106 protein-coding genes and 8 pseudogenes (1 of these 114 only partly in view) are annotated in these 104,264 nt (G+C 62.0%); 60 read left to right on the forward strand and 54 right to left on the reverse strand.

Annotated elements, in window-relative coordinates; translation table 11 throughout:
- The 3 genes in view from ACUCV3_RS14620 to ACUCV3_RS14630 are tightly spaced (each overlapping or abutting the next) and all read right to left on the reverse strand, a layout consistent with a single transcriptional unit that may run on beyond the window.
- A protein-coding gene (locus tag ACUCV3_RS14620) for an ABC transporter permease (protein ID WP_482240709.1) crosses the window boundary here: on the reverse strand, positions 1-526 show its beginning. 638 nt of this gene lie to the left of the window's left edge; only the first 526 of its 1,164 coding nucleotides appear in the window; its start codon is at positions 524-526; its stop codon lies beyond the left edge, outside the window.
- The gene (locus ACUCV3_RS14625) at positions 523-1,560 is read right to left on the reverse strand and encodes an HlyD family secretion protein (protein ID WP_004206989.1); all 1,038 of its coding nucleotides are present in this window, start codon (positions 1,558-1,560) and stop codon (positions 523-525) included. Before ACUCV3_RS14625 ends, ACUCV3_RS14620 begins: the two co-directional genes overlap by 4 nt.
- Complete coding sequence (locus ACUCV3_RS14630) at positions 1,557-3,071, reverse strand: TolC family protein (protein WP_482240710.1); 1,515 nt, start codon at positions 3,069-3,071, stop codon at positions 1,557-1,559. Before ACUCV3_RS14630 ends, ACUCV3_RS14625 begins: the two co-directional genes overlap by 4 nt.
- Between ACUCV3_RS14630 and ACUCV3_RS14635 the strand changes: the two are divergent.
- Together ACUCV3_RS14635 and ACUCV3_RS14640 are read left to right on the forward strand one after the other, a co-directional pair.
- Positions 3,016-3,150 (forward strand): annotated as a pseudogene (locus tag ACUCV3_RS14635) (TetR family transcriptional regulator); the annotation flags it as partial. The gene ACUCV3_RS14630 and the pseudogene ACUCV3_RS14635 overlap by 56 nt on opposite strands.
- A gap of 45 nt (positions 3,151-3,195) precedes the next feature.
- Positions 3,196-3,639 carry a TetR family transcriptional regulator C-terminal domain-containing protein gene (locus ACUCV3_RS14640; protein WP_434406031.1) on the forward strand — a complete coding sequence of 148 codons (444 nt, stop codon included), beginning with the start codon at positions 3,196-3,198 and terminating at the stop codon, positions 3,637-3,639.
- 76 nt (positions 3,640-3,715) lie between these two features.
- Here ACUCV3_RS14640 and ACUCV3_RS14645 read toward each other — a convergent pair whose 3' ends face one another.
- A complete protein-coding gene (locus ACUCV3_RS14645; RefSeq protein ID WP_161734488.1) occupies positions 3,716-6,136 on the reverse strand; it encodes a helix-turn-helix transcriptional regulator in 2,421 nt (806 codons plus the stop codon).
- 146 nt (positions 6,137-6,282) lie between these two features.
- Here ACUCV3_RS14645 and ACUCV3_RS14650 point away from each other — a divergent pair, with 146 nt between their 5' ends.
- A complete protein-coding gene (locus tag ACUCV3_RS14650; protein WP_237235358.1) occupies positions 6,283-7,656 on the forward strand; it encodes an aldehyde dehydrogenase family protein in 1,374 nt (457 codons plus the stop codon).
- Between the two features lie 47 nt (positions 7,657-7,703).
- Here the strand turns inward: ACUCV3_RS14650 and ACUCV3_RS14655 are convergent, their stop codons facing one another.
- The 12 genes from ACUCV3_RS14655 to ACUCV3_RS14710 form a co-directional block, all read right to left on the reverse strand.
- A complete protein-coding gene (locus ACUCV3_RS14655; protein WP_004206995.1) occupies positions 7,704-8,039 on the reverse strand; it encodes a BrnA antitoxin family protein in 336 nt (111 codons plus the stop codon).
- Positions 8,020-8,319 (reverse strand): BrnT family toxin, encoded by a 300-nt coding sequence (locus tag ACUCV3_RS14660; protein WP_228221671.1) that lies wholly within the window; start codon positions 8,317-8,319, stop codon positions 8,020-8,022. The genes ACUCV3_RS14655 and ACUCV3_RS14660 overlap by 20 nt, the downstream gene beginning before the upstream one ends.
- Positions 8,320-8,355: 36 nt before the next feature.
- Entirely contained in the window at positions 8,356-8,943 is a 588-nt protein-coding gene (locus ACUCV3_RS14665; protein WP_025290601.1) for a recombinase family protein, read from the reverse strand.
- A gap of 429 nt (positions 8,944-9,372) precedes the next feature.
- Entirely contained in the window at positions 9,373-9,774 is a 402-nt protein-coding gene (locus tag ACUCV3_RS14670; protein ID WP_004207001.1) for a DUF2147 domain-containing protein, read from the reverse strand.
- A 12-nt stretch (positions 9,775-9,786) separates the two neighbouring features.
- The gene (locus ACUCV3_RS14675) at positions 9,787-11,379 is read right to left on the reverse strand and encodes a GMC family oxidoreductase (protein WP_161734492.1); all 1,593 of its coding nucleotides are present in this window, start codon (positions 11,377-11,379) and stop codon (positions 9,787-9,789) included.
- A 4-nt stretch (positions 11,380-11,383) separates the two neighbouring features.
- Positions 11,384-11,917 (reverse strand): SMI1/KNR4 family protein, encoded by a 534-nt coding sequence (locus ACUCV3_RS14680; protein WP_082733396.1) that lies wholly within the window; start codon positions 11,915-11,917, stop codon positions 11,384-11,386.
- 111 nt (positions 11,918-12,028) lie between these two features.
- On the reverse strand, positions 12,029-12,463 hold the full coding sequence (locus ACUCV3_RS14685) for an MFS transporter (protein WP_025290603.1): 435 nt from the start codon (positions 12,461-12,463) through the stop codon (positions 12,029-12,031).
- Between the two features lie 20 nt (positions 12,464-12,483).
- Positions 12,484-12,825, reverse strand: a complete 342-nt coding sequence (locus tag ACUCV3_RS14690; protein ID WP_037490093.1) for an MFS transporter — start codon at positions 12,823-12,825, stop codon at positions 12,484-12,486.
- 22 nt (positions 12,826-12,847) lie between these two features.
- Entirely contained in the window at positions 12,848-13,186 is a 339-nt protein-coding gene (locus ACUCV3_RS14695) for a hypothetical protein (RefSeq protein ID WP_017503244.1), read from the reverse strand.
- 124 nt (positions 13,187-13,310) lie between these two features.
- Positions 13,311-14,678, reverse strand: a complete 1,368-nt coding sequence (locus ACUCV3_RS14700) for a Dyp-type peroxidase (RefSeq protein ID WP_004207012.1) — start codon at positions 14,676-14,678, stop codon at positions 13,311-13,313.
- 3 nt (positions 14,679-14,681) lie between these two features.
- Positions 14,682-15,293 (reverse strand): hypothetical protein, encoded by a 612-nt coding sequence (locus tag ACUCV3_RS14705; protein ID WP_004207013.1) that lies wholly within the window; start codon positions 15,291-15,293, stop codon positions 14,682-14,684.
- Positions 15,294-15,333: 40 nt separating this feature from the next.
- Positions 15,334-16,422, reverse strand: a complete 1,089-nt coding sequence (locus ACUCV3_RS14710; RefSeq protein ID WP_025290605.1) for a catalase family protein — start codon at positions 16,420-16,422, stop codon at positions 15,334-15,336.
- A gap of 121 nt (positions 16,423-16,543) precedes the next feature.
- On the opposite strand from ACUCV3_RS14710, the gene ACUCV3_RS14715 reads away from it, so the two are divergent.
- From ACUCV3_RS14715 to ACUCV3_RS14735, 5 genes are all read left to right on the forward strand, one after another.
- Positions 16,544-17,158 (forward strand): TetR/AcrR family transcriptional regulator, encoded by a 615-nt coding sequence (locus tag ACUCV3_RS14715; RefSeq protein WP_004207015.1) that lies wholly within the window; start codon positions 16,544-16,546, stop codon positions 17,156-17,158.
- Complete coding sequence (locus ACUCV3_RS14720) at positions 17,155-17,652, forward strand: acyl-CoA thioesterase (RefSeq protein WP_004207018.1); 498 nt, start codon at positions 17,155-17,157, stop codon at positions 17,650-17,652. Before ACUCV3_RS14715 ends, ACUCV3_RS14720 begins: the two co-directional genes overlap by 4 nt.
- Positions 17,649-18,512 carry a 3-hydroxyacyl-CoA dehydrogenase gene (locus ACUCV3_RS14725; protein ID WP_004207023.1) on the forward strand — a complete coding sequence of 288 codons (864 nt, stop codon included), beginning with the start codon at positions 17,649-17,651 and terminating at the stop codon, positions 18,510-18,512. Before ACUCV3_RS14720 ends, ACUCV3_RS14725 begins: the two co-directional genes overlap by 4 nt.
- A 27-nt stretch (positions 18,513-18,539) precedes the next feature.
- On the forward strand, positions 18,540-20,306 hold the full coding sequence (locus ACUCV3_RS14730) for an oleate hydratase (protein WP_017503237.1): 1,767 nt from the start codon (positions 18,540-18,542) through the stop codon (positions 20,304-20,306).
- 167 nt (positions 20,307-20,473) lie between these two features.
- A complete protein-coding gene (locus ACUCV3_RS14735; protein ID WP_025290607.1) occupies positions 20,474-22,837 on the forward strand; it encodes a heavy metal translocating P-type ATPase in 2,364 nt (787 codons plus the stop codon).
- Positions 22,838-23,063: 226 nt separating this feature from the next.
- Here ACUCV3_RS14735 and ACUCV3_RS14740 read toward each other — a convergent pair whose 3' ends face one another.
- From ACUCV3_RS14740 to ACUCV3_RS14750, 3 genes are all read right to left on the reverse strand, one after another.
- Complete coding sequence (locus ACUCV3_RS14740) at positions 23,064-23,390, reverse strand: Rap1a/Tai family immunity protein (protein ID WP_223178489.1); 327 nt, start codon at positions 23,388-23,390, stop codon at positions 23,064-23,066.
- A gap of 75 nt (positions 23,391-23,465) precedes the next feature.
- Positions 23,466-23,789 carry a hypothetical protein gene (locus ACUCV3_RS14745; protein WP_279606614.1) on the reverse strand — a complete coding sequence of 108 codons (324 nt, stop codon included), beginning with the start codon at positions 23,787-23,789 and terminating at the stop codon, positions 23,466-23,468.
- Positions 23,790-23,866: 77 nt separating this feature from the next.
- The gene (locus ACUCV3_RS14750) at positions 23,867-24,757 is read right to left on the reverse strand and encodes a DUF1259 domain-containing protein (RefSeq protein ID WP_482240711.1); all 891 of its coding nucleotides are present in this window, start codon (positions 24,755-24,757) and stop codon (positions 23,867-23,869) included.
- A gap of 168 nt (positions 24,758-24,925) precedes the next feature.
- Here ACUCV3_RS14750 and ACUCV3_RS14755 point away from each other — a divergent pair, with 168 nt between their 5' ends.
- The 4 genes from ACUCV3_RS14755 (at position 24,926) to ACUCV3_RS14770 (ending at position 29,187) form a co-directional block, all read left to right on the forward strand.
- Positions 24,926-25,876, forward strand: coding sequence for a chromate resistance protein ChrB domain-containing protein (locus ACUCV3_RS14755; protein WP_025160483.1), 951 nt, complete (start codon positions 24,926-24,928; stop codon positions 25,874-25,876).
- A 2-nt stretch (positions 25,877-25,878) separates the two neighbouring features.
- Positions 25,879-27,276 carry a chromate efflux transporter gene (gene chrA / locus ACUCV3_RS14760; RefSeq protein ID WP_185704840.1) on the forward strand — a complete coding sequence of 466 codons (1,398 nt, stop codon included), beginning with the start codon at positions 25,879-25,881 and terminating at the stop codon, positions 27,274-27,276.
- 74 nt (positions 27,277-27,350) lie between these two features.
- Positions 27,351-28,019 (forward strand): superoxide dismutase, encoded by a 669-nt coding sequence (locus ACUCV3_RS14765; protein WP_017184236.1) that lies wholly within the window; start codon positions 27,351-27,353, stop codon positions 28,017-28,019.
- An 88-nt stretch (positions 28,020-28,107) separates the two neighbouring features.
- Positions 28,108-29,187, forward strand: coding sequence for a Cj0069 family protein (locus tag ACUCV3_RS14770; RefSeq protein ID WP_185704838.1), 1,080 nt, complete (start codon positions 28,108-28,110; stop codon positions 29,185-29,187).
- Between the two features lie 84 nt (positions 29,188-29,271).
- Here the strand turns inward: ACUCV3_RS14770 and ACUCV3_RS14775 are convergent, their stop codons facing one another.
- The 5 genes and pseudogenes from ACUCV3_RS14775 to ACUCV3_RS14795 all read right to left on the reverse strand — a co-directional run bounded on the left by ACUCV3_RS14775 (position 29,272) and on the right by ACUCV3_RS14795 (position 32,979).
- A complete protein-coding gene (locus tag ACUCV3_RS14775; protein ID WP_482240744.1) occupies positions 29,272-29,751 on the reverse strand; it encodes a recombinase family protein in 480 nt (159 codons plus the stop codon).
- A 3-nt stretch (positions 29,752-29,754) separates the two neighbouring features.
- Positions 29,755-29,907: pseudogene (locus ACUCV3_RS14780) on the reverse strand (transposase); the annotation flags it as partial.
- Positions 29,868-30,311 (reverse strand): IS5 family transposase, encoded by a 444-nt coding sequence (locus ACUCV3_RS14785; protein WP_323156774.1) that lies wholly within the window; start codon positions 30,309-30,311, stop codon positions 29,868-29,870. The gene ACUCV3_RS14785 and the pseudogene ACUCV3_RS14780, both read right to left, overlap by 40 nt.
- 302 nt (positions 30,312-30,613) lie before the next feature.
- The gene (locus ACUCV3_RS14790) at positions 30,614-31,450 is read right to left on the reverse strand and encodes a DeoR/GlpR family DNA-binding transcription regulator (protein WP_228221668.1); all 837 of its coding nucleotides are present in this window, start codon (positions 31,448-31,450) and stop codon (positions 30,614-30,616) included.
- Positions 31,450-32,979 (reverse strand): glycerol-3-phosphate dehydrogenase, encoded by a 1,530-nt coding sequence (locus tag ACUCV3_RS14795; protein ID WP_037490106.1) that lies wholly within the window; start codon positions 32,977-32,979, stop codon positions 31,450-31,452. Before ACUCV3_RS14795 ends, ACUCV3_RS14790 begins: the two co-directional genes overlap by 1 nt.
- Positions 32,980-33,160: 181 nt before the next feature.
- Between ACUCV3_RS14795 and ACUCV3_RS14800 the strand changes: the two genes are divergently transcribed.
- The 3 genes and pseudogenes from ACUCV3_RS14800 to ACUCV3_RS14810 all read left to right on the forward strand — a co-directional run.
- Positions 33,161-34,036 carry an MIP/aquaporin family protein gene (locus tag ACUCV3_RS14800; RefSeq protein WP_228221667.1) on the forward strand — a complete coding sequence of 292 codons (876 nt, stop codon included), beginning with the start codon at positions 33,161-33,163 and terminating at the stop codon, positions 34,034-34,036.
- 31 nt (positions 34,037-34,067) lie between these two features.
- Positions 34,068-35,558, forward strand: a complete 1,491-nt coding sequence (gene glpK / locus ACUCV3_RS14805; protein WP_004207049.1) for a glycerol kinase GlpK — start codon at positions 34,068-34,070, stop codon at positions 35,556-35,558.
- Between the two features lie 243 nt (positions 35,559-35,801).
- Positions 35,802-36,640, forward strand: a pseudogene (locus ACUCV3_RS14810) (IS3 family transposase); the annotation flags it as partial.
- A 213-nt stretch (positions 36,641-36,853) separates the two neighbouring features.
- Here the strand turns inward: ACUCV3_RS14810 and ACUCV3_RS14815 are convergent.
- Positions 36,854-38,147, reverse strand: a pseudogene (locus ACUCV3_RS14815) (IS110 family RNA-guided transposase).
- A gap of 153 nt (positions 38,148-38,300) precedes the next feature.
- Between ACUCV3_RS14815 and ACUCV3_RS14820 the strand changes: the two are divergent.
- Positions 38,301-38,639: pseudogene (locus ACUCV3_RS14820) on the forward strand (integrase core domain-containing protein); the annotation flags it as partial.
- Positions 38,640-38,670: 31 nt separating this feature from the next.
- Here the strand turns inward: ACUCV3_RS14820 and ACUCV3_RS14825 are convergent.
- From ACUCV3_RS14825 to ACUCV3_RS14875, 11 genes are all read right to left on the reverse strand, one after another.
- Complete coding sequence (locus ACUCV3_RS14825; protein ID WP_004207052.1) at positions 38,671-39,012, reverse strand: PAS domain-containing protein; 342 nt, start codon at positions 39,010-39,012, stop codon at positions 38,671-38,673.
- 281 nt (positions 39,013-39,293) lie between these two features.
- Complete coding sequence (locus ACUCV3_RS14830; protein ID WP_482240712.1) at positions 39,294-40,700, reverse strand: efflux transporter outer membrane subunit; 1,407 nt, start codon at positions 40,698-40,700, stop codon at positions 39,294-39,296.
- Between the two features lie 33 nt (positions 40,701-40,733).
- On the reverse strand, positions 40,734-41,861 hold the full coding sequence (locus tag ACUCV3_RS14835) for an ABC transporter permease (RefSeq protein WP_017503204.1): 1,128 nt from the start codon (positions 41,859-41,861) through the stop codon (positions 40,734-40,736).
- Positions 41,858-44,647: a ribosome-associated ATPase/putative transporter RbbA gene (rbbA, locus tag ACUCV3_RS14840; RefSeq protein WP_004207055.1), complete on the reverse strand. Its 2,790-nt coding sequence runs from the start codon at positions 44,645-44,647 to the stop codon at positions 41,858-41,860. The genes ACUCV3_RS14835 and rbbA overlap by 4 nt, the downstream gene beginning before the upstream one ends.
- On the reverse strand, positions 44,644-45,621 hold the full coding sequence (locus tag ACUCV3_RS14845; RefSeq protein WP_004207057.1) for an HlyD family secretion protein: 978 nt from the start codon (positions 45,619-45,621) through the stop codon (positions 44,644-44,646). The genes rbbA and ACUCV3_RS14845 overlap by 4 nt, the downstream gene beginning before the upstream one ends.
- A gap of 19 nt (positions 45,622-45,640) precedes the next feature.
- Positions 45,641-46,876 (reverse strand): phospholipase A, encoded by a 1,236-nt coding sequence (locus ACUCV3_RS14850; RefSeq protein ID WP_036526765.1) that lies wholly within the window; start codon positions 46,874-46,876, stop codon positions 45,641-45,643.
- Complete coding sequence (fabI, locus tag ACUCV3_RS14855; RefSeq protein ID WP_004207059.1) at positions 46,873-47,646, reverse strand: enoyl-ACP reductase FabI; 774 nt, start codon at positions 47,644-47,646, stop codon at positions 46,873-46,875. Before fabI ends, ACUCV3_RS14850 begins: the two co-directional genes overlap by 4 nt.
- A complete protein-coding gene (locus ACUCV3_RS14860) occupies positions 47,643-48,836 on the reverse strand; it encodes an acetate/propionate family kinase (protein ID WP_004207060.1) in 1,194 nt (397 codons plus the stop codon). The genes fabI and ACUCV3_RS14860 overlap by 4 nt, the downstream gene beginning before the upstream one ends.
- Complete coding sequence (locus ACUCV3_RS14865; RefSeq protein ID WP_004207061.1) at positions 48,833-50,257, reverse strand: bifunctional enoyl-CoA hydratase/phosphate acetyltransferase; 1,425 nt, start codon at positions 50,255-50,257, stop codon at positions 48,833-48,835. The genes ACUCV3_RS14860 and ACUCV3_RS14865 overlap by 4 nt, the downstream gene beginning before the upstream one ends.
- A 3-nt stretch (positions 50,258-50,260) precedes the next feature.
- Positions 50,261-52,012 carry a PHA/PHB synthase family protein gene (locus ACUCV3_RS14870; protein WP_004207062.1) on the reverse strand — a complete coding sequence of 584 codons (1,752 nt, stop codon included), beginning with the start codon at positions 52,010-52,012 and terminating at the stop codon, positions 50,261-50,263.
- Positions 52,013-52,131: 119 nt separating this feature from the next.
- A complete protein-coding gene (locus ACUCV3_RS14875; protein WP_017503672.1) occupies positions 52,132-52,806 on the reverse strand; it encodes a TetR/AcrR family transcriptional regulator in 675 nt (224 codons plus the stop codon).
- Positions 52,807-53,337: 531 nt separating this feature from the next.
- Here ACUCV3_RS14875 and ACUCV3_RS14880 point away from each other — a divergent pair.
- The 4 genes from ACUCV3_RS14880 to ACUCV3_RS14895 all read left to right on the forward strand — a co-directional run bounded on the left by ACUCV3_RS14880 (position 53,338) and on the right by ACUCV3_RS14895 (position 57,205).
- Positions 53,338-53,904, forward strand: coding sequence for a TetR/AcrR family transcriptional regulator (locus tag ACUCV3_RS14880; RefSeq protein ID WP_004207065.1), 567 nt, complete (start codon positions 53,338-53,340; stop codon positions 53,902-53,904).
- A 49-nt stretch (positions 53,905-53,953) separates the two neighbouring features.
- Positions 53,954-54,922, forward strand: coding sequence for a quinone oxidoreductase family protein (locus tag ACUCV3_RS14885; RefSeq protein WP_482240713.1), 969 nt, complete (start codon positions 53,954-53,956; stop codon positions 54,920-54,922).
- The gene (locus tag ACUCV3_RS14890; RefSeq protein WP_232016162.1) at positions 54,919-55,641 is read left to right on the forward strand and encodes an SDR family oxidoreductase; all 723 of its coding nucleotides are present in this window, start codon (positions 54,919-54,921) and stop codon (positions 55,639-55,641) included. The genes ACUCV3_RS14885 and ACUCV3_RS14890 overlap by 4 nt, the downstream gene beginning before the upstream one ends.
- A 151-nt stretch (positions 55,642-55,792) precedes the next feature.
- Positions 55,793-57,205, forward strand: coding sequence for a diguanylate cyclase (locus ACUCV3_RS14895; protein ID WP_036526763.1), 1,413 nt, complete (start codon positions 55,793-55,795; stop codon positions 57,203-57,205).
- Positions 57,206-57,256: 51 nt separating this feature from the next.
- On the opposite strand, the gene ACUCV3_RS14900 is transcribed toward ACUCV3_RS14895, so the two are convergent.
- Positions 57,257-57,415: a ribosome modulation factor gene (locus tag ACUCV3_RS14900; protein ID WP_419555358.1), complete on the reverse strand. Its 159-nt coding sequence runs from the start codon at positions 57,413-57,415 to the stop codon at positions 57,257-57,259.
- Positions 57,416-57,810: 395 nt separating this feature from the next.
- A pseudogene (locus tag ACUCV3_RS14905) lies at positions 57,811-58,755 on the reverse strand (DUF4158 domain-containing protein); the annotation flags it as partial.
- 140 nt (positions 58,756-58,895) lie between these two features.
- Between ACUCV3_RS14905 and ACUCV3_RS14910 the strand changes: the two are divergent.
- A complete protein-coding gene (locus ACUCV3_RS14910) occupies positions 58,896-59,465 on the forward strand; it encodes a recombinase family protein (RefSeq protein ID WP_313326528.1) in 570 nt (189 codons plus the stop codon).
- Positions 59,466-59,779: 314 nt separating this feature from the next.
- On the opposite strand, the gene ACUCV3_RS14915 is transcribed toward ACUCV3_RS14910, so the two are convergent.
- A complete protein-coding gene (locus ACUCV3_RS14915) occupies positions 59,780-60,814 on the reverse strand; it encodes an IS110 family RNA-guided transposase (RefSeq protein ID WP_010338606.1) in 1,035 nt (344 codons plus the stop codon).
- Between the two features lie 90 nt (positions 60,815-60,904).
- Between ACUCV3_RS14915 and ACUCV3_RS14920 the strand changes: the two genes are divergently transcribed.
- Positions 60,905-61,186 (forward strand): S-4TM family putative pore-forming effector, encoded by a 282-nt coding sequence (locus ACUCV3_RS14920; protein ID WP_313326529.1) that lies wholly within the window; start codon positions 60,905-60,907, stop codon positions 61,184-61,186.
- 42 nt (positions 61,187-61,228) lie between these two features.
- Here ACUCV3_RS14920 and ACUCV3_RS14925 read toward each other — a convergent pair whose 3' ends face one another.
- Positions 61,229-61,795, reverse strand: a complete 567-nt coding sequence (locus ACUCV3_RS14925) for a hypothetical protein (protein WP_069335890.1) — start codon at positions 61,793-61,795, stop codon at positions 61,229-61,231.
- 222 nt (positions 61,796-62,017) lie between these two features.
- Here ACUCV3_RS14925 and ACUCV3_RS14930 point away from each other — a divergent pair, with 222 nt between their 5' ends.
- The 20 genes from ACUCV3_RS14930 (at position 62,018) to ACUCV3_RS15025 (ending at position 79,704) form a co-directional block, all read left to right on the forward strand.
- The gene (locus tag ACUCV3_RS14930; RefSeq protein ID WP_482240714.1) at positions 62,018-62,779 is read left to right on the forward strand and encodes a helix-turn-helix transcriptional regulator; all 762 of its coding nucleotides are present in this window, start codon (positions 62,018-62,020) and stop codon (positions 62,777-62,779) included.
- Between the two features lie 16 nt (positions 62,780-62,795).
- Positions 62,796-63,539 carry a LuxR family transcriptional regulator gene (locus ACUCV3_RS14935; RefSeq protein ID WP_482240715.1) on the forward strand — a complete coding sequence of 248 codons (744 nt, stop codon included), beginning with the start codon at positions 62,796-62,798 and terminating at the stop codon, positions 63,537-63,539.
- 72 nt (positions 63,540-63,611) lie between these two features.
- The gene (locus ACUCV3_RS14940; RefSeq protein ID WP_482240716.1) at positions 63,612-64,223 is read left to right on the forward strand and encodes an acyl-homoserine-lactone synthase; all 612 of its coding nucleotides are present in this window, start codon (positions 63,612-63,614) and stop codon (positions 64,221-64,223) included.
- A 10-nt stretch (positions 64,224-64,233) separates the two neighbouring features.
- A complete protein-coding gene (locus ACUCV3_RS14945; protein ID WP_482240717.1) occupies positions 64,234-65,181 on the forward strand; it encodes a phytanoyl-CoA dioxygenase family protein in 948 nt (315 codons plus the stop codon).
- A 50-nt stretch (positions 65,182-65,231) separates the two neighbouring features.
- On the forward strand, positions 65,232-65,573 hold the full coding sequence (locus ACUCV3_RS14950) for a hypothetical protein (protein WP_482240718.1): 342 nt from the start codon (positions 65,232-65,234) through the stop codon (positions 65,571-65,573).
- Positions 65,570-66,238 carry a lytic transglycosylase domain-containing protein gene (locus ACUCV3_RS14955; RefSeq protein WP_482240719.1) on the forward strand — a complete coding sequence of 223 codons (669 nt, stop codon included), beginning with the start codon at positions 65,570-65,572 and terminating at the stop codon, positions 66,236-66,238. Before ACUCV3_RS14950 ends, ACUCV3_RS14955 begins: the two co-directional genes overlap by 4 nt.
- On the forward strand, positions 66,235-66,573 hold the full coding sequence (locus ACUCV3_RS14960) for a TrbC/VirB2 family protein (RefSeq protein WP_021245259.1): 339 nt from the start codon (positions 66,235-66,237) through the stop codon (positions 66,571-66,573). The genes ACUCV3_RS14955 and ACUCV3_RS14960 overlap by 4 nt, the downstream gene beginning before the upstream one ends.
- Positions 66,570-66,920: a VirB3 family type IV secretion system protein gene (locus ACUCV3_RS14965; RefSeq protein ID WP_374412777.1), complete on the forward strand. Its 351-nt coding sequence runs from the start codon at positions 66,570-66,572 to the stop codon at positions 66,918-66,920. Before ACUCV3_RS14960 ends, ACUCV3_RS14965 begins: the two co-directional genes overlap by 4 nt.
- Positions 66,913-69,324 (forward strand): VirB4 family type IV secretion/conjugal transfer ATPase, encoded by a 2,412-nt coding sequence (locus ACUCV3_RS14970; RefSeq protein WP_482240720.1) that lies wholly within the window; start codon positions 66,913-66,915, stop codon positions 69,322-69,324. Before ACUCV3_RS14965 ends, ACUCV3_RS14970 begins: the two co-directional genes overlap by 8 nt.
- A 3-nt stretch (positions 69,325-69,327) precedes the next feature.
- Positions 69,328-70,044 carry a TrbJ/VirB5 family protein gene (locus ACUCV3_RS14975; RefSeq protein WP_482240721.1) on the forward strand — a complete coding sequence of 239 codons (717 nt, stop codon included), beginning with the start codon at positions 69,328-69,330 and terminating at the stop codon, positions 70,042-70,044.
- The gene (locus tag ACUCV3_RS14980; protein WP_189622083.1) at positions 70,044-70,247 is read left to right on the forward strand and encodes an EexN family lipoprotein; all 204 of its coding nucleotides are present in this window, start codon (positions 70,044-70,046) and stop codon (positions 70,245-70,247) included. Before ACUCV3_RS14975 ends, ACUCV3_RS14980 begins: the two co-directional genes overlap by 1 nt.
- A 17-nt stretch (positions 70,248-70,264) precedes the next feature.
- On the forward strand, positions 70,265-71,209 hold the full coding sequence (locus ACUCV3_RS14985) for a TrbL/VirB6 family protein (RefSeq protein ID WP_482240722.1): 945 nt from the start codon (positions 70,265-70,267) through the stop codon (positions 71,207-71,209).
- Between the two features lie 334 nt (positions 71,210-71,543).
- Positions 71,544-72,242, forward strand: coding sequence for a VirB8 family type IV secretion system protein (locus ACUCV3_RS14990; protein WP_482240723.1), 699 nt, complete (start codon positions 71,544-71,546; stop codon positions 72,240-72,242).
- Positions 72,239-73,096, forward strand: coding sequence for a P-type conjugative transfer protein VirB9 (gene virB9, locus ACUCV3_RS14995; RefSeq protein WP_482240724.1), 858 nt, complete (start codon positions 72,239-72,241; stop codon positions 73,094-73,096). Before ACUCV3_RS14990 ends, virB9 begins: the two co-directional genes overlap by 4 nt.
- A 3-nt stretch (positions 73,097-73,099) precedes the next feature.
- The gene (virB10, locus tag ACUCV3_RS15000) at positions 73,100-74,323 is read left to right on the forward strand and encodes a type IV secretion system protein VirB10 (RefSeq protein ID WP_482240725.1); all 1,224 of its coding nucleotides are present in this window, start codon (positions 73,100-73,102) and stop codon (positions 74,321-74,323) included.
- A gap of 3 nt (positions 74,324-74,326) precedes the next feature.
- On the forward strand, positions 74,327-75,331 hold the full coding sequence (gene virB11, locus ACUCV3_RS15005) for a P-type DNA transfer ATPase VirB11 (RefSeq protein ID WP_482240726.1): 1,005 nt from the start codon (positions 74,327-74,329) through the stop codon (positions 75,329-75,331).
- The gene (locus tag ACUCV3_RS15010) at positions 75,315-77,276 is read left to right on the forward strand and encodes a type IV secretory system conjugative DNA transfer family protein (RefSeq protein WP_482240727.1); all 1,962 of its coding nucleotides are present in this window, start codon (positions 75,315-75,317) and stop codon (positions 77,274-77,276) included. Before virB11 ends, ACUCV3_RS15010 begins: the two co-directional genes overlap by 17 nt.
- Entirely contained in the window at positions 77,266-78,129 is an 864-nt protein-coding gene (locus ACUCV3_RS15015; RefSeq protein ID WP_482240728.1) for an LPD7 domain-containing protein, read from the forward strand. The genes ACUCV3_RS15010 and ACUCV3_RS15015 overlap by 11 nt, the downstream gene beginning before the upstream one ends.
- Positions 78,130-78,174: 45 nt before the next feature.
- On the forward strand, positions 78,175-78,867 hold the full coding sequence (locus ACUCV3_RS15020; RefSeq protein WP_482240729.1) for a hypothetical protein: 693 nt from the start codon (positions 78,175-78,177) through the stop codon (positions 78,865-78,867).
- A gap of 3 nt (positions 78,868-78,870) precedes the next feature.
- Positions 78,871-79,704 (forward strand): protein NO VEIN domain-containing protein, encoded by an 834-nt coding sequence (locus tag ACUCV3_RS15025; protein WP_482240730.1) that lies wholly within the window; start codon positions 78,871-78,873, stop codon positions 79,702-79,704.
- Positions 79,705-79,740: 36 nt separating this feature from the next.
- Here the strand turns inward: ACUCV3_RS15025 and ACUCV3_RS15030 are convergent, their stop codons facing one another.
- Entirely contained in the window at positions 79,741-80,040 is a 300-nt protein-coding gene (locus ACUCV3_RS15030; protein ID WP_482240731.1) for a WYL domain-containing protein, read from the reverse strand.
- 386 nt (positions 80,041-80,426) lie between these two features.
- On the opposite strand from ACUCV3_RS15030, the gene ACUCV3_RS15035 reads away from it, so the two are divergent.
- From ACUCV3_RS15035 to ACUCV3_RS15045, 3 genes and pseudogenes are all read left to right on the forward strand, one after another.
- The gene (locus tag ACUCV3_RS15035) at positions 80,427-80,618 is read left to right on the forward strand and encodes a hypothetical protein (RefSeq protein ID WP_482240746.1); all 192 of its coding nucleotides are present in this window, start codon (positions 80,427-80,429) and stop codon (positions 80,616-80,618) included.
- Positions 80,617-80,997 (forward strand): annotated as a pseudogene (locus tag ACUCV3_RS15040) (MobF family relaxase); the annotation flags it as partial. The gene ACUCV3_RS15035 and the pseudogene ACUCV3_RS15040, both read left to right, overlap by 2 nt.
- Before the next feature lie 47 nt (positions 80,998-81,044).
- Positions 81,045-81,245, forward strand: coding sequence for a hypothetical protein (locus ACUCV3_RS15045; protein WP_067105133.1), 201 nt, complete (start codon positions 81,045-81,047; stop codon positions 81,243-81,245).
- A gap of 110 nt (positions 81,246-81,355) precedes the next feature.
- Here the strand turns inward: ACUCV3_RS15045 and ACUCV3_RS15050 are convergent, their stop codons facing one another.
- Both ACUCV3_RS15050 and ACUCV3_RS15055 read right to left on the reverse strand, forming a co-directional pair.
- Complete coding sequence (locus tag ACUCV3_RS15050; RefSeq protein WP_255211350.1) at positions 81,356-81,487, reverse strand: hypothetical protein; 132 nt, start codon at positions 81,485-81,487, stop codon at positions 81,356-81,358.
- 114 nt (positions 81,488-81,601) lie between these two features.
- Positions 81,602-82,612 carry a 2-hydroxyacid dehydrogenase gene (locus ACUCV3_RS15055; RefSeq protein ID WP_482240732.1) on the reverse strand — a complete coding sequence of 337 codons (1,011 nt, stop codon included), beginning with the start codon at positions 82,610-82,612 and terminating at the stop codon, positions 81,602-81,604.
- A 158-nt stretch (positions 82,613-82,770) separates the two neighbouring features.
- Here ACUCV3_RS15055 and ACUCV3_RS15060 point away from each other — a divergent pair, with 158 nt between their 5' ends.
- A complete protein-coding gene (locus tag ACUCV3_RS15060; RefSeq protein WP_065846101.1) occupies positions 82,771-83,166 on the forward strand; it encodes a cupin domain-containing protein in 396 nt (131 codons plus the stop codon).
- 28 nt (positions 83,167-83,194) lie between these two features.
- On the opposite strand, the gene ACUCV3_RS15065 is transcribed toward ACUCV3_RS15060, so the two are convergent.
- Genes ACUCV3_RS15065 through ACUCV3_RS15075 form a run of 3 tightly spaced genes read right to left on the reverse strand, consistent with a single transcriptional unit; the run spans position 83,195 to position 85,380 of the window.
- On the reverse strand, positions 83,195-84,751 hold the full coding sequence (locus ACUCV3_RS15065; RefSeq protein ID WP_482240733.1) for a bifunctional aminoglycoside phosphotransferase/ATP-binding protein: 1,557 nt from the start codon (positions 84,749-84,751) through the stop codon (positions 83,195-83,197).
- 7 nt (positions 84,752-84,758) lie between these two features.
- Positions 84,759-85,253 (reverse strand): Hsp20/alpha crystallin family protein, encoded by a 495-nt coding sequence (locus tag ACUCV3_RS15070; protein WP_067105105.1) that lies wholly within the window; start codon positions 85,251-85,253, stop codon positions 84,759-84,761.
- A complete protein-coding gene (locus ACUCV3_RS15075) occupies positions 85,246-85,380 on the reverse strand; it encodes a hypothetical protein (RefSeq protein WP_454890500.1) in 135 nt (44 codons plus the stop codon). The genes ACUCV3_RS15070 and ACUCV3_RS15075 overlap by 8 nt, the downstream gene beginning before the upstream one ends.
- A gap of 309 nt (positions 85,381-85,689) precedes the next feature.
- Here ACUCV3_RS15075 and ACUCV3_RS15080 point away from each other — a divergent pair, with 309 nt between their 5' ends.
- A complete protein-coding gene (locus ACUCV3_RS15080; RefSeq protein WP_482240734.1) occupies positions 85,690-86,442 on the forward strand; it encodes an ATP-binding protein in 753 nt (250 codons plus the stop codon).
- Positions 86,443-86,444: 2 nt separating this feature from the next.
- Here the strand turns inward: ACUCV3_RS15080 and ACUCV3_RS15085 are convergent, their stop codons facing one another.
- Positions 86,445-87,692, reverse strand: a complete 1,248-nt coding sequence (locus tag ACUCV3_RS15085; protein ID WP_249902368.1) for an MgtC/SapB family protein — start codon at positions 87,690-87,692, stop codon at positions 86,445-86,447.
- Between the two features lie 463 nt (positions 87,693-88,155).
- On the opposite strand from ACUCV3_RS15085, the gene ACUCV3_RS15090 reads away from it, so the two are divergent.
- The 7 genes from ACUCV3_RS15090 (at position 88,156) to ACUCV3_RS15120 (ending at position 93,530) form a co-directional block, all read left to right on the forward strand.
- Positions 88,156-90,051, forward strand: coding sequence for a PAS domain-containing sensor histidine kinase (locus tag ACUCV3_RS15090; RefSeq protein WP_482240735.1), 1,896 nt, complete (start codon positions 88,156-88,158; stop codon positions 90,049-90,051).
- Positions 90,017-90,631 (forward strand): response regulator transcription factor, encoded by a 615-nt coding sequence (locus ACUCV3_RS15095; RefSeq protein ID WP_482240736.1) that lies wholly within the window; start codon positions 90,017-90,019, stop codon positions 90,629-90,631. Before ACUCV3_RS15090 ends, ACUCV3_RS15095 begins: the two co-directional genes overlap by 35 nt.
- 86 nt (positions 90,632-90,717) lie before the next feature.
- A complete protein-coding gene (locus tag ACUCV3_RS15100) occupies positions 90,718-91,134 on the forward strand; it encodes a response regulator (RefSeq protein ID WP_482240737.1) in 417 nt (138 codons plus the stop codon).
- Positions 91,135-91,243: 109 nt separating this feature from the next.
- Positions 91,244-91,663, forward strand: a complete 420-nt coding sequence (locus tag ACUCV3_RS15105) for a response regulator (protein ID WP_482240738.1) — start codon at positions 91,244-91,246, stop codon at positions 91,661-91,663.
- A 132-nt stretch (positions 91,664-91,795) separates the two neighbouring features.
- Positions 91,796-92,203, forward strand: a complete 408-nt coding sequence (locus tag ACUCV3_RS15110; RefSeq protein WP_482240739.1) for a group II truncated hemoglobin — start codon at positions 91,796-91,798, stop codon at positions 92,201-92,203.
- 67 nt (positions 92,204-92,270) lie between these two features.
- Complete coding sequence (locus tag ACUCV3_RS15115) at positions 92,271-92,639, forward strand: c-type cytochrome (RefSeq protein ID WP_067105100.1); 369 nt, start codon at positions 92,271-92,273, stop codon at positions 92,637-92,639.
- A gap of 126 nt (positions 92,640-92,765) precedes the next feature.
- Complete coding sequence (locus ACUCV3_RS15120) at positions 92,766-93,530, forward strand: SpoIIAA family protein (protein WP_482240740.1); 765 nt, start codon at positions 92,766-92,768, stop codon at positions 93,528-93,530.
- A 66-nt stretch (positions 93,531-93,596) separates the two neighbouring features.
- Here ACUCV3_RS15120 and ACUCV3_RS15125 read toward each other — a convergent pair whose 3' ends face one another.
- Entirely contained in the window at positions 93,597-94,565 is a 969-nt protein-coding gene (locus tag ACUCV3_RS15125) for an acetate/propionate family kinase (RefSeq protein WP_482240745.1), read from the reverse strand.
- Between ACUCV3_RS15125 and ACUCV3_RS15130 the strand changes: the two genes are divergently transcribed.
- Positions 94,497-94,658, forward strand: coding sequence for a hypothetical protein (locus tag ACUCV3_RS15130; protein WP_482240741.1), 162 nt, complete (start codon positions 94,497-94,499; stop codon positions 94,656-94,658). The genes ACUCV3_RS15125 and ACUCV3_RS15130 overlap by 69 nt on opposite strands.
- Before the next feature lie 44 nt (positions 94,659-94,702).
- Positions 94,703-95,266, forward strand: a complete 564-nt coding sequence (locus tag ACUCV3_RS15135) for a hypothetical protein (RefSeq protein ID WP_482240742.1) — start codon at positions 94,703-94,705, stop codon at positions 95,264-95,266.
- A 186-nt stretch (positions 95,267-95,452) separates the two neighbouring features.
- Here ACUCV3_RS15135 and ACUCV3_RS15140 read toward each other — a convergent pair whose 3' ends face one another.
- Complete coding sequence (locus ACUCV3_RS15140; RefSeq protein ID WP_017182168.1) at positions 95,453-95,722, reverse strand: hypothetical protein; 270 nt, start codon at positions 95,720-95,722, stop codon at positions 95,453-95,455.
- Positions 95,723-95,844: 122 nt separating this feature from the next.
- Between ACUCV3_RS15140 and ACUCV3_RS15145 the strand changes: the two genes are divergently transcribed.
- On the forward strand, positions 95,845-96,522 hold the full coding sequence (locus ACUCV3_RS15145; RefSeq protein ID WP_007684587.1) for a hypothetical protein: 678 nt from the start codon (positions 95,845-95,847) through the stop codon (positions 96,520-96,522).
- On the opposite strand, the gene ACUCV3_RS15150 is transcribed toward ACUCV3_RS15145, so the two are convergent.
- Positions 96,502-97,134: a DUF6088 family protein gene (locus tag ACUCV3_RS15150; protein WP_284114404.1), complete on the reverse strand. Its 633-nt coding sequence runs from the start codon at positions 97,132-97,134 to the stop codon at positions 96,502-96,504. The two genes, ACUCV3_RS15145 and ACUCV3_RS15150, sit on opposite strands and share 21 nt — an antisense overlap.
- Positions 97,135-97,272: 138 nt before the next feature.
- Positions 97,273-97,839 (reverse strand): annotated as a pseudogene (locus tag ACUCV3_RS15155) (relaxase/mobilization nuclease domain-containing protein); the annotation flags it as partial.
- Here ACUCV3_RS15155 and ACUCV3_RS15160 point away from each other — a divergent pair.
- Positions 97,759-98,331, forward strand: a complete 573-nt coding sequence (locus tag ACUCV3_RS15160; protein WP_482240747.1) for a hypothetical protein — start codon at positions 97,759-97,761, stop codon at positions 98,329-98,331. The pseudogene ACUCV3_RS15155 and the gene ACUCV3_RS15160 overlap by 81 nt on opposite strands.
- A 79-nt stretch (positions 98,332-98,410) precedes the next feature.
- On the opposite strand, the gene ACUCV3_RS15165 is transcribed toward ACUCV3_RS15160, so the two are convergent.
- From ACUCV3_RS15165 to ACUCV3_RS15175, 3 genes are all read right to left on the reverse strand, one after another.
- Positions 98,411-100,993, reverse strand: coding sequence for a strawberry notch-like NTP hydrolase domain-containing protein (locus ACUCV3_RS15165; RefSeq protein WP_482240743.1), 2,583 nt, complete (start codon positions 100,991-100,993; stop codon positions 98,411-98,413).
- Between the two features lie 66 nt (positions 100,994-101,059).
- Complete coding sequence (locus ACUCV3_RS15170) at positions 101,060-101,926, reverse strand: DUF7146 domain-containing protein (protein ID WP_015449216.1); 867 nt, start codon at positions 101,924-101,926, stop codon at positions 101,060-101,062.
- A gap of 62 nt (positions 101,927-101,988) precedes the next feature.
- Positions 101,989-102,315 (reverse strand): single-stranded DNA-binding protein, encoded by a 327-nt coding sequence (locus tag ACUCV3_RS15175; protein WP_284114391.1) that lies wholly within the window; start codon positions 102,313-102,315, stop codon positions 101,989-101,991.
- Between ACUCV3_RS15175 and ACUCV3_RS15180 the strand changes: the two genes are divergently transcribed.
- Together ACUCV3_RS15180 and ACUCV3_RS15185 are read left to right on the forward strand one after the other, a co-directional pair.
- Complete coding sequence (locus tag ACUCV3_RS15180; RefSeq protein ID WP_284114389.1) at positions 102,299-102,595, forward strand: hypothetical protein; 297 nt, start codon at positions 102,299-102,301, stop codon at positions 102,593-102,595. The genes ACUCV3_RS15175 and ACUCV3_RS15180 overlap by 17 nt on opposite strands.
- Before the next feature lie 386 nt (positions 102,596-102,981).
- Positions 102,982-104,070 (forward strand): replication initiation protein, encoded by a 1,089-nt coding sequence (locus ACUCV3_RS15185; RefSeq protein WP_279729744.1) that lies wholly within the window; start codon positions 102,982-102,984, stop codon positions 104,068-104,070.
- Positions 104,071-104,264 lie beyond the last annotated feature (194 nt).

Here is a 104,264-nt window from a genome sequence, read left to right on the forward strand (position 1 = left end):
TGTAGAGGATCCGACTCTGCACGCTCACCGGCTGCGGCCGCACACGCGCGGGACCGGCGATCGCGGCGCTTTGCTCCCCGGCCAAGGCCTTTGCGTGGGCCTGGACCACGGTGCCGACTTCACGCAACACCGAACCCGAGGGCGTGGAATAGCTCGCATTGTAGAAGAGGAGGATCTTGCCGGTCTCGCCGCGCAGCACGGTGCGCTCGAGATCACGCGGGATCAGGACCACGGCATAGGCGGCGTTGGAGCGGACCAGATGCTCGGCCTGTGCCATGTCCGGTGGCCGCGCCGCGACCTTGAGCCCGGGTGACGCCTCCAGCTTGCGGATGAGGTCGCGCGCGACGCCGCCGCCGTCCTCGTCGACCACGACGATCGGCAGGTTCCGCATGACGCCTGCCGACAACTGGACCGCGACGATCGCCAGCAGCAGCAGAGGCAGCCAGGTGACCAGCGCCAGATCCCAGACGCTGCCGCGCAGGAAGGCGGTTTCGCGCCGGGCGCTATCGACGAAGGCCCGGATCATTGCGGCCAGTCGAACAGGACCGTCATGCCGGGGCGCAGCCCATCGACCCGCGACACGGGCGACAGGCGCACGTCAAAGCTCTTCACGTCAAAGCCGCTCGACTGGCGGGTCGCGCGCCATGTCGCGAAATCGCCGGCGGGCGCGATGTAGAAGACCCGAAACTGGGCGCAACGATCGCCGAGCGCAGGTATGCGGCCGGTCAGGACCCGTCCCCGGCGGATCGCACTGAACTGATCTTCTCTCAGGGTGAGCGTCACCCAGGGATGATCGATGTCGGTCAGGACGAAGACGGGAAATCCCTGCGGCACGAGTTCGCCCGACTGCGCCAGCCTGCGTCCGATCTCACCGTCCGACGGCGCGAACACCCGGGTTTCCTTCTCGGCCGCCTCGACTTCGGCCAGGGCGCCGCGCGCCTGGCGCACCTGTCCGCTCGCGGCCTGCCGATCCTGTCGCCGCGCCCCGGCCAGCGCCAGATCATATTGCGCGCGCGCTGCTCGGGCCGCTTCATTGGAGGCCAGGGCGTTTGCGCGGCTCTCGTCGCGTTTCTGCCCCGCCAGCACACCCTGTTCAAAGAGGCGCTCGGTGCGCTGATAGGTGGTCTGGGCGAGGTCCGCCGCCGCCTGCGCGCGTCGCCACTGGGCCTCGGCAGCCCGGATATCCTCCGGCCGTGCGCCTTCATCGGCCTTGTCCGCATTCGCCTGCGCGGCGGCGAGCGCGCCGCCGGCCTGTTCGGAGCGGGCTTCGACCTCGGGACTGTCGAGCGTATAGAGCAGCTGTCCCGTCTTCACCGGCTGGCCTTCCTCGACATGAAAGGCCGTGATCCGAGCCGAGACCTTGCTCGTGATCCGCAGTTCGCGGGCCTCGACCATGCCCTGGAGCTGATCGGGAACCGGGCGATAGGCCAGCCAGAGACCGAGGCCGAGAATGACCACGACGAGGAAAGCAATGAGCGGCAGCAACTTGCGCTTCCGCCCGGTCGGAACCGGCGGAGCCGTCTCGTCCGGGGTGACCAGGGTTTCCGATGTGGCGGTCATGGCGTGACCCTTTCACCCTGGTCGATATAGTCCGGCAATGTGGCGATCTGACCGCTGACGTGGAGAAGCTGGGCGAGCGCGACAACGAAATCATATCCGGCCTGGGCGCGCTGGATCCGGGAGCGGGCAAGACCGAGCTGCGCATCGATCACGTCGAGCGAGGTTGTCTGCTCCTCCTGATAGCCGAGGGTCTGGACCCGCAGATTCTCCTGCGCCGCAGTGATGGCCGTGTCGGTCAGCTCAAACCGCCGTCGCGCGGCTTCCGCATCGTTCCAGGACCGCGTGACGCCGATTTCGATCTGGGTGCGGGCTTCGCGCAGGCCCGCATTGGCTTGCGTCACCGTTTCCCGCGCGGCCTGCACCGCTTGCGAGCGGCCCACACCGGAGAAGAGCGTGTAGCGCAGCCCGACGCCCACCGACCAGTCGGGATCGGTCAACAGCGTGTCGCGCCGATCGAAATTATACTGGGCGAAGCCATAGATCGTAGGCCGGAGCTTGGCGCGCTGAAGGGCCACCCCCGCTTCAGCCTGGTCTTCCAGCGCGCCGAGCCGATCCAGTTGGGGATGGGCGCGCAGGGCCGCGTCCACATAGGTGTCGAGCGAACGGAGCGGCTGACGGATCACGAAGATCGGGGAGACGGGATCGACGCCGGACGGCGCCCGCAGCGCGCCGGCAAGCGCTACCTGCGCACTCGCGAGATCGGCCTGCGCCTTTTCCAGTTCGCGCGCGGCGTCGTCGCGCGCTACCTGCGCCTGGAGGCGTTGGGCCCGGCTTATGAACCCTTCCTGTTCGAGCTTGAGGGCGTCCGCGACATGCCGCTCTAATCCCGCAAGCGCATCACGGCGAACATCGCGCACGCGCTCGAGCAACTGCTGGCCGAAATAGAGCTGGGTCATCTGCAACAGACCGTTGTCGATGACGATCTGGCGTTCGGCGCGCGACTGTCCCAGTTGCGCCGCGGCGCCCGCCTGGGCGGCGGGAATCTGGCCGCCGGAATAGAGCGGCAGCGTCGCCGTCACGATCGGCCGGGTGCTGGTGCGCTCGATCTCGAAGCGCAGGGGGTCAGAGATGGAATAATCCTGGGCCACGTCCGCCAGCGGGCCGAGCGGCAGATAGAGGGTTTTCTGATAGCGGATCATCTGTCCTTCGAACTCGACGGTCGGACGCCGCAACGTGCTCGTGGAGCCTTTCTGGGCCTCCTTGCTGCGCACATCGGCGTCGGCGCCCTGGATCGCGTCCGACCGCTCGAGCAGCCTCGCCTGGGCGCTTCGATAATCGAGATCAAGCCTGTCGATCGTTTGCGCCTGCGCGCCCTGACAGACCGCAGTCGCCAGCGCGGCAACCAGCATCGAACATCGCAAGGTCATGAAGAACGTCTCCTGCTCCCGCACGGTAACGTTGACATCCAACCGACTCAATACATATTTGTATCGAAATGCTCCCGCCCGTGATCCCGTGAGCCGCCGCCCGGCACGAACGCGCCCGACCCGGGCGCAGACCCGGGAGCGCATCCTGGATGGCGCTCTCGAGGCCTTCGCCGAACGTGGCTTCCATGGCTCCACCCAGGAAGATATTTGCGAGCGCGTCGGTCTGAGCCGGGGGGCCTATAATTCCAGCTTCCGATCCAAGGACGAATTGTTCTTCGCCCTCTATGACCGGGTGATCGAGCGCTTGCAGTCGAGGCTGGAGGAGGCGACCGCTTGCGCCCTGTCCATGCCCGGCTCGACGGCCGACAATTTCCTCAAGGCCTTTATCGCCAGCTATCCGTTCGATCGGGACTGGTATCTGCTCCAGGCCGAGTTCGGCCTCTATGCCCTACGCCATCCTGCCATGGCGAGCCACTATGCCGAACGGCAAGGACGGATCCTCGCCATCATCGAGGGCGCGCTCGCCGACATCCTTCGCGAGGACTCCCGCATCGTTGCCCGGGGCCTCCCGCGCATCGCGCGACTGATCCTGGCTGTCCACGAGGGAAGCATGTTCCAGGGCCTGCTCGAACCGCACGAGGTCGCAAGCGGAGAGCTTCTGGACTTTCTCGTGGATCTCATGCTGGCGAGGGCGGCAACGAGAGTCGACTAAGAATGGATTGCTGATCTTGCCTTGCGGGAGGCCGCGCAACAGCATGCCTGCCTCTATTTGTGACGTGGGAGATCGTTTAGTGAAGGAGACCGCGCTGTATCGCCGTGGCGACGGCCTGGGTGCGCCTGTTGACAGCGAGACACTTGAAGATCGCGCGAAAATGCCATTTTACGCCATCTTCGCCGATACCCAATATGTTGGCGATCTCCGCGCTCGTAAGACCATCCCGCGCCAGGCCGAGGATATGGAGTTGGCGGCGAGACAGGTCGGATCCTTCGGTATGTTGTGAACTCGGCAAGTGATGTTGTGCTGCGGACCGATCAAACCTCGCCTTTACGGCCCATCCCGCGTGAATATGCTCCAGGATATTCCGGAACTCCCGCGCTGTTTCCTTCAGTCCTGTGCTGTCGCGAATTTCCGAGGCCTCTTCCGCTGACCGTATGGAAAGTTGCAGCGCCTCTTTACGTAGATGCAGCACCGAACGCAGCATGAGGGTTTTGAGTATGATATGTTGCCATCCTGCCCTGCGGATGCGGGCCAGGATACGGTCCGTCAATTGGCGCGCGAGGTGATCCTTCCCGTCGGCAAGCGCCCGCGTCGCAGACAGAAGCATGCACTCGACGTCCGCAATGGCGAGGTGAGCCGAAGTGATGGCGTCGTTCCTGGGAATATTGGGGATGGTGACCGATCGACCCGACGCGATTTCATGTTCCGCAGTCAGGATATCGGCCATGAGTTGCAGTCGCGGCATGTGGTCGCGTACGGCTTTCACGTCCAGTTCGGTCAGGATTTTTTCGCAGAGGTCCGCATCTCCGGCCAGACGAGCGGCCCGTAATATGGCCCGTGCCGTATGAATGCGGACGTCGACGATCTGGTCGCAGAAAAGCAACGGCCATTCCAGTTCTGCCAGAGGCACGCCGCTTTCGGCCAGCACAGCGAGGCGCAATGTTTTCAGCGTCTGCTCGGCGACCGGGGAGACCATATCCGTCAGATGCGCGTCGATCCTATTTCGTGCGGGAATGATCTGCCCCTGCGTCAGCAGGAGCAGCACTTCGGCAATCTTTGCCCAGTCGCGGGCAAAGCCCTGATCGGCCAGGGCACAGGCTTGATCCAGTAGGGGACGTAGTGCCGCGAACTCGGCCGCGTTCGACTGGCTCGCCACGATGCTCGCGAGGCAGGCCAGGGCGGAGGCCTTCATCATCGGATTTTCCCGGGCGTGCAGCTCGAGCCATTGCCGGCAGAGCATTTCCGCCCGGACGACATCGTCCCTCAGCGCCGCTGTCGTCGCACCGAGCAGCGTCAGCAATTCCTCATGCGCATCCGTGCGTGACAGCAACTTCAAAAGGTGCGTCGCCCCTGCATGCTGCTGCTGCTGGAAGGAAAGGGCCCATATCTTTCCCAGGCCAGCCATGGGATTGGTCAGCAACGCTGTGTCGGGCACGCCCTCGAGCCAATGGGCCAACTCATCGATACGGCCTTGTCGCAGGGCGACATCCATGACGATCTCACCGCCCAGCCCCCGCGCCCAGGCCGGATCGCCGGCCCGCAGCGAAAGCGCTATCGTTTGCGCTGGCCGGCCGGCGCGCCAGTGATGAAAAGCCGCACGTTTTAGAAGATGGCTTGGAGAGGAACGAAGCTGCGACTGTCCGCTCAAGGCAAGATGGTGTCGCAGCGCCGGATTGAGCGCAAACATTCCGTCACTGTCCGGCCTCAATAGGAGGCATTCGCGTTGCGCACGTGCGATCCATTGCGCGCCGTCGTGGACGCGCAGGGCAAAATCGTGGCTTTCGGCATCGAGGGGAGCGATTAATGCCGCCTTTTTCAGCCATGTGCGCAGAGCGGGCGATAAGGGCGCCAACACCATCTGATCGAGATAACAGATGATCTCGGGCCATAAATGCAGTGGCTGCATCCGGTAGGATACACGGCCCGCGATGCGGCACAATGCGGGCCAACCCTGTGTGTCCGATATGATCCGGTCGAGGGCTGAAGGGACCCGGATCAATTCCTTCAGATCCTGGGCGCGGCAGGCCAGGGCATCGGGGCCGACTTCCTGCCAGTCAGCGTTGAGGACGCCAAATCCCCAGGGGGCGGAGGTTGCAAGGACCGCTCGCCAATCATCGGGAAGAGCATCCATCATGTCTCTTGTCAGCGTTTCGAGATGCGGCGCTTCCTGAACATCATCGAGGCAAATAATCCCGGGCCTGTCCTGATGCCATATCCATTGGAGAATGGACTCGATGTCCGCGGCGGTTCCGGCCTGAAAGGCGAGGCGACGCAGGGTGCCCTTCTTTGTGTCGTCGCTTGCAAGACTTGCCCAAAGCGCCGGGCGACCAGTGTCCGCCGCCTCCTTCCAACCGGCCGCGAGCGTCGCCGATTTGCCGTAGCCGCAAGGTGCGCGCAGCAGGCTGACGCGCGCGGTCAATTCCACACGGCGAAGTGCCGTTTCCGCCAGTCGCGAAAGCAGCGTTGGAGTCCATTCGGTTCCCAGGCCCATGTCGGGTCGATACTACATGTTCGTGTAGTTCCCTATTGCTTTTGCGCTCGTAAGACTCGCGCGAAGGTCATGTTTTCGACGAGAATGAAATGATTGAAGAGAGCCATTCGATTTCGCAGGAACCCTGTGATGGCCGCCCGGTGGAAATGCTCTTCACCGCGCAAAAGGCAATGTCGGACGAGCGCCGGATGCGCTTTGGCCTTGCTGAAAGACGCGCTGCGCTGGCGCGCCTCGCGGCTGCCATACGAAAGTTCGAAGGGGAGATCGTCCAGGCCATGGCGACCGACTTCGGCAAGCCGGAGGCCGAAGTGTTTCTGACGGAAATTCTTCCGGTCATGCAGGAAATCCGCCACAGCCGTCGTAATCTGCGCCGATGGATGCGGCCAGTCCATGTCGGACCGACATTGATCGGTTTCGGCACGGCCGGACGGATCGTGCCGCAGCCACGCGGCGTGTGCCTTATCATCGCGCCCTGGAATTACCCATTCAATCTCTGCCTGGGGCCGCTTGTCTCCTGCCTTGCTGCCGGCAACAGCGCTATCCTGAAGCCTTCGGAGATGACACCTGCTACCTCGGGCGTCATCGCGCGGCTGATCGCCGACACATTTCCGCCAGACTTGGTTACCGTCGCCCTCGGCGGGAAGGAGATGTCTCAGGCCCTGCTCGCGCTGCCCTTCGATCATATCTTCTTCACCGGCAGCCCCGAGGTCGGGAAAGTCGTAATGCAGGCAGCCTCCCGCCACCTGACCTCCGTTACGCTGGAACTGGGTGGCAAGTCGCCCACGATCGTGGGACCGGATGCCGACATAGAGACGGCCGCCAGTTGGATCGCCTTCGGCAAATTCTCCAATGCCGGTCAAACCTGCATCGCGCCCGATCATGTGTTCGTCCACGCTTCGATCCGCGACCGGTTCGTGGAAGCGCTGCGCCGCCGGATCGCCGCCGCTTATGGTTCGGGCATGACGAGCCCCTATCTCGCAAGGATCGTCAATGATCGCCATGCGGACAGACTGGGGGACCTGATTGCGGATGCCCTGGCCACGGGCGGGCGGATCATTGTCGGCGGCGAAAGGCAGGGAAGGGCGCTGGCGCCCACAGTGCTGGAAGCGATCGCTCCCGAGGCGGCGATCGACCATGAGGAGATATTCGGTCCCGTCCTGCCGGTCCTGACCTATGATGACATTGAAACCGTGATCGGTCGGATCAACGCAAGACCCAAGCCGCTGGCGCTTTATGTGTTCGATCGTGACCGGGCGAGAGTGGATCATATCCTGGCGGCCACGACTTCCGGCAGTGCAGGCGTCAACCTTACCATCGTCCAATACGTCCACGATCATCTGCCGTTCGGCGGTGTGAACAATTCCGGGATCGGGGCGGCACATGGCCATCACGGGTTCCGGACTTTCAGTCATGAGCGCGCCGTTCTCCAGAACCGCTTCTCCGCTCTGCCTCTCGTCTTTCCTCCCTATTCGGGCCGGGCAGCGCGTCTGATCCGACTTGCCAAACGCTTTCTGGGGTAAATCCATGTACGACTATATCACGATAACCGATAGCCTAACTATCTAAATTAACGTGGCTTTTCCTGCCTTCTGGCGGTCGCCAGCATCTCACGGCGAAGTATGGCGTTCATGCGGGCTTGGTAGCCCTTACCCTGCGATTTGAGCCAGGCGAGCACATCAGCATCAAGGCGTGCCGTCACCTGCTGCTTGATGGGCTTATAGAAGCGCCCACGCTGCCCGTTCCGCCAGAAATCCTCTGTCAGCGCCGGAGAGTCGCTATAGTCGATCCCGCTATCCGGCATCGCCTGCAGGGCATCCAGTTCGGCCTGTTGCGCTTCGGTCAACGGCGGCAGATTGTCCGGATCGAGTTGGAAACGGACGGTATCAGCGTCTTTCTTCTTCATAACGTCGCCTTTCCGTTCGATCGGCCTTTCGAGCCGAAATGATATGAATGATCTCCACATACTCGCCGTCATCGTCTTGCTCGACGACAGTGTGGGCCACGAGGAGGAGCAGATGCCCTTCCACGAGGCCCAAGGTTTGCCATCGTCGCTCGCCACCTTCGATCCGATCCTGATCGCTCAGCGCGAAAGGATCTGTGAACGCACGAGTAGCGATCGCAAAGCTGACGCCGTGCTTCTTCAGATTGCTCTCGGCTTTGGCCGGATGCCAGGAGAAGCGCATGGATGGCATTACGGAAATATAATTATGTTTTTGTCGTTACGCAAGGCGCGGCGGTTTGAGCCATCCGGCCCGCGCGAGCGTATCTGCGAGGGTCGATCGGGGCACGTTGAACGTGCGGCTGATCGACGACTTGCTAGCGCCACCGGCAAGGGCGGCGGTGATCTGATCGAGCTTTTCCGCATCGATCGTTCGCGGGCGGCCACCGTAGCGCCCGCGCCGTCTGGCGGCCGCAAGGCCTGCCATGATGCGCTCGCGCGTCAATGCCCGTTCATACTGGGCCAGCGCGCCGAACAGCGAAAACAGCAGCTCGCCATGCGGCGTTCCCGTGTCCATCTGCTCGGTCAATGACCGGAATGACACGTCACGCTCCCTGAGATCGGTCAGGATCGACAGCAAATGCGGCAGGGAGCGGCCGAGCCGATCCAGTTTCCACACGACCAGCGTATCGCCGGCTGCGAGATATTCGAGGCAGGCCCGCAGGCTCGCCCGGTCCTCGCGAGCGCCGGATGCCTTGTCGGAATAGAGATGCCGGCTATCGACGCCGGCTGCGATCAGCGCATCGCGCTGAAGATCGACCGATTGCCGGTCATCTGTGGAAGAGACGCGCATGTAGCCTATAAGCATGTCGGAAAACCCCTGATAGCTTGTTGTGGGACAGTCCTCCTTTCCGGCAGAGTTTATCGGACGCTACGGATTTTGGGCGTGCGTAGATTGCTGGAATTTCCGGGGGGATGCCTGCTAGCGGCGGAATGTGTCGTCGGGCGCATCAGGCGGGGCGCTTATCGTGTGATTTCCATTAGGTTAATCTGTTCGTGCAGCCGCTGCCGCAGCGGACCGTCTTCTGGCCGCGACGATCAATAACGGATTATCCGCCTGCTTACGCTGACCAAGTCGCATGCCCGTCGCCGAATTGATCCCGTGGCGGCTGCACACATCGCTGTCGCCATGCCCGTTTCCTGCTCCGCGCCTCTTCAATTTATCGTAGAAGCTTTTGATGTGTCTTATTAAAATCCTTGGCTTGCCGCTCTCGGTCAGACGATGATTGGACGGATTTCAGTTCACTTTCGTCCATATCTGCGATTTGCACATGATCCGCCCTGTCAGGCACCCCTTTCCCTCCATCCGCCGATCGTCGAGCGTGGTGATTGTTCCAGAGAAGGTTTGGCCGATGTCGGGTACAAAAACACTGCCGCGCCACACGCCCTTCTTTTCAGGAACAAAATCGCGAAACAGGATCAGACCTACCAGATCGTTTGTCCCGCCGCGCCGCGCATCCGCCTTGGCTTTGTCACTTGCCCAGACCACGACCCCGCACATTCTGCTTCCGCACGGCTGGGCTCGCACATGTACGCTGTCCTGCGGATTCTTCCACACTCCGAAAGAAGCGCGCTGTGCCTCGACGGACGCAGATGCTGCAAGTAGCAGCATGGCTGCCAATACGAAACTGAACCTCATCGCCATTCTTCCTCAAGGCCGGATCATCATTTGCGCGACATTTTCCGCGATCGCCATGGTAGGCGCGTTAGTGTTGCCCGACACGATCGACGGCAGGATCGATGCATCGACCACGCGCAAACCGTCAATGCCACGTACACGGGCTGCCGGATCGACCACGGATGCCGAGTCACTGCCCATGCGGCATGTTCCTACCGGATGATAGATTGTTTCAGCGCGCGCGCGGATGTCGTCGATCAGAGCCTCGTCGGTCTGGACCGCGGGTCCCGGTCGCACCTCCTCGCGCAAGTGACGGGCGAGCGCCGGCGCATGAAGGAGCTTGCGGGCTAGCTTCGCGCCATTCAGCAAGACGCCCACATCATCGGGATGACTGAGATAATTGCCCTCTATGCGCGGATGAGCCGTGGGATCGGCGATCTTGAGCCCGATCCTGCCGCGGCTCTTCGGTAGAAGGTCGCAGACATGCACGGTCATTCCGTAGCCGAAGGCTGTCTTGCGGCCAAGGTCACGCAGGATCGCCGGCAGGAAATGGAATTGAAGATTGGGCCGCTCCCGGCCGGCGTCGGATTTGAGGAAAGCGCCGCCCTCCGAGGCATTTGACGTCAATTCGCCTTCATGATGAAGGAAATAGCTCCATGCGCCGCGTATCGCACGAGGCAGGAAACTGGGCGCCACCCCAAATCCTTCGCGATCGGCCGTGGTTGCCACAGCCGTATAGTCGAGGTGATCGGCGAGATTGGCTCCGACTTCGGGCGCATCCAGAACGATCTCTATGCCATGCTGCCTGAGTTCGCTCGCCGAGCCGACGCCCGACAGCATCAGAATCTGCGGCGAATTGACCGCGCCAGCCGAAAGGATCACCTCTCCACCGGGGCGCAGCAGCAGGTCCCGGCCGCCGACGCGGACCCCGATGGCGCGACGGTCCTTGAACAGTATCCGTTCGACGAGGCCGTTCGTTTCGATGGCGAGATTCTTGCGCGAGCGAGCCGGATCGAGAAACGCTCGCGCCGTGCTGAACCGTTGCCCGTCTTTCTGGGTCACCTGATAGACACCAAAGCCTTCCTGGCTCACGCCATTGAAGTCGGGATTTCGCGGGTAGTGCAGTTCCACCCCAGCTTCGACGAAGTCTTCCGTAAGTGGGTTCACTCGCCCAAGATTGGAGACGCAAAGTGGCCCGGCATTGCCATGATGCTCGTCGTGGATAGCCTGATTGTTTTCGAGCGCGATAAAAAGCTCGCGCATGCGCGGCCAGTCCCAGTCAGCTCCGGCGGCCGCCCCCCAGCCCTCATAGTCCGCCCGATCGCCGCGAATGTAGACCATTGCATTGATCGAGCTGCTGCCACCCAGCGTCTTGCCGCGCGGCCAATAGAGCCGCCGGTTGTTAAGGTGAGGCTCGACTTCGGTCTCACAGTTCCAGTTCACCCATCCCGTGCGGGCAATGACGCCGACGCCAAGCGGCATGTGAATGAAGGGATTGCGATCGCGCGGCCCCGCCTCGATGAGGCAGACAGCTTTATCCGAATCAGCAGAAAGGCGGTTGGCCATGACGCAGCCGGCCGAGCCGCCGCCAATGATGTGGTTTCCGTCAGCGCCGAACCGTAACATCTAGCTACTCCTCTTCTATCCCCATCGCTTTCAAGTCCAATCCCAATTCCTTTAAACTGGGCAGGGGAGGAGGATCGAAGGCTACCAGTGCATCGATAAAGTCATGAAAGCTGTCGTATACGGGGGTTATCGCCCTAGAAGGCAGAGCTTCATCGTGCAGCCATACGGATATCTTTCCATCAATTCTGTCAATTAACAGCATATTACCCAGACCGATTTCCGCAAAAACCACAGATGTTTTTGGAATCTGCATGGATAATTGTTCGTTTATGCGAATTATTCCTAAGCTTCCGTCAGCAGGGCCATATATAACTGAAACGCCAATTCTTCCTGAATCTTCGGAATAGGCGCATTTTTCCGCAGGAAATTCAACATCCTTATTGAAAACTATCGCTGATCCGAATTCAATAAATAAATCACGAAGCTCAGAGGGCAGCAATATCCTTAATGAACTCTCTATCTGGTCTAATTCGATCAAAGAATCTCCCGGCATGTGGAGTGATTCTGCATCGAATGATGGATCAAACTGAAAGGTCATATATTTTCTGCCTTACATCATTAGGGCGTCGCTATCGTGTCCGTTCCGCACCGCGCCTCAATCACGCCACCTGATTGGTATAGCCGTTAGCGGAGGGGCACGACAATCAGGTCAATCTTGGCGCGTCGATGCTTTGATTGGTGCTGCGCTCCATCTACGATTGAATATCCGCCATCCGACTAAGCCCGCGACAACGCCCAGCAGGCCGCCCACGAGATAGGCGGTTGGCGCATCATTCGGCACAAAAAAGAAGCCGCCAGCAACATAGCCGCCGATTACGGCGGTGCGTGTCACCGCACCATAGATCGCGGCGACCTTGCCATGATCGGCGGGCGGGCATTCCGACTGGAACAAGGTTCGGACAGCGACGTTGTGGATGCTGTTTGCGCCGCCGCCTAGGATGAAGGCGACGGCAACGATTGCCAGCCCGATCGGCGCAAGGCCGATCCACAGCATGGTCGCGCCCATGACAGCGGCCGTGCCGAACGCCGCCAGTCCGACCCTATGGCCAATAACCCTTTCGGCCAGCCCAGCGCCGATCAACATCCCAACCGCCCATAGTGCCGTCAGCATTCCAAACGCGGTCGGCCCGCTCCCAGCGTCACCATCACGAGAAACACGAAAGCAACGTCGGCTATGGCGGTCGCAAACACTTCGAGGCTGAGCGCACCCGTAACCACCATCAACCGTCGATTGCGGAGCAGCGGCAGGTAGTCCGCGAACAGGGTCTCTTCCTCCTGATCGTCCCGTTGTGGCTTGCGGCGAAGCCTGCTCGCCATCACGACGAGGGCCAAAAGGGCATAACTGGCGGCATCGGCTAAAAGCGCATTGCGCGATCCGATCCATCCCACCAGTACGCCCCCAGCGACTGGACCAGCGAGCATTCCAAGGCTGCGAACCATTTCCATAAGGGAATTGGCGAGTGCGAGGTCATTCCAAGCCGCTCGCCAGCACTGGAATCAACGCGAATGTTGCGGCGCTGCTGATCGTGAACAGCACGCTCAACAGCGCGGCCCCGGCGAGCGTGAACATGGGATAATAGGCGATAAATGCTATCACGCCCGCTTGCAGAACTGACACCATGACCAGAATGCGGGCCGCCTCCCGGCGGTCGATCAAGCGGCCCGCCCAGGGTGCGGCGATCAGACCGGGTAGCAGCTCCGCGGTCAGCAGCGTCGGCACCGCATAGCCGGATGCGTTCTCGGCAGTGCGGAACATCAACGTCAGCAACGTGATTTCATCGCCGGTCGTCGAAATCGTAAGCGCCACAAGGACCAACCATCCCCAGCCTTGCCGAAACTCAACTCCCACTCACTTAACCTTCCGCACAGCCCCGCACTTTCCGGGTCACTCTGCACACTTCAAATCTCAACCGACAATCAGGTGAATAGCTTTAGCGTTGTTCTGCCAACCACTTAAGCGCCGATAGGCTTGGCATGAACAGATATTCGCCTCCCTTCATGACATTGAAGGTCTGCACACCGTCGATGCGCTTGCGCGCAGGCGCCTGCGGGATCGTGAACCGGCCGTCCTCCTCATGCAGACCAACGATTGGATCGCGCTCCTCGCCGAGGTCGACGAAATTGCCGCGGTTGATCCATTCCTGCTGCATGAACTCGATCGTGTCGTAAGCGCGCGCGCTTATGAAGATGAAGAACAGGCCGCGATCGCCTTTGGCATCGTCTTTCGGCGCCACATCCTCGGAATAAACCGGCCCGAAGGTCGAGGAACGGCGGATGATGCGGTGAATGTTGACGTCGGTGAGCAGTGTCAGCTCGGAATCGCGGGGATTGAGCCGGCGCATATGACAGCCGAGCGGCACGACGCGGCCTTTGGGGTCGTCCTTGAAATTGAAGTCGTTGTTGCGCTGCGGATCGGCGCCGAGGTCCGGGTCGTCATGATCCGGCGACAACGTCAGTGGAGCGCCTGACCGCCAGCGACCGAACATCTTGGCGGCAAGACGTTCGCGGTCCTCCGCCGTCTCGCCATGGGCCTTGAGGAAGGCGTTGAAGCAGCCGACCCGGCTGTTGTACTTGCGCAGGACGACGAAGGTGCCGTTCTTTCCCAGCGCCGCAGGTTCAGGCATGCCGAGCGGCTGGCCGTTCTCGCTCTCGTATCCAAGGATGAACTCGCCCGCCTTGATCGCGCGTTCCTCGCCGGGCAGCGGATCGACGCCGCTGCCTTCGACGGCGGGCTGGGAGATCGAATCCCGGAAGCCGAACGGGTTTTTCGCGCCGTCCGGCGCGCCGAAGCGATGCTCGCCGATCAAGGTGACGCCGCTGCTCTGGTCGAGTTCGGTTCGCGCGGTCGCCAGCGCCTTGTCGAGCGCCGCATCGTCGACCGCGTAGATGGTCAGCGCGAGATGGCAGTTGCCCGGCTTGAACACGTCCTCCCAGTTTTCCGGCGCGTTGGGTCCGAAGTCGCGGAGCTGCTCCGAGCGCGCCGCCATGCCCTGCTGAAAGGGGAGCGGGAATGTCTTGAGCTGCGCTTCAGGAACGCCGAGCGCCTTCAGTCCCTCGAAGCTGAGTGCAGCGCCTATCCAGAAATCGAGATCCTCGTTCCAGTTGTCGGCGGATGCGATATGGGGCGCGAGCCGGCCCAGCAAAGCGCGCGCGCCCTCGGCCTCGTCGAAATGGAGCATCGCATGGATGCCGACATAGGGCTCCGGCCGGCTTCGCAGGATCAGCGCCTGGATATCGTGCAGGTCGAGCGTAACGCTGTCCCTCGAGAAGCGCTCTTTCAGCTTTTGAAGGATCGTCATCGCTCAGCCCACCTTGTCCAGGAATTCGTTGACGGCATGTTCCATCCGCTGAAGCCGACGCACGTCGACGACCGTGACCTGCGGGTTGGCGACGAACCATCCGGCGGCGGTGATCTGATGTTCGGCGATGAAATCCTTGACCTTCGGGCTCGCGATGCCCGGCCAGCCTTCGACCGAGGCGAAGAGCAAATCCATCAGGTCAGGGATCTTGGTGGCGAAGTCGTTGATATAGGTGTCCCAGTCGCCGTCATAGGCGGTGGCGAACAGGATGCGGGTGTCGTTGTCGAAGAAGACGAACCGCATGTTGTGCAGGGTGCCGACCTTCTGCGCCCCGTCGAAATTGCCGTTCACGAGTCCGAAGATGCGTTTCAGCCGGTCCGCGCCGCCCGGCTTGAGGTTGGCGATGGCGGTGAGCTCGGAGACATTGCCGGACTGCGCGCCGACGCGACCGGCCGAGCCGGCCGTGCCCTTGAGGTCGGGATTGTGCTTCGTCACCATCTGCTCGAGCGCGAGCTTGGCGAGCTGCGGCGCGTCGCCGGCCACTTCCTCGATCCGCCGCCGGATGGCCTGAAGGCGGGTTTCGTCGATCTGCGGGTTTTCTTCGGTCTCGGCCATGACTGGCCTCCTTTCGTGATTGCGTGTGTCGATCGGTGCGTCAGTCCGGGATGGCGTCAATGTTTGTCGGCTCGACACGCGGCTGCGCGTTCATCTCATGGCGGTAGCGGGTGGATCGCTCATAGGCGGCGATGCGCACCCGCATGATCGATCCGAGCGGCTGGTGCTCGCGGATACCGTGCCAGGGATTGAACGACAGCACGTCATCGCCATAGACCCGCCGCGCCGGCGAATAGGCGTCCTGCGGCGGGATGCGCAGCGTGGCGATCGGCTGGTGTGGCGACAGCTCTTCGGGCCAGAGCACCGCCGCGTCCTCGACAGGCATCTTGTCGAGATCAGCGCAAAGTTGGGCGCGCAGTTGATACTCAGCACCCTGGTCGCGGAAATGCTCGACAACCAGATCGCGCATCGTAGAATCCTCCACTGTGCCGACGTCCTTGCCGGTGAGCGCGCGGACATTGTCGGAAAGCGGCGCGGCGCTGATCTTGGCGATGTGATCGCCAAAGCGGATCGCCGCCATCGAGTGATAGGTCTCGCCGAGCAGATGGTCGTTGTCGCGCGCGAGCCCGCGCAGCGTCGCGCCGGGCTCGACGCCGACCGCTTCGACCGCGGCTTCCACGCCACGCGCCACCCCGGCCATGGCGCGTTGGAGGAAGGCGGGGTTCTGCGCATTCTTCTCCAGAAGGCCAATGAGCTGGCGATATTTACCGATCGTGCCGAAGCTCAAGGTCGGGATGTTGACGAGCAGGAAATCCTGATTGCGGCCCTGGTCGTCGGGCAGAAGCCGCTCTCCCTCCACGCCGATGACCTTGATCGCCATGCCGCGTGGGGCGGGGATGGTGTCCGAGTGGATATCTCCGGGCGCTGATGAGAGGCGGATCACCACGGAATAGGTGGCCGGGCGAGCGAAAAGCCCCTGGCGCAGATGCTCCGGCAGTTCCGGGACGACGAGTTCGCCCTTCAGGAACCCGTGGCTCTTGGCATGGGCGTCGCGCACCGCATGCCGATGGCGCTCGAACGCCTTGCGGTTGGTGCTCGCCATGATTTCGAGGATTTCGGCGGTGAGCCGCTCCTCGTCTTCGCCGAGCACTTCGACGCTGGTGGAGTAGGGGATATAGGTCTCAGCCAAGGGCGATCCTTCGAACCGGATTTTCGTTGCATTCGAGATATCAGGTGATATCTGGTTTTACGGTGAACGCCGACATGGGTAAAAGGTTTCCATGCCGTGCTGAATTGGAGGTCGATCGCTCATGCGCCTCACGCGAAAGGAAACGCAGCGCCAGACGCGGGATAAGCTGCTCGCCGCAGCACATTCGTCCATTGTGGAAGAAGGGGTGGCGGCCATGTCGATCCGCAACATCTGTAGTGCAGCGGGTCATTCGCAGGGGGCCTTCTATTCGAATTTTGCAAGCAAGGACGATCTGCTGGTCGAGATTCTGCAGGCTCATATCCAGGACGAGGTCGTGCTTCTGCGCGATCTGGTCGCCCACTGCTCCGGCGATGATATCGAGGCGACTCTGCAAGTGCTTGCGGCGCGGCTGGCTAAGCTGGCTGACGAACAGCATTGGTCGCTGCTTTCGATCGAATTGCAGCTTCATGCGCGGCGGGACCCCGCGTTCGCTGAACGGCATCGCGAAGGAAAGGCCGCCTGCCACCATTTGTTCGGAGAACTTGTGGCGGATCTGACGCGGCGCTTTGCGCTTCGGCCTGCCTTGCCGCCGCTGCAGACCGGGATCGGCCTCTATGCACTGTGGATGGGACTGGCGGTCCAGGGCGATGTCGAAGGCGCTATTCCCCGAGAGCAAATGCTTGTCGGCTTCTTTCGCGCGATGGCAGGCCTCGATGCGCCATCCACCCGGTCATGAGCCTTCCTGGCGAAGGACGCCGCAGGATCGGCTGCGATGCTTCAGGCGTGCCCTTGGCTGGAAAAGTGGACGAACGTCGGCGCTTCCATATCCGTTTCCAGGCAACCGAAGAAGACATCGATGAACTCGGCCATGTCAACAATGCGGTCTGGGTGACCTGGATTCAGGATGTGTCGGTGGCGCACTGGCTGACAGCCGCGCGTCCGAGGGATGCCGACACCTATGTTGCTATGGTGCTCAGGCACGAGGTCGATTACCGCGGCAATATCCGGGCGGGCGAAGAGACCTTTGCCATAACCTGGGTCGAAGGGAAGCCGCGCGGAGCGAGATACGCCCGGTGCGTCGAGTTCAAAGACAGTAACGGTCAGACGCTCGTCGCGGCCCTGTCGCAATGGGTGCTCATCGAGAAAGCTACCGGCAAGCTGGTTCGCGTGCCCGCCGAAGTCGCTGCGCCGTTTCTCTATGAAACCCGACGCAAGGAAGAGAATGAATGAGCGACATCCTGAAAGTGACGGTGCTAGGCACCGGTGTCCTCGGCAGCCAGATCGCCTTCCAGGCCGCCTATAGTGGCTTTGACGTTACCGCTTATGAGATCAGCGACGAAGCACTCGACCAGGCGAGGCATCGGTTCGAAACGCTTGTAGAAACCTACGTGAAAGAGGTGACGGGTGCGGCTGACGGCAAGGCAGCCGAAGCTTCGAGACGCATCACGCTCACCGCCGATCTTGGGGCTGCGGTTGCGAATGCCGATCTGGTCATCGAAGCGGTTCCGGAAGTGCTCGAGATCAAGCAGGCGCTCTACGAGAAACTGGCGGGGCTCGCGCCTGACAGAACGATCTTCGCCACCAATAGCTCGACTTTGCTGCCGAGCGACCTCAAAGCCTTCACCGGCCGCCCGGACCGTTTCCTGGCGCTGCACTTCGCCAACAGCATCTGGAAGTTCAACACTGCCGAGGTGATGGGTACGGACGACACCGATCCGGCCGTGTTCGATACCCTGATCGCCTTCTCCTCCGCGATCGGCATGGTGCCGATCCCGGTGCGCAAGGAAAAAGCGGGCTACGTCCTCAACTCCCTGCTGGTGCCGTTCCTGAACGCGGCCACCGATCTGGCTGCCGGCGGCTATGCCGAGCCGGAAGATGTCGACAAGGTCTGGCGGATCGCCACCGGCGCGCCGATGGGGCCGTTCCAGATCTACGACATCATCGGATTGAACACCCCCTACAACATCCTCTCGCACGGTGATGAGCACGCACAGTCGCTCGCCGCGTGGCTGAAGGAAAACTACATCGACAAGGGCAAGCTCGGCATCGCGTCGGGCGAAGGCTTCTACAGCTACAAGCCCGCCGACTGATCCCAACAAGAAAAACAGGAGTTTGCCATGCATTATAGCAGTGGAAACTATGAAGCCTTTGTCCGTCCACGCAAGCCGGAAGGCGCCGACAAAAAGACGGCGTGGTTCGTCGGCTCGGGCCTCGCGGGGCTCGCCGGCGCCGCCTTCCTGATCCGCGACGGCGGCGTTTCGGGCGACCGCATCACCATATTGGAAGAGCTGGAAATCCCCGGCGGCGCGCTCGATGGTCTGGACGTGCCCGAAAAGGGCTTCGTCATTCGCGGCGGCCGCGAGATGGAGGAGCATTTCGAGTGCCTGTGGGACCTCTATCGCTCGATCCCCTCGCTGGAGATCGAGGATGCCAGCGTGCTCGACGAGTTCTACCGGCTCAACAAGGACGATCCCAACTTTTCGCTGCAGCGAACGACGCAGAACCAGGGTCAGGACGTGCCCGACAAGGCGCTGCTAACGCTCAACGACAAGGCGCAGAAGGATCTCCTCTCGGTCTTCCTTGCGACGCGGGAGGAGATGGAGAACAAGCGCATCAACGAGGTCTTCGGCGAGGACTTCCTCAAGAGCAATTTCTGGCTCTACTGGCGCACCATGTTCGCCTTCGAGGAATGGCATTCCGCGCTGGAGATGAAGCTCTACCTGCACCGCTTCATCCATCACATCGGCAGTCTCGCCGACTTTTCCTCGCTCAAGTTCAATCGCTACAACCAGTATGAATCGATGGTCCTGCCGCTGGTGAAGTGGCTGACCGATCACGGGGTTAAATTCCGCTACGGCGTCGAGGTCACCGATGTCGATTTCGACATCCAGCCCGGCTCCAAGCAGGCGACGCGCATCCACTGGAAGGAGCGCGGCGTCGAAGGCGGCATTGATCTCGGGCCCGACGATCTCGTCTTCATCACCATCGGCTCGCTGACCGAGAATTCCGACAATGGCGACCACAGGACACCGGCGAAGCTCAACGAAGGACCGGCGCCGGCCTGGGACCTGTGGCGGCGGATCGCGGCGAAGGATCCGGCCTTCGGCCGCCCGGACGTATTCGGCGCCCATATCCCGGAGACGAAATGGGCCTCCGCGTCGATCACTGCCCTCGACGCCCGCATTCCGGCCTATGTCGAGAAGATCACGAAGCGGAACCCCTTTACCGGCAAGATCGTCTCCGCCGGTATCGTCACGGTGAAGGACTCGGCGTGGCTGCTGAGCTGGACGGTTCATCGCCAGCCGCATTTCAAGAAGCAGCCCAAAGATCAGATGATCGCCTGGTTCTACGCGCTCTTTGTCGATTGCCCCGGCGACTTCGTGAAGAAGCCGATGCAGGAATGCACCGGTGAGGAGATCACCCAGGAATGGCTCTATCACCTCGGCGTGCCGGTCGAGGACATTCCCGAACTCGCGGCATCCGGCGCCAGCACCGTTCCCACGATGATGCCCTATATTACCGCCTTCTTCATGCCGCGCCAGGCGGGTGACCGGCCGGACGTGGTGCCGGAGGGCGCGGTCAACTTCGCCTTCATCGGCCAGTTCGCGGAGTCGAAGCAGCGGGACTGCATCTTCACCACGGAATATTCGGTGAGAACCCCGATGGAGGCCGTCTACACGCTGATGAATGTCGAGCGCGGCGTGCCCGAGGTCTTCAACTCGACCTATGATATCCGTACACTTCTTGCTGCGATCGGTCCGCTGCGGGACGGCAAGGGCATCGATCTTCCCGGGCCGGCCTTCCTGCGCAAACTGCTGATGAAGAAGCTCGAAGGCACCGAGATCGCCAAGCTGCTCGAAGAGTTCCATCTGATCGAGGAGTGAACAAAGACCGGAAGGCACGCGCGGCGTGCGAAAGGTGATGAATGGCCGACGACGATCAGAAGAGCGAACGCGCCGCCGAGGTGACTGGGGCGCACGGCCATCATCACCATCATGAGCCGGACGGCGAAACGCCGTCCGGTCACGTCGACCATGATCCGGTCTGCGGCATGGTGGTCGATCCCGCCAGGACCGCTCACAATGCTGAGTATGAAGGCGAGCGCTACGTCTTCTGCTCGGCCGGCTGCAAGGCGAAGTTCGACGCCGACCCCGTGCATTATGCGGCACTGGCAGCGCATGCTGCACATCACCATGAGGGTGCTGCCGCCCATGGCGATCATTCCCACCATAGCCACACGCATGGACCTGATACCCATGAGCATCACCACGTTGCGGCAGTAACGGCAACCGCAACGGAAGGGACGATCTGGACATGCCCGATGCATCCGGAAATCCGCCGGGATGCGCCGGGTAGTTGCCCGATCTGCGGCATGGCGCTGGAGCCGCTGATCGCGGCGGCGGATGCCGGATCAAGCCCCGAACTCGCCGATATGACCCGACGCTTCTGGATCGGCCTCGTGCTCGCCTTGCCCGTGTTCCTGCTGGAGATGGGCGGTCACCTGATCCCGGCGCTGCACCATTTGGTGCCGATGCGCATCTCGATCTGGATCCAGTTCGCGCTGGCGACGCCGGTGGTCCTGTGGGCCGGATGGCCGTTCTTCGAACGTGGCTGGGCGTCGATCGTCAACCGCAGCCTCAACATGTTCACGCTGATCGCGATGGGCACCGGGGTCGCCTGGGGCTACAGCATCGTCGCGACATTCGCGCCGCAGCTCTACCCGCAGGCTTTCCGAGGCGCCGATGGCACGGTCGCGGTCTACTATGAGGCCGCGGCCGTGATCACCGTGCTGGTGCTGCTCGGTCAGGTCATGGAACTGCGCGCCCGGGAGCAGACCTCCGGCGCAATCCGCGCGCTTCTCAATCTCGCGCCGAAAACCGCCCGGCGGATCGGGCGGAACGATGCTGAAGAGGATATTCCTGTCGAAGCCGTCGTCATCGGTGATCGGCTCAGGGTCCGGCCCGGTGAAACCGTGCCGGTTGACGGCGTGGTCGAGCAGGGTCGCTCATCGATCGATGAATCGATGGTGACCGGCGAATCCATGCCGGTGACGCGTGTAGTCGGCGAAGCGGTCGTAGGAGGTACGCTGAACCAGACCGGCGCGCTCGTCATCCGGGCTGAAAAAGTCGGGCGCGACACCATGCTCGCCCGCATCGTCCAGATGGTCGCGGATGCCCAGCGCTCGCGCGCGCCGATCCAGCGCATGGCTGATCAGGTGTCGGGCTGGTTCGTGCCGGTCGTCATCGCCGTCGCGCTGCTCGCCTTCGCGGCCTGGGGTGTATGGGGGCCGGAGCCGCGGCTGGCGCATGGCCTGATCGCGGCCGTTTCCGTGCTGATCATTGCCTGCCCCTGCGCGCTCGGGCTCGCGACGCCGATGTCGATCATGGTGGGTATCGGCAAGGGGGCGGCCGCCGGCGTTCTGATCAAGAACGCGGAGGCGCTCGAGCGGATGGAGAAGATCGATACTCTGGTGGTCGACAAAACCGGGACGCTTACGCAAGGAAAGCCGGCGGTGACCCGGATCGTCGTGGCCCCGCGATTTGTCGAGGAGACCATCCTGCGGCTTGCAGCCGGCGTGGAGAAGGCGTCCGAGCATCCGCTTGCGCGGGCGATCGTGGCGGCTGCCGACGAGCGAAAGATCACCATCCCCGATGTCGCCGACTTCGACTCGCCGACCGGCAAGGGGGCGATCGGTCGTGTCGAGGGCCGGCATGTGGTGCTCGGCAGCACCACCTTCCTCGCCGAACATGGGGTTGATACAGCGCCGCTCGCGGCACAGGCCGATGAGCTACGCCGCGACGGCGCAACCGCCATCTATATCGGCATCGATAAAGCCATCGGCGGCATCTTCGCCATCGCCGACACGATCAAGGCGACCACGCCTGAGGCACTGAAGGCCCTGCATGCGGAAGGCATCCGCATCGTCATGCTGACCGGTGACAATCGCACCACAGCCGAAGCCGTTGCGAGAAAGCTCGGCATCGATGAGGTCGAGGCCGATGTGCTGCCGGACCAGAAAGCCGCGGTCGTCGAGCGCCTGAAGGCGCAGGGCAAGGTGGTGGCGATGGCGGGTGACGGCGTAAATGACGCGCCGGCGCTTGCCGCCGCCGATGTTGGTATCGCCATGGGATCGGGGACCGACGTTGCGATCGAAAGTGCGGGCGTGACGCTGCTCAAGGGCGATCTCACCGGCATTGTCCGCGCGCGACGCCTGTCGCAGGCGACGATGGCCAACATCCGCCAGAACCTCGCCTTCGCGTTCATCTACAATGCGGCAGGCGTACCGATTGCGGCCGGTGCGCTCTATCCCACGTTTGGGCTGCTGCTGTCGCCGATCATCGCTGCTGCCGCGATGGCGCTGTCGTCCGTCAGCGTCATCGGCAATTCGCTGCGGCTCCGGACAGTGAAGGCATGACGGACCAAGGCCCCGACCTTGTGGCGGGGTCTTGCGTGGGGTCTTAGGCGTCACCTCAAGGTTTGTGCGCCAGACAACGATTTGGCAGACATAATGCGAACATCGGCTAATTAGCGAGCTTGAGGCGCGACATGGGATCGTTGAGCTGGCGGAATTCACCGCCAGGCGGACGCTCCGCCTGCCCTCAAAGGCAGCCGCCGGGCAGGCTACGCCGCGGGGTACGATGCTACTGACATGGCCAAGCCTTCGCTAACGAGCGTTCAGCTCCGGCCACCATATGAACACTCATAAAATAGCTATTCTGCTCCGCCCAGCGTAAATATGCCGCGCGCAGCGCCGATCGGTCATAGCGTGGAGCGCGGCATTCCGCTTTTCGCGCGACGATCATCATGTCGAGCACGCCTTGGAGGTAAGCGCCGCATCGCGGCTCATTCGCTTGACAGCTTACGAACAACGCCGAGCCCGTCGCCGACGCGGGTTCGGTTTGGCCGATCGCACTATCAGGCAGGGCGGCCAAAGCGGCGCATAACAATATCCATCGCCTTGGCCGCATTTTCGTCTCCTATTCCGCAGTATCATTTCGGAAGGGGCGCACGGCCCTCGACGGCCGGCGCCCCGTGCTGATCCATCATTCGCGGCCGAGCACCTGGCCTTCGGGCGTGACGAACAGTTCGATCGTCTTTCCGTCGCTGTTCTTGCCCTTGATTTCATAGAGCGTGCTTCCGTCCGCCTTTCGGGTGACTTGCTCCGCTTTGCTTATTGACGCGAGTTGCGCGCGTGCCGCGTTCATCGCGGCCTCGGGCACCTGAGCAAGCGGGATGTCTCGTTCGCTGTGCTTGCCGATTATCCGGTTTTCGTTCGCCTCGTGGTTTTGCGCGATCGCCACGCCCGCGATCGCCAGCGCGGCCGCGCCCACGCCTGCGACAACAGTGAGAGTTCGTTTGCTACCCATGTTCCATTCCACTTCCTGCATAAGGGCCGTGGGGTCGGGCGGGCGGCGGTTACGGCCCAATGAGCCGTCGTCCGAGTTCAACTCCTCTGATTGTTCATCCTGTCGAGCGCCGCGCGCAGCCCACGGGCGAGCTTGGCTGCGTCGTCGTTGGCCCAGAAGTGCATGAAGAACAGCCGCGGCTCGTCGTTTAGCATATGATTATGCAGCGCCGTGACCTCGATCCCGTTCGTCCGCAGCACGCGCAGGACCGGATCGACCTCGTTTGCGACAAGTACGAAATCGCCGGTGATGGCGGCTCGGCCGTCCCCGGTTGGCTGAAAGTTGATCGCGGTCGCCGTGCCCATCGTCGGCGGAGTCTCCATATCGCCGTCCATCAGCCGCTCGGCGCGCGGAAAGCTGTATTGGAGGATGCCACCGGCCGTCTTGCCCTCACCGCCCATCAACCGGTTGAGCGCGGCCACATCGAGGTCGAGCCGCGATGCGGCTGCGCTGGCCGAAGGCGATTGCGGCGCGGCGAGCGGGGTCCGACTGGCTGATAGCGCTTGCCGGAGCGCGGCCGCGAGCTTCACCGGGTCGCCGTGGCCGGCAATGTGCATGTACATGGTCGCAGGCGAAGAGCGGAGCAGGTGATTGTGGAGCGCGGTGATCGTAAAACCGCTTGCGAGCAGGCGGCTCAAAACGGGGTTCACCTCGTCGTGGGTCAGCACGAGATCGCCCATCACCATCGCCTCTTCGCCCATCGGCTGAAACGCCGCCCAAGAGCCGAGCGCGAGGGAGGGCTTGATCGTCACCCCATCCAGCGTGACGCTCAGGTCCGAACGCGGGAAGCTGTAGCGGTGAACGCCCCCCGGCTGTTCGGCCCCCGCTCGTCCTATCGCCCGGTCGACAGCCGACCAGTCCGGCGCTGCCCATGCCGGGCTTGCCAGCAGGAGGCTGGCGAATCCCAAGGCGATGGTCTTTTTCAGCATAATTGATCCTTCATCAGCGCACTCGACACGGAAAGCCTCACGTCATGCGAGCGCGCCGCCGGCGAGCCGCGACATTACGCTCCGGTTTCTTTCTTCGGGATAAGCAGTCCTATGCTCATGAGGCTTGTGATGCAACCCTTACACTTGTAGGCTAGTGACGATACAACTATGACAAACACACAAGCTTCCCCTTGGTTGCTCCTGATCCCGCAGCTTCCGGCTAAGCCTGCATATTTGCGGGTGAAGGTCTGGCGGCGTTTGCAGGCGATCGGGGCCGCGCCGCTCAAGAACGCCGTCCATGCGCTCCCCAATCGCGAGGACACGCGCGCGCTGTTCGAAGAACTGCATCGCGAGATCACCGAAAATGGCGGCGAGGCGCTGATCCTCGAAGCGCGCCTTGTCGGCGGCATGGGCGATGCGGAGCTGCGCGGAGTGTTCGACGCTGCGCGTGACGCCGACTATGAGGAGTTGGCACGCGAGGCGCGCGCGCTGTGTGAGGGCGAGTATGTCGCGGCGGCGGATGTGGGCCGCCTGCGCAAACGCCTGAACGAGGTCGCCGCGATCGACTTTTTCGGTGCGCATGGTCGGCAGGCGGCACAGGCCGCCATCACCGAGGCGGACCGCCGCTCTCACCAACATCCCGATGTGAGCGGCCCCGGTGCGCCCGAGCTGACCCCGGCGGAGCTAAAGCGCCGCGTTTGGGTGACGCGCCGCCATGTCCATGTCGATCGCATCGCGTCCGCCTGGCTCATTCGTCGCTTCATCGACCCCGAGGCGAGCTTCAAGTTCGTCGAGGGCAAAGGATATGTGCCGGAGCCTGACGAACTGAGGTTCGACATGGCGGACGCTGAGTTCACCCACGAAGGCGACCGCTGCTCCTTCGAGACCTTGGTGTTCCTCACCGGTCTCGAGACCGACCCCGCGCTGCGGGCGCTCGGCGAAATTGTTCACGACCTTGATATTGCCGATGCTCGGTTCGAGCGCCCGGAAACTCCGGGAGTGAGCGCGCTTATCGCCGGCATCTGTGCCGGCACCGACGACGACGAGGAGCGGATCGCGCGCGGATCGACCGCGCTCGACGGATTCTATGCTCACTTCACCCGGCGAAAAGAGGACTAAAGATGGAGGCCAGCGCACGCGCTGAAATCGCAGTCGAGACGCTGCACGAGCACGGCATCAGCTTTGGCGAGGCGGTGCGCGTCTGGATCAGGGTCGCGCTGCTCAGCTTCGGCGGACCGGCGGGCCAGATAGCGGTGATGCATCGCATCCTGGTCGAGGAGAAGCGCTGGATCGGCGAGGAGCGGTTCCTCCACGCGCTCAACTATTGCATGCTGCTGCCCGGCCCTGAAGCGCAACAGCTAGCTGTCTATATTGGCTGGTTGCTCCATAAGACCAAGGGCGGCCTGGTCGCGGGCGCGCTATTCGTGCTGCCCGGCTTCCTCGCGATTTTAGGGCTCAGCTATGTCTATGTGCTGCTCGGCGAAGTGCCGCTGGTCGAGGGATTGTTCTTCGGATTGAAGGCCGCCGTGCTGGCGGTGGTGCTACAGACGGTGGTCCGGGTGGGTTCGCGTGCCTTGAAGAACAACGTCATGCGCGGTTTTGCCGCGCTGGCGTTCGTCGCGATCTTCGTGCTCGACGTGCCCTTCCCGCTGATCGTGCTTGCCGCCGCGCTGATCGGCTTCTTCAGTGGCCGCGCTGGTTACGCCGCATTCAAGGGCGGCGGCGGACATGGTCCCGCCGGCGCTGAGATAATCCACGACCGCGACACCGCTCTTGGCGAGGGCCTTCCCGACCATGCCCGGCCGAACCTCTCTTGGTCGCTGCGCATCTCCGGCGTCCTGCTGCTGCTCTGGCTCGGGCCGGTCGCAGCGCTGCTGTTCGCGTTCGGCCCCGACGACGTGTTCAGCCGCATCGCCACCTTCTTCAGCCAGATGGCGGTGGTGACCTTCGGCGGCGCCTATGCGGTGCTCGCCTATGTCGCGCAGGAGGCAGTCGAGACCTATGGCTGGCTCCAGCCCGGCGAGATGCTCGACGGGCTCGGCATGGCCGAGACCACGCCCGGGCCGCTGATCATGGTGACGCAGTTCGTCGGCTTCCTCGCGGCCTTCCGCGAAGCGACCGGGCTGCCGCCGCTCGTCGCCGCGACCTTCGGCGCAATCCTCACCACCTGGGTTACCTTCCTGCCATGCTTCCTGTGGATCTTCGCCGGCGCGCCATTCATCGAGCGGCTGCGCGGCAACCGCGCATTGTCGGCCGCGCTTTCGGCGATCACCGCCGCAGTGGTCGGCGTGATCCTCAATCTGGCGGTCTGGTTTGGTATCCACACTCTGTTCGAGCAAGTCCGCGAAGTGCCGTTCGCAGCCGGCACCATCGATCTCCCAGTCCTAACGTCCGTCAACTGGCCGGCGCTGGCGCTCGCGGTGGGTGCGATACTCGCCATGTTCCGGTTCAAGGCCGGCATGCTGCCGGTGCTCGGCGTCTGCTCGGTCCTCGGGGCCGCATATGTAATGATCATCTGAAGGAGTGACGCGTGACGATCGACCATCTTTCCCGACGCAGTGCAATCGCAACTCTTGGCATCGGAGCCGCCGCCATGACTATCAACGAAGCCTCTGCGCAGACGCCGGCCGCAGCGCCGGCGGCTGTCCCCGCCTTTGCCGGAAATCATCAGGTCAAGCCGCTCAGGTTCAATCCCGCCAGGCTTCACGGCCTCTCCGAAAGGCTGATCACATCGCACCACGAGAACAATTATGCGGGCTCGGTCAAGGCCCTGAATATGATCGAGACACGACTTGCCGCCGCGCTCGCTGACACGGACCTGCCGCCGGTGGTCTATGGCGGATTGAAGCGCGAGGAGCTGCACCGCACCGGCTCGGTCGTGCTCCATGAGGTCTATTTCGACGGGCTCGGCGGCAACGGCCAGGCAGCCGGTTCCATCCGCGACGCGCTGGGCGCGGCGTTCGGCTCGTTCGACCGCTGGGAAGCCGACTTCCGCCGTACCGGGATGAGCCTTGCCGGCGGATCGGGCTGGTGCGTGCTCGTCTACAATCTCCACACGCGCTCGCTGCACAACCATTGGGCGTGGGATCATATGCACGGTGCGATTGCCGGCGTGCCGCTGCTCGCGCTCGATATGTACGAGCACAGTTTCCACATGGATTACGGCACCGCCGCCGCCAAATATGTCGACGCCTTCTTCCGCAACATCGACTGGGAAGTGGTCGACCGGCGCTATGCCGCGGCTTTGCGCGGCGGCGGCTGAACCCGACCGCCGTGGCTTAACACCCACTGCTGCGCGACACCTGAGTTCGCGACCACAAAGGGGACAGGTCCGATGGGGAGATGCAACAATGACATCCGGCCCGAACATCGCTCTTCTTTGGCGTGGGCAAGCAGCCGAGTGGACGCATCGCTTTCATGAAGCCCGGCAGTGGCCGATAATGCAGGCCTTGCGGGCGCTCGGGGCGACCGCAAGGCCTGTACTGTACAGGGACGAGGCGGTTCGCGAGATTCGGGACGAGCTGCTGTCGTGCGACGCAGTGCTGGTCTGGGTGAATCCGTTGGACATTTCAGGCGACCGCTCGCAGCTCGATCCAATGCTGCGCGAAGTCGCGGGGTGCGGCGTTGTCGTCAGCGCGCATCCTGACGTGATCGCCAAAATCGGCGTCAAGGAAGTGCTCTACACAACGCGATCCATGGAATGGGGCAGCGATGTCGATCGATACGTGGACGCTGAAGGCCTTCGCGCTCGTTTCCCCGAACATCTTGCCGCAGGCCCGCGCGTGCTGAAGCCGAACTACGGCAACGGCGGCAGGAATGTATGGCGTGTCCAACTAGACGAAGCGGGAAACGCTCCGGCTTTGAAAACGTCGGTGAAAGTTCAAGAGGCCCGCCAAGGAAGCAAATCGGAGCGCATCAGCCTAGCCGAGTGCTTGGAAAGGTGGGTGCCGTTTCTAAACGACGGCGGCGTGCTGATCGATCAGGCTTATCAGCCGCAGTCGTCCGAGGGCATGGTCCGCTGCTACGTGTGCGGGCACCGAGTGGTTGGCTTTGGGCACAACCTGATCACTGCGCTGATGACGCCAACGGCCATTGATACAACGTCGTCAACCCCACAGCCGATGGGCCGCGCTATGTTCGGACCGGAGGTGACGCGCTTCGCAGCCTTACGGAAAGCGATGGAGGATCGCTGGATTCCAGAGATGCAAAGGTTGCTGTCGATCGCCGACCACGATCTTCCGCTTCTTTGGGACGCCGACTTCCTATTTCGCCTTGGTGAAGCCATCAGCGATGGCTCCTATGCGCTTTGCGAGATCAATGCTAGTTCGGTTGCACCATTTCCGCCAAGCGCCGTCCAGCCAGTCGCCGCAGCGGCAATCGGTCGCGCTCTTGCCATTCGTTTGACGAAGGAGACCTCCAATCCTCATTGATATGATTCAAGCAATTCAAGAGACGTGACATTGGTCGTATCAATCAGACAAGCCTAAGGGTGAGCGAGGCTGGGTGAAACCGGCTCAGGTGGCAGCGCGGAGATACTGGTAGAGGGTTTCGCGACTGATCCCCAGGTCACGGGCGATGACGGCCTTGCGCTCGCCGTCATCAGCACGGCGGTGCAGCTCGGCGACCATTTCGTCGGAGAGGGAACGTTTCCGCCCGCGATAAGCACCGCGTTGTCTGGCGACCGCAATGCCTTCGCGCTGCCGCTCCCGGATCAGGGCGCGCTCGAATTCGGCGAACGCACCCATGACCGAGAGCATCAGGTTGGCCATCGGGGAATCCTCGCCCGAGAAGGCCAGGCTTTCCTTCACGAACTCGATCCGGACGCCTCTTTTGGTGAGGGACTGAACCAGTTTGCGCAGATCGTCGAGATTACGCGCCAATCGATCCATGCTGTGGACCACGACGGTGTCACGGTATTTTTCGCGATCGTGTGGGATTGGATCGCGCCGATTGCTTTTGGCGGGAATGACAGCCTCAACGTCAGCATTGGCCAATTCCTCGCGGATGGCATCTGCATCGTAGCCCTTGTCCGCCAACAATGCCTCGATCTTATGAGCAATCAAACGGAACAGCGGGCCAAAGCCTTGGATATCGTGGCTCTGGCCCGGCGTCAGGACAAAGCCGAGCGGTCGGCCTTTGGCATCGCAGCGGGCGTGGAGCTTTGTGCTGAATCCGCCTCGCGATCGGCCAAGCGCCTCGGTTTCCTGAGTCCCTTTTTTATGCCGACGGCACAATGATGTGCTCGGACCACGGTGCTGTCGATCATGTCCGCAGTGGCATCACGAGCCACCATTTCGCCCAGTGTCTCGAGCATCGCCTCGAACACCCCGGTCGTAACCCAGCGCCGGTAGCGGCGGAAAACGCTGTTCCACTTGCCATATTCATCCGGCAAGTGGCGCCATTGCGAACCTGTGCGGGCGATCCACATCATGCCTTCGAAATACAGCCGGTTGTCCTGTGCTGGACGACAGCCACGACCACGCTCAGATGGCAGTAATGTGCCGATGATCCCCCACTCGTCCTCCGTCAGCCCAATACGCTCGCCCAACGCCACCTCCAAAAGGCAGCCTTGAATCAACGCCCGATCCTGCTGTCAACCTTTGTCCACGAAACCTAGCAACTGCAATTACAGATCCTGACCCTGAAGCGCGGGGGCGTCGCGGCGCTCGTTTGCATGCATGCCACGAAAGACTATGGGCAGGGCATTGGTCATCGGCTAGGTCGGGGCTGATCCGTTGCTCCTGAAAGATGGCGCAGTCCCTCTGAAGGTCATCACCGAAGCAGCCCCAGGAGGCTGTTCGCCCACTTGACGTATTGCCATGCAACCAAGTGTACCCGGGCTATCGCTTGGGAAGGTCAGCAAGTAATGCTGGTCTCGATCAGACTGACGCCATGACGTTCGCATGTGGAACGGAGCTTCGGATCGTCGATCCGATCAGTGACGAAGAAATCGATCACATCCATTCCACACACACGCACTGGAGCCGAGCGCCCCACCTTGCTGGAATCAGCTACAAGGATCACCTTGCGCGCGTTACGGATGATCGTCTGCGAGACTTCCACTTCATCGATCGCGAAATCGAGCAGACTTCCGTCAATGTCGATCGCCGAGATGCCGATGAGCGCATAGTCGACGCGAAAATTTTCGATGAAGCGCATTGCGAGCGCCCCCACCACGGCACGATCGCCGGTGCGCACCTTGCCGCCTACGCAGACAAGTTCCATCGCCTGATGATCTGAAAGGGTGTCAACGACGTTGAGATTGTTCGAGACCACCATGAGGTTGCGATGATGCACAAAATTTGCAGCCACAGCCTCGGTTGTGGTGCCGATATTCACGAACAGGGAAGCGCCATTGGGGATCAGCGCGGCAGCTGCTGCCCCAATACGAGCCTTCGCATTCGATGCGACAGTCCGACGTGCGTCATAGGCCAGGTTGTCAACGCCGGAGGTCACCAGCGCTCCGCCATGAATGCGGGAAAGCAGCGACTGTCCGGCTAGCACGTTCAGGTCCTTGCGGATCGTTTGCGGTGTTACGCCAAGCCGCTCGGCCAGATCCTCAACGGCAACGCTGCCAGCGCTGCGGGCTATCTCCAGGATATGCTCTCGACGTGCTGCGACGACATCGCCTTCAGCCGCGGTTCCTCGCTCCATTGCTCCTGCTTCCTGTTTCCTTGTGATCTTGCTGATCACTAAAGCGAAGCGACGCACCGGGAAAGTGTGCTGAGATAGGCATCGATTTCAGTCTCGGTCCCAGGCGGCACATGCAAGCCCAGCTTCGAGCGTCGGTAAAGAATATCCTCTGCTGTACGCGCCCATTCGGCCGCGAACAGATATTCTATCTCGGCGGCGTGGAGCCCGGCCCCGAAGTCCTCGCCCAGGTCAGCCGGAACGCTTGCGGCGCCAAGAATCTGGATCGCTTCTGTGCCATATGCCCGAGCGAGGCGGCGAAGCAACTTTGAGGGCATGTCCGGCCACCGCGATGACAGGTCAGCCACAAACCGATCAAAGTCCTGCCCCGGCAGATTTCCACCGGGCAGCGGTTCACCTGCTGTCCAGGCCTTCCCGGCAGTTGGGAACACTTCAGCTATATGCTCCATCGCATGCTCAGCCAATTTGCGATAAGTGGTGATCTTTCCGCCGAAGATACTGAGTAGTGGCGCCCGTGTTTTCTCGGGTTTCTCGAAATCGAGCACATAGTCACGCGTTACCGCAGAGGCGTCGGCAGCATGATCGTCATAAAGCGGGCGGATGCCGGCATAGCTCCACACGATATCGGACGGTGTAATCTCCTTTTCGAAATAGCGATTCACCGTCGCGCACAGATAGTCGACTTCGCCCTGGCTGATTTCAGCCTTGCCGGGTTCGTCCGTCCAGGGCTCATCGGTGGTGCCAATCAGTGTGAATTCGCCTTCATAAGGAATCGCGAAGACGATGCGACGGTCCGGATTCTGCAGCATGAACGCATGGTCGCCATCGTAGAGGCGCGGCAATATCATATGACTGCCCTTGACAAGCCGCACGCCGCGATTGTTGTTGCTGCGCCCGATGCGGCCAAGAACCTTATCGACCCATGGACCGGCGGCATTGACCAGCATCCTTGCGCGCACCTGACGGACTGTACCGGCTTTCGTTTCGAGCGTTGCAATCCACTCGTCATTTTCGTTTTGTGCTTGCGTTAGCTGTGTGCGTGTTTCGATCCGGGCGCCGCGGGCAGCCGCATCCATTGCGTTAAGTACGACGAGCCGGCTGTCTTCCACCCACCCGTCTGAATAGACGAAAGCCTTGCCCCGTTTCTTGCCCTTCTGGGGCTTGAGCCCGATCCCGCGCGGGCTGCGGTCGAGGTTTATCGTTTCGGTTCCGGGCAAGTTCTTCCGGCCACCCAGATTATCGTAAAGGAACAGGCCAAGTCGGACCATCCAGGCGGGGCGAGGGGAAAGTGATTGCGGGAGGACGAACCGCAGCGGCCACATGATGTGCGGCGCCATAGCCAGTAACCGCTCGCGTTCGATCAAAGCCTCTCGGACTAGGCGGAATTCGTAGTATTCCAGATAACGCAGCCCGCCGTGGATTAGTTTTGTCGATGATGAGGAGGTATAACTGGCCAGATCGTCCTGCTCTACCAGCAGGACCGAAAGTCCGCGGCCGGCGGCGTCGCGTGCTATCCCGGCGCCATTCACGCCTCCCCCCACGATCAACAAATCATAGGTTTCGACGTGCATACCGGTAGCAGGAGAGGGGGGCGGGCATGCGGTCATTCGATCTTCTCTCGATAGGAAGGCGGCGGAAGTGTCCTGGTTCGATCCGAAGGGCATCTTTCCCAGGCTTCTTTCGATAGAAAATAATATGCCAAAACCGAAAATGCAAACGAAAGAGTTGACGTTAATATGAAAGCGTGTGCAGATGGGGCAGTTTCAGATGAAAATTGTTCCAACGTGGGGAGACTTGAAGGTGGAATATCGCCGCGCCCTGATCGGCGAACTCATCTCCGAGGCCTTGGCGGTCGCGATCATAATCCTGATCGGTGATGGTGCGGCAGCCATGATCACCCTTTATGACCCGAGTCCCTATGCTCAGGCCTATTGGGGCGTTTGCATCGCCTGGGGGCTGGGCGTGACAATCGCGATCTATGTCACGGGTGCCGTTTCCGGAACACACGCCAATCCGGCGGTCACGCTGGCGCTCGCTTTTTTCCGTGGTTTCCCCAAACGCAAGATTTTGCCTTATTGGATAGCGCAGGTGATAGGTGGGTTCATCGGTGCCAGCCTGGTGCTGCAACTTTATCATCCGGTGATTGACGCTTATAATGCAGCCCATGGCTTGACGCGTGCGACAGGTGGCGCCGCAGGGGTATTCTTCACTCATCCCGGCGAACATATCACCCCGATCCACGCATTCTGGGATGAAGTGATCCTGACCGGCCTCCTGTTGCTGGGAATCTTCGCCATCACGGACGAGTTCAACGATGTTGCGCCACGGGCGAATTCGAGCGCTCTCATGATCGGTCTGCTGGTCGCGACCATTGGCGCGTCCGCAGGATATCTGGAAGCCTGGGCACTCAATCCCGCTCGCGATTTTGGGCCACGGCTTCTGGCTTGGCTCGCCGGATACGATCAGGCCGCTTTTCCAAGTCCCGAGAATTACTGGTGGGTCCCGATTGCCGCGCCGTTACTTGGTGGAACGCTCGGCGCTGGTCTCTATCAAATTGCCGTCAAGCCATATTTACCTTCGCGAAGCAAGTCAGGTGCGCCGGGCGATACGGACATGCCTGTCAAGTAAACCTTTGAAGAAAAGCCCGGAGAGCCGCCTAATGCCTCAGCCTGTGCACATTCTGGCCATCGATCAAGGCACGACATCGACGCGCGCCATCGTGTTCGACAGGCACGCGCGTCCCGTTGCAAGCGCGCAATGTGAGTTCGAACAACATTATCCCGACCTGGGGTGGGTGGAGCATGACCCGGAGGACATTTGGCGCGACACCCTCCGTCTTGCCAAAGAAGCTATCGAGAAGAGCGGGGTGGGTACCGGCGGCATTGCCGGCATCGGCATCACCAACCAGCGCGAGACAGTGGTCGTTTGGGAGCGCGGTACTGGGAAGGTGATCCATCGCGCCATCGTGTGGCAGGATCGCCGTACCGCCAGACTATGCGCCGAACTCAAGGGAGAGGAAGGATTTGAGGCGGAAGTGCGCTCGCGTACCGGCCTTCTCGTCGATCCCTATTTTTCGGGCACCAAGCTCGCCTGGATTCTTGATAATGTCGGCGGCGCCAGAGAGCGCGCTGAAAGGGGTGAGCTTGCGTTTGGCACCATCGATAGTTTCCTGATCTGGCGCCTGACGGGTGGGAAGGTTCATGCCACGGACGTGACCAATGCTGGTCGGACGATGCTCTACAACATCCGCGAGCAACGTTGGGATGAGGAAATGTGTCGTCTGCTGCGTGTGCCGATGCAGGTGCTTCCCGAGGTGCATGATAATGCGCATCATTTCGGCACGACTGACGCTGCGCTTCTGGGCGCAGCAATCCCCATTGCCGGTGTTGCCGGGGATCAGCAGGCCGCGCTGTTCGGTCAGGCTTGCTTTGGCGTGGGAATGGCGAAGTCGACCTATGGCACCGGTTGCTTCATGCTCCTCAACACGGGTACCGAGGCATTGGAATCAAATAACCGCCTCCTCACGACACCAGCCTATCGCCTGAACGGGCAGATGACCTATGCTCTTGAGGGTTCGATTTTCGTTGCTGGCGCGGCGGTGAAATGGTTGCGGGACGGGATCGGCGTCATCACGCATGCTCGTGAAACGAACGATATGGCTACGCGGGTTCCCTCCAGTCATGGTGTCTATATGGTTCCGGCTTTTGTGGGACTTGGCGCGCCTCACTGGGATCCTGATGCGCGTGGTGCGATTTTTGGCCTGACGCTTGACGCGACCCAGGCCCATCTCGCTCGCGCCGCGCTTGAGGCGGTCGCCTACCAGACTATGGATCTTGCAGAAGCGATGGTCTCAGATGGCGGCGCAGCCCCTGCCAAACTGCGCGTCGATGGCGGTATGGCCGCAAATGACTGGCTTTGCCAATTCCTTGCCGACATGCTCGAAACGAAGGTTGAGCGGCCCGTTCATCTTGAGACGACAGCGCTTGGCGCTGCCTTTCATGCGGGCCTTGCGACAGGGCTCTGGGCGGATCTCAACGCTCTGGCCGAAACCTGGACGCAGGGACAGATTTTTGAACCGAAAATGGCGAATTTTGAACGCAAAACGCTCGTCGCCGGATGGCAAGATGCAGTTCGCCGTACGTTGCGTTAGCAACACGATCGGAACCAGCAATGCTTCAAGGGTGGCATACTAATCTGATATCGGACGCGTCGTCGCACTTCGTCGCCATGATTGCGCAGCACCTCCATCAACACGCTGGTCTCGGCCTGCAAACAATGCTGGTTTTGAGCGAGCCCCCTTGAACCCGAAGCAGCGGCAAGGTCAGTGATATGATCTGCCCCCCGCTGAGTGGCCCAGAGACTATGATAGTCTGGACCACGAAAGGGACGATGAATGCCGAGCAAGAAGCACAAGCCGGAAGAGATTATCGGCAAGCTGCGTGAAGCTGAGATTGTGCTGGCGCAGGGAGCCTCGACAGCAGAGGCGTGCCGCCGGATCGCAGTCAGCGAGCAGACATACTATCGCTGGCGCAAGGAATATGGCGGCCTGAAGACCGACCAAGCGCGGCGGATGAAGGATCTGGAGAAAGAGAACCAGCGGCTACGCCGGGCGATTTCGGATCTGACGTTGGACAAGCTGATCTTGCAGGAAGCTGCCAAGGGAAACTTCTAAGCCCCGCGCGGCGGCGGCGCTGCATCGATCAGTTGCGACAAGATTTGCCGATCCGAGTGTCCGAGCGACGGATATGCCGGGTGCTAGGGCAGCATCGATCGACACAGCGCAAGGTGCCGCGTGGGGCGGATGACGAACAGGCGCTCACGGAGGACATCGTCGCGTTGGCGAAGCAATATGGTCGCTATGGCTACCGCCGGGTGACGGCGTTGCTGTGCCATGCGGGGTGGACGGTGAACCACAAACGGGTCGAGCGGATATGGCGACGCGAAGGACTGAAGGTCCCGCTGCGCCAGCCCAAACGGGGACGCCTGTGGCTCAACGACGGATCATGTATCCGCCTACGGCCTGAGTATCCCGGGCATGTGTGGGCCTACGACTTCGTCGAAGGGCGCACGCACGATGGCCGCAAGTTCCGGATCCTGACCATCATCGATGAGGCCAGCAGGGAGTGCCTGGCACTCATCGTTGCCCGGCAGCTCAAACACGAGGATGTGCTGGCGGCGCTGGCCGACCTGTTCATTTCTCGCGGTCCTCCGGTACATATACGGTCCGACAACGTCCTGGGTCACGAAGGAAAGCGAGATTTGGTCAACAGATCTCTATGCGCCGACATTGAGCGGCGAGGCATGCATTCTGAGCCAGATGGCTTCCACCGTCAACGGGATCGCTCCCTGCCATAGCAAACACAGGATCCAGCGGCGCCGAAGCGGCCGTGGTCCTCACCGTCCTTAGAACGAGATACGCACCCAGGTGGAAGGCCCGAACATTATCTACAGGGTCGCTTTCGCGCCCTCACGGCACTTGCAGAGAGGGGTCCTTCCACCTGGCATCCGACCGTTCAAGGAACGGTCGGTACTCTGTCCCCGTCTTGATGACGGCATGGGCAACGCGCGCCATCTTGGCGGTGAGCGCCGTCATCGCCTTGCGGCGACGATCGGCATCGTCCGCGTGCCCGGCAGTGTATCGTCCGAGCTTGTCGCGGAAACTGTTGTTGCGCTGACGTGCGGCGACCTGGGCAGCCATCCAAAAGGTCCGCCGCAATCGCGCATCACCGTATTTGGACAGCATCGTGCGGCCTCGGAATGTGCCGGACTGCCGGGTCGCAAGATCAAGACCGCAGAACTTCAGGAACTGGCGGTGATGGCTGAAGCGGCGTAGATCGCCTGCCTCGGCGAGAATGGTCAACGCATTGATGGGCCCAATGCCGGGGATCATGCGCAAGAGCTGATAATCGCGGTTTTCGGCCAGCATGGCATGCGCCGTTCGCTCGATCTCGTCGCGCTGTCGGATCAGGTTGCGTGCTTGGGCGATCACCATGCGGAACATAGCGATCGAGACGGAATCCTCGTCGACAGGTAGCGCCACGGAGGCGCAGGCGGTCTCGTAGATATCGTTGATCAGCCGGGCTTTGGACACCTTGCGGCCGACCAAGTCCCATGCTTCGCGGGAGAAAGTCTCCTGGCCGAGCACAGTCATGCTGGCTGGGGTCGGGAATCGTTCGAGCAGAGCAAGGAACCAGTCGGATCGGCTGTTGCCAGCGAAGCGTTCAATCTCCGGGAAATAGAGCGGCAGGTAGTGGGTCAGGATGCGATGCCATGTCTGCGTCTTAGCCTTGGAGATCGCCTCGTGCGTTTTCGACATCTCCTGCAGGTCGTTGATCCCGGCGGCGAGCGGATCGACGTATCGCTGGGTGGCGCCAATCCGCAGCATGTGCAGGATCACTTGCGCATCCTTGGAATCGTTCTTGTCCCAGCCATTGTGCAGAGCCTCGCGCGTTCGAGCCAAGGCAACGGACGAGATCAAGCGCAACTCGAAGCCGGCGGACAGCAGGCGATGCGCCAGCGTGCGATGGTAGTTACCAGTAGCCTCGAAGCCGACGATGATCGGACGCCCGATGTCGCTAAGATCCGTGGCCAAGCGATCATAATCTGCCTTTGTCGCCATCACCGTCATGCGACGTCGGCGTCCGCCTTCTGGACGTTCGATCAGGACCTCCTGGCGGTGTTTGGACATATCGATGGCTACCAGCACGGCGTCGGTGGGATTAGAGCTACGCTTGGTCATGGTCGGTCTGTCTCCAAAGGGTTGAGTCGACAACTTCACTTTAGAGACCTGCGGGCCGATCATGACCGCCTTGATGAAGCCTGCGGGCGCTACGCGCCCTTGCCTTCATCAAGGCGGTGCGCCCCTTCGAGGGGCCGCTTCCCAATGTGCTACGGAAGCGAATTTATCGCGACCGCCGTCCAGAAATGGCTGGGGCAGATCGGCGTGACGACGCTCTACATCACGCCGGGATCACCATGGGAGAATGGCTATAACGAAAGCTTCAATGGATCGCTTCGCGACGAACTGCTCAACGGCGAGATCTTCTACAGCCTCGCTGAGGCCAAGGTGCTGATCGAGGCATGGCGGCGGCATTACAACACCGTTCGCCCTCACAGCAGCTTGGGCTACCGACCGCCGGCACCGGAAACGGCGACACCGCCATATCCGGCCTCCGGTTCCGCTTCGCTCCACCTCCGTCCGAATATGGCGGCGATGGGCTTAATCCACTAACAAACCAATCGGTCCACTCGGTGGGGGCAGATCAGGCTGTGCGGATCGTTTTGTCCGCACATAATATCTCGATCTCGCAAGCATCGATTTCCGATATGCCCTCGGCGCGCGCGAGCCATAGATCATTCCAAAGTCGGCGGGTTTCTTTCCTATGATGTTCACGCGGATAGGCACCGTCGATCCAGTCGTCGACAGTTGGGAATGCCCCTTCCGGATAACCGAAGGTTTTCGTGAATGCCCGGTTGAGAAATCTGATCTCTCCCTCGGGCAAGGTAGCCCAGGAAAGGGGGATCGGTAGAGCATCGAGAATGATATGCAAGTCACGAAACGACAATGCACCTGCCTTCGCCGCACGTTCGAGAAACTCCTTCATGGCTCACCTATTCTGTTCGGCGCATGCGCGCTCTCATAGCTCTAAAGCAGGAATAGCACAGTTGACCTTTAGATTTTATTCCACTGTGCCTGGCACCTAATTGATGACTGGAAAATTGATACGAGGCCGCATTTTTCCCAGTCACATCATGAGGTTGATCCTGCAGCGTCACTCAGCGACCTGCATTTTGTCGTGATCGGTCAGCTGAGTTCGTCGATCTGCGTGGCCCTCAAAAGGCGGAAAAGCAGACCTCGACGCTGGCCGAGCGGCCCGGCGCAACCTTACCAGCCGCCCCCCAGCGCACGATAGAGCTGAACGGTTGCCGTTCCTTGTGCGATGCGGGTCTGTTCCATCTTGTCCTCGTCCGAGAGCGCATCCAATCGGGCCTGCAACACATCGCCCAACTGCGTGCGTCCGGCATCGTACAATATCGCCAGCTGGTCGGCGCGTCGGCGGGCCATGTCGGATGTACGGATAAGCCCGGCCAGGCGTTCGTCCAGCCCCGCCCGAAAACCATAAGCGGATTCAACTTCCTCGAGCGCCGACAGCATGGCCTGGTCATAATTGGCGAGAGCAGCCTCAAGTTCGGCATCGCCCGCCTTGACACTGGCCTGCAACCTTCCGGCATTGAAAAGCGGCATCGATGCGGAAAGGCCGACCAGACCTCCGGTTCCGCCATAGCCCGGCAGGCCGCCCAGTTCGATATGCCCGTTCTGCCCCAGAAAATGGATGGCGAAGCGCGGAAGCAGATCGGCCTTCAGGCTCTTGAGGCGCGCCGCACGCGCGTTCACCAGCCATGATCGCGCCGCGACATCAGGCCGGCGATCAAGAATGTCGGAAGGAAGTTGCCCGGTGGGCGCATCTGGCGTCTCAAAAGTGGCGGAGGTGACCATATCCGGCGCCTGTTCGGGGACGTCGCCCGCCAGCACGGCCAGTCGCCGCTTGCGCGCATCGACGAGGGATGTGAGGGCCGGGCGGGAGGCGCGCAGCGCCTCCAGTCCATTGCGGGCGCGGGTGACATCGGCCGCTGTCGCGGCGCCCGTCCGCTGCCGGGCGGCCGCATAATCGACAAGGCGACTGGCCGTAGCCTCGCTGCGATCGAGGACATCGAGGCGCCGCCTCAGCCCCTGCAGCTGCTGATAATTTTCGACGACATCGGCGGCGACCATGAGCCTGACGCCATCGGCCGTTCGTGCGGTGCTTTCGGAAAGCGCGCGCGCCATTTCGGCGTCGGCATGGCGTCCACCGAACAGGTCAGCCTCCCAGGTGGCTCCAAGACCCACCAGATATCCACTGCCGCTGTTTCCGGACAGCGACGGCAGCATGGCCTGCCACTTGTCATCGATCCCGGCATCGCTCTGACTGGCCCACGCTGTGCCATTTGCGGCAACGGTAGGATAAAGCGCCGATTCCGCGACAGTGACTAGCGCACGCGCGGCGGCGACATGGGCTTTTGCAGCGCGGATATCGGCGTTTGCTTCGAGCGATTTCTCGACCAGCGCATCAAGAGCGGGATCGCCCCACGCCGTCCACCAGCGGTCTGTCCCGGTTATTGCCGCGTCGTTCGCCGCCGCCGCATCCAGGCGATTGGGCGGAGTGATGCGTGGCGCGTGCGCGGGCGTGTTCGGGACGCTGGCGCAAGCGGTGAGCAGCAGCGCGAGCGATGGAGGAAGCAATTGGCTATGCATTCTGATTTTCCTGGGTGATGTCATCCATGACCTTTAGCCCTGCCTTGAGAGCATCGAACGGAAGCGGCTGACGGCCATCGCCACGAAGAACACGCCCGAGCCGCAGATGATCGCGAGTTCCGGCAGGATCGTTCGCACGCCCGCGCCGCGATAGAGGATCGCCTGGGAGAGGCTGACGAACTGGGTGGTCGGCAGACATAGCGCAATCGTCCGGATCGCCGAGGGCATGCTCTCGAGCGGCGTTGCCGCTCCCGAGAGCAGATAAGCGATGGCGTAGACGGGCACTGCGAAGAGCCCGAACTGCGGCATGGATGGCGCGAGCGTTGCCATCCACATGCCGAGCGAGGTGACCGAGAAGAGGTAGAGAAACATCGCGGCAGTGAAGAGCAGGAGAGATCCGGTCAGCGGCACGCCCAGAACGCCATGAACGACGAACCAGAGGGACGCGATCGAGGCCAGCAGGATGACGAGGCCGTTGGCAAGGATCTTGGCGAAGGCGATCTCGCTGGCGCGCACGGGCATCACCAGCAGATGCTCGATCGTGCCATGCTCACGCTCACGGATCACCGCCGCGCCGACGAGGATGATCGAGAGCACCGTCACGTTGGTGACGATCTGCATGACCGAGGTATACCAGGCCGACTGGGCGTTGGGATTGAAATGCATCCGGCTTTCGACCTGGACCGGCAGCGCCTCCAGGAGGCCCCGGGCATGGAGGAAGTCGAGCGTTTCCTGCGCGAATATCTGCTGGAAATAGGCAGCGCCCAGACCTGCCTGCGTCATGGCGGTCGCGTCGACGAGAATCTGGACGGAAGGCGACCGGCCCGCGAGCGTATCGGCTTCGAAGCGGGGCGGGATTTCGATGACGAAGATATATTTTCCGCTGTTCATCGCAGGGCCGATCGCGGATCGCTCGATGTCCTCGGGTGGTTTGAAATAGGGCTGCTGGATGGCATCGCGCAGCCGGCGCGACAGTTCGGAATGATCCTCGTCCATGATCGCGACCGAAGCGTTCATGACCTCTGCGCGTACCCCGTTCGCAACAAGCTGGATCGCCACGGTGAAAGCGAAGAGGATAAGCGCCATCAGCGTCACATCCTTCATGACACTGCGCAGTTCCTTGCCGCTCAGAAGCGCAACGTTGAGAATCCAGCGCGTCATTTCTCCTGCTTTCCCAGCATCAGGCGTGCGCCGCCCACGAAGAGGAATGCGAGCGCCATCAGGGCCAGATAGGCCTGGCCGAAACTGGCCATGCCCAGACCCTTGGTGAATGTGCCGAGACTGACGATCTGGAACCAGGAGGAGGGGAAGGTCAGCCCGATGATATGGCTCGGGCCTGTCAGGGTGGAAACGGGGTAAAGGAGCCCGGAGAAGTTCACCGACGGAATAAGACAGATGAGGGATGTCGCGAAGATGGCGGCGACCTGCGAGCGCACAAAGGCCGAGATCATCAGCCCCAGCCCGGTGACAGACAGAATGAAGAGGAACCCGCCGATCAGAAGGGCCGGCAAGGACCCCTTGAGCGGTACTCCCAAAATGAAGACAGTCACCAGGATCAGCGTCACGAAACTGATCATCGCAAGAAGGGCATAGGGCATCTGCTTGCCGACCAGGAATGCGCCCAGGCTCGCCGGCGAAGCGTAGAGATTGGTGATCGAGCCGATTTCCTTTTCGCGCACGACCCCAAGGGCCGTCAGCATCGCGGGAATGAGGATCATGCAGAGCATCAGGACGCCCGGCGCCATGGCGTAGATGCTGCGAAACTCCTGATTGTAGATGAAGCGCGGTTCGATTGTGGACGAGAGATCAGGCACAGCGAAGGGCTGCGCGGACCGCAACTGGTCCATTGCGTAGCGAAGGAGAACAGCCTCGGCATAAGCGCGGGCGTTCGACGCGGGGAAAGGACTCGCGCCGTCGATCCGCACGTCGACCGCGGGCCGCCGCCCTGCGGTCAGATCGCGTCCGAAGCCGGGGGGTATGTCCAGCACCATCTTGGTCGATGCCTCGCGCAGCGCCTGATCGGCGGCCGCGTCGCTCGCAAGTTCGGGCTCAACCCGGAAATAGCGTGACCCTTCAAAATAAAGTTGCAGGTCACGGCTGGCGGCACTGCGGTCATGATCGAGAACGGCAAGGCGGATATTCTGGACGTCGAAGGAAATGCTGTAGGCTGCAATGCACAGCAGGATGATCGGGCCGATCAGCGCGAAGGCGAGCCGGATGCGATCGCGCATGAGTTCGGTCGCTTCGCGCCGGGCAAAGGCCCAGGCGAAGCCCGGCCAGCTGCCGGCAGCGGTTGGTAATCGCGGCCGGCCGGGAGCCGTCGATCGCGCACCGGCGGCAGGAGTGGACGAAGCGACCGAAGCATCGACCGGCAGATGGGCGGAAGCAGTCGGCGCTTCGTCATTATCCTTCTCGAGGACAGCGATAAAAGCATCCTCGAGCCGCTGCGCATCATATCGCTGTGTGAGTTCCGTCGGCGCGCCGACCGTCAGAACCCGCCCGCGATGCATCAGCGATATGCGGTCGCACCGTTCCGCCTCGTTCATGAAGTGGGTGGAGACGAAGATCGTTACCCCTTCATCGCGCGAGAGGCGGATCAGATGGCGCCAGAACATGTCGCGCGCCGCCGGATCGACGCCGGACGTGGGCTCGTCCAGGATCAGGATCTCGGGTCGATGGAGGCAGGCGGCGGCGAGTTGCAGGCGTTGCCGTATGCCGAGCGGCAGAGCGGCGGGAACGGCATCGGCATGGGCTTCGAGCTCGAACTGGGCAAGCGCGGCCGAAACCAGTTCGCCTGCCTGCTGGCGTGGCACGCGATAGAGCCGCGCATGAAGGACCAGGTTCTGGCGAACCGAAAGCTCTTCATAGAGCGAGAAGGCCTGCGACATATAGCCCACGCGCATGCGCGTCTCCATGTCTCCGGGGGCGATCGGCCGCCCGAAAAGGCTGGCCGTTCCGTCCGTCGCATCGAGCAGGCCGGTCAGCATCTTCATGGTCGTGGTCTTGCCGCAGCCGTTCGAGCCCAGAAAACCGAATATCTCGCCGCGTCCGATGCGAAAGCTCACATGATCGACCGCTACGAAATCACCAAAGCGCCGCGTCAGATCATGCGCCTCGATTGCCGGCGCTTCGCCCTTGTCCTGCCAGGCCGGCACGACCAGCGCGTCGCCCGATGGCCGCTTGTCTTGCGGAAGCAGGCGAACATAGGCGGCTTCGAGCGTATCCGCGCCCGCGTCACGCATGATCTCGCGCGTATCCCCTTGCGCGATCACCTTGCCATCGTCCATCGCCACGAGGTGGCCAAAGCGCTCTGCCTCTTCCATGTAAGCCGTGGAGACCAGCACGGTCATGTCCGGCCGCTCCGCGCACATCGCATCCACCAGTTCCCAGAACTGCCGTCGTGAAAGAGGGTCTACCCCCGTGGTGGGTTCGTCGAGGATGAGCAGATCCGGATCGTGCACCAGCGAGCAACACAGGCCCAGCTTCTGCTTCATGCCGCCCGAAAGTTTGCCGGCGGGCCGGTCCGGAAAGGGTGCAAGCCCCGTCGCGTCCAGCAAGCGCCGCATATGCGCTTCCCGCTCGACTGCAGACAGTCCGAAGAGGCGACCAAAGAAGTCGATATTCTCGCGGACGGAAAGCGTCGGGTAGAGATTGCGACCAAGCCCCTGGGGCATATAGGCGACGCGGGAAAGGAACTCCTCCCGCTTGCGACGCTCGGTGAGATCGAAGCCGAGAACCGAAAGACGTCCCGTTTGCAGCTTTTTCACGCCGGATATGAGGCCGAGCAGCGTCGACTTGCCTACGCCATCGGGCCCGACCAGCGCGGTGGTCTTCCCCTTGGGCAGGGAGAGCGAAACCTCGTTCAAGGCGATGATACCGCCATATCGATGCGAAAGGCTTTCGATCCGTATCGCCTCTTCGGGGAGGATCTGAGCGGGCGGGATCATTTGTCGATCTTGGTGAGGTCGGGCCAGGGCTGGCGCGTATCGGTGCGCACGAACCCGTCCGCCGTCATGCCGGCTTTCAGCCTTCCGTCCAGGCCACGGGCGAGATCAGGCGCGATCTGCAGCTTCACCCGGTAGGACAGGTTCTCGCGTTCGCTGGCCGTCTCGACGAATTTTGGCGTGAACTGCGCATCGGGCGCCACGAAGCTGACGCGCGCGGGAATGGCGTCGCCAAAACCCTGCGGAAGAATGCGTGCCTCGTCGCCGATCCTGATCTTGCCGGCGACCGAAGCGGGCAGGAAGATGGTGAGCCAGGCATCCTCGGCATTGACCAGCGACACGATCTTGCCGCCCGGTGGCAACATGGTTCCAGGCTCGACGATCCGATATTCGACGCGCCCGGGCGTCGGTGCGATGATCCGCAGGTCGGCAAGGCCGGCTCTGGTTTGCGCGATCAGGGCGTCGGCCTGGGCAATGGCCGAGCGTGCCTCGCCGACACCGCCGCCCGCCGCCTGGGCGCCACCTTGCGCAGCACCCAAGGCCAGGCGACGCTGCTCCAGCTCGACGTTCGAGACCATGTCACGCTCCCGCAGCTTGCCGGTCTCGACCCAGTCGATGCGGGCGAGCTGAGCCTGACTGTCCCGCGCGGCGAGCTCCCCTTGCGCGCGCATGAGGGCGGATACTGCCTGTTCGCGCTTGGCAAGCGCTCCGGCGAGTTGGGTTTTGAGGTCTACATCATCCTGCCGGGCGATGACCTGCCCCGCCCCGACGAGATCACCTTCATGGACGTCAAGCGACATCAGGCGGCCAGGATATTTGGCGGCAATATCGGTGCGCGTCATCTCGAGACGGCCGTTGCCGCGCACGATGGTATCGGGGAGCTTGTCGGTGCGTCCAAACATCCACCACAGCCCGAAAGCCAGGGCGATGAGGACGACGGCCAGAATGGGAATGACGATAGGGCCCCGCAGCTTCACGCTATACCTCCTTGAGCGTTCATCGCACGAGCGCCACGCCGATCCGCAGGCGCGTCACGTGCTTGTTATAGTCGAGCAGATTTTCGCCATAGCCGGTGAAGCCCTGGCCGAAGAGATAGAAGTCCGGGCCTCCGCCCAGGATACGCCGGAACGGGTAGGAGAGCTCGGCGGTCAGAGCTCCCTTGCCGCTACCCAGGTTGAGACGGGTAGAAGCCGAGACGCGCAGCCCATCATCCTCGCTGGCCTCAATGAAAAGCCCGCTATTGCCGCGATATCGGCGAATGTCAGGATTGTCCGAAAGGTTTCCGAGATAGAGCCACAGCCGCGGCGCGATCGTCAGCCTTCGGTCCTCGCCGAGCGAGAAGCCGGCCATCGGGGCCAGATAGAGCATGTTGAGGCTGCGCGAGGCTGCGCCATCGCGTCCATTGGACTCATGGCGAAGGCCGATCTGGCCGCTGATCGTGGCCTTATCTGACACGGGCAGGGCAGGCGAGAGATAGAAGAGCTCGGGTTGATAATCGATATTGCGGAAGGGCGAGGATTTCGCCGCCACGTCCCAGAACATGCGCTGGGTATAGGCGAAATAGAGGCCGTCGATCAGCGAGGGAGAGCGGTCCATCCGCGCTCGACTTCCGAACAGCTGATATTTGAAACTGATCTGGATGCGTGCGTCGGTGTTGGTGCCGGGGCCATAGACCGCATAGATCGGTTCGTAGACCGAGAGATTGGGGATGAAAGCATTGCCCCGGGTTCGGTCTGTCGGCGATGGTGTGACGGAGTCTGGCGATATCTGCGGAGAGGTCGGAGGCGTGAGCGAGGGCGCGGCAGTCAGGGCGACCGGGGCAGAGCGGTCGGCCTCAGGATCGACGCCGATCGTCAGGAGGATTTGCTGCGTTGACCAGGAGGGAATGGACAAGGCCGCGCCGTCCATGACGTCCTGAAAGTCGATCCGGTAGCGCGCCGCCGCAAAGCCATTGGCCCGGATCGTCAGAACCGCAGCCTGTTTTTCGCCTCGTTGCAGCCAGACCTTTCGATACGTGCCGTTGCTGACCAGATCGGCCGCAACCTCGTCGGGAAGGCGAACCTCCTGCGCGGCCGCCCCGGCATTGAGAACGCGCACATCGACAAGGATATGTCCGCTCTGATCGCGGTTGCCTGCGCGCTGGACGACATACTCCAGAGCAGCTTGCGCGTGCGCCTGCGACGCCAGTACGGCGCTGGCTGCGAGGGCAAGAGGGGCAGCCCGAACGATCACGCGAAAAGATGCTGCCCGTTATCGACCGGAATGATCGTGCCGGTGATCCGCTTCGCGGCATCGCTGACGAGGAAGGCGGCCAGCGCGCCGACGTCGCTTACGTCAACCAATTTTCCTGCGGGAACCTGCGCGGCAGCCCGATCGAGCAACTCGTCGAACCGGTCGATTCCGCTTGCGGCGCGGGTGGCAATCGGCCCTGGTGAAATAGCGTGTGCCCGAATGGCTTTGGCGCCCAGTTCCGCGGCGACATAGCGCGTTGCGCTTTCCAGGGCCGCCTTGACGGGACCCATCAGGTTATAGTGTTCGACCACCCGCTCCGAACCATAGAAGGTCACGCAAAGCAGGCATCCGCCCGTTGCCATCAGCGGTTCGGCGAGCTTCGCCATGCGAAGGAAACTGTGGCAGGACACGTCCATCGCCGTCGAGAAGCCTTGCGCACTGCTGTCGACCACCCGACCGTGGAGATCCTCCTTCGGCGCGAAGGCGATCGAGTGCAGCAGGAAATCGAGGCCACCCCAGCGTTCTTGCACCTGGCCGAAAAGCGCCTCGAGTTCGCCGGGGATGCGTACATCGCACGGCGCAGTCCATTCGACGCCGAGCTGGTCGACGACAGGCTGGACCCAGTCCTTTGCCTTTTCGTTGAGATAGGTGGCGGCAAGCCGGGCGCCGCACCGGGCAAATGCCTCCGCGCATCCTGCCGCGATGCTATGTTCGTTTGCGATCCCGATGACGAGGCCGCGCTTGCCGGTCAGATCTACAAGCGGTGTCATTGGGCGGTCTCCTGCAGCAGGCTGAGCGTGTGAATTGCGATCATGCGTTCCTCGTCGGTGGGGATGACGAGGGCCTTGATCCGGCTCTCGGGGGCGCTGATCAGCGTCTCACCTGCAGCATTGGCGCGATCATCGATCTCAAGGCCCAGCCATTGGAGCCGGCGACCAATAAGACTGCGCATGCCCGCGTCATTTTCGCCGATGCCAGCAGTAAAGATGATCCCGTCCACACCCTCCAGCGAAGCGGCAAGGGCGCCGGTGTCACGGGCTACCCGCCAGGCGAAGAGATCAATCGCTTCTTTCGCTTCGGGTGCGTCGCTCGCGGCAAGCGTGCGCATGTCGCTGGAAATGCCCGACACGCCCAGAAGGCCCGATTGCCTGTAAAGCATATCCTCTATCGTCTTGGCGCCCATGCCCATCTGCGTCATGAGATGCAGCACGACACCGGGGTCGAGACTGCCCGAGCGGGAGCCCATCATCAAACCGTCGAGCGCGGTGAACCCCATGGTCGTGTCGACGCTTTGCCCCGCCGCCATGGCGCAAAGGCTCGCGCCATTGCCCAGATGTGCGGCGATGACCTTGCCCGAGGCCAGCGCCGGGTCGATCGCGGCGAGGCGCCGGGCGATATATTCATAGGAAAGGCCGTGAAAACCGTAGCGACGGATGCCCTGGTCGTGAAGCGCACGGGGGATTGCGAAACGAGAGGCGAGGGCTGGCTTGTCATGATGGAAAGCGGTGTCGAAGCAGGCGACCTGAGGCAGGTCGGGATCAAGCTTGGTGATCGCCCGGACGGCAGCCAGGTTATGGGGCTGATGCAGGGGCGCCAGCGGACAAAGTGCTTCCAGCTTGTCGATCAATTCAGAATCGATGCGCCGCGGGACGGAAAATTCTGTGCCGCCATGGACGATGCGGTGTCCGATGGCGGCGATCTCATAGCCTTCAAGTGGATGCTGCATCGCCCAGGAAAAAAGATCGGCCAGCAAGTCGGCGTGGGTAAGGCCTGCGCCATCCGGCCAGGTGCGATCGAGCAGGATCGTACCGTCCGTCCTTCGGGCCTTCAGCGCTGGCACTATCCCGATTTTCTCGATCTTTCCGCCGGCCGCGAGTTGGAGGCTGCCTCCCGGCTCCATGGCGAAGAGAGAGAATTTGATGCTCGACGAGCCGGAATTGAGGCTGACGACCGCCTTCATGCACTCTTGCCCCCGGGCAATCCAGGGGCTGCCGGCGTCACGGCGCGCGCCATCAGCACCGCCACTGCGCAGGACGCGAGACGCGTGCGCAGGCTGTCGGCACGGCTCGTCAGGATGATCGGCACGCGCGCGCCAAGCACGATACCGGCCGCGTCGGCGCCGCCCAGGAATGTGAGCTGCTTGGCCAGCATGTTCCCGGCTTCGAGGTTGGGCACGACCAGAATTTCCGCATGGCCCGCAACTTCGGAAACGATACCCTTTTCCCTGGCCGCGGCCTCGCTGACCGCATTGTCGAAGGCGAGGGGTCCATCGAGAATGCCGCCGCTGATCTGCCCGCGATCCGCCATCTTGCAGAGCGCCGCCGCATCCAGCGTCGAAGGCATTGCCGGGTTGACGGTTTCGACCGCAGCGAGGATCGCGACTTTGGGCGCCTCCATGCCGATCACATGCGCGAGATCGATGGCGTTGCGGATGATGTCGGCCTTTTCCTCGAGGGAGGGGGCGATGTTGATAGCGGCATCGGTAATGATGAGCGGTGTCGGCCGGCCAGGCACGTCCATGACATAGGCATGGCTGATCCGTCGTTCGGTGCGAAGGCCTGTAGCGGAAGAGACTACCGCGCCCATCAGTTCATCCGTGTGCAGTGATCCCTTCATGACGAGCTGCGCTTCGCCCGTGCGCACCAGTTCCACCGCCTTGGCCGCTGCGGCATGACTGTGCGCCACCGGCACGATCCGGAAACCGTCGATCGCGCGCGAGGCCGCAGTGGCTGCGGCCTTGATCTTCGCATCGGGCCCGATGAGGATCGGGGCGATCAATCCGGCTTGCGCCGCATCGAGCGCCGCAGTGATGGCGGCTTCGCTGCAAGGATGCACGATCGCCGTCGGGACCGGATCGCTACCACCGGCAAGCTCCATCAGCCGGCGATATTTGTCATGATCGTTGAGGCGAACGTCCGGCAGCTCCGCGCGCGGGCGCAGCACCTTTTCGCCGGGCGCGATCACCTGGGCCTGGCCAGTGATGACATCCTCGCCATGCTGGTTGGCGCAGCGGCAGTCGAGGATCAGGATTTTCTTCTCCGCACGCTTCTCGACGACGGTGACCGAGGCGGTGATCGTGTCGCCCGGTGCGACGGGGCGGCGGAAGCGCAACGACTGGTCCAGATAGATGGTGCCAGGACCGGGTAGTTGCGTTCCGAGGACGGCGGAGATGAGGCCGCCGCCCCACATGCCGTGGGCAATGACGTGGCGGAACATGTCGGTCGCGGCATATTGCGCGTCGAGGTGAGCCGGATTGACGTCGCCAGACACCAGGGCGAAAAGCTGAATGTCTTCCGGCTCGAGCGTTCGTGTGACCGATGCGGTGTCGCCAACTTCGATTTCATCGAAGGTGCGGTTTTCGATCATCGCTGGACCGGCCATCGCTCAACGCTCCTTCACATAGTGGCCAGGTGCCGGATAGAGCGCGGGATATCCCTTGTCGGGCGATCCCATCGGGGGAGGCGGGACGGGCTCGCTCGAATGGTCGACCAGCCATTCGCCCCAGGCGGTCCACCAGCTTCCCTCATGCGGCTCGGCGCGCGTAAGCCATTCCTCCGCGTCGAGCACGGGGCCGTCTTCCACACGATCGAGCACGCTGTAGCGACGCCCCCTGTGGCCCGGCTCCGATACAATGCCGGCATTGTGACCGCCGCTTGTCAGCACGAAGCGGATGGAGGCCGGGGAGAGCATGTGGATCTTGTGGACCGACTTCCACGGCGCGACATGGTCGCGTTCGGTTCCTACGATGAACATCGGTTTGCGCAGCGCCGACAGGGAAATAGCCCGGCCGTCGACCTTGTATTTGCCTTCGGCCAGATCATCATCGAGAAACAGACGGCGCAGATACTGGCTGTGCATGGCATAAGGCATGCGCGTGCCGTCGGCGTTCCACGCCATGAGATCGTTCATGGGCGCACGCTCGCCCATCAGATATTCGGTGAGGATCCGCGACCAGACGAGATCGTTCGAACGCAGAATCTCGAACGCACCGCCCATCTGGCTGCTGTCGAGATAGCCCCGGCTCCACATCATGTTCTCGAGCAGATTGAGCTGGGACTCATCGATGAAAAGGCCAAGTTCTCCGGGTTCGCTGAACTCGGTCTGGGCCGCGAGCAGGGTGACGCTCGCCAGCCTGTCGTCGCCATCGCGCGCCATTGCGGCTGCGGCGATGGACAGCAATGTGCCCCCGAGACAATAACCCAGCGCGTGGATATGCGCGTCGCCGCAGATCGCGTGGATGGCATCGATCGCTGCCATCGCGCCCAGCCGTCGATAGGCGTCCATGTCGAGGTTGCGGTCGGCGCTGCCCGGATTGTGCCAGGAGATGGCGAAGACCGTGTAACCCTGGCCCACCAGCCAGCGGACCAGCGAATTGTCCGGCGAAAGATCGAGAATATAATATTTCATGATCCAGGCGGGCACGATCAGCACCGGCTCCGGATGGACCATCCCGCTCGTCGGTTCATACTGGATCAGTTCGATCAGTTCGTTGCGATAGACGACCTTTCCTGGCGTCGCGGCAACAGTCTCGCCAACCGGGAACGCCTCAACTCCCGCCGGTGATTCCCCTCGTGCAAGGCGGCTCATGTCCTCGAAAAGATGCTCGATGCCGTCGATGAGGCAGCGCCCGCCTGTTTCGACGATCCGCTTCTGGAGCACGGGATTCGCCGCGATAATGTTCGTCGGCGCGACGATGTCGAGGATTTGGCGGGCCGCGAACGCAACCATGTCTTCATGATGACGGTCCACGCCCTTTATGCCCGTCGTGGCGGCGTGCCACCATTGCTGGGTCAGCAGAAATGCCTGCACGAGAAGATCATAGGGCTGTTCCCGCCAGGCAGGGTCGTCGAAGCGGCGGTCCTGGGGCAGCGGCTCGATTGCGGGAAGGGTGTCGGGATCGCCGGCGCGCCGGGCTGCATAATCAGCCAGTCGCATATATTTGCGACCCAGCTTGGTAGCCAGTTGCAACTGCCTGCCCGGAGAGATGGCGAGATGGAGCGCCCAGTCCGACCATGCCTGAACAAGCGTTGCGGGAGACAGGCCATGCGTTGCCTGAGCCACCATCGCAGCCGCTGCGTGATCGAGCGTCTCGGCGAGGCCGTCGAGGGGGTCGGTTTGGTGTTCATCGATCGACATGCTCAATCTCCTGCGGCGGCAGAGCGGCAATGCCTGCGAGCAGGCGAGTCCCTCTGCTGTGTTTCTTTGCGCAGGCACTCGGCAGCCTGCAGAAAGGTTAAGTACCTCCCCTTTGAGGTTCACCGCGGCGGAGCGCATGGCTCGCCGTGGAGCAAAGTCTCGACGATGGTCTCTGCGATGAGAATTCGGGCGGCGTCCTCAGGGATCTCGGGAGCAAGCGATCGCAGGACAGTAGGAAAGCTGGCGGGTTGATTGGCAGCGGCGCTCAGCAACGCGAAAAAGAGCGCAGGGTGACTGGCCCTGATTATGCCCTGAGCGATTCCGGCCTCGTAAAGCGTCCGACAACTTTCATAGGCAGGATGGATCAGTTGTTCCGTAACCAATGTCGACCGCTCAGACCTATCCGCTGCGTGCCGAACGACAAAATCCCTCACATAGGGATGGTCCGAATAAAAATAGATTATGCGCGTAATCGCGTCGCAAAGTCGGTCATGAACCGAACGGCTATCGTCTGAGGCAATCTTGGAAATTTCCGCGATTATTCCGGTCGTGCTCTGTGTTATCGCTTCCAGGCAGGCTTTCCAGAGTTGAGCTTTGCTTCCGAAATGCACGCGGATGAGGTTTTGACTGACGCCAGCGGCCGATGCGATTCCTCTCAGATCTGCGCGCTCGAACCCGTCATGCGAAAATGCGCAGATGGCAGCCGCCAGCAATTCCTGTCTGCCACCAACCATATCCTTCTGCCTGCGGCCTCGGGGCGACGGGAGAGGATGAATGGCGACTTCTGTCGGCATGTAGACTCCATGATATGTTCAATTGAACATATATTATGGGTTGCACTTGCACAATGCCTGTTCGGCCGAAAAATCGAACGATCAGCAGAGGATGGGCGAAGCGCCTCTGAAAATACGGCAGTCCCGCTGGTGACTGATCGCGACGCCTGGCGTCGATCAGACACCTTTACCACGCAGTGCTCGCTCCCATCACAACCGGGCCGCCGGGGCGACGAGTTCATAACCGAACTGCAGCGCCTCGCGGCTCCGCATTGAGCGCGATCTCAAGAATATGGAACAGAGTGGAGAGGCTGCGGAAGCTGAAGCCCGCACGCCCCGAGCTTCGCCTCGCTCGAAGAGGTAACGCAGCGGCCGAGGTCATCGGGCTATCCGTTCATCCTCGCGGCGACCGGGCGAACCCAAGCCCAGCGAAACTAGCCGACTCTCGTCCGTCTCGGGAGGCGCCACGGTCGCTGCTTCCCGCTGAGGGTGTCGCACGGAAACCGAGTATCCATACTTGAACGATCGTTCCCGAATCGCTATACATGACCTATGGCAAGACCTCGGGAATTCGACACGGATGCTGCCCTGGACGGTGCGATCACCGTGTTCAGCGAGCATGGATATGAGGGCAGTTCGGCGCAGATGCTCGTGGACGCCATGGGCATTGGGCGGCAGAGCCTCTACGCGGCCTTCGGCGACAAGTGGCAGCTCTATTGCGCGGCGGTGCGGCGCTACGGCATGGGCGAATGCGCGGCGCATTTCGAGGCGCTTCGCAGCGGCGCGCGCGCCATTGACGGGATCGGGGCCATGCTGCGGCGCGTCGTGGAGACAGCAGCCACGCCCTGTCTCGGCGTCGGCTCGACCTGCGAGTTCGGCGCATCGCGGCCGGACCTTGTCGATATCCATGCAGCACTGGGCAGGACATTGCACATGGCCATCGCCTCGCGCATGCGCGACGCGCAGCGTGAGGGCGATGTTGCAGCCAGCCTCGATCCCGAGGCTCTCGCGCAATTCCTGATCGCCAATATCGCCGGGATCCGCGTCGCCGGGCGTGGCGGCGCCGACCGATCAACCCTGGCTGCCCTGCAGGAGATGGTCATGCGCGCGCTGCGCTGACCCCTTTTTTGACCAATTACTGAACGATCATTCAAGATAGGAGAAAGACATGCGAGCAGTGGTGATGACCGCGACCGGTGGCCGCGAGGTGCTGGAGCAGATCGAGCGACCGGAGCCTGTCGCCGGGCCGGGCGAGGCGCTGGTCGAGATCGCGGTTGCCGGGGTCAACTTCATGGATATCGGCGTGCGTCAGGGGATTGCCTGGACTGACATGCCCAATCCCAAGATCCTGGGCGTCGAAGGCGTCGGTCGAGTTCTGGCAGTCGGCGAAGGCGTCGAGGCTGTTCAGCCCGGCCAGCGTGTCGCCTGGGTCTATGCGCCCGGCAGTTATGCTGAGCGGGTCGCGATCCCGGCAACGACGCTGGTGCCGGTTCCCGATGCGGTCGACGATCGAACGGCGGCCTCGATCATGATGCAGGGGCTGACCGCCAGCCATTTCGCGACCGACTTCTATCCGGTCCTGCCCGGTGATATCGCCTTCGTTCACGCTGCGGCAGGAGGTCTTGGCCTGCTCCTGACCCAGATCATCAAGTTGCGCGGCGGCCAGGTGATCGGTCGGGTCTCATCTGAAGAAAAGGTCGCCACCGCCCGGGAGGCGGGCGCCGACCACGTCATTGTCGATACGGAAGGGCGATTTGCCGAAGAGGCCCTGCGCCTGACCGATGGAGAGGGCGTCCATGTCGTCTATGATGGATCGGGACCGACAACGTTTCAGGGTTCACTCGACGTCCTGCGCCGGTCGGGCACCTTCTGCTGGTATGGCCCGGTGCTGGGTGGGCCAGGGCCACTCGATATCATGAGCCTGCCCAGGAGCATCAAGATCGGCTACGCCGTCTTCTTCGACCATATCCATACCCCGGAACTGCTTCGCAAGCATGCCGCGCAGCTCTTCCAGTGGGTCGCGGACGGCAGGCTCAAGGTCCGGATCGGCGGCGAATATGCCCTTGCGGATGCGGCGAAGGCCCACGCGGATATGGAGAGCCGCAGGACCACCGGAAAGTTGGTGCTGATCCCGTGAGCGCTCGGGTCGCCATGGTGTTCGGGGGATCGCGTGGCATTGGCGCCGCCATCGCAAACCGGCTCGCCGGAGATGGTTTCGATCTGGCGCTGACCTATGTCTCGCAACCTGATCGCGCCGCTGAGGTTGTCCAAGCGATCAACGGCCTGGGACGCAGCGCCATCGCGATTCAGGCTGATAGCGCCGATGCCGATGCTATCACCGCATCAGTGGCGCATGCGGTCGATCGGTTGGGCATGCTCGACGTCGTGGTTGTCAATGCCGGCGTCCTTCGCCGCGCGACAATCGAGGCGTTCACGCTCGAGGATCTCGACCTGATGCTCGACGTCAACGTGCGCGGCGTCTTCCTCGCCATCCAGGCTTCGACCGCGCGCATGCGCGATGGCGGGCGCGTGATCACGATCGGCAGCAACACCGCTATTCGAACTGGCTCGCAGGGCAGCAGCGTCTACGCCATGACCAAGGCCGCCGTCGCGACCATGGTCAAGGGCGTCGCTCTCGACCTCGCGCCCCGGCGTATCACGGTCAACAACATCCAGCCGGGACCGATCGAAACCGATCTGACGGCTGCGATGGTTCCGCGCCTGCGCGACCTCATTCCACTTGGGCGGGTCGGCAAAGCGGAGGAGGTCGCGTCGCTCGTTTCCTATCTGATTAGCCCGGCGGCTGGTTACATGACGGGTGCCAGTCTGACGATCGATGGCGGGTATGTGCTCTAGCGATCGCCACGAAATACTGCAGTTCGGTCGATGACGACGAGAATTGCCGGGCGCCCTTCTCATGATTGACGTTCTGCGCATTCTCTCAATTCTATTGGACGTCGACTGGGTAAGGCATCGCCCTTAAAGGGGCGCGGAAGGGATCACATTGATGTTTACGGACGAAGAGCGGATCAAAGGGTCGGCGAAGCTGCCCGCCCATAGCCGGCACTCCCATGCGCCGCTCAAACTTCTCGCGGAGATGGCTGCCGAACATGGCCGTGAACTCGTCGCTTTGTTCTACGATACGCTGCTTCGTGACCAGGAGGCTGCCCAGTTCCTGAACCACGCTGTGGTGCAGGAGAGGCTCAGCTCTTCCCTCATTGAGTGGCTCACGCAGTTGTTTTCCGGACAGGACATTCGCGACTCCCCCGAAAAGCAGGCCCGCCAGAAGATCATTGGCGAAGTCCACGCTCGCATCAAGATTCCGGTCCATCTCGTAATGACAGGCGCGCTGGTGATCAAGACACGGCTCGCTGAATTGCTGCAGGGTCAGGCAGTCGATCCGTTGGTAGGCATTCGCGCGCTTCAACTTGCTGATGCGCGAATGGACACGGCCGTCATGCTCATCAGCCAGTCCTATGTAAAGGACACCACGGCAAGAGCGAGACTAGATGAAGCCTATCGGCTCTTCTCTCTGGATCAGGACGCTGCAGTCGACAAAGAGACGCAGCGCGCCAGCCTGATGGAGTGGAGCCAGAACACACTGTTCGCGCTTCTGCAAGCTGGCCCTGGTGGCGGGTTGCTCCGCTTGGGCGATTCCGCCTTCGGACTTTGGCTTCGGCATCGGGCACAGTTCATGTTTGAGCAATCGGCGCAGTTCAGCACTGTGGTCCGACTTGTCGAGCGCATCGATGAGATGCTCCTGCCAGAGCTGGATGCTCCCCGTAAGCGTCAGGATGGCTCATCCGCCTTGGCGGATTTGCGCGCCGCAGTTGACGAAATTTCCTTCCTGGTCGCTGATCTCTTCCAGACATTAAGCACCATGGAAGGAGGACGCGATCCGCTGACCCGTGCCCTTAACCGCCGTTTCCTGCCTGCCATACTTGGCCGCGAGGTCACATTCGCGAAGGAGAACGGGACAGCGCTCAGCGTCATGCTGGTCGATATCGACCACTTCAAGGCGATCAATGATCGGCACGGCCATCAGGTCGGTGATGAAGTCCTCCGGCAGGTGGCACAAGTGATCGTCGGGAATGTCCGGGCGACGGACTTCGTTTTCCGGTACGGGGGCGAGGAGTTCCTGATCGTCCTAGTCGAGACAGGCATCGAGGCTGCGGCCAACATAGCGGAGCGCATTCGGGCAGATATGGAGGGCCATATTTTCGAAACGGGAAGCTCGGGCGGCCTCAGTGTCACCGCGTCGATCGGCATTGCCCTGCATTCCGGCCATCCCGATCAGAAATTCCTGATCAAGGCCGCGGATGAGGCACTCTATCGGGCCAAGGCCGCAGGTCGCAACACGGTGGAACTCGCCCCGATTTATGGAGAAGGCGGGAAGGGGATTTGGCCGCTTGCCACATGACGTTCTTTACACCCAGATGTTTACGGGCATCAGGCTCCAAGTTTCCTGGATTTATCGGTGGCGGTATCGCTCGAGACCGCCACTTGCGTGGCTTGCATAACCAATCTCCCATGCTGCCCGAACATGGGAGGCACGGTAGGGATTGGCGTGACGCGGCAAGCCGGCCTGTGCGGCCTTCAGACCCCATCGATATGCATGGTCGAATTGCACTGATGGGCTCCTTCCCGATCAACCGATTGCCCGGCGACGGCGGCGGAGCATAATCGCGCCGACTGCCAGAACGAACAGGCCAAGCGCTCCTTTGCATTCCAGTTCCGTGTTTTCGCTGAAATCAGGAGACGACATTGCGACGCAAGCTCGTCAATGCGAGTGTGGCGAGCCTCTTTTCGCCTACGCCATTGCCGGAAAACTTGCTCATGGCCAAATCTATGGTGCGGACAAGCGCGTCGTCAGTGCGATCTGCCGCTGTCGATTTGCGCGCGTAGTGCTGCCTTACTCGCCCCGAAACAAGCGAAAGGAGACGGGCATCTTTAGGGCTCGCGATACGCCGTAGTCTTTGCAGTTCGTCGAGAGAAATTCCGACGCGTGTGTCGCGCAAAATCTCAAGCGTTCTTCGCGCGGGTGAAGATGCCGCCGATCAGCTTGTCCGCCATCTCCAGGGCGCTGTCCGTCAGCCGTTCTTCAAGATCGAGCAGGAAGGCAACGAGCGTGGCGCGTCGCCGGGAGGGAATATAGCGCTCGATCATATAGGCAGGCGACGCACGGCCTTCCCTGACATATTGCCGAAATCGGTCCGCGTGGATGCGGCCCGCGACGTCGGGGGAAATGCCGATCTTCCGCACCTGCCTCAGACGGTCGAGGATCTGGCGGACGTGATCGGGCTTGGCCGCGACGGGGATGGTCTTAAGCAAGGCGAGATGGCTCATGCCGCCGGCGGCGTCGAAGAGCTGATCGAGGGCCTGGACCTGTTCGGCGCTGAGATCGGCGATCAGGGCGTGGGCGGCCTGCTTGCGCGCGCGGGCACGTCCCGCGCTGCTGGCGCGTTCGATGGTGGAGATGGACGGCAGCAAAATCCGGGCCTCGCGCAGGGCGGTGACCACGCCCATCGCAATCGTCATCCCCTTGTCGGTCGCCCATGCCGTTCTCGCGGCCGCCTCGACCATGAAGGGAATATCGGCGCGGGTTGGCCCCCGAAGCCCCAAACGCGCCGCCAGCTCACGGGCATGATCCGTCATTGTCTGATCCCGCGCCGCATAGTTGGCCAGCTCGGTTACGTGCAGACCAAGTTGCTCCGCGACGAAAGCGGCGAGATCATGGGGTATTGCTCCCCTGTCCTGTATCAACTGCGCAAGCGTGATGCCCGGGTGCCGCAGGAGCGCGAGTTGCAGCGCCACGCCCAACTGGTTCCGTCGCTCCCGTCGCGCGCCGATGATCTCGATATCGGAAGGCTCGAAGGTATAGAGCCGGGCCAAATGGTCGCGATCGGTCGGGATGGCGAGTATCTGATCGCGTTCGCTCTCGGTCAGGAGTTGATGCTTGCGCTTCGTCATGCCGTTTCCTGTCCACAAAAGGTCATCTGGGCCTATGGACAGCGAGGAGTAAAGAGACATAGTATGTGGACGGATATGGGTGGGGCGCAGCGGCTGCCCTCCATAGCGTCCACAGAACGACCGTTTGGGAGACGTGCGGCATGGGTGATATTCTGGGCTATGCCCGCGTCAGCACCGGCGATCAGGACGTTGCGGGCCAGACCATGCGTCTGGAGAAGGCTGGCGCCATCAAAATCTTCACCGATGTCATTTCAGGTAAGAGCATGGAACGGCCCGGTCTGGCTGAGCTAATCGCCTATGCCCGCAAGGGTGACACGCTGGCGGTGGTCCGCCTCGATCGGCTTGGGCGCTCGCTTGCCGAACTTCTCACCACGGTTGAGACGCTACGCGGTCAGGGCATCGCGCTCCTGAGCCTTGAAGAAAAGATCGACACTTCGTCAGCTGCCGGCGAGCTCATCTTCCATGTGTTTGGGGCCATCGCCCATTTTGAGCGACGGCTGATTTCTGAGCGAACCAGAGATGGTATTGCCGCCGCCCGTGCTAAGGGCAAACAGCCTGGCCGTCAGCTGCTGGACATGTCCAAAGTGGATGCGGCCATCAAGCTGGTCGAAGCTCGTATCTCGCCTACCGAAGCAGCGCGGCAACTCGGCATCGGCCGATCGACCATTTATCGCGAAATGCGTAGGATGGGAATCGAACGGCCCGCCTGATTAAGCGCCCGTCCGTTCGCATCGAGCGTTCGCCATGCGTTCTCGCTTAGCGTTGCGTGTGGATGGCTCCCGCGTTGCGGTGCGATTTTCTGACGTTCTGACATGCCATATCGAGTGCAGTCGCGTGTCCGGCCTTTATGTGCAGCCTTTATACGGCTGCTGGCCTTGAAGGATTCCGCCAGCCCTGGCCTCCTCATCGTTTACGCGGACTCGAAGTCCTGTACGCTAAGCAGGTTTGCCGAAGCTCGGTGGATCGAATGGCTTGCCTTCAGTCGGTCTTCACACCTCAACCTTGTTTTGCCATCGCCTGCCAATCAGGCTGCGATCGCCAATTCCTTTCTTTCATACTCGACGCCGCGCGTCATCACCACCCATGCAATACGCGCCATCTTGTTGGCCAGAGCAACGGCCACGACCTTGGGCGGACGGCGATCAAGCAAGGCTTTGGCCCATTCAAAGCCTTTGACGCTGCCCGCCCGGACATGCCGCAGCACTGAAGTCGCACCGACGACCAGCAATTGTCGCAGGTAGCGATTGCCGCCCTTGGTAATCTTGCCCAGGCGGGTCTTGCCACCTGACGAGTTTTGCCGGGGCACGAGTCCAAGCCAGGCGGCGAAATGGCGGGCCGACCTGAAGCTCTGCGCGTTGGTCACCATCGACGCGAGCGCCGAGGCGGTGATCACACCAACGCCGGGGATGGTTTCAAGGATGTTGCTGACGTCGTTGCGATAATGCCAGCGGGTCAACTGCTTATCGATCCCGGTGAGCTTGTCCTGCAGTTCCTGAATGTGGCGCGCTAAGACGCCGAGTGTCTCGCGCGCCAGTTCCGGAAGATCGAGTTCGTCCCCTTTCGCAAGCCGATCGACCATGCGCACCACCTGCGCCACGCCGGTCCCCGTCACAAGACCGAATTCGGCCAGATGGCTGCGCACGGCATTGAACATCATCGTCCGCTGCTTGATCAGCAGTGCCCGCGTTTTGTGCAGCACGCCGCCAGCCTGCTGGTCAACTGACTTGATTTCGACGAACCGCATTGTCGGCCGCGTCACCGCCTCGCAAATCGCTTCGGCATCGGCGGCATCGTTCTTCTGCCGCTTGACGTAAGGTTTCACGTAGATCGGCGGGATGAGTTTTACGTCGTGGCCCAGGTTCTGGAGCTGCCGACCCCAGTGATGCGCCGTTCCGCAGGCTTCGATCCCGATCAGAACCGGAGGCAATGCCGCGAAAAACTTCAACATCTGTCCGCGCTTCAATTGCCGGGTCACAACCACCTGACCCGCAGCGTCTACACCATGGACCTGGAACACCGACTTCGCGATATCCAGCCCAATCGTGACAATCTCACTCATCGTCCGTCTCCTCGCTCTTCAGCCGAGGCAGTCTGCCTCAGCCGGTGAGCGGGAGCCATCCACTCCATCGTTTAGCGTACTTTCCACGCTATGCCCTCTTTCCGGCAGCGTGATGCGGCGGATGCTCAGAAGCTGGCCCGCGCAGAGGCTGAAGCACTATGGGAACTGGCGCTCGCGGGAGGTTGTGACGATAGCGAATGCGAAAGACGGTCGCGCGAATTTCAGAACAGCATATTCCAGCGCAGAACCAGCAATCCGCTGCTCCTGCCTTTCGTCTATCATTGGCTCCGATCCGGAATGGAGATCGACATGAACCTAGGGGCCGCTGATTTTCTGCGTCAGGCTGGGATAGCCGAAGTCAATCAATCCTGATGGCAATCCTGTTCAAATGCTGCAGGCGGGATGCAAGTTCGCTTATCCCGTGAACGCGAATTCACCTTGGACCGATGCTTTCGGCCCGCGAGCTGTCGGGCCGAGAAGACGCGCATCCCCAACCAATGTGTAGACGGCGTGGCGTTGCCCGCCGCGGTTTTGGTGGTCGACGCGATAGCCCTGATAGTGGCGGCGCAGGAATCCTGCATTCACGAGCTCGGAAACCGCACGGCTGAGATTGCTTTTGCCGGCGGTTCGAATGCGCACGCGCATTTCCTCAGCGATCGCCCGCTGTGCATCTTCTGCATCGCGCGGGAGCGATCCACCTCTGATGAGGTCTCTGTGCACTCGTTCGGCCAACGTTGCGTTACGTAGGCCGCGCTGGGCCATGGGCGTCAATGCGTCGCAAAGCCAGTCGCGCAGCGAAACAAGCTCGTTGTCCCGCTTGATCCAGGGACCGGCGCTCCCGTCGGGGCCGGCAACCTGGGCGATTAGGTTGAGCAGCATGAAGGCGTAGCGGGGGCGGCTTGAGACTTGCGCCAATCTCTCGAGCACGGCTGCGATATCGCAGCTGGTGGCAGGCTTGAGAGGCGTGGTGGGATGAAACATAACGCGACTGAATCAAGCACATACAAAGATCAATGTGAATCCGGAATCCGCACCATGAAGCGTTCTTTGTCGCCTATGACACTTTACCAGCAGGCAAAGTGTCATAGGCGATTCATTCCAAGCAGGTTTGTTGCGAATCGTTCTCAACTCACCGTGATAATCGCGGCGCTGGCCGCTTAACGCTGGACGAGAAGTTCTTTTGGCGACGAGCTTTGATCGTCTATGGCGAACAGGATAAAAGACTGCGGCCGCCTGGACGACCTCACGCGTTTCGCACAGGAGTGTGCGCGTGCTGGAAACCTCGGCGATTTGCAAGGCACCATCGATGCGGCCGTGCAGGAACTCGGTTTCCGCTGGTTCACGCTGCTCCACAATGTCGATCTTCGGCACGGAGGCGGGCAGCGCCTGTTCCTCACCACCTATCCGCCGGCCTGGCTCGAAGAGGTGCTCGAGGAGCGCCACTATATCGAGGACCCCATCCACGCGGCCTGCGCCCGCACGCCATCGGGGCTCGCCTGGGATCGGGTGGGCGACGTGCTTGAGCTTTCGTCGCGCCAGCGAAGCATCCTGAAACGCGCCAAGAATCATGATCTTGCAGCCGGCTATAGTTTGCCGATCAGGACGCCGGGTGAACCTGAGGCGATTTTCACCGTCGCCCGACCGCGCGATGAACCTTTGGATGCGGCGGAAATTCTCACCGCCCGGTTGCTGGGTTCGGTCGCTTATGACCGGGCGCGCGAACTGCTCGGCGAAGAGACGCGGACCTTGGCGTTCGTTTCCCTCAGTCCGCGCCAGGTCGAATGTATCGCGCTCGTGGCCCAGGGGAAGAGCGATTGGGAGATTGCCCAGATCCTCGGGCTTAGCCGCGACACCGTGCACGAATATGTTGAATCCGCGCGCCGGCGCTACGGCGTTCGACGCCGAACGCAGCTGGTACTGCGCGCGGTTCGCGACGGTCATCTCAACATGGACGCGCTCCTCTGATCTCGCTTGGGCCATAATGATCGGGCTTGGCCAAGTTCAGGAATTCTGCGCGGTCGCCGCGACAATCAAGGACAGTCGAGCACTCGCCGGCCTGATGGCCGAGATCACGCGTGAGATGGGTTTTCGGTACTTTGCCCTGGTCCACCATATCGACCTCAAGCCAGCGGTGAGCTCTGTCCATATCGTCGATTATCCGCCAGAATGGGTGGAGCGTTTCCAGGCGCGTCGCCTCTATGCCAGTGACCCGATCCACCGGGCCAGCCATCGCACCAATATCGGCTTTGCCTGGTCGTCGGTTCAATCCCTCATCACGCTTAGCGCTGCTGATCGGTCGATCCTGGCGGAGGCGCACGACGCCGGGCTGGGCGATCGTTTCACGGTTCCTGCCCATATTCCTGGTGAGGTGAATGGGTCCTGCTCATTCGCCATGGGGTCAGGCGACGTGCTCGATCAACGACAGCTCCCGCTCGTCCAGCTGATCGGCAGCTTCGCATTCGAAGCTGCGCGCAGACTGTCCCGGCAAACTCAAGCTCCATGCGAAGGCCCGAGCCTGACTGAGCGTCAGGCTGAATGTGTAGCGCTGGTCGCGCGCGGGAAAACCGACTGGGAGATTAGCCAAATCCTCGGCATTGGGCAGGAAACGGTGATCCAGCATGTAAAGGATGCGCGCGACCGCTACGGCGTGACGAAGCGCACGCTGCTGGCGATCCGCGCATTGTTCGATGGACAGATCAGCTTCGCAGATGTTTTCGGCCGATGATCTCCCCAGGACTGGGGATAACCGAAAGGACGCAGGCCTGATCGACTGACCGCCTCACCAAAGGAGGCTGTCATGCATATCGAAACCGGCGCTGCCCGCGCCATGGAGAACCGCCTGTTCCGTTCGATGTTCGAGGAACGCAAACGGGTATTTGTCGATCTTCTGCGCTGGGACGTGCCAGTCGTCGCCGGCCGCTATGAAATCGACCAGTTCGACAATGACCGTGCCGTTTACATCGTGATAGCCGACGCCGAGGGCGAGCATCTTGCCTCGGCGCGGCTGCTTCCCACGACCGGTGACCATATTCTCGGCACGATTTTCTCCGAACTATGTGAACAAGCGCCTCCCCAGGGTGGTGCGATCCTCGAGATCACGCGCTTTTGTCTTGCACGACGATTGCGCGCACGAGAGCGCCTGGAGGTGCGCAATCGGCTGGTGTCCGCGCTCGTCGAATATGCGCTCGGCAATCATATCGGCAGTTACACCGGCGTCGCTGAGTGGTCCTGGTTCCAACAGATCCTGAGCTTTGGCTGGGTATGCCGTCCCCTCGGCACCCCCGGCTCGACACGCGGACGCTGCCTTGTGGCCTTACAGATCGACATCGACGGCCGCACCCGCGAGCAGCTGCAGGCCAGCGGCATCTGGCGCTCGGTCGGCCTTGCCGATCTAGCCAAGGCTGCTTGAGGAGGGCACCATGACAAATCTCTCCACCTATCGCCAAGCTGTCGAACCTGCGGTCGATGACGATTTGCAGCGGCACGGCTTCTGCGTGTTGCGGGACATCGCATCCAAGACAGAGATCGCGGAGATCGATCAGGCCCTCGATCCGCGTTTTGCCGCCACACCCTTTTGTCAGGGCGGCTTCTACGGTCCGCGCACCAAGCGCTTCGGCGGCCTTTTGAAACGCGTACCTGCTGTCGAGCGGCTCGTGCGCCATCCCGCGATCATGTGTTTGGTGCGGTCGGTTCTCGACCCTTGGTGCGATACCATCCAGCTCAACCTGACGCAGGCGCTCGAACTGCATCCAGGAGCGCCGGCGCAGTTTCCTCACAGGGATCAGGATATGTGGCGCGGCCCGACCGGCGAGATCGAATATCTCGTCAACGTGATGTGGCCGATTTCTCCGTTCAAAGCTGAAAATGGCGCGACATTGATCTGGCCCGGGAGCCATAATGCCGGCTCCGCGGTCAAGGACGCGCAGCCCATGGCGGTTGAGGCGGAGCCGGGCTCGGCGATCCTCTTCCTCGGTTCCACGCTGCATAGCGCCGGCGCCAACATGACCGGTGCGATCCGGCGTGGCATCATCGTCAGCTATTGCCTGGGCTGGCTGAAACCTTACGAAAATCAATGGCTGACCTATCCGCCCAATGCGGCCCGTGCGTTCGATCCAGAGCTTGCCGCGCTTGTCGGCTATCAGCAGCACCGCCCCAATCTCGGCAATTATGATGGCCAGTGTCCGTCCATCCTGCTCGAGGGTGATCCACCCGAATATTTGGCGGCGATCGACGCGCTGCGGCCCGATCAGGAAGGTGCGCTGGCCGAATTCCTAGACCAGCAACGCACAGGCCAACTCCCCCCGGCTGGGGGGATTGCCGAAATCGGGGCCGGGCGGAACAAAAGAGAGGTGAAATCCAACGGATAGCTGACGCCAATTCCCGACGCGGGAGGTGTCTCTCGCGGGGGAATGACCCGATGCAACGCGTGACTCTCAGCCTGGCGGTGCTCGCCATGGGCACCGCCCTTCAACCGGCTCCCGTGCGAGCGAATGACTTGGGCTGCCAGGTTCTACTGTGCCTTTCCAATCCTGGTGGCGCGACGCAATATGCCCAGTGCGTCGCGCCCATGACCAGGTTGTGGCAGCGCTTGGCCACCGGCGGCTCTTTTCCCGCCTGTAGCGGCGGCGGTGTTGCTCGTACCAAGGTCTACGATCGCGATTCCGCAACGCGGCGCCGGGTTGTCATGACCTTCAGCGATGGACGCCGCGAGACCTACTCGCTGGCCCATATCGAGCGGCTGCAGGATCTCGCTCAATGATCCTCGACGTCGCCAGTCTCCTCGCCCTTGCCGGCTCATGCGCGCCAAGCGTGGCGCCTGAGACGCTGATCTCGATCGTTCACACGGAAAGCCGGTTCAACACGCTGGCGATCGGGGTCAACAGTCCGGGTGCGCGCAAGCCGGCGCCGGCGACGAGGGCACAGGCGATTGCCGTAGCGCGTCGCCTCATTCGCCAAGGCTACAACATCGACTTGGGCTTGGGGCAGATCAACAGCGCCAACCTCGGATGGCTCGGTCTTTCGGTGGAGGATGCCTTCGAGCCGTGCCGCAACCTTGCCGCCGCCGCGCGGGTGTTGACGACCAACTATCAGTCGGTGGCGCACTCCGCCCAGAGTTCGGACCATGCGATCGCAACAGCGCTCTCGCTCTACAATACCGGCGATCGGCGGCGCGGCTTTCGCAATGGTTATGTCGCCCGAGTCTATGCCAGCGCGTCGACCATCATCCCCCTGATCCGCGGCAGGCCAACAGCGCCGGTCCTGCCGGCGCGCGTCCAGCTTGCCGACGCGGCGATCGCCAAACGGCAACCCTCTGGGCTCGCAGCGACGCAGGCGGCCGGTTGGAACACCGCCGCCGATGCCCGGCAAGCCTCGCTCATGGTCTTCGGGGACGGGACAACTTCTCAGAAAGGACAGCATCCATGACAGCGATCACCGCCCGCCTGGGCTCCCAGCCCCAATGGGCGCGTCTTCTGCTGCGCATCGCCGGCATCGTCGGCCTGGCGATGCTTCTCTCTTTGCTGCTGAGCGATCCTGCTCATGCGCAAGGCGCGGACGGCATCACCTCGATGGCGGAGAACATCAAGACCTGGCTGACGGGAACCTTTGCCAAGACGATTGCGGTCATCGCCGTCGTCATCGTCGGTTTCATGTTCTTCACCGGACGGGCGAGCCTTGGCCTTTTGGTGACGGTCATCGTCGGCATTTTCATCGTCTTCAGCGCGCAGTGGATCGTCGATACCATCACAGGTGGCGCGTGAAGGAGGCAGCGCCCTCGAACGAGCGGCTGCGCGAGGAAACGCTTTTCCTTGCGGTGACCCGGCCGACGATGTGGCTGGGCGTGCCGCTCGAAGCATCCTTGCCGATTGCGCTTGCTGCCTGTCTCACCCTGATCGTCAGCGGCAATCCGCTTTACGCGATGGCGATCGGCGGCGCGTGCCTCGCGGTGGCGCGCCTCATCGTGCGCCACGACGCCAATGCATTTCGCCTGCTATGGTTATGGACTTTGACCAAGGCGCGCTGCCGGAACCGCGGCTGGTGGGGTGGAAGTTCCTATTCGCCGCTACCGGTCGCGGGGATGAAGCGCAAGGGTTTCGCGCGTGGCTAGCGCCGCCGCCCAGCTGCCGCCACGCAAGACCCCCTGGCGGGTTCTGGCCCGAGAGGCGGAGCCCGGGCGCTATCTGCCCTATGCCCGCCATGTGACGCCCGATGTGATTGCGCTCGATAGCGGCGATCTCATGATGATGTTCCGTCTCGAAGGGCTGGCTTTCGAGACGGCTGATCCGATCCACCTCAATGATTGGCACGAGAAGCTCAACGGCACCTGGCGCAACATCGCCGACGATCGGCTTGCGATCTGGACCCATGTCGTCCGCTCAGCCGTAGGGGACTATCCCGAAGGGCAGTTTCGCTCAAAGTTCGCCGCCGAGCTCGACGGCAAATATCGGGCGCGCGTCACCGCCAAGCGGATGTTCGTCAATGAGCATTATCTGACGCTTCTCATGCGTCCGGCAGTCGGATCGGCCGACCGGACCGGGCTGCTGCTCAAGCGGATCGCGAAAGCCAAGGCCGCAGAGGAGGAGGTCGATCCCGATGAACTCGCGCGCTTCGAGGAGAAGGCGCGCGACATCGAGAAGCTGCTCCGCCGCTGCAGTCCGGCGCGCCTCGCCCTCTACGAGCATAATGGCCTGATCTTCTCCGCCCCGCTTGAGGTGCTCGAGCAAGTGATGATGGGTGCGCGATCCAGGGTTCCGCTCGTCCGCGGTCATCTGGGATCGGCGCTTTATGGCGAGCGCGTGATTTTCGGACGCGAGACAGTTGAGATCCGCGCCCATGACGCAAGTCGCTGGCAGGGTATCTTCGGGATCAGAGAGTATCCCGCGCTGACGCGCCCGGGCCAGATGAATGCCTTGCTCGGCCAGGATTTCGCCTTCGTCGTCTCGCAATCCTTCACCTTCATGGGCAAGGCGCGGGCAGCCGAACGGCTGCGCCGCCGGCAAAACCAGATGGCCTCGACCGAGGATGCCGCAGCGAGCCAGGCGCTCGATCTCGCCGATGCCGCCGACGATCTGCAAAGCAACCGGTTCGTGCTCGGGGAGCATCATTTCTCGCTGGCGGTCTTCGCCGAGAGCCAGAGGCGGCTTGCCGACAATCTCTCGGCCGCGCGTGCGGCATTGGCCGATGCTGGTTTGGTGGCGGCGCGCGAAGGACCAGCGCTCGAAGCAGCGTTTTGGGCGCAGCTGCCCGGAAATTTCGCATGGCGGGCGCGGCCGGCGGCGATCACCTCGCGCAATTTTGCCGCCTTGGCGCCGTTCCATACCTATCCTGCGGGCCGGGCCAAGGGGAACCATTGGGGGCCTGCGATCGCCATGATGAAGACGGCCGCGCAATCGCCCTATTATTTCAACTTCCATGTTGGCGACTTGGGTCACACACTGATCATCGGTCCTTCCGGCGCGGGCAAGACCGTCGTCCAGAATTTTCTGATGGCGCAGCTCGAGAAGACGGGCGCGCAGCAGATCTTCATCGACAAAGACCGCGGCGCGGAGATCTATGTCCGATCCGCGGGCGGGATCTATCTCACGCTGAAGAATGGGGAGCCTACAGGTTTCGCTCCTCTGCGGGCACTCGACTATGGTCCGCGCAATCTTGTTTTCCTGGGGCGCCTGATCCGGCAGCTGGTGACGCCGGTCGGAGGTCAGCTCGGCGTCACGCAAGAGCGCATGATCGACGAGGGGTTGGCCTCGCTCGGACGCCTCGCGCCGGAGGACCGGTCCATTCTCGCGCTTCGCCAGTTGCTCGGCCAGCGCGACCCGGAAGGCATCGGCGCTAGGCTGGAGAAATGGGCGCGGGGCGGATCGCTCGGCTGGGTGTTCGACAATGAGATCGACGCTTTGTCGCTTGAGGCGCCGTTTGTCGGCTTCGACATGACCGATTTTCTCGACAACCCCGAAGTCCGCACGCCGCTCATGATGTACATGTTCCACCGGATCGACGGTCTCCTCGACGGCCGGCGGCTCGTGATCGACATCGACGAATTCTGGAAGGCCTTGGGTGATGACGCCTTCCGCGCCTTTGCGCAGGATGGCCTCAAGACCTACCGCAAGCAGAATGCCTTTCTTGTCTTCGGCACGCAAAGCCCTGCGGATGCGCTGCGTTCGGACATTTCGCACAGCATCATGGAGCAGGTTGCGACCAAGATATTACTGCCCAACCCCTATGGGCGCGAAACGGACTATGTCGATGGACTAGGTCTGACCCAGGCGGAATTCAAGCTCATCCGCCACGATCTGAATCCGGAATCCCGCCGGTTCTTGGTCAAGCAAGGCCATGACTCAATCATCGTCGAGCTCGATCTTGGCGGTCTCTCCGACGAGCTGGCAGTTCTCTCGGGCACTACGGAAACGGTGACGCTGCTCGACGCCATCCGCGCCGAGGTCGGCGACGATCCCGAAAACTGGCTGCCCCTCTTTCACCAGCAGCGTCGGTCTCCATCGAGCAGGAAAGGATGAGCTATGCGTAAAGGCAAAATCGCAGCGATCGGTGCGATTATCTTGGGAACAGCAGGTCCGGCCGCCGCCCAAGGCATACCGGTCTATGACAGCTCTGGCTATTTGCAGGCGCTCGCCACGGTCAAGAACACCCTGTCAATGATCGAGCAGGGCAAGGAGCAGATCGCCGAGGCCAAGCAGCTCTACGGTAGCTTCAATCAGGTCACCGACGTCAACGGCATTGCCCCCTCGCTTTCCACCGACGCGATGCGCCATCTTCTGCCGCGCGAGGCCCGCGACCTCGGCAGGTTGATGTCGTCGGACAATGCCAGCCTGGGATCGCTTGGCAGTGCCGCGACCCGGATTCGCGATGCCAACCGCATTGCGCTGCCGGACCTGCGGCCAGGCGCCTCAGCCTATGAGCGCGCGTCGCGCGACACTCTGTTGCGGAGTGGCGATCTAGCCGCCCGCGATGCCGCGATCGCGGAGTCGGCCTATGGCGTCTCGGCCCAACGCACAGCGGGCTTGGAAGAACTGCGCACCTCGCTCGATACGGCTTCGGACGCGAAACAGGTCATGGACATCCAGGCAAGGGTAGGGGTCGAAAACGCCCACATCCAAAATGATGCCCTGCAGTTGCAGGCGTTGCGGATGCGGCAGGAGTCAGAACGTCGTCTTCAAATGCAGCGCGACGATGAGCAGGATTTAGCCGACCTGTCGGCAAGTTTGGGAGGCTCGTAATGCTCCGGGCCATTGTCGTAAGCGTTACTTTGGTTGGCTTGCTCGGCTGCAAACCGCCGACCGGAAAAGATGAGTATCGCAGTAACACCGATCTGCGGAATCAAACGCTTAGGGACTGCGCGAATGGGACCCATCCAAGTTCCCGCGAGTGCGTAAATGCTCAGGACGTTAAAGATCTCGATGAACTGAAGCGGTCACTTTGACAGCGAGCTGACACGCAATGGCCTCTACACTGTTCAACGATTTCTATATGCAGGTCGACAATCAGTTGGACCTGTTCCTCAACGAGCGTCTTCAAAACGTAGTTGAGGTTGTTCGCGGACCACTCGCCGTCGGGCTTGTCATTTATATCGCTTTGTTCGGCTACATGGTGATGCGCGGTATCATTAGCGAACCCTGGGGCGAACTGTTCTACCGGATGGTCAAGCTCTGCCTGCTGTATATTGCCGCAACGACGGTCGCCTATTCCGAGTGGATCACCACACCTATTTTCCATGGGATGCCGGACGCACTCTCGCAGGCACTCTCCGGGCGGACCATCACCAGCGTGGGCGCCGCATTTGATGACTACTTCAATCAAGCCGACAGCATAGTTCTCATAATTCGCGCCAAAGCTGCGACGTACATTGAAATTAATCCGATGCGCTTGGTGCTGATCGCACTAGCCGTTTGCATATACGCGCTGGCAGGATTATCCGCCGCGATCGGTTTCGCAATTACTATTTTTGCCAAAATAGCGCTGGCCATCATTATCGCCATCGGGCCAATTTTTATTGCACTTGCATTGTTCGAACCTACGCGCCGCTTCTTTCATGGATGGCTCGGGCAGGTCTTCAACTACATAGTTCTCATGGGAGTGATCATCGCGATTACGACGCTCATTTCTGATTTGGGCAGCATCGCAATCGCAGCTGCCGAATCAAAAGCTGATGTGACAATCGGTGCGGTTCTTTTCGCGGTCTATCTCTTTCTCGGGACCATATTCTTCTTCCAGGCTCCGGCCATCGCCACCGGCATTGCGGGCGGGGCCGCCGCCGGGGTTGGTGCCTTCGCCGGGACCGCCTGGGGGACGATGGCATCTCCCTTCCGACAACGCCGCATTGCGCGCAACAGCCGCAATCTGGAGCGCGCCGCTCGCCGTGGTGGCTCCATCGAAGCGGCATAGCGAGACATGATCATGACTTTGCCCTTTCCACGAAAATCGGCGTTCACCATCCGTCCGGTTACGTTCTGTCTGATGGGTGCCCTCCCATTGCTGGGCCTCGCGGCATGCGCATCCGGACCCAAGAAGCTGGCCGTTTGCAACGGGCACCATCTGCGGGACGTGAATATCTATGGGAGCGTTCTGCCCGGATCGCCGGTGCCGGCGACTACAGCGCCGCGCCCTGCGCCGCCCATTCCTCCCTTGTCTCATCCGCAGGTGAGCGATCCACCGCCTCCGCCCGCGGTGCCAGCGCCTCCGGATGACAAGGTTTCCTTTGCGCCAAAGGACATTCGTTATGCGAGTTGCTGACAATGGCGCGGAGGCGGTGCCTACTTCCGGGCTCAAACGCTATTTCCAGGAAGCGCGGAGCTGGGACCAGGACAGGGTTCGATCGGCATTGCGATCGACACGTATTGCTTGGACCGTGGCAGCGGTAACCTCGATCCTGGCGGCGGCATCCATTTTTGCTGTCGCCGCGCTGGCCCCGCTCAAGACCGTCGTGCCCTATGTCATTCGGGTCAATCAGACGACGGGCGCGGTGGATGTCCAGACGGCGCTGACCCAGCGGCCGATGCGCTATGATGAGGCGGTCACAAAATACTTTCTCGCGCAATATGTCCGGACGCGTGAAAGCTGGATACCGGCGGCTGCCGAGGAGAATTTCCGCTTCGTAACGATCCTGTCGCAGCCTGCGGAGCAGCAGCGCTGGGCGCGCTTCTTCAGCAACAACAATGCCGCCAGTCCGCAGAACGCCTGGGGGAAGAACGTCGTTGTGCAAACACGAGTGCGCAACATCGCCTTCATCAATGATCGGGTCGCTAACGTGCGCTTTACGCGGGAGATCCAGACCGAGACGGATACGCAGAGCAGCGATTGGATCGCCACGGTCACTTTCGCTTATGCCAACGCGCCGATGGCCGAAGGTGATCGCTATCGGAACCCGCTCGGCTTCCAGGTCGAGAATTACCGCTCCGACCCGGAGGTGGTCCGATGAAAATATTGGTCGCTGCGGTTATCATCGCGTTTGCATCCCCGTCTGCTGCCCATGCGGTCGAGGTCCCGCATGGCGCTGCGTCTGACCCGCGCGTCAAGTTCGTCGATTATGAGGAGGCGCAGGTCTATCGCATCGTCGGGACTTTCCGGACAGCAACCCAGATTGTCCTCAGCGAGGACGAGACGATCCAACACGTCGCGCTGGGCGACACCGTCTCCTGGGAGGTGGCGGTGGCTGGCCACATCCTGTTCCTCAAGCCGCGCGAACGCGCTGGGCCGACCAACCTTATCGTCACCACGTCTCGCGGCGGAACCTTAAGAAGCTATGCCTTTGAACTCACGGCTCGCAGTGGTCCGATCACCGGTCGCACCAGCCAGGCCTATTTCCAGGTCCGTTTCCGCTATCCGAGGGACGAGGCGGCGCGAGCCCAACGCCTGAGAGCAGCACAGATCGCGATGCAAGCGGCTGCACTGGAGGCCCAGGCTGTTCGCGGTGCCCTCGATCATGCGGTGATCGAGGGGTCGCGCAACATGAATTACAAGGTTCAGGGTTCGAGCGATCTGCAGCCGTCGGAGGTCTCCGACAATGGCCAATTCACAGTGCTGCGGTTTCCGGCGAACCGGGAAGTTCCTGCCATTTATCTGGTGAGGCCAGACGGGTCCGAAACGCTGGTTCCGTTCGACGTTCGCGACGAATTCGTCGTCGTTCATTTGGTGGCGCGCCAACTGCGCCTGCGCCGGGGCGGCGAGGTGCTGTGCATCTATAACCAGGCGGCCGAACCTTATGGCGTCGATCATGGAACGAATACCGGATCGCCTCACGTCGAGCGCACCATCACCCATCCGCAGGAATGAACCATGGCCGATGAACCGTCCCCTGTTGTGCGCCCGCTGCCCGGTGCCGATCCAACGCCCGAAAGGCACGAAATTCTTCACGAGCGTGGAATCGAGCCGATCGGCGGCATGACGCCTGCGCGGCGCAACACGGCGTTGATCTTCGCCGGCACGGCGATGGTCCTGGGCATTCTTTGGGTGAATTCCGGCACGGGCAAGCAAGCCTCGTCTCGCGACCTCACCGCGCCGGCAGGCGCAGCGCGGGAACGCCCCGATATCGTCGCCCGGGAAACAGTCGATTATGCTGCGGTCGCCCCTCAACGCCGGCCGCTCGGGGCAGCCGGCGCGGACCCCAACGCGCCGGTGCTCAATCCAGCCGCTGGCGTTCCCGGCCCCGAAGGTCAAATTGTCCCCGCCATGCAGCCGGGCGCGTCACCGAGCGGAACCAGCGCCCCTCGGCCAACGCTTGCCGAGCAGGCGCGGCGGTCCACACTGATTGCCTATGGAGGTCGCGATCTCGGCGGCGAGGCTGGCGCGCCCACAGCTGCAGGGGCCGTCGGCGAAGCGCCTGACAACGTTGCCGGATCGCCAGAGAGCGGCGAGGGCAGGGCACCCAACGCGCTCGATCTTCTGCGGCAAAGCTCGTCGGTCGGGGAAGCGCGGGCCTCGATGCTGCCGAACCGCAACTTTCTGATTACGGCGGGCACATTGATCCCCTGTATCCTGCAAACCGCCATCAATTCCGCGCAGCCCGGTTACACGTCCTGCCTGATTCCGCGGGACGTTTATTCCGAGAATGGCCGGGTCGTACTCATGGAAAAGGGCACGCGCGTTCTCGGCGAATATCGCGGCGGCATCCAGCAAGGACAAAATCGCCTGTTCGTCCTCTGGACGCGAGCGGTAACGCCCCAGGGCGTGCGGATCGATCTTGCCTCGCCTGGCTCCGATGCACTCGGCCGAGCCGGGCTTGCAGGCGCGGTCGACAGCTTCTCCTGGGCGCGTTTTGGCGGCGCCCTGCTCCTCTCGCTGGTCGATGATGCCGCCTATATCGCCGGACAGGCTGCCTCCAGCGGCAACGGCAATTTCAACAATGTAACGCGGGCGCCCAGCGAAGGCGCGGCGATCGCTCTGCAGAACAATATCAATATCCGGCCGGTCCTGAAGAAGAATCAGGGTGAGGAGGTCGGCATCTTCGTCGCCAAGGATTTCAACTTCGCCGATGTCTACAATCTGGAACTGCGGCGGTAAGCCATGCGCGATACCGCCGTCCTCCGTCACTATCTCGCGCCGCTCCTGCCGCTCCTGGAGCCGGATGATGTCACGGAGCTGGTGGTCAATCGACCGGGGGAAGCGGGGATCGAGGATCGAGAAGGATGGCGCTGGCAGCAGATGCCGGAGCTGGACAGCGACTGGCTGGGGACGCTCGCCGTTGCTGCGGCGAGCTTCACGCACCAGGACATCGATGGTCAGTCCCCGATCTGTTCGACGGTCCTGCCGGGCGGAGAGCGCTGCCAGATCGTCATACCGTCGGTCACCCCAAGCGGTTGTCCTTCCTTCACGATCCGCAAGCCGTCGACCGTGACCCTGCCGATCGACCAACTGGCCGGCGCCGGGCTTTTCCGCACGACGCGCGCCAGCGCCAAGGGTCTCACCGATGTCGATGCGCGGTTAGTGGCGCTGCGCGACGCGGGCGACTGGCCGGAATTCTTCAAGGTCGCCGTTCCGGCACGCAAGAACATTCTGGTCAGTGGCGCCACGGGTTCGGGAAAGACGACCCTCGCGAAAGCGCTCATCCAGCTTATCCCACCGGAGGAGCGGTTGCTCACCATCGAAGACACCCGTGAGCTGGTCGTGCCTCATCGCAATGTCGTCCATATGGTCTATTCGAGCGAGGGGCAGGGCCTGGCCAAGGTTGGCGCCAAGCAGCTGCTCGAAAGCGCACTGCGCATGCGGCCTGATCGGATCTTGCTGCAGGAACTACGCGACGGCACTGCCTTCTACTACCTGCGTAACGTCAATTCGGGGCATCCCGGGTCGATCACCACGGTCCATGCCGGCTCGGCCGCCGGCGCGTTCGAACAGCTGACGCTGCTCGTCAAGGAATCGGAAGGCGGCCGCGATCTCGCCCGCGACGATATTCGCGGACTCCTTCGCATGCTCGTCGACGTCGTTGTGCAGACACGCCGTCACGGCGGGCGGTTTGAGGTCGAAGAGATCTATTTCGAGCCGAGGATGGGCGATGCTGGCGCGGCGTAGTCCCTGGGCGATTGGCCTGTGCGTGATCGGCGCAATTCTGCTGTGGGCTGTCATCACCCTGTTCGTTGCTCTATTCGGACTCGGGCAGATCGGACCTAATATCGATCTCGGCACTCTGCCGGCCTGGCTCTGGTATTATCGCGGCGATCCGCTGCTCGCTGACTGGATCAGGCGGGGTGCGATGGCCGGCGCCGCCGTAGTCGCGCTTCTTGTCCTCACGATCCTGCGGCAAGGCCCCGCCTTGCATGGCAGGGCGCGGTTTGCGCGCGAGGGCGAAATCCGACGCGAGGGGCTGCGTGCCCCGTCTGGTATTGTCGTTGGACGCAAAGCAGGACGTTTTCTCATTTTCGGCGGGAACGAGCATGTCCTGCTCGAAGCGCCGACGCGCGCCGGGAAGGGCGTCGGTGTTGTCATCCCCAATCTGCTGACCTGGCCGGATTCGGTCGTCGTGCTCGATGTGAAGCGGGAGAATTGGAGTACCAGCGCCGGTTACCGCCAACGTGCCGGCCAATCGGTTTACCTCTTCGATCCGTTGGACCCTGAAGGGCGGACGGCACGGTACAATCCCCTGGCCCATATCCGGCGAGCCGATGACACCGAAGTCGTCAACGAGCTTCAGAAAATCGCGGTCATGCTCTTCCCCGCGCCGGAACGATCGGACCCGTTCTGGGCCGAGGCGGCGCGGGCGGCCTTCATCGGCGTCGGCGCGCTCGTTGCTGCCAATCCTGGCATGCCCTTCACGATCGGCGAGATCTATCGACGGCTCACCACTGGGGATCCCAAGAGCGATCTTCCCAAGGCCCTGGAAGAAGCGAGGGGGGCGGGACAGCGCCTAAGTCAGGCATGCGTCTCGGCAATCCAGGATTTCGCCTCGGCTTCGGACAACACCTTTTCCGGGATTAAGCAGACGATCACGGCGCGCCTCAATCTCTGGCTCAACCCCGTCGTCGATGCGGCGACATCGGCAAGCGATTTCGATCTGCGCGAAGTCCGGGCGCGGCGCATGTCGATCTATCTCGGTGTCTCGCCCGACAATATCGACCGGATCGCGCCAGTTTATAGTCTCTTCCTGCAGCAGCTGGTGGATCTCAACACGCGCGATTTGCCCGATGCTGCCAGCAATGTCCCTGTCCTGATCTTGCTCGATGAATTCGCAAGGCTCGGGAAGGCCTCGGTCATCGCGGGCGGCTTTTCCTATGTCGCCGGATACGGCTTGCGCCTGCTGCCAGTGATCCAGAGCCGGGCGCAGCTGCGTGCCATTTATGGCCCCGATGTTACCGACGAAATCATCGCCAATTGCGGCCTTGAGGTGGTGTTCACGCCCAAGGAGCTGAAGGGCGCGAACGAGCTTTCAGAGCGGCTCGGCTTCTTCACGATGAATGTGAAATCGCGCAGCCGAACGATTCATGGGCTACTGGCCAATCGCAGCGTATCGGAATCCGATCAGCGCCGCGCCCTCCTGCTGCCGCAGGAGCTGATGCAAATGTCCAAGACCGAGCTCTTGTTGCTGCGCGGCGGCATCGCGCCGGTTCGCGGCAGGAAGATCGCCTTTTATCGAATGCCGCGTTTCACACGGCGCGTTTTGTCGCCGCCCATTCTGCCGTCGCGGCCTATCCCCGCTGCACCATCCCCAACGGTTCTGCCGCCTGGCAAGCATCAGATGGTGCCCCCTTACAATGTCGCGGAGGGGCCAACGGCGAAGAGCACGGGCGGGGCCCTGCTGGAGGAGACCAAGATGCGGGAAATGACCGACGGTGAACTGGCGGGCGCGGCCCAGATTACCGATGACATGCTGGTCCTAGGCGACCTGACTGACTTACCTCCGCCCGGCGATGAGGCAGCCGCTATCGCTTTCGTGTCATCGATGATCGAGCGGGCGCTCGTGCAGACGGAAGGGGCGTCGTCTTCACCCCTCATCCAGGAAAGGGCAGATCATGGCCGCTGAAAAACCTCTGACGCCACGTGGTACGGGCAAGCGTAGCAATACGATCGGGCAGGACGCGGGAGCCAGGCCGAGGAATGCGGCGCAACCGTCGCTTGAACCAGCCAAGAAGGGGAAGTCGTTTGATCCGTCCGTCCTCCAAGCGGCATCGCCCGGTGACATTCCCGATGCCTTGCGAAAGCGCTATTTCTCCACGAAGAGCAAATGGTCGGGCGAGCCCGCCTATTTTACGACGGCGCAGGCCAAGGAACCGGCGTTTCGCGACCAGGGTAGACGGCTCATCACCTCGAGCGAAAGCGACGAGGTCGTGCGCGATCTCGTTGCCATCGCTCGCCATCGCGGGTGGTCGCACGTCCATGTTACCGGCAGTGAGACGTTCCGAAGGGCCGCGTGGCTCGAAGCCAGTCGCCAAGGTTTGGAAGTACGGGGATATCGGCCGAGCGAACGGGATTTGCAGGAGCTGGACCGAGTGCGGCGCGATGCTAGTCGCAACAGCATCGCCCCTACCGTCACCGCGCCGGCGTCGCGCGAACCCAGTCGCGATCGACGCCAGGCTGATGAGGCGTCTAGGCATACTCCGTCCGAACAAAGCCGGGAGAAGAATGCGCGGGCGGCACAGAGCCAGCTTCGCGTGATCGAGACAGTGGTGCGCGCGGCATTATTCGACAATCCCGATGCTGTTGCCAGGGTGATGAAGGTGGCAAACGACAAGGTGCGAACGCATCTGCAGGCGGGTCGGCAGTTTCAGGCGGCCAAGGTGCGGGACACCTCGGTCCGGGCCGTTGAGCCGTCAGGCCGGAACCGGCAGGAACCCGGCAAGGAACGAGCGCCGCTGCAACGATCTCGAGGCCGTTGATCGAGAGGGATTGAGCCTGACCAGCAAGGCTTTACCATATCGGTCATGGCCTATCGCTATCCGCCCGGCAGCCCGCTGCACCATGAGATTTTGAAGGCCAAGCAGCGCGAGCTGCGTGGCGATTTTCCGGAGCCGCTGACGCTCAGGGTGCATCGCGCGCTATCGTGGCTGCGCCGTGCCGAGGCCGAGCAGACCGATGAGGATGTGCGTTTCATCCTGCTCTGGATCGGCTTCAACGCGGCCTATGCCGGCGACGTTGAAGCATCGCGGGTGATTGGTATCCCCGAGGGTGAGCGGGGATTGTTCCAGGCCTTCTTCGCAACCCTTGTGGGCTTTGATGGCAAACATCGCATCTACGACATGGTCTGGCAGCGCTTCCCTCAGGAAATCCGGGTGCTGCTCGCAAACCGCTATGTCTTCCATTCCTTTTGGCAGCATCACAATGGTGCGTCCGGCTATGCCGACTGGGCTGACAGGCTCGAGCGGTCGCGGACAGCGATAGGCTCCGCACTGCGCGATCATGACACGGCCAAGATACTCTCGATCCTGTTCGACCGGCTTTATGTGCTGCGCAACCAACTGGTGCATGGTGGCTCGACATGGAACAGCGATGTCAATCGCGCCCAGGTCAGGGACGGCGCCGCGCTGCTCGGCTGCTTGCTGCCGATCTTCATCGATCTCATGATGGACAATGCCGGGCATGAATGGCCGATGCCGAACTACCCGGTGGTTGAATAGGGCGTGGCGGAAGTCTGGTCCGATCAGGAAATTGATCACATCGTCGCCGACTATTTCGCCATGCTCACCGACGAGCTGGTTGGTCGCTCCTTCAACAAAGCGGCGCGAAACCGCGATCTTCAGGCTGTGATCGACCGCAGCAAGGGCTCGATCGAGTTCAAGCATCAGAATATCAGCGCGGTCTTGCTCGGCCTTGGTCAGCCCTGGATCGAGGGCTACAAGCCGGCCGCCAATTTCCAGAATGCGCTGGTCGATGGCGTCCTGCGGTGGTTGGAGGCGCGGCCCGAATGGCTGGCTCCCGACAGGCTCTCACGAGCTGCCCTGAACGTACCGGAAGCGCAGGGATCACTGCGGATCGGGCCGCCGCCCACGGTGCGCAACGAACCGTCGCCGATCGATCCAGCGTTCATGGCCGCGATCGGCCGCAAATATGATGTCGCCGAGCGCGATGCGCGCAACCGGGCGCTTGGCAAGGCGGGTGAAGAATGTGTGCTGCATCACGAGCGCCGTCATTTATCTGCCGCGGGCCGCGACGATCTCGCGGACAAAGTCCGCTGGACATCTGTGCAGGATGGCGATGGTTTTGGCTTCGATATCCGAAGCTTTGAAACGGACGGGCGCGAGAAGCTGATCGAGGTCAAGACCACCAACGGATGGGAACGCACGCCCTTTCATATCTCTCGCAATGAGCTGGCCGTCGCCGATACGAGGCGCGAGGAATGGTGTCTCATGCGGCTGTGGAATTTCGCCCGTGCGCCGAGCGCCTTCACGCTACGCCCGCCCTTGAGCGATCATGCACAATTGACGGCGACCGGTTTCCTCGCCGAGCTTCACTGAAAACGGCCGCCACCAAGGGCGACACAAATCGAGCAATCAGGGCAGGGCCGGGAAGTCGGGACGCGCATGGCCTTCGACCAGCGCCCGCAGTCCTGCCGGTTCGAGCACCTCGACCTTGTCGCCCCACTGATAGAGATGCCAGGCCATTTCCAGCCAGCCTGCGGCCTTGAACCGGACGATCAGACTGCCGTCGTCCCGATATTCGGCCGATTGGTTGGGATGGAACTGGAATTCCGCCGCGCGCGAGGCTGCGCCGGGAAGAAAACGCCAGACGACCTCGCCATATTGGGCGGGGTCCTGATAGGCGCCGAAGGCCTGCGCCGCATGATCGTTCAAGGAAAAGCCGGACTGGATGGGAAAACTCTCATCGAGACATTCGGCGCTGTGAATGCGGTCCAGGCGAAAATGGCTCTTCGCTGTGCTTGATCATCTCGTCGGTCTCCTTGAACGAGCCTTAAACTCTCAAGTGACCGGCGCAAAACCGTTACAAGTCCACTTCGGGCTTCGGCTCGCTTGAGGCCGCGACGGTGTTTTCCGAGGCCGAGGCCGCGAACTTCGACATTCCCATCGCCGACGACCAGCCCGAATGGCTCGCCCTGCCGGCGCCGCTTTCCTGAAGGAGGCCGCACATGCGCTATATCATTGCGCTTTACGAGATCGACCGCGCCTATGGGGGTGCAGAGGAAGGCGGATGATATTTCGATACCGGCGAACAGGTCCGCTTGCTGGCGCTCGCGCCGACCGAAGCCCGGGCTGTTGCGCTTGCCGATCGCTCCAACCGCCTCCTCGAGCGGCTGCAGCGCCATCGCCGCCGCGTCGATTCCGTCCTTTATGACGGCGGCCGCTACACCGCCGTGGTTTTCGAATGGACCGCGCCGCCGGTCTTTCCCGAGGTCCGGCCGCACTACGCCTGACCGCAACCTCTCGAACCAGCGCCTCTTCAATGTCGGTGTCACCCGCGTCCGCGACGAACTCACGATGGTCGTCGATGACCGGGAGAAACTCGCGCGTCAGCTCGACATGAACCCCGGCAACAAGACTTCCGCGCTTGAGACGCTCGGCCGGCTCGACATCGATGGGAAAAAGGGGCCGGGTCCACGCGAGAAGTTTGATCCGGGACCGATCGATGGGGTCGATCTCTCCGACCTCCCGCCACTTCCAGGCGATCTGCCGCCGCTGCCCGATGGCGCGGCGCCGTCGGTGAAGGATCCGCAACAGCCCCTCGACCCGAAACCCGATCGCGGCGACGTGCTGCCGCCGCTCCCCGAGCGAAGCCTCGGCCTCGATTTATAGTGTTTGGCTGCCGGCATGGTGCCCGCGGCAAGAGAAGGAGACGAATGATGGGATGGGAATTCGAACAAGCTGGCAAGTTCGGCAGCGAGAGAGCGGCTGACGACTATGTGCGACGCAACAATCTCGACCCCCGGGACGTGCAGATCACCCGCAAGGGCGAGGAGGTGGAACTCAATATCCGACGGTCCGCTCTCGATCGCCGAGGCTTGCGCGATAGCCATGAGGGCAGGCGGGACGGCTGGAACTGAGGGGTTTGCCACGGACGCTTTTCAACTTCTGCCGTCGCTGTTGCCGGTGGTCGACCTTGCTTTCGGCTTCCTACTGATCTCGATACCGGCTTATCCGCTGCCGAATGCAGTCAGTGGATGGCGAGCGCCCAGATCAGCTGCGTTCCCAGCGTCACGAACAGAAGCGCCAGCCCGATCCCGACGCGCAGCTGAGATTGCGTGGGGCGGTGCTTGTGGGCGTCAGTCGCGGGGAGAATGTACATGATAACTGCGTCCTTCCTCGTCGACGCAGTTTCGACCAGTGCTGGATGTGGACCTATTGGGAATAATACGAAGGAAAGGGCGGAGGGCGCGCTGTATCCTCCGCCCATCGATGCTCAGGCCAGGAGTTCCGTTCCGATCTGATGCGCTGCCCGGCCGGTCTCTTCGAAGCTCGAAATGTTGTGGATTGTGGTCTCGGCGATGGCGGTCATCGCTTCGCGCGTGAAAAAGCCCTGATGGCCTGTGATGAGGACATTCGGGAATGTCAGGAGGCGCGCGAAAACATCATCCTGCAGCATGGTTTCCGACAGGTCTCGGAAGAAGAGATCGCCTTCTTCTTCATAGACATCGAGGCCCAGCGCCCCGATCCTTCCCGATTTCAGTCCGGCGATGACGGCGCGGGTATCCACGACGGCTCCCCGGCTCGTATTGATCAGCATCGCACCCTCGCGGATCAGTTTGAGCGAATTTGCACCGATCAGATGATGCGTTTGCGGCGTGAGCGGACAATGGATGGTTACGATGTCGGATCGTTCCATCAGCTCGGGGAATGGCACGTAGGTCACGCCCCGTTGCTCGAGGATCTCATCCGGGACTGGGTCGAAGGCCAAGAGCGTGCATCCGAACCCTTGAAGGATATTGGCCACGACCGCGCCAATGCGGCCAGTTCCCACGATCCCGACCGTTCGGTTGCCGAGATTGAACCCAAGCAGGCCATCCAACGCGAAGTTCCCCTCCCGGACCCGGACATACGCCCGGTGCAGCTTGCGGTTGAGCGACAGGATGAGCGCGACGGTATGTTCGGCGATTGCTTCGGGGGAATAGGCCGGCACGCGCGCGACGGCGATCTCCAGCGCCTCAGCCGCTTCGAGATCGACATGATTGAAACCGGCGCATCGCAAGGCAACCAGTCTCGTGCCTTGGCTGTGAAGCGCGGCGAGTATGTTTTGATCGAGTCGGTCGTTGACGAAGGCGCAGATCGCACCCGATCCCGCCGTCAGCGCCACCGTCTGCTCCGAGAGGCTGGCGTCGAAATAACGCAAGGTGTGCGAATTTCCGGCAGCCGCGTTGGCCAGATCGAGAAACTCCCGATCATAGCTACGGGTGCTAAAAACGGCGACGTCCATCTTCCAACTTCTCCTGGCCGCAGTGCGCGTGGCCTACGTATGATCCCGAACAGACAGTTATGTCGTTCCGGGGCAAGCATCACCACACTTTGTCATAATCCGTCAGCAGGATCACCCTCTGGGGCGAATCTGGCGGGCGGATCAGGAAGGACATCACAATGCAGGGATTCATCGGCGACATCGAAAATCTGACCGAGGACAATGAGGACTTTCGCCGGGTTCTCTACACGGGCCGAAATCTGCAACTCGTGCTCATGGCGCTAAAACCCGGCGAGGAAATCGGGCTCGAAACACACGACGATCGTGACCAGTTCTTTCGGGTCGAGAAGGGTAGCGGCGAGGTTCTCATCGATGGCGTTCGCACGGCCATCAAGGGCGATGATGGCATCATCGTTCCCGCTGGGGCTCAGCACAACATCGTCAACACCGGCGACAAGCTGCTGCAACTCTACACCATCTATGGACCGCCGGAGCACATCGACGGTACGATCCATCGCACGAAAGCCGATGCCGAGGCAGCGCAGGAGCATTTCGACGGCCGGACGACGGAATAAACGGACCCGTTGGGCCCGACTCAGACGATCAGCGATCTTCTCCGACCAGGATCGTACGTACTTTGCCAGCGACAACCTCGCGTGCGCCGTCCGCTCGCACCTTGTGCCAGTGAACGCCGCCAATGTCATAGTGCGCCTGCGCTTCGGCCACGGCGGCATCGGCGTCCGAGGCATCGTTCGCGCGCGCTGTGATCCGTTGCTTCAATAGATCAGGCGAAGCCTCGAGCCAGATACCCTCGAATGGAACGCCCTGGCGCCGTGCGACCTGACTGATCGCATCGCGTTCCTCGGGCCTTGCAAAGACCGCGTCCGCTATCGCGGCTTGCCCCGCTTGCAGGGTGTGGCTGGCCAATCGTTCCAACTCACCATAAACTGCCGCACTCGCTATCGAGGTGTATGAGGCTCTGGGAAGCGAGGTTTCCGGCGGCACGCCCGCCAACCGCTTGCGCAAGACGTCCGACCTTAGAATTCTGGCGCCGGGAGCCCGCCCCAGGCAAGGAGCCACCAGCTTGGCGATGGTCGACTTTCCGGTTCCGGAAAGCCCTCCGATCGCCACGAGGCGCGGCGACACGGGGGCGAGCAGATCATCGGCGAGCGCGAGATAATGCAGAGCCTTGGCCGCGAGGTCCAAATCCGGCGACGCTACGGCTTGTGCTGCCAATGCATGAGCCCGGATGGTCGCGCGGATGGAAAGAAACAAGGGCATGAGCGCTATGCCCGGCTCATCTTGCGGAGAAACGTCCAGGTAGCGGTTCAGCAGAAGATTCGCCTGAGCTTGAAACCCGCGCGCCCAAAGGTCCATCAGGAGAAAGGCGAGGTCATACAGCACATCGGTCGTCGCAAGCGTCGGATCGAACTCGAGGCAATCGAACAAGACGGGCTCATCGTCGATCACCGCGATGTTCGCGAGATGCAGGTCGCCATGTGCGTGCCTGACGCGTCCCTGTCGGGCACGGGCATCCAGCAGTTCGGCATGGCACTTGGCCTGTTCCCTTTGTCGCTCCACCAAACTGCTTGCGGTCGCAGCCGGCAATATCTCGCCAAAGCGCGCCATGCTCGCCCGATTTCCCGAGATTACTGCCGCGATATGATCGCGCCCTGACTGCGCGCGGTATTGCTCAGCATCGTTATGAAATGCTTTGATCTGATCGGCGAGCTTTGTGACCAGCCGATCATCCAACTCGCCGCGGGCGGCAACTTCCTCGAGCAGGGCCCCGTCAGCAAAGCGTACCATTTCGAGGAGCCAGTCGACGGTGTCTCCCTGCCCGTTCAGGTTCAGCTTGCCAGTGCCATCCCGGGAAATGGGGCGAACCGCAAGATAGAGCGATGGCGCCGTCCTGCGGTTGAGCGTCAGTTCTGTGTCCAGCGCGGCATGACGTTTGTCCGGACTCGAAAAGTCGAGATAGTCGTAATGGACGGCTCGCTTGAGCTTCCAGGCGCGATCGCCGGCCAGGAATATGTGCGCCGCATGCGTATCTATCCGGCGCGCGGTTTCGCCAGGCGCGAGGGCGCCCGGCGTCTCCAGGAAGGTGACGACATCGGCCTGCTGTTCGGTCTCGCCGATCGGTCCTGCCGACGCCGTCATCTGCGGTCTATGCCTTGCCGATCTCGATCTTGCGACTGCGTGCAGGCACGTTCTCGTCCTTGGCCAGGGTCACGGTCAGGACACCATCCTTGAACTGGGCGGTGATCCCGTTCTGATCGACATCACTCGGCAGTGAGACCTGCCGGTGGAATGAACCATAGCGGCGCTCGCTGTACAGGTAACCCTTGTCCTTGCGTTCGCTCTCCTCCTTCTTCTCGCCAGAGATATCGAGCACGCCGTCGGCGATGCTGACCGCGATATCCTGCTCGCTGAGGCCAGGCAGCTCGGCGGTTAAGCGATAGGCCTTGTCGTCATCCACCAGTTCGACGGCTGGAACGGGCGCTGCCGGCGATCGATTGCCGAAGCTGAAAATGCTCGATGCGGGTCGGCCGAAATCCTCGAACAGCCGGTCTATCTCGCCACGTAGCCAATCCATCGGACGGTCCCGAGGCTGGCTGACAGGAGTTCCTTTTGACCCGGAAATTGGAACCTGATTAGTCATTGCGCATCTCCTTCGAACGGGAACCCGAAGGCCAGCGATCGGCAGAAACAAGTTTGCCGTAGAACGACACGAACCGTTGCTCCATCAACCGGCTCTCGAGTGTAGCGAAAATAATATCCTTGGCCACGGCGCCTCTATTCGGAAATCTACGGAGGCCGCGCATGGTAACGCCACATGCCTGCTTGCTCATGCAACCCGCTACGTAACTTTCCCAATTCACGCGAGCCTGCCCTCAGTGACAAAGTCACAAGGATCGAAGGGCGCACGCTCAAGGGGCGCGCTCCGCGATCGCGGAGCGAGAGAATATCCATGACCTCAGCGATTATTCGGAATCGTCAGTTCGGCACGCCATGTGCTTGAGGACAGTGCTTCTCCCGAGAAGCATCGTATGCTCCTCGATACGACCTCGGGAACAGCGCGCCGCAGAGGTGCTTTGATGACCGCTCTGCCTGCCAGGGAAATCATTCCGATGGTTCGTCCGTTCGACCTCAACCAGCATCTCGAGGCGCTGCAATTGCTTCTCGACGCTCAAACCGGCGACGGAGCGCAGGTTGTAATAAGGGACTCAGCGGCGAAGCCTCTCGTCAGGTTTGATGCGTCGGCCCTTGATGCAGCGCTTGTCGAGCTTGTCGCCAATGCGCGCACCGCCCTCGCAACCGGGGGGCGCATCATTGTGCGAGCCAAGCGCGCCGGACGCCGGTTATGGGTTACCGTTGCCGACACGGGAAAAGGGATGAGCCAGCAGGAACGCGCATCCGTTCTGGATGGCACGCACGGTAATGGCCTCGACCGAGTTCGCCATTTCGCACAATCCTGTCACGCCAGGTTTCGGCTTCGTAGCGCAGCTGGCCGGGGTACGGTTGCCGTGCTCATGATACCGCTTGTCCTCAACATTGGCTTCACTCGTCAGGTGGGATTGCCAGCGCCCGCAGGAAGGCAAGTTCCGGTGCATGTGCGCCGTGGGCGGCGTGGAAATGCGCAGCGTGGTCAGCCAACAAGGAGCAACGCCCGCATGGATACGCAACGTGGTGAACCCAAGCCCGACATTATCGAGCCTTCGGCCCCGCCCGAGACCCCCGTGCCTCCACAGCCTCGGGAAACGCCCATGCCGAATGCCCCTGAAATCATCCCAAGCCAGCCTGATTTCGTGCCGGGTGTGCGGCCGGAGGAATATCCTGCCAGCGCCTAATTCTATCTGAGCGAGAGAAGCGCCGCGATGCCGACGCCTGAGGCGAGCACCGAGGCGAACAAGGGGGCGGACGCCTTCCAGCCCTGTTGGCGCGGTCCGGCGATCCCGAGCGCCAGAACGCCCTTCAATGCTGTGTTTGCGAGTACGGGGACCGCCAGCACCAGGCCTGCCGTTGTTCCGTCGAGAATATCCTTGGGCATCCCCGCGAGGGTGAGGACTGCCGCATCGACATCCCACATGCCGGTCAGACCCAACACGACGATGATGCCCTGGTCGCCGAACTGTTCGAGCGCCCAGCGGGCTGGGATGGCCATCACCGCCACCAGTCCCGCAAGCAGCAGCGCGGGTCCAAAATCGAGCGGGTTGCCGAGCTTCACCTCGCTGGCGCTTGCCTCGGCATTGCGCGCGCGAAGCGCAAGCAATGTCGTCAATCCGCCGACAATGAACGCGGGGACCATGGCCAGAGCCAGCGAACGGGCTGCGTAGGGGATGAGGGTGATCGACAGCAACTGGACACGGACAAACATCACCAGCGATGCAAGCGCGATACCTGCTATAAGTGGCGCTTCCGGTCCGTCCTTCTGGCGCAATCGCTGTGCATAAGTCACGGTCACGGCCGTTGAGGACACAAGAGATCCACACAACGCGGTTATCATGATCCCCTTTCCAGACCCCAGCCGACGGGTCGCGACATAACCAGCAAAGGAGAGGCCGAGGACCACGACCACCACCATCCAGATCTGGCGGGGGTTCCAGGCATCATAGGGACCGAGATTTCGGTCCGGGAGCAACGGCAGGATCACAAGCGCCACCAGTGCAAAGCGCGCGATCGAATCGACTTCCTGTGCCGTCATGCCTTTGAGCATGGCGTGGGCCTGTGCCCGCAGCGTGAGAAGCAGTGTCGTCACGGCTGCGACCGCCAGCGCCTCGCTGACCTGGCCCTTGGCGGCCATGTAACCCAGCGCGAAGGTGACGATGCCGACCAGGGTATTGGTCACCGAAAGGCTCCCCTCGCGTGCGAGGGCGCTGCGATAGCCGAGGACCAGGCTCGACAGCGCAGCGAGCGCAATGGCGGCGGCCAGAAGATCCGGGACGTGCCCGGCGAGCCCGCCAGTGAGGCCAAGCAGACCAAATGTCCTGAGTCCGCTCACTCGGCTTCCGTCGTTCGCATCCCGCTGCCGCCAGCCCCGCTCGATGCCGATCAGGATCCCGATTGCAAGAGAAGCCGCCAGGGTACGCAGCAATTCCATGTCAGGCATGTTCACAGACTTGCCGTGTCAGACACAGGTTGACCGAATGACGCATGGCGGGGCGCACGGATTGGCCTGCCTCCGCATCCAACCCTTCCCAAACTTGCCGAATGAACCAATGCGGCGCCACAGGGTATCCTTGTCTATTGATCGTTCGGATTCGTCGACGATCCACGCAAGGGGTCTAGCTACCAGCGGTGGCCAAGGGAATCCGCATTTGTTCCAATTGTCGGTGGAGGACCTGAATTCAGAACCTCAGCAGAGCTGACGACGACCCATCGCAACTCCCCCGACCCTGGGCCTCGTAACTTTCGATGGCTCAATTTGGGCTCGATTGATAGAAAAAGGGACGAAAAAAGGGGGGGAGATCAGCGCGGTGCGGTTCCTTTCACCAAGGCAAGGAGATGAAGCAATCCCGGACATCAGCCGGTCATCGGAGCGGAAGGGCGCCTTTTCGCGGGCATTGGCCGCTGCAACGCTGCTCGCCAACCGCCCTATCCGCACCCAGCTCATAACGGCGGCTCTCGCAGGTCTCGCGATCGTCATCATCGCTTTCGTGACCCGCGAGCAGCTCGCCGAGCACGTTGATGAGCGCGTCCACTATTTTGTGACTCTGGGCGTTGCGGGTATGGTGCTCGTGGCGCTCCGACCTCACCTGTTCGTGATCTCGAGCGTCACGCTGATAACCCTTGCGTCGCTCGTCGTCATCGACGGCTGGCCCACCACAGCCAGCCAGCAGATGGCTGTCGTGATTTTTCTCTTCGTGATGTTCCTCCTGTGGCGCAATCACCACCGTACCGTCACGGTCACGCGCGAACTCGCCGACAGCGCGGTTATCCTCGCCGAAGAGCTGAACCTCCTGATCGACGGCGCGCAGGACTACGCCATCTACATGCTCGATCCGGACGGGAACGTTACGATCTGGAACGAGGGTGCCCAGCGACTGAAGGGCTGGACCGCCGCGGAAATGATCGGCAGACCGGCGGACCTCTTCTATCCCGATGACGCCGTGGCCGCCGGCAAGCCGGCAGCGATCCGTGCAGAGGCGGTTACGCGCGGCAAGATAGAGATGGACGACTGGCGCGTCCGCAAGGACGGCAGCGAATTTCTCGCTCACATTGCGATTACGGCGTTGAAGAACCTGGACGGAACGGTCCGCGGCTTTGCCATCGTCGTCCGCGACATTACCGACCAGCGCGCTGCCGAAAGCGCCCTGCGCAACAGCGAGTCGCATCTTCGCTCCATCCTGTCGACTGTTCCCGATGCGATGATCGTCATCGACGAACGGGGAAAAATGTTGTCCTTCAGCGCTGCGGCCGAGCGTCTCTTCGGTTACACACAGACCGAAGTCCTGGGAGCCAATGTCAGCATGCTCATGCCCTCGCCTTATCGCGAGCGCCATGACGGCTATCTCGAGCGCTACCTCACGACGGGTGAACGCCGGATCATCGGCATCGGCCGGGTGGTCTTCGCGATGCGCAAGGACGGGACCACATTCCCGATGGAACTGTCGGTGGGCGAGGCAACCGGCGACGGCGAACGCGTCTTCACCGGCTTCATCCGCGACCTGACGGACCGTCACCGGACGCAGGAGCGGCTTGAGGAGCTTCAATCTGAGCTTATCCACGTCGCCCGGGTCAGCGCGATGGGAACCATGGCGTCGACCCTTGCTCACGAACTCAACCAGCCGATCACAGCGGTTGCGAACTATGTTGAAGCCGTGCGCGATTTGCTGGCCGAGCCGGATCCCGACGAACTGCCCGAAATCATCGAGGCGCTGGAGGATGCCGCCGCAGAAGCCATGCGGGCCGGCAACATTGTTCGTCGCCTGCGGGATTTCGTTTCTCGCGGCGAGGTCGAAAAGACTGTCGAGAGCTTGCCGGACCTGATCAACGAGTCCGCGGCTTTCGGGTTGATGGGCGCCGGCGAGAAGTCGATCGGAACCCGGATCGATATTGATGATGAGGCAGCCAGCGTGCTGGTCGACAAGATCCAGATCCAGCAAGTCCTGGTCAACCTCATCCGCAACGCGGTGGATGCGATGAGCACGGCGACCTGCCGTCTTCTCACGATCCGGACGGCGCCCGATCAGCCGGGATTTGTTCGCGTGACGGTGGCTGACACCGGGCCTGGCGTAGCGCCTGACGTCGCAGCCCAGCTCTTCAAGGCGTTCGTGAGCACGAAAGCGGAAGGCATGGGGCTTGGTCTTTCGATTTGTCGAACTATCGTCGAGGCCAATGGCGGCCGCATTTGGATGGAGCCAGCACAAGGGGGCGGTACACAGTTCCATTTTACTTTGATAAGGACGGAGGCGGAGAAGCTGGATGGATGCAAAGCGTGTTGTTCACATAGTCGATGACGAGGACTCGATCCGCCGCTCGACTGGTTTCATGCTGAAGAAATCGGGTTTTTCGGTGACGCCGTGGGTTTCCGGCGTGGAATTTCTCAAGAATTTCAAGCATACCGAGCAGGGTTGTATCCTGCTTGATGTCCGCATGCCCGAGATGGACGGCCTGGAAGTCCAGCAGGAACTGAACGCGCGTGGCATATCCATGCCTGTTGTCGTCCTGACGGGTCATGGCGATGTCACGATCGCCGTTCGCGCGATGAAGGCCGGGGCGGTCGATTTCATCGAGAAGCCGTTCGAAAAGGCGGCCTTGATCACGGCCGTCGAAACCGCCTTTGAGCGCCTTGCCGATGCCGAAGGCAGGGCGAGCAGGGCGGCCGATGCGACTATCCTCATCGCGGGACTCTCTGCGCGCGAGCAGGACGTCCTCAAGGGCCTGGCCCAGGGCTTGCCGAACAAATCCATCGCTTTTGATCTCGGCATTTCGCCGCGCACGGTAGAAGTCCATCGCGCCAATCTGATGATCAAGCTGGGTGTCCGCAGCCTGTCGGAAGCCCTTCGTATCGCATTTTCCGCGGGCGTGACCGGCTAAGGGTTCGGACACTTACGTAGCGACCCGTCGCCGATTTCCTGACATTCGCAATCAATCAGCATGGTCGCTGGATTTGATGGTGTGTCATGACAAGTGAAAGAATTACATCCCCGACGGGGGAACGTCCGCGGCTTCTCCTGTTGGAGGATGATGCCGGGGTTCGCCGATCGTTACAGCTTCTGTTTCGTGCCCGGGGTTTCGATGTTCGGGCCTACGCAGCCGGAGCCGCGCTCCTTGCCGATCCGACCGCCTGCGATGCCTGCTGCTTTATCGCGGATTACAGACTGGACGAAACCGATGGGATCGAGGTGTTCTGCCATTTGAGGGAAAGAGGCTGGTCCGGTCCAGCGGTGCTCATCACCGCATTTCCATCGGCTGATCTCACCGAGCGAGCCCTGGCGCATGGTTTCAGCCAGGTCCTCGAGAAGCCCTTTCGCGAACATGTGCTCGGCGCGACCGTTGCTCGATTGACAGGTGCGGGCGAGGCAACCGCCCATTCCTGATCGCGCTTGCCTTTGTGCCAACAGACGGCTGGAGATGATGGTCTGATGCTTCGAGATTTCCCTCATTTGCTGAGCCTCAGCCCGCGCGGACTTGGTCGCAGGGCGCCCAATGAATGATGGCTTTGCCCGCGCAGAAGGCGCCGTGGCTGACGCGTGTCCCACGCATCTCATAGGCATTGGTCCGGACGAGGAGTTTGCCATCGCCAAGCAGTTGACGAGCGGTCCGGTCACCTGGCTTGGCAGTGTTGAAAATTTCGAGACATTTCTGGGCCGACCACCGCTTACCTCTCCCTACGTCGTTCTTCTTGATGGTCTCCCATTGCCGCAATTAATCGCCACACTCGATCAGAATGCCGATTTTATTAGGAAAAAGCCGATCATTCTGCAGATCGCCGCACCACCCGTCCGCCTGGTGGTGGAGATCATGCAGCGCGGGGTCCGCGACGTGATTCAAAAGCCCTATACGCTGGCGCGGTTGCGATCAGCCCTGGAGGAGCTTTGCGGCGGGCGTGGTCGCTGGCCTCCGTGATCTGACAGAATCTGTGACATTTCTGCGTGCCTGGATAGCCACGCACGCAATCAAGGCACAATCACCGTCAGAACCGTGACACGCCTGAATACATTGATATCCGCATAGGCCCATCAGGCAAAGGAAGACCAGATGACCGTAGCCGAGCAATCGCAGACGTCTTTCGATCTTATCGGTGGAGCAAGGATCGTTCGCCAGATTACCGATCACTTCTACGACCTGATGGAAGCTGACCCCGCCTACGCACAATTGCGCGACCTTCACGCTGAGGACCTCGCATCCATGCGCGTGTCTCTTGCCGGCTTCCTCAACGCCTGGTTAGGCGGCCCGCGCGATTGGTTCGTCGAACATCCGGGCGTCTGCATGATGTCCGCGCATGCACGTCTGCCCATCACTCGGGAAACGGCAGACCAGTGGGTGGATGCCATGCGCCGCGCGATCACGGCATCGCCAGTAGAGCCCGTGATTGCCGGCAAGATGGCCGAAGCGCTCAGCGCCATGGCGCAGGGCATGGCTCGGAACCCGGGACAAGCGATGTGACCTGCTTCATCGATCATGAACGTGCGGTCGCGGACGCCGCCCATGACAGCCGCTACTGGAACTTGCGATGCGCTTGAAGATCCTGATTGCCGTCGTGGTTGTCAGCGGAGCAATCGCGACCGGACAGGCCAGGCCTGCAAAGGAAAGCAACCGAACCGAATTGGCGGTCCAGCGGCAGGGACTGGCGTTTGCCCAAAAGCATTGCTCGGCCTGTCATGCGATCGATACTGGTATCTCGCCCAAACCGGAGGCGCCATCGTTTGAGGCGATCATCAACACCCCCGGACTGACCGCCCGCACCTTGAACCCATGGCTCCGGAATTCGCATAATTTCCCCGAGATCATGAACTTCGAAATCGCGCCGGAGCAAATCGATGCGCTTGCAGCTTACATGCTGACTCTCAAGAACGCCGATTACCGGCCTCCGATCCAGTAATCTCCGGTGGATTTGTCATGGCAATAAGATGGTCGGTCGGTGTCCGCAGAGGGTTACGTCGATTGGCAGCGTAGCCAAATCATAGCGCTCAACTTGGCTTCGGCTCGAACACGGAAGGACATAACCATGCTCACGCAACTGATAGACGGGAAGGATATCATCGCCCTGTCGGTAGGCGGACGGATCGAAAAGGACGAAATGGAGCTCGCCTTCCGGCTGCTGGACGAAGCGTTCGCGCGCGACGGCAAGGTCCATATCTTCGTTGAAGTGCTGGGCCTCGAATCCATTGCTCCCGATGCGCTGCTTTTCGACCTTCGCCATGTTTTCCATTATCTGGTGCGGCTCAGGCAGTTCGGCCGGATTGCCATCGTCACGGATCAGTCCTGGGTCCGCATTGCGTCACGCATCGAAAGCGCGCTACTGCCTTACGTGTCTTACGAGGTCTATCCGGTCGCCCAGCGTGACCGCGCGCTCGCCTGGGTGAAGGGTGAGTTCGATACCCCGCACCCTCAGGCTGTCCGCCGCATTTCTGACGACGACGACATCCAGGCGTTCGAGGTAGACGGTCGGATTACGGCGGATGAACTCGATGGCCTGTACGCCCATCTTTTCGAGGTCGCCCAGTCGGATTCGCCGCTGAAAATACTGGTCCGGATGAAGCGCTATGACGGCTTCGAACCGGCAATCCTGGCTGATCCGAAAACTGTCGAACGCAAGTTCTCCCTGCTGCATCGTGTGTCACGCTATGCGATCGTCGGCGGACCGGATTGGCTGGCTACTCTGGTGAAACTTTTCGATCCTCTGCTCAAGATGGAGTTGCGCCATTTCCCATTGGATGGCGAGGATGCGGCGCGGGCCTGGCTGTCCGAGGACGGTGACGAGGACCGATAGACTTGGTCGCGAAGGTCAGGCCGGGAGGGTGACGATGCGGTGATGGGCGAACCGGTAACGCCCGGATCACGATTCCGACCGCAGAACGGCCAGTGTATGATCGGCAATCATCCGTTCCTCGTCGGTCGGAATGACAAGGACTTTCACGCGGCTCTCCCTGCCGGAGATGCAAAGGGCATTGGTGGCATTCGCAGCATCATTGATGGACAGTCCCAGCCAGCCGAGCCGTTCGCAAATACGCCTGCGGATCTCCGCGTGGTTCTCGCCGATCCCGGCGGTGAAGACGATACCATCAACGCCGCCGAGCGATGCGGCGAGCGCGCCGAATTCGCGGACAGCCCGCCAGACGAAAAGCTCGACAGCCTCCTGGGCCTGCCTGTTCGGGTCTGCCGTCAGGACACGCATGTCACTGGATATGCCTGAAACACCAAGCAGGCCGGATTTCCGGTAGAGCAGGTCGTCGACCTCGTCCGCGCCCATGCCCAGTTGCGTCTGAAGGTGAAGCACGACGCCCGGATCGAGCGTCCCGCAACGCGTTCCCATCATCAACCCATCGAGGGTCGAGAACCCCATGGTCGTGTCGATGCTCTTCCCGTCCCGCATCGCGCACAGGCTCGCGCCGTTTCCGAGATGCGCCGCGATCACCCGCCCATCGGCAAGCGCCCTGTCGATGGTTCGCAACTGCCCGGCGATATATTCGTAGGACAGTCCATGAAATCCATAGCGGCGGATTCCCTGCTCATGCAGCGTGCGGGGGAGCGCGAGCCGCGCGGCGACCTCGGGCTTGTCGTGGTGAAACGCGGTATCGAAACAGGCGATCTGGGGAAGGTCTGGCGCCATGACTGCAATTGCGTGGATCGCGGCCAGATTGTGCGGCTGATGGAGCGGTGCGAGCGGGCAAAGCGCGTCGAGTTCGTCGAGAAGGCCCGCATCGACGCGCCGCGGCGTAGCGAAACGCATCCCGCCATGAACGACGCGGTGCCCGATCGCGATCACTTCCCGGCCTTCGAGGTGATCGATGGCCCAGTCGAACAGATCCTTGAGGAGTTCCGCATGGGTCAGGTCCGCGCCCTGTGTCCAGGTGCGCTCGACCAGGGCACTCCCATCGACCCGGCGCGCGACCAGTGACGGTGCGATCCCGATCTTCTCGATCTTGGCCGGAGCCTTCGACAGTGAGCGAAACCATCTTCCGGGCCGACCGCCTCAAGACAATGCGGATGCGGCTTTCCGCCGCCTACAAGGGTGTCAACGTCCTGCTGATGAAGGAGGGGGCACAGGATTTCCGATCAGGCCAGAAATTCGACCATACGGTCTTCTTCGGTGAAAACGTCGATATTCACCACATCTTCCCGCAGGACTGGTGCAAAGCGCGGAACATCAAACCCGTTATATTCGACTCCATCATCAACAAGACGCCACTGTCATACAGAACCAACCGTATCATCGGCGGCGTCGCGCCTTCAGAATATTTAGCCAAGCTAGAGCAGGGGAACAGCTCCACGCCGCCGATCGCGTCTGATGCGCTCGATGGCTATCTGAGCAGCCACCTGATCGCTCCGGACCTGTTGCGAGGCGACAAGTTCGAAGCCTTCATGGAGGACCGTCAAAAACGCCTCCTTGGCCTCATTGAGCAAGCGATGGGGAAAACGGCTTATAGTGGCAATGTGCCGGAAGAAGGTGAAGATAACGATTTGATCGATGACGCGGAGGAATCTTTCCTCCAGTCCGTAGGGTAAAATCCTGCAAAGACCGTCGCCGCGCAACCTCGGGAAGTGCGGCGCGGTCGCCCCAGGGTGGGGATACGCCCAATCACTCGGCATTGGAAAGCACTGGTTCACAAGAACGTCATTAATTTAACATAAGATATATTATCAAACTTTTATCGTTTTATATCAATCATTTATCATCTGAAAGAGCAAGGGTCATTCCGGTGAATTGATATCCGCCCAATAGGTGATCTCCTCGAAAAGGTGCATGCCTTCCGGAGCTTCCCATCCCTTACGCCCGTCATCCCATCGGCCGATTACGGGGCGATCTCCTTCCCAGAGCAGCATGAGGCGACCGTCCTTTCGGTCGTCGGGCATCGCGCCAATCGGGTCCCACGGGATGTATTTCGCTGTGATCACGCAAAATCTCGTCGCATGCCGGCGGCGCGCGAGTTCATTCACGCTGCGCTGCTCCAGCAACGGCATTGAAGATCGAATCGACGATGTCTAGAAATAAAGTGCCCCGACGGTTTGCAAAGCAGGGACCGCCGGGGGATACCCAGTTCATATGGCGCAAGGGTGCCTAAAAATCAAGTGAAAAGGTTCCCGTGCCAACGTTCGTTCATGCCTTGTCCGCTGACCGCTTCGACACTTATCTGAAGTGGGCCGGAGCCGATCAGACGCTCGCAGAGCGCCTGTACACCTATAATGTGCAGCTTTCCGCAGCCCTCTATGGCCCTCTACACATGCTCGAGGTCGTGCTGCGTAACATGGCGGACGCGCGGCTTGCGGCCCAACATGGCGCCGCCTGGATCGACGATCCTGCGATCCTTGTGACGAACTATCAGACGGGCGCAATCGCAAAAGCACGGCAAACGCTACAGAAAGACGGGAAGGCAGCGACCCGTCCGCAGATCGTAGCGGAGTTGAACTTCGGCTTCTGGGCGTCACTCTTCGGCCCCAAGTCACACCACCTCTGGCAAAGCCTGCGACCCATCTTTCAGGCCAAAGGCGTACAGCGCGGTGTGATCGCGCGGGACTTGCGCGACCTGCGTATATTGCGCAACCGCGTCGCCCACTATGAACCCATCATCGCGCTTCCGCTCGCGCAGCGCTATGCGAGTATCACGACCTTGACGGGCTGGCTGTCTCCAAGCGCCGCGACATGGATCGCCAAGTATTCGACATGGCCGACACTTTATCCGGCCGTACCCATCCTTGTGCCCGACCCTGCATCTGGAGATTTGCTGGTGGCGCCAGCGGCGCTACCCTTTCTCCCTGCATGACCTATCTCTCCGCGACGCCTGAATCTTCAGGACAATGTCGCCCATCCAGCCCGGCATGGCCGGGCGGCCCGCGACGAGCGCACGCGTACCGGCATCGTCGAGCCGCGCGGCGAAGCGCCCGATCGCATCCGCGTCGATATTGCCCTTCCCCAGATGCGCGAGCGCCTGAACGATCGCATTCACAGACTCCGGCGCGTCGAGCACCGGCGCGCGGCTGTGCTTCAAGGTAACGCTGCGGCCGCCAGCCTTGGCGGTGCGGGTGCGACCGCTGGTGGCGTAGCTCGCCCGGGCGGGCACCTGTGTCGAGAGACCAAGGCTATTGGCCGCCGCCGCTCCCGACGGCGCGAGCGCATCGCCGCTCTGCGCGGAGAGCGCCTGGGCCACCTGCCCGGGATCCGGGCTCAGGGCACCAAGCTTGTCATGCTGGCGGGGATAGTCGTAGAGACCACAGCCGATCCGACGGATGTCACCGGCATGCGCGAGACGCGACAGCGCCATGTCGACCGAGCCGCGCGTGCCGAAGTCGACGAACTGCTTGGGCGTAAACACCCAGCCACGGCCCTTGCCGCGCACACGCTTCATAATCCGATCAGCCACCGCAGACATGTCCATGCTCCTGTGTGTTAGATAATAGCATGGTTTTTTCTAACAAGCCGTGACCACAGAAAGCGCCAGTTCCCTCGACTTTCCAAGACATTTCAGCACATGGTAGGGGGAGCATCCCTTCGCAAGATCAACCGCCCATGCGAATCAACGCTCCCGCCCACGCTCCGGCACTGGCCGCTCGGGACCAGCTCCACCCTCCAGCTCGCGCGCCGGCTGTGTCGCTTGCCGCCCCTGCATCATCTCGCGGGCCAGGGCCAGACGTCGGGAGACCGCCGGCGGCATAGCCGCCAGGAAACCCGCAATTTCGTCGGAAAGTGCCTGGTCGTCGGCCTCGCCGGTACGTGCAAGCGCCACCGCCGCCTCCGCATAAGCACCGCGTATCTGCTTCTGGCGAACCAGCGCCATCACGTCTTGCGGCCGCCGTTCCTCATCGCGCGCGTGCGCAAAGGCCCGGGCGCGCAGCACGTTGAGTTCATCCATATTGAGCCGGCGCCCCTCCTGACCGATCCGAGCATCGAGATGCAGCGCTGCAGAGCGCACACGCTTTTGAACGTGACCGCGTGCGCGTCTGGGCGTCGCCTCAGCCGCGATGCCGCGCGCCCGTAGCTCATGCGCGAATGTCTCTCGCATATGATGGAGGTCGGCCTTGCGCGGGTTGAACCGCCTACCGTCCGCACCTTCGGTGGCCACCGTCAGATGGATGTGCGGATGCACAGCCGCATGTTCAGCGAGCGCGCCATTCGTCAGGCGGGAGAGGACGGCGAACCCGAGGCGCCGTCCGGCAAGGTCGCGACCTCCCGGCTCAGCGCGACGCTGGTCGACGAACTCGCGACGCAGCGGCGGCAGATCCTGGCGTCCCATGTCGCCTCGGACGCGGGGTTCGCGCTCGACCTCGCGATATTCCTGATCGCGCACCGGACCGTGTTCGCCAGCGGCTATGTCCGGGACCACTCGACGCTGCAAGCGGCCGCCGCGAGCTTCTCTATCGTCGGCTTCCGCGACGAAGGCAGCGCGGCCAGCAACGTCCTGGCCGAACAGCGCCAGGGGCTCGATGTGAGCTGGGCAGCCCGCAGGCCGAGCCTGGCGAGCAGGAGAATGATGGCCTTGTCCCGGACTTCCACCGGACGATCTGTCGGACAGGCCGCAATGATCCTCTCGATCGTTGCCGGGTCGACGTGGCGCGGCAGCGTCGAAAGGCGGTAGCGCTGTACTGATGGAACTGCATGCAACAATGCCGGCCGGCACTCGCCACGCACGACCAGAAACCGGATGTAGCTCCTCATTATCGTGACGAGCAGCGATGCCGACCCCGGCGTCTCCTTGCTTCGTCGTTGGAATGCGCTCCTGAGTCCGGCGGCATCCCATTGCGAAGGCTCGCCCAGCATTGGCATGAGCCGTCTGATATCGGTCCGGTAGCGCCGGATCGTCTCGTCCGTGGCGCCGCGGTGTGCCAAGCGCGCTCCTCAGGGGACAGGTCGGCAAGGGCACGATCGAGCATCGCTTCTGACGTCGACACGAGCTGGACCACGGCGCAGTCGCCGCGCGCGAGATCGGCGGCGATCGCCGGGATCAGCGACGGCAGCTTCATCGACAGCAGGATCTGGCCGAAGAAGCGTTGCTTGGTCGATTCGAAGATCGACAATGCCGCGGCCTTCGCGCCGCTATTGTAGGTGGCACCGCTGAAACCGTCGGTGACGCGCGTGGCGGCGAGCGCGGCCTGCAGATTGTTGTGAATGATCGCCCAGGCATCGGCATAGGCATTGTAGACGGCGATCTGTTCTTCGCTGAGCCGATGCTCGAGGATGTCATATTCAACGCCAGCGAAGCTGAGCGCCCGCGCGACGTAGAGGCCCTGCGCCTTGAGGTCGCGGGCGATCAGCTCCATGGCCGCGATGCCGCCGCGGCGCAGCGATTCCACGAAGGCTCGCCGATCGGCGAAGGCCGTGTGCGGTCCCCACAATCCGAGGCGTGTCGCATAAGCGAGGTTGTTGACGTCCGAGGCGCCCGTCGCCGAGGCGTAGAGAATCCGGGCGCGCGGAGCGAGATTTTGCAGGCGGACGCCGGCGATGCCCTGTTCCGACCCTTTCGTGGCGCCGAACCGGCCCTCGCCACCGGCCACCCCGGCCATCTCATGCGCCTCGTCGAAGACGATGACGCCGCTGAAATCCTCACCCATCCATTCGATCAGCTGGCGCAGCCGCGTGCCCCTGTCACCGCGGTTGGAGCGCAGGGTGGCATAGGTCAGGAAGAGGATCCCATCGCCCAGCGCGATCGGGGTGCCGAGCTTCCACTGGTTGAGATGCTGGATGTCGAGCGGCAAGCCGCCAAGCGCCGACCAGTCGCGCCGCGCGTCTTCGATCAGCGTCTCGCTCTTGGATATCCAGAGGTGGCGGCGGTTGCCGCGCAACCACTGGTCGAGGATGACGCCCGCCACCTGCCGCCCCTTGCCGGCGCCCGTGCCATCGCCAAGGAAAAAGCCCGTCCGATAGGCATTGCCGGCCTCTGCCGGCGACAGCGAATGCCCCTCCTCGCTAGATACGAACCGGCCCGGAAGGTCACGCTCGAACGCCGCGCCAGCGTAGATCAGCGTTTCGAGCTGCGCGTCCGAGAGCAGGCCGTCGTCCAAGATCCTGGCCGGCAGCACGGGTTCATAAGCGACCGGGGGTGCGGCAATCGATCCCATTGCCTGCGATTCGACCAGCGCGCTTGGGTGCTCACGGGCATCGGCAATCAGCAGACGGCTCGGCCGATAGGGCAGGTAAATCCCTTGCGGTTCGCCCGCGGGCGCCGGCGCGTCGAGACGGTGATAGGCGACCGCGCGGGTCGTGGGCAGGGTTACCGCCACACGCGAGCTTACGGGGCGGGTCCGCCGCGTGAGGCCCCGGAACAATCCGCTGGGGCGGGAGATCGGTTGCGGCGTGGGGGCGCACGGGGTCGTCATCGCATCGATGGCCGCGAGCGCAGCGCCGAACGTCGTACAGGTCTGGCGTGGGACGCAATCCCCTGCCCCGCCCTTTTCGAGGAGAACGAGCTGAACCGCTTGCCCGGTGCCGTGCTTGGCATAAGCATGGGGCGGCAGGCCGAGATGCAGCCGGAGATGTACGCCCGCGGTGGCGTGCAGCCAATCCGCGTCCCCTGTCTCGATGCGATCGGGAAGAATGACGGCGCAGCGCCCGCCTGGTGCGAGGCGCAAGAGCGCGGAGCGCAGGTGGCGAAGCGCAGCGTGGCGGTCGCGCCCCCGTCCCTGGCTCCGCGAGAAGGGCGGGTTGATGAGCACAACGCTCGGCACCAGTTGCGGATCGAGCATATCGTCGATCAGTTCGCCATCATGCGTGCTCAGCCTGCCTTCGGGAAAGGCGTGACGCAGCAAACGCGCGCGCCAGGCATCGATCTCATTGAGGAGAAGGCGAGCGCCGGCAAAATGACCGTGTACGGCCAAGAGCCCGGTCCCGGCCGAGGGCTCGAGCACGATATCGCGTGCCGTGATCGCGGCTGCCCTGGCGGCAAGGAAGCCGATCGGTGCCGGTGTCGAGAATTGCTGGAACGCGACCTGCGTTTCGCTACGCACGCTGTGCGTCGGAAGCGCCGCCGTCATGGCGATCAGCTGGGCGAGCCGCACATTCGCATCTGCCGGGAGTGTTGTGTTCTTCAGATGGAGTATCTGCGCGAGTTCGAGCACATCATAGGCGTCGCGCAATGACCATGAGCCATCCGCGCTCGAGCCACCGAAGGCGGAGGTCATCCCGGCAAGGAGGTCGTTACGTGCAACCGAACGGCCTTCGGACAGCCGGTCGGCTATGCCTTGAGCAGCGGTCCGGGCGGGATCATCGAGCGGCAGCGTGAGCGCGAGGGGTTGTGTGGCCATGGGGTATCTCCGGGTCTGACACCTGGCATCAGCGCCAGGTCATCAGCCTGAAGGCCCCCTCCCCTCTCAGGCCGCCTCGGCGGCCCGGCGGACACGCCAAGCATCATTCCAATCCGCGTGCCGTTCCGGGAGGCGGAGCACCAGTTCGCGTCCATGGGCTGTGAGATGCGGCCGAGCTTTTTTGAGCATGGCGGCAGCGGCGGCACCGCGATCACCATAGACGATGATGCGTTTGACCCGTTCGGGGATGGCGACGAGTCCAAGGCGTTCGACCCCGCCCAGCGCCCAAGTTGGCGTTCCGAACCAGGCCATTGCCGAAAGGGCGTCCTCGATGCCCTCAGCAAGGCCAAGCTCCTCTCCGGCCGGCGCCAGACGGATGGCCGCGTTGCCAAGCAGGCCAAGGGCAATCTTCGGCTTTGACAGGGGCTTGTGCAAGATGTCAGCGAGATCGAGGCAGGTCCGCTGGACGGCCACGACGCCCAGATCGTTCTCGACCGCAGCGATCATCGCCGGAAAGAACCGGCGCTGGTCACCTGCCCCGACAATGGTGCGGGGATTGTAGCGCAGACAACGCGGATAGGGAGGAGCAAGACCGCGTGCGGCAAGGTAATCGGCCGCTGGCGAGCCGGCTATGGGCTGGCTTGCCTTCCATAGCCGAAGCGCGAGAGCGCGATGGTCGGCCATCGCCTTCGGGCGCGGCATGGTGAGCGGCACCGCATCGTGAAGTTTGCGCCGGCGCAGGGCAGTCAGAACGTCGCGCGTATCGCAGCCAGCAAAGCAGTGGAACAAGATCGCCCGTTCGCCCAGGCGCACTGACAGGCTGGGGCCATGATCGTCATGAGCCGGGCAACGGCATTCGCCGCGCGTCCCGCGCCACGTTCCGCCGAGGGCTTCGACAATGGCTTTGGCGCGATGGGAAGCAGCTAGGGGCATCAACTAATCCTTGCAAAGTGGTGGAGCGCCGCTGCCGGTTGCGCCCTCCCCTCTCCGCCAATTCAGCCAGGCATGCCCTTGGCTGCGAGGATACCGAATTCCTCGACGATGCGATCGGTTGTGTAATGGGTCACGCCGTCGCGTTCATAGGAGCTGTCCTTGAGCCGCCCGGCAATCCGCACCAGATCCCCGACTTGGGCTCGGTCGGCGATATGCTTGCGCTGGACCTCGCTGAAGACACTCACGCGGTTCCAGTGACTGTCTTCCTGCCATTCGTCATCGTCACCCTTACGGCGGTAATTCGCGCAGACCGACAGCAGGGTGACTTTCGGTCGCGCATCGATTTCGCCGATCCGGCCGATGATCTCGAACTTGGCGAAGTTGATCATGCACCCTCCATTCGTGACGTCCTTTGGCGAGGAAGCCTATCGTGGACGGCCAACTTCGCGTATCCCTCCAGGCAGGGGGATTGAAGGTGTGCTTCAAGCGCAGCGCCAATCTCTTTCTCAAAATAAAAATATCAAAACGCCGCTGCTCGCAGCGGAAGCTTTTCCGATTCAAAAGGATTCAGATTCGGGAAGCCGAAAGCCCAGCGTTTCTGCGGGCTTGAGCAAGCCTATCCTGACCGGACGGGGGATTTTGCCTGCCCTTGTGGGGGCTCATTCCTGACCGATCGGGGGATGCAACCTGACCGGTTGGGGCTTTCCTGACCGCATGGGGGCCAGGCTCTGTTGGGCGCGATTCGCTCGTCATATCGCTCGTCAGGGACGTTCTTCGCCCTCCGCGCGGCCGTTTGCGAGGGTCAGATCGCTTTGAAACGCGACTCGGCGTACTTCCTTGTGTTTTGTCGTTTCGGGGTGAAGTTCCATCCTGACCTCTTGGGGGCCGAAACCGCCGTCTATCCTGCCCTGACTTGACGCAAGAGGACAGGTCAGGCAGATTTTCTTCCACGCCGGACGAATCGGTGCAGACTTCATGGCATGGATGACGAACAAGCCCTAGACCACGCTGTAACGCCCTCCCCCGCCGGTGATGATGCTTCTCCGGGGCGGGCGATGCGGGTGGCTGCCGCCCTGCAGGCCAAGGGCGGCGACGAGTTCGCCAAGCCCGGCAGCATCGTTGAGGTCAAGTTCGTCAAAGGCCAGTCGCTGAGCCTGACCGCTTCGCGTTTGCTTGCGCTGATGATTTTGACTGCGGGCGGTGATGCCTGGGAGGACCGCCCGCACAAGATGCGAAAGGCGGATATTCGCCGCGGCCACAAGGGCAATGAGCGCATCTCGGATATGCTCGAGGAACTGCATCGCACGCTTTTTGCGGTCGATGATAAGTCCTGGCGCGGCAAGAAGGCGACGCTGCGCTTTTCTCTGATCTCATCATCGCGCGAAGAAGTGGAGGACGAGGAGGGCGCTGAGGCAGGGTGGATCGAGTGGGAGTTCACGCCCGAGGCTCGGAAACTGATTCAGGAATCGGAGACCTATGCGGTCCTGAACCGGCAGGCGGTGCTCGGCTTTCGGTCGACCTATGCGCTAAAGCTGTACGAGATCGGGGCATTGCGGTTGCATCGACGCCAGTCGCTATGGAAGGGCGACATGACGGCACTGCGTGCGCTGCTCGGCATCGCGCCAGACGTTTACAAGGACTTTGCGCAGCTGCGCCGCAAGGTTCTCGAAAAGGCGAAGGCCGAAATCGACCAGCTCGCTCATTTCCGTGTGGAGTGGCGGGAAATCCGTCAGGGTCGAACCGTCGCCGAGATCGAATTTCGTTTTGAGCCAAAGGATGCGCCTGAGCAGATAGCAACCGTGGATGAAATTGCTCGGCACTCTGCGGGGAGGAAGGCGAGGCGCGAAGACGAGGTCGAGACTGTGGCCGTCGAGGCCGTCACGCAGGCGGCGGTGGCGGCCTTGGTATCAAAGGATAAGACTGGGGCAGGGGAGGTCACCTTCCCGAACGGCACGATCCGATTTGGGTCGGACACGCTCGCGGCCATTGGCCGTTCGGCCGGCGGTGGTTGGGACATCGATCTGATTGCCGACGCCTATCGCGCGCAGATGGGTGAGAGGCTAGCGAAGCTGAAGGGCGCCAAACTGATCGCGTCTTGGACCGGCTTTTGCGAGAGCTTCCTGGCGCGGCGCGGGCGCCCTTGAGCCGAAATTGCACCGGTGCAATTTCAGGGTGGCTAGCCCCCAAGAGGTCAGGTTGTAGGCGTGCACGAAAGGCTGGCGGCGCAATTCGAGGCAATTGGGCCGACCGGGCCTACTCACTTGCGAAAATAAGCCTTTCATTGACATAAAAGTGCAAATTGAGCTATGCCCCCTACAGTTTCGCAAGGGGGCCTCTC

This window comes from Sphingobium sp. VMM (genome assembly GCF_056790315.1).

Excerpts from the sequence above, each read along its gene's own strand:
- ACUCV3_RS14625 (WP_004206989.1), bottom strand. The coding sequence starts at position 1,560 with ATGACCGCCACATCGGAAACCCTGGTCACCCCGGACGAGACGGCTCCG.
- ACUCV3_RS14630 (WP_482240710.1), bottom strand. The coding sequence starts at position 3,071 with ATGCGCTCCCGGGTCTGCGCCCGGGTCGGGCGCGTTCGTGCCGGGCGG.
- ACUCV3_RS14645 (WP_161734488.1), bottom strand. The coding sequence starts at position 6,136 with ATGGGCCTGGGAACCGAATGGACTCCAACGCTGCTTTCGCGACTGGCG.
- ACUCV3_RS14650 (WP_237235358.1), top strand. The coding sequence starts at position 6,283 with ATGCTCTTCACCGCGCAAAAGGCAATGTCGGACGAGCGCCGGATGCGC.
- ACUCV3_RS14655 (WP_004206995.1), bottom strand. The coding sequence starts at position 8,039 with ATGAAGAAGAAAGACGCTGATACCGTCCGTTTCCAACTCGATCCGGAC.
- ACUCV3_RS14660 (WP_228221671.1), bottom strand. The coding sequence starts at position 8,319 with ATGCGCTTCTCCTGGCATCCGGCCAAAGCCGAGAGCAATCTGAAGAAG.
- ACUCV3_RS14665 (WP_025290601.1), bottom strand. The coding sequence starts at position 8,943 with ATGCTTATAGGCTACATGCGCGTCTCTTCCACAGATGACCGGCAATCG.
- ACUCV3_RS14670 (WP_004207001.1), bottom strand. The coding sequence starts at position 9,774 with ATGAGGTTCAGTTTCGTATTGGCAGCCATGCTGCTACTTGCAGCATCT.
- ACUCV3_RS14675 (WP_161734492.1), bottom strand. The coding sequence starts at position 11,379 with ATGTTACGGTTCGGCGCTGACGGAAACCACATCATTGGCGGCGGCTCG.
- ACUCV3_RS14680 (WP_082733396.1), bottom strand. The coding sequence starts at position 11,917 with ATGACCTTTCAGTTTGATCCATCATTCGATGCAGAATCACTCCACATG.
- ACUCV3_RS14685 (WP_025290603.1), bottom strand. The coding sequence starts at position 12,463 with ATGTTGATCGGCGCTGGGCTGGCCGAAAGGGTTATTGGCCATAGGGTC.
- ACUCV3_RS14690 (WP_037490093.1), bottom strand. The coding sequence starts at position 12,825 with ATGGAAATGGTTCGCAGCCTTGGAATGCTCGCTGGTCCAGTCGCTGGG.
- ACUCV3_RS14700 (WP_004207012.1), bottom strand. The coding sequence starts at position 14,678 with ATGACGATCCTTCAAAAGCTGAAAGAGCGCTTCTCGAGGGACAGCGTT.
- ACUCV3_RS14705 (WP_004207013.1), bottom strand. The coding sequence starts at position 15,293 with ATGGCCGAGACCGAAGAAAACCCGCAGATCGACGAAACCCGCCTTCAG.
- ACUCV3_RS14715 (WP_004207015.1), top strand. The coding sequence starts at position 16,544 with ATGCGCCTCACGCGAAAGGAAACGCAGCGCCAGACGCGGGATAAGCTG.
- ACUCV3_RS14720 (WP_004207018.1), top strand. The coding sequence starts at position 17,155 with ATGAGCCTTCCTGGCGAAGGACGCCGCAGGATCGGCTGCGATGCTTCA.
- ACUCV3_RS14725 (WP_004207023.1), top strand. The coding sequence starts at position 17,649 with ATGAGCGACATCCTGAAAGTGACGGTGCTAGGCACCGGTGTCCTCGGC.
- ACUCV3_RS14730 (WP_017503237.1), top strand. The coding sequence starts at position 18,540 with ATGCATTATAGCAGTGGAAACTATGAAGCCTTTGTCCGTCCACGCAAG.
- ACUCV3_RS14735 (WP_025290607.1), top strand. The coding sequence starts at position 20,474 with ATGGTGGTCGATCCCGCCAGGACCGCTCACAATGCTGAGTATGAAGGC.
- ACUCV3_RS14740 (WP_223178489.1), bottom strand. The coding sequence starts at position 23,390 with ATGCGGCCAAGGCGATGGATATTGTTATGCGCCGCTTTGGCCGCCCTG.
- ACUCV3_RS14745 (WP_279606614.1), bottom strand. The coding sequence starts at position 23,789 with ATGGGTAGCAAACGAACTCTCACTGTTGTCGCAGGCGTGGGCGCGGCC.
- ACUCV3_RS14750 (WP_482240711.1), bottom strand. The coding sequence starts at position 24,757 with ATGCTGAAAAAGACCATCGCCTTGGGATTCGCCAGCCTCCTGCTGGCA.
- ACUCV3_RS14755 (WP_025160483.1), top strand. The coding sequence starts at position 24,926 with ATGACAAACACACAAGCTTCCCCTTGGTTGCTCCTGATCCCGCAGCTT.
- chrA (WP_185704840.1), top strand. The coding sequence starts at position 25,879 with ATGGAGGCCAGCGCACGCGCTGAAATCGCAGTCGAGACGCTGCACGAG.
- ACUCV3_RS14765 (WP_017184236.1), top strand. The coding sequence starts at position 27,351 with ATGACTATCAACGAAGCCTCTGCGCAGACGCCGGCCGCAGCGCCGGCG.
- ACUCV3_RS14770 (WP_185704838.1), top strand. The coding sequence starts at position 28,108 with ATGACATCCGGCCCGAACATCGCTCTTCTTTGGCGTGGGCAAGCAGCC.
- ACUCV3_RS14795 (WP_037490106.1), bottom strand. The coding sequence starts at position 32,979 with ATGCACGTCGAAACCTATGATTTGTTGATCGTGGGGGGAGGCGTGAAT.
- ACUCV3_RS14800 (WP_228221667.1), top strand. The coding sequence starts at position 33,161 with ATGGGGCAGTTTCAGATGAAAATTGTTCCAACGTGGGGAGACTTGAAG.
- glpK (WP_004207049.1), top strand. The coding sequence starts at position 34,068 with ATGCCTCAGCCTGTGCACATTCTGGCCATCGATCAAGGCACGACATCG.
- ACUCV3_RS14825 (WP_004207052.1), bottom strand. The coding sequence starts at position 39,012 with ATGAAGGAGTTTCTCGAACGTGCGGCGAAGGCAGGTGCATTGTCGTTT.
- ACUCV3_RS14830 (WP_482240712.1), bottom strand. The coding sequence starts at position 40,700 with ATGCATAGCCAATTGCTTCCTCCATCGCTCGCGCTGCTGCTCACCGCT.
- ACUCV3_RS14835 (WP_017503204.1), bottom strand. The coding sequence starts at position 41,861 with ATGACGCGCTGGATTCTCAACGTTGCGCTTCTGAGCGGCAAGGAACTG.
- rbbA (WP_004207055.1), bottom strand. The coding sequence starts at position 44,647 with ATGATCCCGCCCGCTCAGATCCTCCCCGAAGAGGCGATACGGATCGAA.
- fabI (WP_004207059.1), bottom strand. The coding sequence starts at position 47,646 with ATGACACCGCTTGTAGATCTGACCGGCAAGCGCGGCCTCGTCATCGGG.
- ACUCV3_RS14860 (WP_004207060.1), bottom strand. The coding sequence starts at position 48,836 with ATGAAGGCGGTCGTCAGCCTCAATTCCGGCTCGTCGAGCATCAAATTC.
- ACUCV3_RS14865 (WP_004207061.1), bottom strand. The coding sequence starts at position 50,257 with ATGGCCGGTCCAGCGATGATCGAAAACCGCACCTTCGATGAAATCGAA.
- ACUCV3_RS14870 (WP_004207062.1), bottom strand. The coding sequence starts at position 52,012 with ATGTCGATCGATGAACACCAAACCGACCCCCTCGACGGCCTCGCCGAG.
- ACUCV3_RS14875 (WP_017503672.1), bottom strand. The coding sequence starts at position 52,806 with ATGCCGACAGAAGTCGCCATTCATCCTCTCCCGTCGCCCCGAGGCCGC.
- ACUCV3_RS14880 (WP_004207065.1), top strand. The coding sequence starts at position 53,338 with ATGGCAAGACCTCGGGAATTCGACACGGATGCTGCCCTGGACGGTGCG.
- ACUCV3_RS14885 (WP_482240713.1), top strand. The coding sequence starts at position 53,954 with ATGCGAGCAGTGGTGATGACCGCGACCGGTGGCCGCGAGGTGCTGGAG.
- ACUCV3_RS14895 (WP_036526763.1), top strand. The coding sequence starts at position 55,793 with ATGTTTACGGACGAAGAGCGGATCAAAGGGTCGGCGAAGCTGCCCGCC.
- ACUCV3_RS14910 (WP_313326528.1), top strand. The coding sequence starts at position 58,896 with ATGGGTGATATTCTGGGCTATGCCCGCGTCAGCACCGGCGATCAGGAC.
- ACUCV3_RS14915 (WP_010338606.1), bottom strand. The coding sequence starts at position 60,814 with ATGAGTGAGATTGTCACGATTGGGCTGGATATCGCGAAGTCGGTGTTC.
- ACUCV3_RS14920 (WP_313326529.1), top strand. The coding sequence starts at position 60,905 with ATGCCCTCTTTCCGGCAGCGTGATGCGGCGGATGCTCAGAAGCTGGCC.
- ACUCV3_RS14925 (WP_069335890.1), bottom strand. The coding sequence starts at position 61,795 with ATGTTTCATCCCACCACGCCTCTCAAGCCTGCCACCAGCTGCGATATC.
- ACUCV3_RS14930 (WP_482240714.1), top strand. The coding sequence starts at position 62,018 with ATGGCGAACAGGATAAAAGACTGCGGCCGCCTGGACGACCTCACGCGT.
- ACUCV3_RS14935 (WP_482240715.1), top strand. The coding sequence starts at position 62,796 with ATGATCGGGCTTGGCCAAGTTCAGGAATTCTGCGCGGTCGCCGCGACA.
- ACUCV3_RS14940 (WP_482240716.1), top strand. The coding sequence starts at position 63,612 with ATGCATATCGAAACCGGCGCTGCCCGCGCCATGGAGAACCGCCTGTTC.
- ACUCV3_RS14945 (WP_482240717.1), top strand. The coding sequence starts at position 64,234 with ATGACAAATCTCTCCACCTATCGCCAAGCTGTCGAACCTGCGGTCGAT.
- ACUCV3_RS14950 (WP_482240718.1), top strand. The coding sequence starts at position 65,232 with ATGCAACGCGTGACTCTCAGCCTGGCGGTGCTCGCCATGGGCACCGCC.
- ACUCV3_RS14955 (WP_482240719.1), top strand. The coding sequence starts at position 65,570 with ATGATCCTCGACGTCGCCAGTCTCCTCGCCCTTGCCGGCTCATGCGCG.
- ACUCV3_RS14960 (WP_021245259.1), top strand. The coding sequence starts at position 66,235 with ATGACAGCGATCACCGCCCGCCTGGGCTCCCAGCCCCAATGGGCGCGT.
- ACUCV3_RS14975 (WP_482240721.1), top strand. The coding sequence starts at position 69,328 with ATGCGTAAAGGCAAAATCGCAGCGATCGGTGCGATTATCTTGGGAACA.
- ACUCV3_RS14980 (WP_189622083.1), top strand. The coding sequence starts at position 70,044 with ATGCTCCGGGCCATTGTCGTAAGCGTTACTTTGGTTGGCTTGCTCGGC.
- ACUCV3_RS14985 (WP_482240722.1), top strand. The coding sequence starts at position 70,265 with ATGGCCTCTACACTGTTCAACGATTTCTATATGCAGGTCGACAATCAG.
- ACUCV3_RS14990 (WP_482240723.1), top strand. The coding sequence starts at position 71,544 with ATGCGAGTTGCTGACAATGGCGCGGAGGCGGTGCCTACTTCCGGGCTC.
- virB9 (WP_482240724.1), top strand. The coding sequence starts at position 72,239 with ATGAAAATATTGGTCGCTGCGGTTATCATCGCGTTTGCATCCCCGTCT.
- virB10 (WP_482240725.1), top strand. The coding sequence starts at position 73,100 with ATGGCCGATGAACCGTCCCCTGTTGTGCGCCCGCTGCCCGGTGCCGAT.
- virB11 (WP_482240726.1), top strand. The coding sequence starts at position 74,327 with ATGCGCGATACCGCCGTCCTCCGTCACTATCTCGCGCCGCTCCTGCCG.
- ACUCV3_RS15010 (WP_482240727.1), top strand. The coding sequence starts at position 75,315 with ATGCTGGCGCGGCGTAGTCCCTGGGCGATTGGCCTGTGCGTGATCGGC.
- ACUCV3_RS15015 (WP_482240728.1), top strand. The coding sequence starts at position 77,266 with ATGGCCGCTGAAAAACCTCTGACGCCACGTGGTACGGGCAAGCGTAGC.
- ACUCV3_RS15020 (WP_482240729.1), top strand. The coding sequence starts at position 78,175 with ATGGCCTATCGCTATCCGCCCGGCAGCCCGCTGCACCATGAGATTTTG.
- ACUCV3_RS15045 (WP_067105133.1), top strand. The coding sequence starts at position 81,045 with ATGGGATGGGAATTCGAACAAGCTGGCAAGTTCGGCAGCGAGAGAGCG.
- ACUCV3_RS15050 (WP_255211350.1), bottom strand. The coding sequence starts at position 81,487 with ATGTACATTCTCCCCGCGACTGACGCCCACAAGCACCGCCCCACGCAA.
- ACUCV3_RS15055 (WP_482240732.1), bottom strand. The coding sequence starts at position 82,612 with ATGGACGTCGCCGTTTTTAGCACCCGTAGCTATGATCGGGAGTTTCTC.
- ACUCV3_RS15060 (WP_065846101.1), top strand. The coding sequence starts at position 82,771 with ATGCAGGGATTCATCGGCGACATCGAAAATCTGACCGAGGACAATGAG.
- ACUCV3_RS15065 (WP_482240733.1), bottom strand. The coding sequence starts at position 84,751 with ATGACGGCGTCGGCAGGACCGATCGGCGAGACCGAACAGCAGGCCGAT.
- ACUCV3_RS15070 (WP_067105105.1), bottom strand. The coding sequence starts at position 85,253 with ATGACTAATCAGGTTCCAATTTCCGGGTCAAAAGGAACTCCTGTCAGC.
- ACUCV3_RS15080 (WP_482240734.1), top strand. The coding sequence starts at position 85,690 with ATGACCGCTCTGCCTGCCAGGGAAATCATTCCGATGGTTCGTCCGTTC.
- ACUCV3_RS15085 (WP_249902368.1), bottom strand. The coding sequence starts at position 87,692 with ATGGAATTGCTGCGTACCCTGGCGGCTTCTCTTGCAATCGGGATCCTG.
- ACUCV3_RS15095 (WP_482240736.1), top strand. The coding sequence starts at position 90,017 with ATGGATGCAAAGCGTGTTGTTCACATAGTCGATGACGAGGACTCGATC.
- ACUCV3_RS15100 (WP_482240737.1), top strand. The coding sequence starts at position 90,718 with ATGACAAGTGAAAGAATTACATCCCCGACGGGGGAACGTCCGCGGCTT.
- ACUCV3_RS15105 (WP_482240738.1), top strand. The coding sequence starts at position 91,244 with ATGAATGATGGCTTTGCCCGCGCAGAAGGCGCCGTGGCTGACGCGTGT.
- ACUCV3_RS15110 (WP_482240739.1), top strand. The coding sequence starts at position 91,796 with ATGACCGTAGCCGAGCAATCGCAGACGTCTTTCGATCTTATCGGTGGA.
- ACUCV3_RS15115 (WP_067105100.1), top strand. The coding sequence starts at position 92,271 with ATGCGCTTGAAGATCCTGATTGCCGTCGTGGTTGTCAGCGGAGCAATC.
- ACUCV3_RS15120 (WP_482240740.1), top strand. The coding sequence starts at position 92,766 with ATGCTCACGCAACTGATAGACGGGAAGGATATCATCGCCCTGTCGGTA.
- ACUCV3_RS15130 (WP_482240741.1), top strand. The coding sequence starts at position 94,497 with ATGAACGACGCGGTGCCCGATCGCGATCACTTCCCGGCCTTCGAGGTG.
- ACUCV3_RS15140 (WP_017182168.1), bottom strand. The coding sequence starts at position 95,722 with ATGCCGTTGCTGGAGCAGCGCAGCGTGAATGAACTCGCGCGCCGCCGG.
- ACUCV3_RS15150 (WP_284114404.1), bottom strand. The coding sequence starts at position 97,134 with ATGGACATGTCTGCGGTGGCTGATCGGATTATGAAGCGTGTGCGCGGC.
- ACUCV3_RS15160 (WP_482240747.1), top strand. The coding sequence starts at position 97,759 with ATGATGGAGGTCGGCCTTGCGCGGGTTGAACCGCCTACCGTCCGCACC.
- ACUCV3_RS15165 (WP_482240743.1), bottom strand. The coding sequence starts at position 100,993 with ATGGCCACACAACCCCTCGCGCTCACGCTGCCGCTCGATGATCCCGCC.
- ACUCV3_RS15170 (WP_015449216.1), bottom strand. The coding sequence starts at position 101,926 with ATGCCCCTAGCTGCTTCCCATCGCGCCAAAGCCATTGTCGAAGCCCTC.
- ACUCV3_RS15175 (WP_284114391.1), bottom strand. The coding sequence starts at position 102,315 with ATGATCAACTTCGCCAAGTTCGAGATCATCGGCCGGATCGGCGAAATC.
- ACUCV3_RS15185 (WP_279729744.1), top strand. The coding sequence starts at position 102,982 with ATGCGGGTGGCTGCCGCCCTGCAGGCCAAGGGCGGCGACGAGTTCGCC.